Here is a 115,343-nt window from a genome sequence, read left to right as displayed (position 1 = left end):
AATGTAGCACGATTTACAGGAGCGCGTTCTGCGATATGTTGCACAGTTACATTTTCGAATCCCTTTTCGCCTACTAAAGCGACAAAAGCATCCTGTATGAGTTGTCTCGTTCGTTTTACACGTGGATCATTTGTATTTTTAATAGACATTTTTACTTCACCTCGTTTAATTTTTTAACCTTAAACAACACATGTATAGTGTAATGTTGTTTAAACAACATATAGGTTTAAATTGTTGGTTGTAGATTCAGGATAATTATTTATAATTATAAACGATAGTCCTTTAGAAATCAGCACCGCTAGGATGCAGACAAAACATAGTTTGCGTCGTAAAAGGTGTGCTTTTTTTGTTTAAAGGTTAATATAATTAACAATTAAACAATATAAACACTAAGGATGTAAATAGTTTAGAAAAAAATTATATGCGATATAAGGAGAGGAATGCAATGAATCAGTTTCGAAGAATGGTAATTATCAACATTATCACATTAATTGTATTAGTTGGCGGCGGTATTGGCGGTTATTACTATTACAATCAAGCGGAAAACTATTTAAAAACAGAAAATGCAAAGATTGACGGGAAAGTAATCCCAATTGCATCACCAGTAGCAGGTAAATTAACAGACTGGAAAGTTGAAGTCGGAAAAAATTACAATGAGAACGATAAATTAGGTGCGGTTACTGTAGCAGGAGCAAATGGTGAGCAAACAGTAGATGTAACAATTCCGCAAAATGCAACAGTTGTACAATCAAATGCAACAACTAATGCGTTCGTTGGGGCAGGTAGCCCAATTGCTTATGCATTTGATATGAGCAATTTATGGGTAACAGCAAATATTGAAGAAACAAATATTGATGATGTTCAAAAAGGCCAAACAGTAGATGTGTATGTAGACGCATACCCAGATACAACGTTAACGGGAAAAGTAGAACAAGTTGGATTAACAACAGCGAATACATTCTCGATGTTACCATCAAGTAACGCAACAGCGAACTATACGAAAGTAAAGCAAGTTGTCCCAGTTAAAGTTTCTTTAGATCATAGTAAATCAGTAAATATTGTTCCTGGAATGAATGTGTCAGTTCGTATTCATAAGTAAGGGGGAGATGAGATGTCCTCAATTGCAATTGTAGGATATGCACTATTTTGTATAATCGTCTTCTTCCTTATAAATCGTCTTTTACGAAAGAAAAAAACGAATGTGGGAGAAGAACAAGTCCCAGCCGTAAGTAAGATAGAAGTAAGTCAAGCAGAAACAGTAGAGAAAGAACTTGAACAAAAACAAGAAACAGAAGCTTCTAACGTAGTGGAATTAGAAACAGGGAAGCAAGAGCAAGTAAAACAGGAAAAAGAAATGCTGAAGAGACAATTGCCGGTAGAGAATGTGAATGTAAAGGCAGTTGTAGCTGTATTAATTCTCGGTATGTTCGTTTCTATTTTAAACCAAACGATCATTAATGTTGCATTGCCTCCATTAATGAACGAATTTAACGTATCAACTTCAACAGCACAATGGTTAATTACAGGCTTCATGCTTGTAAACGGAATTTTAGTACCAATCAGTGCATTTTTAGTTTCACGGTTTACGTATCGTAAATTATTCATAGCAGCAATGTTATTCTTTACTGTAGGATCTATCATTTGTGCTACATCAGGAAACTTTACAATGATGATGACAGGCCGTGTTATTCAAGCGGTTGGTGCAGGTATTTTAATGCCAGTTGGTATGAATATCTTCATGACATTATTCCCGCCTAATAAACGCGGAGCAGCTATGGGGTTACTTGGGGTAGCTATGATTTTAGCACCAGCTATCGGACCAACTGTAACAGGTTGGGTAATTGAAAACTATAGCTGGAACTTAATGTTCTATGGGATGTTTGTTATCGGTTTAATTATTACGTTCTTATCTTTTAAATTCTTTACACTAGCTCAGCCAGTGTCTAAAACAAAGTTAGATGTATTCGGTGTTTTTAGTTCAAGTATTGGACTAGGTAGCTTACTGTACGGATTTAGTGAAGCTGGAAATAATGGCTGGACTAGTGCAGAAGTTGTTATAACACTTATCATCGGTGTCATTGGTTTAGCTGTATTTATTTGGAGAGAGTTAACAACAGACAATAAAATGCTTGATTTACAAGTGTTTAAATATCCGACGTTCACTTTCACATTAGTAATTAACGCGATTGTAACGATGGCCTTATTCGGAGGTATGTTATTACTTCCAGTATACTTGCAAAACATTCGCGGTTTTACACCGATGGAATCTGGTTTATTATTACTTCCAGGATCATTAATTATGGGGATCATGGGACCAGTTGCAGGTAAACTATTTGATAAGTATGGTATTCGTCCGTTAGCAATTGTCGGATTAGCCATTACAACATTTGCGACATATAAATTTACAACGTTATCGATGGATACACCGTATAGCGTTATTATGACGGATTATATTATACGCTCAATTGGTATGTCATTCATTATGATGCCAATTATGACAGCTGGTATGAATGCACTGCCGATGAAATTAATTTCTCACGGTACAGCAACGCAAAATACGTCAAGACAAGTAGCTGGTTCAATTGGAACAGCGATATTAATCACGCTTATGACGCAACAAACTACTGCTCACGTAGCGGATTACGGCAATATGTTAACAACGTCAAACCCGATTTTAGTTGATAAAGTACACGGTATGGGCCAAAGCTTAGCGGCATTAGCCGGATCAGCTCAAGCAGGAGATGCGATGAGTACACAACTATTATTCGGACAAATTTCAAAGCTATCTGCAATTAACGGTATTAACGATGCCTTCTTAATTGCAACTATATTAGCTGGTATTGCTTGGGTGTTATCGTTCTTCTTACCATCAGGCAATAAATCAAATAGAAAAGCAGGGAATTAAATTCCCTGCTTTTTTGTCTTTTAAAGAGTTAGATATAAAAAATGATAACCAGCTACGGAGCACAGCCCTGTTATAAACAAAATTGTTCCCATAGCACGAATGCTGGATATTTGTCTTCCACTTATAATAGCTAATAGTCCAGCTAAAGAGAAGAAACACCAATATAAAGTTCCTGAAATTGGAACCATCCCCTCTAAATCTATTCCAAAACCTATACAAATGATAGGAACAAAGATAAGCGATATGCTAATCAAACCAGCTATAATAGTAAGTGATTTACGATATTTAATGCCAGCAATAATTAAAAAAATGCCAACGATGAATTGGCATAACATCAAAGTAAGAGCCAAAACCATCCAAGTTAATATTCCAAACACTTCTGTATTACCTCCGATAAAATATTATATATAGAATGAATCCCCTACAGACATAAGTACCCAGAAAATAACCCCTAATATGCCAGCGATAAAAATAATGAATCCCATATTACGTATACTTTTAATCTTTGCCTGTAATCCATTTAATCCTGCCAATAATCCAGTTAAAGAAAACAGTATCCAATATAAAGTAGTTGAAATAGGGAGGATCGTATCGCTATTCACCCCCATGCCCCAAAAAACAAAAGGTAGTATGACAAAAGATAGGCTAAGTAGCCCCATTAAACCCACAAATAATTTAAGATGTTTAATGCTAGTAATAATTAAAAAAATACCACCGAAAAATCCGCATAAAACAAGAAGTGGCATATAAAAAATCCAAAGTAAGCTCGACATAAATAATCTCCTTCTATGGTGATGAGTTATATTTTACTACATGAGGTTTATTTTGGATATTATTAATAAATATGTATAAATTGATAGAAATGAGAAGTGATGATACGAATTAATAAAAGAGGTATCGCGATGAGACCTCTTTCTAACTCAAGAATGCTAACATATTATTCATAATATGAAATAACATAGCTGGAATAATGGATTTTGTTTTTTTACATAAAATAGCCATTAATAATCCCATGAAGAAAGTAATTACCATTACTCCAAGTGAGTATGTATGAGCGATACCGAAGAAGAAGCTTGTTAAAATGGCTGCAATCCAAAATGGAAAGCGTTCTGAGAAGAAGCGAAGTATAAAACCACGGAAAATAAGCTCTTCAAAAATTGGTGTGAGTATAGCGAAGCCGAGAAGTAATAATATTTGATACTGCTTAAAAACGTCTAAGTTAAGTGCGGAAGATTGCTGATTTGTTGCGTCTTGGAACACATAATTTAACAAGATGTAATTGAGTATAATGTTTATAGCGAAGAAAAGAAGTAAGTATACGTATGTACGCCATTCTTTAAGTGCTTTAAAGTTAAAAGATTTTAGCAGTAATTTTTTTGCGGGTTCAAATTTGAAAATGAAGAATAACAACACGGCTAGTTGTAATACGATACTTGCAGTATTTGCAATAGATTCATACAGGGCAATTTGTTTTTTATCTGTAAGACCGGCTGTATAAATTGTTAAGGGCATTGCGAGGAACACAGTAATAAGTCCGGTTCCGAAAAAAGCGAATAAAACGGAGCTAATAAATTGTCCCCATGACATAGAGTATTTCTGCTCATTAGAAAGTTGTGTAACGGGTTGCATTTGTAAAATCACCTCTTTATATTTGTATATTTAATTATAAAGTATTTTGTTTTCGGGTGTAATATTTAAATATTACATATAAAGGTGTATTTTTCGTGAAAATAATAAAAGAGGTATCACCCTATAGTGATGCCTCTTTCTCATTGATAACTATGTTCTGCCTTGTCATTCAATTTCTTTTGCTCTATTTGTAATTCACGCTCTACCAATCGGTCTAATTGCTGAATTGCTTTCAATGCTTTTTCATAAGAAATAGTTCTATAATGGTGTGCGCCACCTGGTTCTTCATCGGCTTCATCCGCCCACTTAATAACATTTTGTAGAGGTGTTCTTTCAAGTGTTTGTTCTAGTAGGAAAGAATCAGTGTGCAGAAGAATTGCAACAGAAATTTCTTTTGCTAGTTTAGGATGTTCTCCTAATCTAATAAGCAATTTATGAGATCTTTCTGCCCCTTTAATCGCATGTATATCATTCTTTTTATACAAGTCATAGTCCCATTCGCCGCCTGTGTACCACGTATGATGTCCGATATCATGAAGGAAGCCAGCCTTTGTCGCAGCATCGACTGAGGCGTGATGCTTTTTGGCTAAGTGAAACGCATGGTAAGCGACAGCAATCGCGTGGACCATTCCAGAACGGTTTACATATTTTTGTGTAATGTGATGTTTAAAAACTTGTTCAAGCGTAATACGTTGCATAAAACATTCACTCCTTTTATCCCGCTTTAACGGGCAGTAAGATTCCCACCTTAAAATTTAGCGAATACGAGGAAGTTAGGTGGGGAATCAACTGCCCGTAAAAGCCCGATTGGTTCAACTAATAATCAGTGTGGGGGGACCCCCACTGATTAAAGTTTCACTTTATCTAATGATGTACATGAAGAAAAATCGATCGGTTTAAATGTATTTTGAATATTGTACTCCATCGGGGTAGCGTTAGTAAAGTAGAAATGTTTAGGAGAAGAAAAATTTTATAGACATAAAAGGTCACCTTAGTTTTTTTTCTAAGGTGACCTTTTATTGCTTATTTTTTTAATCCTTGCTCCAGTGTTCCTAACATTTCGTGTTTTTCATTTTCATCAGCATTTTTCCAAATGACTTCGAATAAAACGCCAAGACCTGGAAGCATTTTTTCTTCACCGCTTTGAATTGCATCGACAATCGTTTCTTGTAATTGATCTTGTGAATTTCCAGATACATTCGCTAATACCGCGCCGCGTAAATTAAAATTCATTATCTTCACCTCTTCTTCAGAATTGAAACTGACGTTAGTTTTTGTTCTTTTTTATGTAAATATGTATGAAAAATAGGCTATAATGATAAGACAAGAAGAGAGGGAAATACATATTATGAAAAACATTGATTCAGTACAAAACCCGCGTGTGAAGCAGTGGAAAAAGCTGCAGACGAAAAAAGAGCGCGATAACAAAGCTTTATTTTTTGTAGAAGGATTTCATTTAGTAGAGGAAGCGTTAAAGGCAGGAGTTGTAACAGAACTTATCGTTTCAGATCAGACAGATCTTCCGAAAGATTGGACAGTTAATGATGTTGAAATGTATATTGTGCCTGAAGCAATTGTAAAAGTACTTCGCGAAACAGAAACAACGCAAGGTGTATTTGCTGTTTGTGAGAAACATGAGAAAGAAGTAGCTCTTACTGATGGGAAATTTCTTTTATTAGACGGCCTTCAAGACCCAGGTAATTTGGGAACGATTATTCGTACAGCGGATGCAGCGGGTATTCATGCCGTTGTGCTTGGAGAAGGGTGCGTTGATGTTTATAATAGTAAAGTACTACGATCTACACAAGGTTCTATTTTCCACTTACCGGTTGTGAAAGGGAACTTAGAAGAATGGGTAGACAAGTTAAAAGAAAATAACGTCCCTGTATATGGAACAGCTCTTGAAAATGGAGTTCCATTTGGTGAAGTAACCCCGGCTGGAAGTTTTGCATTAATTGTAGGGAATGAAGGAAGCGGCGTACGCCAAGAAATTCTTGCGAAAAGTGATCAAAACTTGTATATTCCGATTTACGGCGGGGCAGAATCATTAAATGTTGCGGTTGCAGCAGGGATTTTAACGTATTATTTACAAAGCCCAGTTGCGAATCGATAAAAAACTTCTTATAATAAGTTGAAGTGCATGTTCATAAAAAAGTGGTGAAATGAGTATCGAACTTTTTTGAACATATAATAAAAGTATATTAATGAAAAACGTTGATAGAGAAGAGTAGCTTACAAAATCGCCATATAGGGAGAGAGTGCCGTAGACTGAAAGCATTCTTATGGTAGATGGAAGTGAATTCACCTCTGGAGTTGGCGCCAGGACCATTTATATGTAAAGGCGTTCCGGTCAGAATTGATCGTTATAACTAATGAGTGGGCAGACTTGTTCTGTCAATTTAGGGTGGTACCGCGAATTTACCTCGTCCCTTTTTGGGAGCGGGGTTTTTTTATTTTTAAAATTAGGAGGGTTCCAAATGGAAGCACGTTTAAAAGAGCTAAAGCAAAAAGCGTTAGAGCTTATTGAAGAAGCGAAAGAGCTAAAGGGCTTAAACGACGTACGCGTAGCGTATTTAGGGAAAAAAGGTCCAATTACAGAAGTATTACGCGGCATGGGAAAATTATCAGCAGAAGAGCGTCCACGTATGGGAGCATTAGTAAATGAAGTACGTGAAGCGATTCAAACGCGTCTAGAAGACAAAATTGGTAACTTAGAAAAAGCAGTAATTGAGGCGAAATTAGCTACTGAAACAATTGATGTTACACTGCCAGGTCGTCCTGTTGAAACAGGTTGTCACCATCCGTTAACAGCAGTTGTTGAACAAATTGAAGATGTATTCATCGGTATGGGTTATGAAGTAGCTGAAGGAACAGAAGTAGAAAAAGACTACTACAACTTCGAAGCATTAAACTTACCGAAAGATCACCCAGCGCGTGATATGCAAGATACATTCTACATTACAGAAGAAACGTTACTACGTACACATACATCTTCTGTGCAAGCACGTACGATGGAAAAGAATAAAGAAAAAGGACCGATTAAAATTATTTGTCCTGGTAAAGTGTATCGCCGCGATGACGATGATGCAACGCATTCACACCAATTCATGCAAATTGAAGGTCTTGTAATTGATAAAAATATTCGCATGAGTGACTTAAAAGGTACACTGCAAGTATTCGTGAAAAAGATGTTCGGTGAAGATCGTGAAATCCGTCTTCGTCCAAGTTTCTTCCCATTCACAGAGCCGTCTGTAGAGATGGATATTTCTTGTATGATGTGTCACGGTAAAGGTTGTGGCACTTGTAAAGGGACTGGCTGGATCGAAATTTTAGGAGCAGGTATGGTTCACCCGAACGTACTTGAAATGGCTGGTTATGATTCAAAAGAATATCAAGGTTTCGCATTCGGTATGGGCGCAGAGCGTATCGCAATGTTGAAATACGGCGTAGATGACATTCGTCATTTCTATACAAATGATGTACGTTTCTTACAGCAGTTCAAACGAGCGTAAGGGAAGGAGAGGATAAATATGTTCGTATCATATCGTTGGTTACAAGAGTATGTAGATATTAAAGATGTAACAGCACAAGAACTAGCAGACAAAATCACGAAAAGTGGTATTGAAGTAGAAGGTGTTGAAGTATTAAATAAAGGTGTAAAAGGTGTTGTAGTTGGTCACGTATTAGAATGTGAAAAACACCCAGAAGCTGATAAATTAAGCAAATGCTTAATCGATATCGGTGAAGAAGAACCGGTTCAAATTATTTGTGGAGCTGCTAACATTGCAAAAGGTTTAAAAGTACCAGTTGCAAAAGTTGGCGCTGTACTTCCTGGTAACTTCAAAATTAAAAAAGCAAAACTACGCGGGGAAGCTTCTCACGGTATGGTTTGTGCTCTTCAAGAGCTTGGTATTGATGGGAAATTCGTTGCGAAAGAATATGCAGACGGTATCTTCATCTTCCCAAGTGATGCTGAAGTTGGTGCAGATGCACTTGAAATTTTAAATTTACATGATGAAGTACTTGAGCTTGGTTTAACACCAAACCGTGCAGATTGCTTAAACATGTTAGGTGTTGCATATGAAGTAGCTGCTATTTACGGCCGTGAAGTAAAACTTCCAGCTATCGACTTACAAGAAACAGCAGAAAAAACTTCTGATTACATTTCTGTAAGTGTAGAAGCGAAAGAAGAAAACCCATTATATATTGCAAAAATGGTGAAGAACGTAAAGATTGGTCCATCACCAATGTGGATGCAAACTCGTCTTATGGCAGCTGGCATTCGTCCAATTAGTAATGTAGTTGATATTACAAACTACATTTTAATGGAATACGGTCAACCGTTACATGCATTCGATTACGATAAATTAGGTTCAAAAGAAATCGTTGTTCGTCTTGCAAAAGAAGGCGAAAAGATTCAAACATTAGATGCTCAAGAACGTACGTTACAAAGCCACCACCTTGTTATTACAAACGGTGAAAAGGCGTTAGCTGTTGCTGGTGTAATGGGCGGAGCGGATTCTGAAGTTGATAACGAGACAGTAAACGTTCTAATTGAGTCTGCATACTTTGCAGGTCAAACAGTGCGTCGTACATCAAAAGACTTAGGTCTTCGTAGCGAATCAAGTGCACGTTTTGAAAAAGGAATCGACCCAACACGTACATTTGAAGCAATTCAACATGCAGCTGCTTTAATGGCAAAATACGCTGGTGGAGAAGCGCTTGAAGGTGTAGTAGAAGCTGATAACTTACAAGTACAAGAACGTACAGTATCTGTTACAGCTGAAAAAGTAAACCGTGTATTAGGTACAGATATTTCTGCGAGTGAAATGGGTACAATGTTCACAAACTTAAAATTCCCATTCACAGAAGTAGAAGGAACATTCCATGTAAATGTACCAGCACGTCGTCCTGACATTACAATTTCAGAAGACTTAGTAGAAGAAGTAGGTCGTCTGTATGGTTATGATCACATTCCAGTTACATTACCATCTGGAACAATGACACGTGGTAAATTAACATCAGCACAAACGAAACGTCGTAAAGTACGCCGCTTCCTAGAAGGTGCTGGTTTATATGAAGCAATCACATATTCATTAACAAGCGCTGACAAAGCGAAACAATATATGGTTGAGCCGAACGAAAAAGCTCCTGTAAATCTTGCGCTTCCAATGAGCGAAGAGCGTAGCCAACTTCGTTTAAGCTTAGTGCCACAATTGTTAGAAGCAGTTTCATACAATGTTGCGCGTAAAAACGACAGCGTTGCATTATATGAAGTAGGTTCTATCTTCTTACCAACAGAAGCAGGAGAACTTCCGAAAGAAGAACAACATCTTGCAGGTGTTATGACAGGTCTTGCTCTTCACCATGCATGGCAAGGTGAGAAGAAAGTTGTAGACTTCTTCGTTGTTAAAGGTGTATTAGAAGGATTATTCGACGTACTTGGCGTGGCAAATCAAATCACTTATGCACCAGCAAAACGTGAAGGTATGCACCCAGGCCGTACAGCTGACATCGTATTAGATGGTGAAGCAATCGGATTCATCGGTCAATTGCACCCGGAAACAGAAAAACAATTAGATGTGAAAAATACATTCGTATTCGAATTATCTCTTGCAAAAGTATTCGGTGCAGACGCTGAGGAAACTTACTACTCAGCAATTCCACGTTTCCCATCTATGACACGTGATATGGCTGTTGTAGTAACAACAGAAACAAAAGCTGGTGAAATGAAGCAAGTCATTGCTGAAGCTGGCGGAGAACTTCTGAAAGACGTAGCACTATTCGACTTATACGAAGGTGAAAAAATGGAAGAAGGCAAGAAATCACTTGCATTCTCTATGAACTACTTCGATGCAGAACGTACATTAACAGACGAAGAAGTAACAGAAGCGCATAACCGTGTATTAACAGCGGTAGAAGAGAAATTTGGTGCGGAGTTACGTAAGTAATAAAAAATTGCCGGATTAAGTCCGGCAATTTTTTTTATGGCACGATTGTCGGAAAATGTCGGTAAGTCGATATATTATAAAAATCGCCGATATATTTGGAGTTATGATCGATATATTATAAAAATCGCTGATATATTTGGAGTTACGGTCGATATATTGCGAAAATCGCTGATATATTTTCTGGCATCTTGCATCTTTCTCTCGAATGTAGTACATTAATTTTAGTTTAACAAAACGAAAGACGATGATAAGGAAAAGTAGTATATACTATAATCCAAAGCGAGTCAGGGACGGTGAGAGCCTGATGAGGCGGTATATGTGAAGAACACCTTGGAGTTGCTAACCGAAATTGAAACTTGTATTCAAGAGTAGACTTAGACGGGAATCCGGCCTGTTACAAACCGGGAAGTATGTATTACATACGAGTTAAAGTTGGTCTTTATGACAAATTGGGTGGTACCGCGAAGTTTAACCTTTCGTCCCTTTATGGATGAAAGGTTTTTTTGTATTTAAATATATGAGTAAAGGAGAATTTTATTATGGAAAACACATTAGTAAAAAGTCTGTATAGAGATACAGATAAATACGCAGATCAAACAGTACAAGTATCAGGTTGGATTCGTAACTTACGTGATTCAAAAGCATTTGGTTTCATCGAATTAAACGACGGTAGCTTCTTCAAAGGTGTTCAAATCGTTTTCGATACAGAATTAGAGAACTTCAAAGAAATTGCAAAGCTTCCACTTAGCTCTTCAGTTAAAGTAGAAGGTAAAGTAATTGCAACGCCTGGAGCGAAGCAACCATTTGAAATTAAAGCAGAAAAAATTGATATCGAGGGCTTATCAGATTCTGATTACCCACTTCAAAAGAAGCGTCATACGTTTGAATATTTACGTACAATCGCTCACTTACGTCCAAGAACAAATGCATTCTCTGCAACGTTCCGTGTGCGTTCTATCGCAGCATTTGCGATTCACCAGTTCTTCCAAGAGCGTGGATTCGTACATGTTCACACACCAATCATCACTGGTAGTGATACAGAAGGTGCAGGCGAAATGTTCCGCGTAACAACGCAAGATTTAAACAACGTACCTAAAGGTGAAGACGGACAAGTTGACGAATCAAAAGACTTCTTCGGTAAAGAAACAAACTTAACAGTAAGTGGACAGCTTAATGCTGAAGCTTATGCGTTAGCATTCCGTGATGTGTACACATTCGGTCCTACATTCCGTGCAGAAAACTCAAACACAACTCGCCACGCAGCTGAGTTCTGGATGGTTGAGCCTGAGATTGCATTCGCTGAGTTAGGCGATGTAATGGATCTTACAGAAGATATGCTGAAGTATGCAATGAAATACGTACTAGAGCATGCACCAGAAGAAATGGACTTCTTCAACAGCTTCGTTGATAAAACAGTTCTAGAGCGCATGAACAACGTAATCAACTCTGACTTCGGTCGCATCACTTATACAGAAGCAATTAAAGTACTTCAAGAATCAGGTGCTGAATTTAAATACCCAGTAGAATGGGGTATTGACTTACAAACAGAGCACGAAAGATACTTATCAGAAGAAATCTTCAAACGCCCTGTATTCGTAACTGACTATCCGAAAGACATTAAAGCATTCTACATGCGTATGAACGAAGATGGTAAAACAGTAGCTGCTACTGACCTTCTAGTTCCTGGCATCGGCGAATTAATCGGCGGAAGCCAACGTGAAGAAAGAATGGACGTTTTAGTAGACAGAATTAAAGAATTAGGTATGAACGAAGAGGACTACTGGTGGTACTTAGAACTTAGAAAATACGGCGGTACAAAACACGCTGGATTCGGTCTAGGTTTCGAACGCTTCCTAATGTACATCACTGGCATGGCTAACATCCGTGACGTAATTCCATTCCCAAGAACTCCAGGTTCTTCAGAGTTTTAAGATATAAAAAAGCGAGAGGATTTCCTCTCGCTTTTTTTATTGGAAAGGGTGTAACTACAAGCCGAATTTTATAAAGTATTTCACGATTGGAAAAGATGTTGTTCATAGTTCCCTTCCCACTTCATATATAAGTAAAACGAATGCGACATTTATAGGGAAGGGGTTTTTGTACAATGGGAGAAATTCCAAGTCATACAAAGTGGACATTGCGTGACAAGTACATAGTGATCACTGGTGCAACAAGTGGTATTGGATTAGCGGCAGCTAAGGTATTTGCAGAACGCGGTGCCAAACTAGGAATCATTGCACGTAACGAAGCAAAAGCGAATGATGTTATGACTCAAATTAAAAATGTAACGAATGGGAATGCAGTGGTAGATATATTTTTAGCTGATATGGCTTCCCAACAATCTATACGCCGGGTAGCTACTGATATTTTAGAAAGGTGTCCGAGAATAGATATATTAGTGAATAATGCTGGTGCTTTATTTCAAACAAGGCAGCTTACGAAGGACGGTTTGGAGATGACCTGGGCGGTAAACCATTTAGGTCCATTCTTACTCACTAATTTGTTGTTGGAGCGTTTAAAAGAAAGTGCTCCTGCTCGTGTCATTACCACTGCATCTCACGGTCACAAAATGGCTAAAAAGGGAATTGACTTCGGTGATCTAGATGCAGAACAACTTTATCGCGGTGTTAAGAAGTTCATGGGCGGTCCCACAATGCGTTATGCGCAAACAAAACTGGCTAACATTTTATTCACCTCTGAATTGGCACAGCGGTTGGAGGGAACGAGTGTTAGTGCCTATAGCTTTGATCCAGGGCTAGTGGATACGAATTTTAACCAGGACAATGGTCTGGTTGCTCGCTTAACTATGGCAGCAATGAAACCTTTCTCTCGTACACCCGAGGAAGGTGCTGAAACTCTAATATGGCTAGCAGAATCAACTGAATTTACTGATCATAGTGGTTATTACTATGCCGATAAGCAAATAGGAAAAATGTCTGAAGCTGCCTTGGATAAGGATGCCGCAAAACGTCTATGGGACATTAGTGAAAAACAGACAGGAGGATAAAAGAGTAGCCAGTATATGTTCAGATGGTTATGCTGAATAGTTTTTTACTCTTAAGTGAAAAGTAATCTTGGGGGTGATTGTAATGAGTAAGAAAGTGAAAACAGACCATTCTAGATCAAGCTTAGGTTCTCCGGAAGTGGAAGGACAAGGAACGACTACGCATGAAACGGGTTCTTATAAAGTACCTTCATCAAATAAGAAGCAGAAACGAAGTTAAACATAAAAAGGGAGTCATGGAGACTCTCTTTTTTTAGGTGAATAGTGAATATATATCGTCCTAAATTTAAATATATATCGATATAACGAAGAAGTGCGACAAAAATAGGAACGTGTGAGATTCTATTTATCCATTTTTCATTCATAAAAGGCGAAAAGAATTCAATTCTTTTCGCCTTGTTTAGTTCATCCATATCCTGTCGATACTAAAAAGTAGTTATTTTTTCAATAAGCGAAACGCCTTCTCTGTATTAGCAAAATGCACTTTCACAAACTCAGGTAGTCTTTCTTTACCGACTTTTTGAATTAATTTAGCAGCGGCAATATCAACTTGTTTACCAGCACCTTTCGGAAGTTGCATACCAGCTTTTTTGCTTAGTTCGTCAAATTGTTTTACGAATGAGTAACGAGCTAAAATGGAAGCGGCGGCTACTGCTAAATGGACACTTTCACCTTTTGTAGCGAAGTAAACATTTTCACGCTGTACCTGTTTTTGTTTTGCTAAATATTTATAGTATGTATCAGGCTGTGTAAATTGGTCGATTAAAATGCCTTCTGGTTTTGTAGGCGCGATTTTTGCCAATAAGTTTGTGATGGCTTTGTTATGCAGTAAAGCTTTTAGTTTACCTTGGTTGTTTCCTTTATCAAATAGCTCGTTATATTTTTCATTATGAAGAACGAGGGAGCTGTAAGGAACAACGTGAAGGAGTTGTTTTGCAATCTCAGCAATTTGAGCATCATTTAAGTTTTTGGAGTCTTTTACACCGAGTTCTTTTAAAAGTGGAATTTGCTTCGCATCCACATATACAGCAACAACTGTCATCGGTCCAAAGAAATCTCCAGTACCTACTTCATCGGACCCTAAAATCGACATTGTACCAATAGAAGAAGGTGGTGCATATTGATGCGAATTGGCCGATTTTTTTACAGCGGATTTTGGTGTTTGAGAGACAGTTTGCCAACGAGCAGCCTCTGCTTCGGCACGGCCCCCTTGGAACATTACTTTGCCTGATTTATATGCTGTAATCGTGCAAGATGGTACCTTTGCCATGAAGACACCGCCTTGCGGAATTTTCGGGCTAAGCGCTTGTTTGTATTGTTGTTTCATGTCTTCAATTGCACTAGAACTTGTCTGTATTACGATAGAATTTGACAAAATGGTCGCTCCTTTTTTAATATTGTTATTTTTATCATATCGGATTGTTCTTTCTGTTTCCATATTATGATGGTTCATGGTATGATAAACTTTAGGATTCTGTACGTGATTGGAGGCCGGTGAGTTGTCACAACAAAAGGGAAATAAAAGTCGAATTAATGTAGAAATATATGGTCAACAATATTCAGTTGTTGGCGATGAAAGTACAAGTCATATCCGCATGGTAGCAGCGATTGTGGATGATAAAATGCGCGAACTCAATGCCAAGAATCCTTCGCTTGATACGAGTAGACTAGCGGTATTGACGGCGGTAAACGTCATACACGATTACATAAAATTAAAAGAAGAACATGAGAAATTGAAAGAAAGTATGACACAAAAAGGAATTGAATAACATGATTGATATTATTATCATTTTATTGCTTGTTATGGGATTTTTCCTCGGTTTACGCAGAGGATTTATTTTGCAACTTGTAAAGTTAACAAGCTTTATTATCGCATACCTCGTTGCATACTGGTACTGTAAAGATTTAGCGCCAGCACTTGCAAAAATTATTCCGTATCCATTTGATAAGAATGTGTCTGTTCCAGAATGGATAGATGCGAATAATATTGAGGGTGTCTTCTATCAAGCAATTGCGTTTATTGTATTATTTATTATTACAAAAATCGCACTTTCACTACTTGGTAATTTACTGAATATGTTTGCAGAAATCCCAGTTTTAAAGCAAGTCAATGCGGTTGCTGGGGCACTTCTTGGCTTTTTAGAAGTGTATATCATTCTGTTTGTCTTAATTATTGTTGGAACAATTCTTCCAATTGAACAAATACAAACACCATTACAAAAATCATCAATTAGCAAAATAATTGTAGACGATACACCGATTCTTTCTGAAAAGGTGAAGGAACTATGGCAGACAGGTAGCAGAGTGTAACTTCTCTTTTTTCGGAAAGAGAAGTTTTTTTCTATGAAAGAAAGGCGGGGCAATGATGAAAGTGAATAAAAAACAAGTTATCAAATTACTAGAGACAATCGGCCTATTTATGGAACTAAAGGGCGCGAATCCATTTAAAATATCTGCATTCCGTAAAGCGGCGGCAGCACTAGAAAGTGATGACCGTAGTCTTTCTGAAATTGAAGATTTCACAAAGATTCCAGGTATCGGAAAAGGAACGGCAGCAGTTATTCAAGAATATATAGAATCGGGAACATCTGAAGTACTACAAGAACTTGAAAAAGAAGTACCAAGCAGTTTATTACCCCTATTAAAACTACCAGGCCTTGGTGGTAAGAAGGTGGCCAAGTTATACAAAGAACTTGGTGTTGTTGATATGGAAACGTTAAAAGCTGTTTGTGAAGAAAATAAAGTACAAGCTTTAGCTGGATTCGGTAAGAAAACAGAAGAGAAAATATTAGAAGCAATTGATCAAGTAGGCTCTCGTCCAGAGCGTTTACCAATTGCGATGGTATTGCCTATTGCCGGGGAAATAGAGGAGAAATTGTCGAATGTTGCTGAAATAATTCGTTTCTCACGCGCTGGTAGTTTACGCCGTGTTCGGGAGACAGTGAAGGACTTAGATTTCATCATTGCAACGACAGAGCCAGCAGTAGTGCGTGAACATTTACTACAATTTGATAATATGATTGAAGTGATTGCAAGTGGAGATACGAAAGTATCTGTTCGTCTTCAATATGAATATGATATTTCAATTGACTTCCGCTTAGTAAAACCAGAAGAATTTATTACAACTCTTCACCATTTCACCGGATCAAAAGACCATAACGTAAAAATGCGCCAAATTGCGAAAGATAGAGGCGAGAAAATTAGTGAATACGGTGTGGAAATCTTAGAGACAGGTGAAGTGAAAACATTCGAAACAGAAGAAGCATTCTTCGCCCACTTTGGCCTTCCATTCATCCCACCAGAAGTGCGTGAAGATGGAAAAGAAATTGAATTAATTAAAGAGTATCCGAACTTAATTCAGTTCTCTGATATACAGGGTGATTTACATATGCATACAACGTGGAGTGACGGTGCTTTTTCAATTGAAGAAATGGTACAAGCGTGCCGCGCTCGTGGATATAAATTTATGGCAATTACTGATCACTCGCAATACTTGAAAGTAGCGAACGGTTTAACGAAAGAGCGTCTTCGTGAACAAGCGAAAGAAATTGAACGTATGAATGAAAAGTATCCAGACATTACAATTTTGCGCGGGATTGAAATGGACATTTTACCAGATGCGACACTTGATTTTGACGATGAAGTATTAGCAGAACTAGATTATGTCATTGGAGCCATTCACTCTAGCTTCTCACAAGACCGTGAAACGATTATGAAGCGTCTTCGCACTGCACTTGAGAATAAGCATGTCACAATGATTGCCCATCCGACAGGACGTCTTCTTGGGCGCCGTGAGGGTTACGATGTAGATACAGATTTATTAATCCAGCTCGCAAAAGAAACAAATACAGTTTTAGAATTAAATGCAAATCCAAACCGTCTAGATTTAAGCGCGAAATTATTAAAACAAGCACAAGATGCTGGTGTAAAAGTAGCGATTAATACGGATGCCCATACACTTGAAATGTTAGAAGATATGGAAACAGGTGTAGCAGCAGCGCGTAAAGGTTGGATTCAAAAAGATAACGTGATTAACACATGGGATATTGAACGTTTATTAGACTATATTAAACGTAATAAGTAATACAGGGGGGACCTGCAACATGTTAGAACGAACGTTGCGTGTATTAGAATACAATAAAGTAAAAGAACAATTACTTGAACATACAGCATCTTCACTTGGTCGTGATAAAGTGAAGAATTTAGTGCCAAGCACAGATTTTGAAGAAATTGTGGAATTGCAAGAAACAACGGATGAGGCAGCGAAAGTCATCCGCTTAAAAGGACATGTACCACTTGGAGGGATTTCTGATATTCGTTCAAATATTAAGCGTGCGAAAATTGGAAGTATGTTAAGTCCGCATGAATTAATTGAAATCGCAAGTACGATGTACGGTAGTCGCCAAATGAAACGTTTCATTGACGATATGATTGACAACGGTGTTGAGCTTCCAATTTTAGAAACACATGTCGCGCAAATTGTGTCTTTATATGATTTAGAAAAGAAGATTACAAATTGTATTGGTGACGGCGGTGAAGTAGTCGATAGCGCAAGTGACAAATTGCGTGGTATTCGTAATCAAATTCGTACTGCGGAAAGCCGTATTCGTGAGAAATTAGAAAACATGACGCGTTCTTCAAACGCGCAAAAAATGTTATCAGATGCAATTGTAACGATTCGTAACGAACGCTACGTAATCCCGGTAAAACAAGAATACCGCGGCGTATATGGTGGTATTGTTCACGATCAATCTGCTTCTGGACAAACATTATTTATCGAACCGCAAGTAATCGTGGAATTAAATAACGCACTTCAAGAAGCACGTGTGAAAGAAAAACAAGAAGTAGAACGCATTTTAATGATGTTAACGGAAGAAGTAGCAGTGGAAGCTGATATTGTTTTATCAAACGTAGAAGTAGTTGCAAATCTTGATTTTATTTTTGCGAAAGCTCTTTATGCGAAGCGAATTAAAGCGACGAAGCCAATCGTAAATAATGAACGCTACATGGATTTAAAACAAGCACGTCATCCGCTTATTGATCCGGAAATTATCGTGCCAAATAACATTATGCTTGGTAAAGACTTTACAACAATTGTTATTACAGGACCGAATACAGGTGGTAAAACAGTTACACTGAAAACAGTCGGTATTTGTGTCTTAATGGCGCAATCTGGTCTTCATATTCCAGTAATGGATGAATCAGAGATATGTGTATTTAAAAACATCTTTGCTGATATCGGTGATGAGCAATCGATTGAACAAAATTTAAGTACATTCTCTTCTCATATGGTAAACATTGTAGATATTTTAGAAAAAGCTGATTTTGAAAGTTTAGTCCTATTTGATGAATTAGGTGCTGGGACAGATCCGCAAGAAGGGGCTGCACTAGCGATTTCTATTTTAGATGAAGTATGTAACCGTGGTGCTCGCGTTGTTGCAACGACGCATTACCCAGAATTAAAAGCATATGGATACAATCGTGAGCAAGTTATTAATGCGAGCGTTGAGTTCGATGTGAATACATTAAGCCCAACGTACAAATTATTAATCGGTGTACCAGGACGTAGTAACGCCTTTGAAATTTCGAAGCGTCTTGGTTTGTCTGATCGAGTTATTGATCGCGCTCGTAACCATATTAGTACAGATACGAACAAAATCGAAAATATGATTGCAAAGCTAGAAGAAAGCCAAAAAAATGCAGAGCGCGAACGAAAAGAAGCGGAAGAGCATCGTAAGCAATCTGAAAAACTTCATCGTGAATTACAACGTCAAATTATTGAATTTAACGATGAGCGCGATGAAAAATTATTAAAAGCGCAAAAAGAAGGGGAAGAAAAAGTCGAAGCTGCAAAGCAAGAAGCAGAAGGCATTATTCAAGAACTTCGTCAATTGCGTAAAGCACAGCTTATAAACGTGAAAGACCATGAGCTTATTGAAGCGAAGAGCCGTCTAGAAGGTGCGGCGCCAGAGCTTGTGAAGAAACAAAAAGTACATGTGAAAAATACAGCGCCGAAACAACAGTTACGATCAGGTGATGAAGTAAAAGTGTTAACGTTCGGTCAAAAAGGTCAATTGCTTGAAAAAGTAAGTGATACAGAGTGGAGCGTACAAATTGGTATTCTGAAGATGAAAGTGAAAGAATCCAATATGGAATACATTAATACACCGAAGCGAACTGAGAAAAAAGCAGTCGCAAGTGTGAAGGGTAGAGATTATCACGTGTCGTTAGAGCTAGACCTTCGCGGCGAACGTTATGAAGATGCAATGATGCGCGTTGAAAAATATTTAGACGATGCACAGCTTGCAAGCTATCCTCGTGTATCAATTATTCACGGTAAAGGAACAGGAGCGCTTCGCCAAGGTGTACAAGATTACTTGAAGAAACATCGCGGTGTGAAAACCTACCGCTACGGTGACATGGGCGAGGGAGGCCTAGGCGTAACAGTTGTCGAATTAAAATAGCAAACAACCAAACAAAAGGGGAAACCATTATATGTTTATGGACAAACTTGCAAAAGTATTGTTAGCTTGTTGCGGAATATTTTTGGTAATTGGGGTTATTTATTTAGTTGTTTTTGCGAAGTAAAGGAGCGTCAATCTTGGCATAATGATATTGCCATGGATTGACGCTTTTAATCTATAAGAAAAGGAACAAAACATGAAAATCAACCAATACATAAGCGAAGTAAAATCCTGCTCAAGACGTGAAACAGACCGTCTCATTAAAGCAGGACGTGCCTGTATTAACGGTGAAGTATGTACGCACGGTGCACTCGTTAATGAAGGTGATATTATAACGATTGATGGGCAAGTTATTGCAAAAGAAGAGAAAGAAAAGGTGTATATTGCCTTCCATAAACCAGTCGGAATTACTTGTACAGCAGCCGAACATATTGAAGGAAACATTATTGATTATATCGATTATCCAGAACGAATCTTTCCTGTTGGACGATTAGATAAAGCATCGGAAGGACTCATCTTATTAACGAATGACGGTGCGATTGCGAATCAAATTTTGCACGGTGATCATGAGCATGAGAAAGAATATGTTGTCACTGTTGATAAGCCGTTTACAGATTGGTTTATTGATGAGATGTCTGGTGGAGTGAAAATTAAAGATGGAATGACGAAGCCGTGTAAAGTAACGAGAGTCGATCAATCTACATTTCGCATCGTTTTAACGCAAGGAATGAACAGGCAAATTCGTAGAATGAGTCGTGCTTTCGGATTTACTGTAACAAAGCTAAAGCGAGTGCGCATTATGAATATAGAGCTAAATGAGCTTGAAGCTGGAAAATGGCGAGACATTACAGCTAAGGAATTAGAAATATTAATAGGGCAGTTATAGGGAGGAAAGTTTTCTCCCTATATTTTTTTGTCAGAAAAAATAAAACTATTGATTTTTTAAAAAATAGCCCATATAATAAAAAACAACAAGTTTCGACAAGATATTTTATAAAAGTAATGATGAGGACATGAGTTGTTTTTGACGATTCTCAGAGAGGGAAGCCTTAGGCTGTGAGCTTCCTAATACGGAAAGACAAACTTACCACCTCTAAACTTCAAGAGTGAACTGCAGATGCATTGTAATTCTTGGCGGATAAAACCGTTATCAATTTACACGAGCTATAAAATGAGCTTATTTCGTTATAAATTCATTTTATTAGAATAAGGGTGGAACCACGATTTCAACACTCGTCCCTTTGTTAGGGACGGGTGTTTTTTGCGTTCTTTTACGGGGAAGTATGCTTGAAAGAGGATATGTGACGGATTTTAATTCAGAATATTTTGTCAATAAAATAATTAGGAGGTAGTAGAAATGAAATCATCTTTAAAGTTTTCTGAGATGTTTGCAATAAGCTTAATGTTATTTGCACTGTTTTTCGGTGCCGGTAATATGATTTTTCCACCAGCGTTAGGGCAAGGTGCTGGAACAGATGTATGGATCGCGTTATTTGGCTTTATCGTAACAGGTGTAGGACTGCCTTTATTAGGAGTTATTGTTATAGCTCTAAAGGGAGATATTAATGAATTAGCAGGACGTGTACATCCTGTATTCGCGCTAATTTTCATTACTGCAATTTATTTATGTTTAGGCGTATTTGTTAGTGTACCACGTACAGGGACTGTTGCTTATGAAATGAGTGTTGCACCGTTTTTATCAAGTGAGATAGCTGGTCAATCCTATCCACTTGTTATCTTTACATTTATTTTCTTTGCAGTAACTTTCTATTTAGCATTAAACCCATCGAAATTAGTGGGGCGCATTGGTAAAGTGTTAACTCCAATTTTATTAGCTGTTATTGCAATTATTGTAGCGAAAGCAATTATGACTCCAATGGGAGAGTTTGGTGCCCCTACAGAAGCGTATAGTGCCCCGCTCTTTAAAGGTTTTATTGATGGATATTTAACTTTAGATGGATTAGCAGCACTTGTTTTCGGAAATGTTGTGATCAATGCTTTAAAAGCAAAAGGCATTACAAATAAGAACAGTATTGCGAAAGTAACAATCTTTGCAGGATTTATTGCAGCACTTGGCTTACTTCTTGTTTATTTAGCACTTGCTTACCTTGGAGCTTCAAGTGTTTCACTTGGAATGGGAGCAAACGGTGGAATTATTTTAACAAACGTCGTGAATCATTTATTTGGTAGCTACGGAACATTATTACTAGGTATCGCAATTACAGCAGCATGCTTAACAACTTCTGTCGGTATTGTAGCAGCTTGTGGAGAATATTTTTCTTCGTTATTACCAAAGCTTTCTTATCAAAAAGTCATTTTCATTTTCTCTGTATTAGCATTTATGGTAGCAAATCTTGGTTTAACTCAGTTAAACGCATTAGCATTGCCGATTTTAATTGCAATTTACCCAATTGGTATTGTACTGATCGTATTATCGCTTGTTGAAAACTATATTCGTCTTCCATTAGCTATGTATGTAGGCGGTATTGTAGGCGCATTTGCAATTAGCTTCTTTGATGGATTGCATAATGCAAATCTTCAAGTAGCGGCCCTTGCTCCTATTTTAGATAAAATTCCATTATATAGTGTAGGGATTGGTTGGCTAGTTCCGGGTATCATTGGAATTGCAATTGGATATGTAGTTTCTTTATTTCAAAAGCAAGAAATTGCTGTAGAAAAATAAGGGAAAGAGGCTTTCTTTAAAAGAAAGCCTCTTTTTTTGTAGAAAAATTATATATAGAAGAATTCAAATATTAAAAATTTTATACGTAATATAGTTGACAAAAAAATTACCAGTAGGCTAAGATTGACTTAGTTGTGGAAATATTGGAAGGGAAGAGGTTTTCTATGACTATATCATTTTTGTAAGAAGAGGTGATAGAACGATAGAATTAGGCGGTTTATTTTTTTGAAATTCGTTGAGAATGATAATCAATAAAATGATGAAAGAGTTTTATGTTTATTCTTATAGGAAAAATTGGTGGGATTATTTTTTTGTCTATCAATGAGAATGATAATCAACATATTTCTAACTACATAGTGTTACTCGTTATTAAATAGAGATAGAAAGATTATTTTTTTTCTTATACATTGAGAATAATTATCGTTTTCAAAAAAGAAAAACAAGGAGGCAGTAAGGTAAATGAGAAAGTTTTCGGTATTACCCGCTTTTATTATGACATTCGTATGTATGCTAGCTTTTCTCGTAGTGCCATTCGGACAAGTTTCGGCAAATGTAGCTGACGGTACTTACGATATTAACTATGTCATACAAAAAGCAGAAAATGATTCAGCTTCAATGGCAAATGATTATTTTGAAAAACCAGCTAAGTTAATTGTAAAAAATGGTGAGATGAGAGTACAAATTCCTATGAATCATAGTGCTTGGATTACAGAATTTAAAGCACCAGAGAACGGGAACTTTGTTGATGCAAAAGTTGTTAGTAAAGATGAATCTGCAGATAAAAGAACTGTAGAGTTTAAAATAGACGACTTATCTAAACCAGCAGCTGTAAAAATTCATGTTGTTGTACCGAACGTAAATTATGACCATAACTACACAATTCGCTTTGCGTTTGATGCAAATGTAAAAGCAGTAGGTGGAGATAATAAGGCAACTGCTGCAACAAAAAATGAAGATCAAACTCAAAAAAATACACAAGTAAAAGAAGAAGTGAAGAAAGAAGAGAGCAAAGAAATAAACAAAGATGTAAATAAAGGAACAAATGAAAATGGGAAAGCTGAAAAAACAGATAACCCAAAAACAAGTGATGAAGCACGTATCGGATTATTTGCAGCATTACTTCTTATTTCAGGTGTTTTCTTAATTCGTAAAGTACGTCAAAACTAAATAAAGGAGCGGTATTCTATTGAATAAATATCTTAAAATTGTTGTTGCGATGTTTTTAATGGTATTTACATTCGCATCAACATTACAACCCCTTGCAGTTCAAGCTGCTAGTCAACTAGCTGACGGTGAATATTCAATCGGTTTCAAAGTTCTTAAAGACACATCAGATGAAGAATCCATGATGAATCAATACTCTGTAAGTCCAGGAACTTTAAAAGTGAAGAATGGGAAAAAGAAAGTATCCTTTACGTTAGAACATAGTTCATGGATTACAAAGTTTGAAACGGAAAAAAGTGGTCAGTTTGTTGCGACAAATGTAATTAGTGAAGATCAAGAAAAAGATACAAGAGTCGTAGAATTTGATGTGGACGATGTAGAGAAGGTATTAAATGCGAAAGTAAAAGTAGACATTGATTTTTTAAATTATCATCATGACTATGATGTGCGTATTGCATTTGATCAAAATAGTATTACACCGATTCATGTAGAACAACCAAATGAAAAAGAGGACCCAGCTAATAAGCCAGATCCAAATGAAAATCCGGATCCGAGTCAGAAGCCCGACCAAAAGCCTGACCCAGATCAACAACCAAATTCTAACACAATTAAAGATGGAGAGTACAGCATTCCATTTAAAGTGTTAAAAGATCAAACAGATGAAGAATCTAAGATGAATACTTACATGGTAAATCCAGGGGTATTAAAAGTAGAAAACGGTAAGAAAAAAGCAATTGTAACGTTAAAAAATAGCTCATTAATTAAAAATTTCCAAACGGAAAAAGATGGCGCATTTGCTGATGCAAAAGTAGTGAGTGAAGATAAAGAAAAAGATACAAGAGTAGTAGAATTTGAAGTAGACGATTTATCTAAAAAACTAAATACAAAAGTATTTATTGAAGTGGCATCACAAGGTTACAAGCAAACACATAATGTACAACTTTTATTTGAACAAGATAAACTTGAACAAATTAAAAATGAAGAGAAACAACCGGAAGTAGAAAAACCAGATACTGAAACAATTAAAGATGGTGAGTACAGCGTTCCGTTTAAAGTGTTAAAAGATCAAACAGATGAAGAATCTAAGATGAATACTTACATGGTAAATCCAGGGGTATTAAAAGTAGAAAATGGTAAGAAAAAAGCAATTGTAACACTAAAAAGTAGCTCATTAATTAAAAATTTCCAAACGGAAAAAGATGGTGCGTTTGTTGATGCAAAAGTAGTGAGTGAAGATAAAGAAAAAGATACAAGAGTAGTAGAGTTTGAAGTAAACGATTTATCTAAAAAACTAAATACAAAAGTATTTATCGAAATGGCATCAAGAAACTATAAGCAAACACATGATGTGCAACTTTTATTTGAACAAGATAAGCTTGAACAAATTAAAAATGAAGAGAAACCAGAAGTAGAGAAACCAGAAGTAGAGAAACCAGAAGTAGAGAAACCAGAAGTAGAGAAACCAGAAGTAGAGAAACCAGAAGTAGAGAAACCAGAAGTAGAGAAACCAGAAGTAGAGAAACCAGAAGTAGAGAAACCAGAAGTAGAGAAACCAGAAGTAGAGAAACCAGAAGTAGAGAAACCAGAAGTAGAGAAACCAGAAGTAGAGAAACCAGAAGTAGAGAAACCGGAAGTAGAAAAACCAGATGGAAACAAAAATCCAGATGCTGAAACAATTAAAGATGGTGAATACAGTATCAATTTCAAAGCTTTAAAAGATCAAACAGAAGAAATTTCAATGATGAACACGTATACAAAGAGTCCAGGCGTGTTAAAAGTGAAAGATGGTAAAAAATATGTATCATTCACATTAACGAATAGTGCATGGATTACAAAGTTTGAATTTGAGAAAAATGGTTCGTTTGTTGATGCGAGTGTATTGAGTGAAGATACGAAAGCTGATACGCGTGTAGTGGAAGTGGAAGTAGCAGATTTATCGAAAAAATTAAACGCAAAAGTAAAAGTCGACATCGATTCAATGAATTATCATCATTTCTATGATATTCAATTTGCATTTGATAAAGATAGCATTAAACCGTTAGATAACCAAGGCGGAAACGACAACCAAGGCGGAAACGACAACCAAGGTGGAAACAACAACCAAGGTGGAAACAACAACCAAGGCGGAAACGACAACCAAGGTGGAAACAACAACCAAGGTGGAAACGACAACCAAGGCAATAATACAACAATTGATCCAAACGCTCTTAAAGACGGTGAATACAGCATTGGCTTTAAAGTATTAAAAGATCAAACAGATGAAATATCAATGATGAATACATACACAAAAAGCCCAGGTGTATTGAAAGTAAAAGATGGTAAGAAATATGTATCGTTTACATTAACAAATAGTACATGGATTACAAAGTTTGATTTTGAGAAGAATGGCTCGTTCGTTAATGCAAAAGTATTAAGTGAAAATAAAGAGCAAAATACAAGAGTAGTAGAAGTAGAAGTAAATGATTTGTCTAAAAAATTAAATGCAAAAGTAAAAGTAGATATTGATTCAATGAATTATCACCATTTCTACGATGTTCAATTTGTATTTGATCAAGATAGTATCAAAGCTTTAGGGAACCAAAGTGGAAACGATAACCAAGGCGGAAACGACAACCAAGGCGGAAGTGATAACCAAGGCGGAAACGATAACCAAGGCGGAAATGACAATCAAGGTGGAAATAATACACCGAAAGTAATAGTTGATCCGAAAAATTTAGTGGATGGTCAATATGATATTACATTTAAAGTGTTAAAAAACAAAACAGAAGAACTTTCAAAGATGCATGACTATACTGTAAATCCAGCAAAATTAATCGTTAAAGATGGTAAAAAGTACATTGAGATGACGCTGAAAAATAGTGCGTGGATTACGAAATTCCAAACAGAAAACAATAGTCTTTTTGCTGATGCAAAAGTAGTAAGTGAAGATAAAAATGCAAATACGCGAGTAGTACAATTTGAAGTAGAAGATTTATTTAAAAAATTAAATGCAAAAGTGAAAGTAGACATTGATGAGATGAACTACCACCACTTCTACGATGTACAAATTCAATTTGATACAAATAATATTGGTGCGTTAGGGACTATTAAAGAGGATCCAAAAAAAGATCCGAAAAATGATCCGAACAATCCAGTGATTACACCGAAAGTAGATAATGTAAAAAAAGTAGATAATCCTGATTTTAACCGAAATGCAGATGATAAGAAGAAAAAAGAAGATCAAAAAAATGATTCGAAAAAAGAGAAAAACTCAAAAACGGCAGATACAGCACAACTAGGTTTATACATGGTGCTACTGCTTGGTTCACTTGCTTTACTAGTTCGAAAATATAGAGCAGGTAGATTGTAATTTTTGGAGTCTTGATGCATGTTTGCATGCATCAAGACTTGTTTCATATTGTTTGGAAAGGAGTGGTGATTAAGAGTGAAGAAAATTGCGAGTGTACTAATGGCTATTATTTTATTAGTAAGTATAGCTGGGTGCTCATCACCAAAAAAAGAAACAGCGAAGCAGGTAAAGAGTGAGGGTAAAGAGAGGATTGTCGCAACGACAGTTGCTGTTACTGAAATTATGGATGCGTTAGAAGTAGATTTAATTGGTGTACCAACAAGTACTAAAGATTTACCAAAGAGATATAAAGGTTTACCTGAAGTTGGGAATCCGATGAGTCCTGATATGGAAAAGGTAAAATCATTAAAGCCGTCAGAAGTATTATCCGTGACAACACTTGAATATGAATTAAAGCCAGTTTTTGATGGTGTAGGTATGAAAGCAAACTTTTTAGATCTAACAAGTTTAAAAAATATGCAAAATTCCATTAGTAATTTAGGTAAGCAATATGGACGTGAAAAGCAGGCTGAAGCAGTTGTAACTAAGTTAGATAACAAGGTTGCAGAGATTCAAAAAGCAGTAAAGGGAAAGAAAGAACCGACAGTGCTTATTTTATTAGGTGTACCGGGGAGTTATTTAGTAGCAACAGAGCATTCTTATATTGGAGATTTAGTGAAACAATTAGGTGGTAAAAACATTGTACAAGGTGAACAAGTAGAGTATTTAGCTTCTAATACAGAGTATTTAAAAAAAGCTGATCCAGACATTATTTTACGAGCGGCACATGGTATGCCTGATGAAGTTGTAAAAATGTTTGATAAAGAATTTAAAACAAATGATATTTGGAAACACTTCGCTGCAGTTAAAAATAATCGTGTTTACGATTTAGAAGAGCGTTTATTTGGAACGACAGGAAATTTAGCAGCGACTGAAGCGCTAGATGAATTGAAAAAAATGATGTATCCGTGATGCATTTTAATATAAAGGAAGATTAGCATGAATAAAAAATTTTGGAGTTTCTTTATTGTTACTGTATTACTCATCATTATGACTTTGTTGTCAGCGACGAAAGGTAGTTTAGAAGTAGGTATTATTGACCTTGTACAAGGAATATTTACAGGGGCAAATGAAGATGTTGAAGTGATTAAAGATTTACGTTTCCCACGTATTATTATTGCACTATTTACTGGAGCAGCTCTTGCTGTTTCGGGCGTGCTCTTCCAAGCTGTCATGAAAAATCCACTTGCTGATGCTGGGGTAATCGGGATATCTTCAGGAGCAAGTTTTATGACACTTGTTATTATTACGCTATTCCCGCAATTCTTTTTCTGGACGCCGGTATTCGCCTTTCTAGGTGGTGCGTTTGCGTGTTATCTCGTTTATTCGTTTTCATGGAAATCAGGATTAAGTCCGCTTCGCATTATTTTAATTGGTATTGCCATTAATGCGATGTTCACTGGATTAAATGAATCGTTCATTACGATTTGTGGATACTTCATTAAGAGTATTAAGCAAACGACGACTTCTAATATAACGATGAAGACGTGGGGCGATGTAGAAATAATGGTTACTTATGGAACAATTGGTCTTATTCTTGCACTGTTTGTCGGAGCTTGGTGTAACTTATTATCTCTACAAGATAAGACTGCAAAAAACTTAGGCTTGCACGTGACGAGAGTTCGTCTTATTATTTCTGCCATTGCAGTACTCTTAGCGGCAGTATCAACAGCAATTGCAGGTGTTATCGCTTTCGTAGGATTACTCGTTCCACACATTTCAAGACAACTAGTTGGTTCAGACCATAAAGCATTAATTCCATTTTCTGCTCTTGCAGGGGCGTTATTAATTTTGACGGCGGATACGATTGGAAGGTTAATTGTGCCACCTAACGAAATTCCAGCAGCGACGATTATGGCAGTTATTGGTGGCCCATTCTTAATATTCTTGCTTAGAAAGAGTGATAAAGTTCATGGAAATTAAAAATGTAACCTTTTCGTACGATAATGTAACGGATCGATTAAAGTCGGTTAGTAGTGAAATAGAGATTGGTAAAATTACAACAATTATTGGACCAAACGGTTGCGGGAAATCAACATTACTTGGTGTGATGTCAAGAAATCACAATCCTCGTAGTGGAGAGGTAATACTTGATGGGAAGGCAATTAGCCAATATAAACCGAAAGAGTTTGCTAGAAAGTTAGCCGTTGTCCATCAACAAAATGAAGCACCGGCAGATATGACGGTAGAGAAATTAACAAGCTTTGGCCGTATGCCTCATAAAAATATATTTTCTTCGCAAACTGATGAAGATAGAGAAGCAATAGAAAGGGCTTTAGCATGTACGAATTTGCTAAGTAAACGTGATAAGGAAATTCATGCTTTATCTGGTGGAGAAAGACAGCGTGTTTGGATTGCCATGACGTTAGCTCAGAAGACGCCAATGCTCTTTTTAGATGAACCGACAACATATTTAGATATTTATTATCAACTTGAAATATTAGAGTTAGTAAAAGAATTAAATGAAGCACAAGGATTGACAATCGTTATGGTATTACACGATATTAATCAGGCGATTCGCTATAGTGATCATATCATTATTATGAAAGACGGCGAAATTGTTACAAAAGGCAAGCCGAATGATGTTGTGACAGAAAGTATGATAAAGACGATATACGGTGTAGATGTCGTTGTAAAGCAAGATGAAGATACAGGATTGTATATGGTCCCAATGGGTATTTAAACATGCGAACAATCCGTTTTGAGGTGATAATTTGAGTAGCAAAAAAGAAAGGAAGAAGAATTCTTTTTTTCAACGAATACTTACAGTTGTTTTTTTAGGTACCTTTTTCTATTCAGTATATGAATTAGGTGATATTTTCATGGATTACTATGAAAATCGTAAAGTAATGGCCGAAGCACAAAACATTTATGAAAAAAGTCCGATGGAAGAGCAATCACAAGACGGGGAAGTACGTAAACAGTTCAAAGTTCTGCAGCAAATTAACCAAGAAATAGTTGGATGGATTACGATGGATGATACACAAATTAATTATCCAATCGTTCAAGCAAAAGACAATGATTACTATTTATTTCGAAATTATAAAGGTGAAGATATGAGAGCAGGAAGCATTTTTATGGACTATCGTAATGATGTGAAATCTCAAAATCGAAATACTATTTTATATGGTCACCGTATGAAAGATGGTTCTATGTTTGGAAGTTTAAAGAAAATGTTGGATGAAGATTTCTTCATGTCGCATCGTAAATTATATTACGATACATTATTTGAAGGATATGATCTTGAAGTGTTTTCGGTGTATACAACAACAACTGATTTTTATTACATTGAAACGGATTTTAGTAGTGATACGGAATACACATCATTTTTGGAGAAAATTCAAGAAAAAACGCTGTACAAAACGGATACAAAAGTGACAGAAAGTGATCAAATCGTAACACTTTCGACGTGTGACTATGCACTTGATCCAGAAGCGGGAAGATTAGTAGTACATGCGAAACTAGTAAAAAGACATTAAATAAAAAAAGTATAGAATATGAGAAGTGGTAACACTCTTCATATTCTATACTTTAAAAAAGAAATATGCTTACTGTGCTGCAGCCATTGGCATACGTACAACTTTTACATCATAGTAAGCAATTTTATTATCAAGAATATAGTCTGGCATCCCGCCTTGATGTGAGTGAGCATCTTTAAATGCTGAGCTCTTTGTCCAACCTTGGAAATCTTCTTTTGCATTCCAGCGAGTGCTAATTGTTACTTCATCATAATCAACTGTATTTTGCGTTAAAAGAACTTCTAATCCTAAAAATCCTGACATTGTTTCGACTTTACCTACTTTATTAAAACGCTCAATTAATTTATGGCCATTTCCCTTTGTAATTTTAGTTGTATTTGTAACAATAATCATGTTTATTCCTCCTATAAATGTAGCCTTTATTTTCAAGAACTCATATACATTAAATGATAATGAAAATCATTATCATTGTCAATAGTAATTTTCATATAAATGTAGAATTAAGGATGAATTTACTATTATATAAATAATTTGACCATATAGTTAATGAAGTTATATATTATTAAAATAAAACAAAATAAGAAATATACACAAGCAAAGTATGGTTTATACCTTGCTTTCGCAATACTATGAATAAGGAGGGTATTATGGTCGAATCATTGTTACTTAGTATCGTTATCATTATTACGTTAGGCATTGCCTCACAATGGACCGCATGGCGCTTCCAGCTCCCTGCTATCGTTGTTATGGCAGTTGCCGGATTATTAATTGGTCCTGTTTTCGGCATCATTAATCCAAAAGATGTACTTGGTGATGTTTTTAGTCCGCTCGTATCACTTTCAGTTGCCATTATATTATTTGAAGGTAGTTTAAGTTTAGATGTACGTGAACTGAGGGGACTATCAAAACCAGTATTTCGTATTGTTACGTTTGGTGCGTTTATTGCTTGGATTGCTGGCTCACTTGCAGCCCATTACGTCGCTGGATTAGATTGGGCGGTTGCATTTATTATTGGAGGACTTTTTATTGTGACAGGTCCAACTGTAATTATTCCGTTGTTACGCCAAGCACGATTAAAGCCAAGGACAGCTGCAATTTTAAAGTGGGAAGGGATTATCGTTGATCCGTTTGGAGCATTACTTGCTGTATTCGCCTTTCAAATTGTAAATTTCTTAACGAAAGAAAATGTACACTTACATACGTTACTATATTTCTTTGCAGGTTCGTTATTTGCAATGGTGCTTGGGTATGCGTTTAGTATTTTTATGAGTTATATGATTTTAAAAGGGAAAGTACCAGAATATTTAAAGGCACCGATTTTGCTCGTTACGGTATTACTATGCTTCGGCATTGCAGATGAAGTCATGCATGAAACAGGTATGCTAGCCGTAACAGTAATGGGGATTACACTTGCACGGATGAAGAAATATATTTCTTCTATCGGTGATATTCGTCATTTTAACGAAAATATTTCCGTACTATTAACATCGACTGTTTTCATCATCTTAACAGCATCACTTCCAAGAACGACGATTATGGAGATTTTTAGCTGGCCTATTATTAGCTTCGTACTTATGATGATATTTGTTGTTCGTCCTTTATCAATTTGGGTATCGACAATCGGAACAGAGTTAACAAGATCAGAAAGGGCGCTAGTTGGTTGGATTGCGCCGCGAGGTATTGTTGCATTAACGGTTTCAAGTTACTTTGCGACGGAGTTATTACAAGAAGGGTATAAAGATGCTTCTATATTAACAGCACTTACATTTGCACTCGTAATTACGACCGTTTGTGCTCATGGATTTTCAATTGGATTTTTAGCAAAAAAATTAGGATTAGCCAATACACAGCCACCAGGTATTTTAATTTCAGGAGCTAGTACATTCTCAACTGCATTCGCTATGCATTGTAAAGAGATGGGGATTCCGAGCATAATCGTAGATGTATCGGAAGAACATTTGCAATGCGCAAAAGTGAAAGGGCTTAATACATATAACGGCCAAGTACTCTCAGAGCAGTTGCAATTTGAAGTAGATATGAATCAGTATGAATACTTAATTTCAGTTACAGATACGGATTCTTACAATGTATTAGTCGCAAACACATATGTACCGCAGTTTGGACATCATAATACATTTTTACTTCCGATTCATGATGTGGAAAAGATTGAGCAAGAACGCATCTCTCTTTCGAAAAAAGCTCATTTACTGTTTGGTCAAAATGAAATTTATGAAGAGTTAGATAGAAAAATTGAAGAGGGTTATACATTTAAAACGATACAAGTTGAGGAAGAACAAAAAATTAATAAAGAAGAGAGCGATTCAGAGGATGTAATATTATTTATTCGTCACGATGATGGTAGTCTTACTTTTTCAACATTGTATAAATATATAGCGGTTATACCAGGAGATGAGCTAGTTGTACTAGCAAAGCAATAATATGGTATAGTGAAACGAGGCTTTTTTCAGCCTCGTTTTTTACATTGCTTCCTACTAATTAGAAAGCATTCAAATGGAAAGGAAGACATTACATGCGATCTGAAGTAACTATAAAAATAAAACCGAAGTTTATAAAAGAAATTAAAAGTGGATATCCACTTATTTTAAAAGATGCTATTCAAAATTTAAATGATGTACGTGAAGAAGGAACAATCATCAACGTAGTAGATGAGAAGAACCAATTCATCGGAAAAGGCTATTATGGAAAACAAAATAAAGGATATGGATGGATTTTAACGAGAAAAGAGAAAGAGCAAATTAATCAACCTTTCTTTGAAAGTAAAATCAAATCTGCTTTACATAAACGAAAAGATTTTTATAAATCAAATGATACAACAGCATTCCGTGCCCTAAATGGTGAGGGCGATGGCCTTGGTGGTTTAATCATCGATTATTATGACGGCTATTACGTAATAAGTTGGTATAGTGAAGGGGTTTATACTTTCCGCGATGAGATTATAGCAGCACTTCAAAAAGTAGCAAATTTCAAAGGGATTTATGAGAAAAAGCGTTTTGATACGAAAGGGAAATACATTGAAGGTGATGATTTCGTCGCAGGAGAGCGCGGTGAGTTCCCACTTATCGTAAAAGAGAACGGTGTAAACTTTGCTGTATATTTAAATGACGGGGCGATGGTTGGTGTGTTTTTAGATCAGCGTAACGTTCGAAAACAAATTCGTGATAAATATGCAAAAGGAAGAACGGTTTTAAATATGTTCTCTTATACTGGGGCTTTCTCTGTATTTGCAGCGCTTGGCGGTGCAAGTAAAACAACAAGTGTGGACCTTGCAAATCGTAGTTTAAGTAAAACGATTGAGCAGTTTAGTGTAAATGAAATTGATTATGAAGCACAAGATATTATTGTAGAAGATGTATTTCTATATTTCAAATATGCAGCTAAGAAAAAGATGAAATTTGATATGGTTGTACTTGATCCCCCAAGCTTTGCACGCTCGAAAAAATATACGTTCAGTGCGGCGAAAGATTATAAAAACTTATTAAAAGAAACAATTGCGATTACAGAAAATAACGGTATTATCGTTGCTTCTACAAATTGTAGCGCATTCGATATGAAAAAGTTTAATGGCTTTATCGATACAGCATTTAAAGAAATGAACGGTAAATATAAAATATTAGAAGAACATTCTTTACCGGAAGATTTCCGTACAATTGATCAATTTAAAGAGGGAGACTATTTAAAAGTAGTTTTCATCGAAAAAATTAAAGGGTAATGAAAATAAGAAAAGGAGCTCAAGTTTAAATGAGCTCCTTTTCTTATTGAATGATATTTTGGACTCTGCCAACTTGCCCGTCCTGCAATCGTACTTTAATGCCGTGCGGATGAGAGGGTGAGTTAGTTAAAATATCTTTTACAATTCCTCTTGTTAGCTTACCTGTACGTTGATCTTGTTTTAATACAATATCAACTTCAAGACCTGATGAAATGTTAGATCGTTTTTGCCCGTTCATTTATACACCTGTACGTCTACGTTGGTTGTTTGTTTTCTTCGTTTGTTGGTTTTGTAATTTTTTCGTTTCTTGACTTTGACTTCCATTATTTGAGCCGTTTCCATTTCCTTGCTTTTTCTTCGCAAGTTGTTCGCGCATTAAATCAGCTAAGCTTACTTTTTTGTTTTCTGACATGATAAGTCTCCTTTATATAAAGTTAATTATGAACAATCGTAGTGAATTTCATCATATCATTGTTAAGGAAGGAAGGGAAGTTGGTTTGAAAATTCATATAATTCTTTCCAGCATTCATTCGTTACGATACAATTAAATTGTTAATGTTTGTTAAAAAAGGGGATAGAAATATGTCACATCATATTTTATTAGTTGAAGATGACATCTCAATTCAAGAGATGGTTGAAACATATTTAGTAAAAGAAGGTTTTCAAGTTACAATCGCATCTGATGGAGAAGAAGGAGTTAACGCATTTTTAAAAGGTTCATTTGATTTGATTATCCTCGATATTATGATGCCAAAGTTAGATGGCTTAGAGGTTGTGCGAATCATTCGAGAAAAAAGTGCCATTCCGATTTTAATGATGTCAGCGAAAGATACAGATGTTGATAAAGCTGTTGGATTAGGACTTGGAGCAGATGATTACATTTGTAAGCCGTTTTCTATGATTGAACTAGCTGCACGTGTAAAAGCGGGTATTCGGAGGTCTACAAAGTATTCAGCTGTGGAATCAAAAGATGAGGCGATTCAGATTGGTGATTTAATAATTGACCCAATTAATTTTACTGTGGAGAAAAAGGGAAGACAGCTTAAACTTACTTTAAAAGAATTTGAGATTTTAAAGCTATTCGTGAAGAATCAAAATCGTGTTTTTACGAAAGCACAAATATATACGCTTGTTTGGAATGAAGAATATTATGGTGATGATAATGTTATTAATGTTCATATGAGAAGATTACGTGAGAAAATTGAAAGTGATCCATCTAATCCAGAATATATTAAAACATTATGGGGCATCGGCTATAAGTTGGAAGTGATGTAGTATGGTTGTATTTTTAACAGTGGTGATTATTATATTGCTTATCGTTATTTACGTGCAATATAAAATTAGGAAAAATAGTAGTAGGAATTTACGCTACACGTATGAGAAGTTAAATCGAATTGTAAAAGAACAAACTGGTGAGAAGCTATTAATTATGACAGATGATCTAGAATTGCGAAATTTATTAGTGGCGATTAATCATTTATTAGATGCAAAACAGAAAACGAATGCAGATCATGCGAAAGTGGAAATTTCGATGAGAAAAATGCTTTCAAATATTTCACATGATTTGAAAACACCACTAACAGTTATTCTTGGATATACCGAAATGTTAAATAAGGATAAAACGATAAATGAGGAAGAGAAGCAAATATTACTCGAAAAGGTGCATGTAAAAACACTAGAAGTGATGGAACTGATTCATAAGTTTTTTGATTTAGCAAAATTAGAATCCGGTGACAAAGCAATTGAGATGACAAAAGTAAATATGAATGAAGTTTGTCGCGAGAAGATTTTATCTTTTTATGATTTAGTGACGACGAAAGGGTTTCAAGTTCATATTGATATACCAGAAAGAAATATATATGCACTTGGAAATGTAGAAGTATTAGGTAGAGTATTGAATAATTTAATATCAAATGCGATTACATATGGTGACGATGGAAAGACACTTGGTATGACGTTAAGAGATGATGAAACGAGTGTGTATATAGATGTATGGGATACAGGAAAAGGAATTGATGAATCTCACATTGATAAAGTGTTTGAGCGTATGTACACACTTGAAGATTCCAGAAATAGATTGTACCAAGGAAGCGGTTTAGGGTTAACGATTACGAAAAGGCTTGTGGAAGCGATGGACGGAGAAATACATCTTTCTAGTAAGCCGTATGAAAAAACAATTTTTACAGTTGTATTAACAAAGATGCTGTTTTAGCTTGTAGAGAAGTAGATTCTACAAGCTTTTTTTCAGCGTAAGGAATTTGTAAGGAACGGGTAAGAAAAAAGAGAATTCCGTTGTCTATTATAGAAGTATAAGGTAGTGCGAAAGGAGATAGTGACATGACATATATATTAAAAACGAATCAGTTAACGAAAGTGTTTAAAGGGAAAGAAGTAATTTCTAGCGTTAACATGCATGTGAAAAAAGGTGAGATTTACGGTTTCTTAGGACCGAATGGTGCAGGTAAAACAACGATTATGAAAATGATCACAAACTTAATAAAACCGACGAGCGGTGATATTGAAATTTTTGGTGAGAAGTTAACGGATACATCTTATGAATTGTTAAAGCGCATGGGGACAATTATCGAATATCCAATTTTTTATGATAAATTAACGGCGAAGGAAAACCTAGAATTACATTGTGAATATATGGGGTATTACGACAAAAACGCAATTGATCATGCTTTACATTTAGTGAAGCTGCACGTTATAGATGATAAAAAAGTAAAAGATTTTTCATTAGGGATGAAGCAAAGACTTGGTATTGCAAGGGCGATCATGACGAAGCCAGAATTACTCATTTTAGATGAGCCAATTAACGGTTTAGATCCAATTGGTATTAAAGAATTAAGAGACTTATTTAAAATGCTCTGCAAAGAATATGGCATTACGTTATTAGTCTCTAGTCATATTTTAGGCGAGATGGAACTAATGGCAGATACAATCGGTATGATTCAAAATGGAAAGCTAATAAAAGAAGTTTCAATGAAGAGTATTAACGGAAAACAAACAGAGTACATTGAAATTACTGTTCCTGATGTGAAGCGTGCAGCTTATATTTTAGAAGATAAACTCGGTATAAAAAATTACAAAATAATGAGTGGAAATATGATTCGTGTGTATGATACGGCAGCGTCTCAGCAAGCTATTTCAAAAGCACTTATTATGAACGATGTAGAAATTGAAAGTATTAATAAGAAACATAGTTCCTTAGAAGAATATTTCTTAAATGTAATGGATGGAGAGGGCATTCATGCTTAATGGATTGTTAGTGAATCTAGTAAGTGGATTGATTGTAATGTTCATAAGTGGGATTTTATATTATAGAAAACCTGAGCGGAAATGGCCGTTAATTTTACTAGTGATAGGAATAGTAAGCGTAGTTATGGCTGGAATTAGAATGTTAGTAGCATAGAGATAGTTATGTCGGTAATGGAGGTGTGGTTTATATGTTTAAATTAATGAAACTTGAATGGAAGAAACATAAATTATCTAGTTACTGTAAAGGGGTAGCTATTTGTATTATAGCAATTTTTGCTGCGGTAAGTCTTATGGGGATGGGAGCAAAAGGTGAGGGAGATGCGGCGCTCACTGATTTCACAAAGTATATGACGTTAGCAAATATCTTTATTAGGATGACATTTCTTATTTTTAGTGCGGTCATTTTATCACGTTTAGTAATTGATGAGTATAAGAATAAAACAATGCAACTACTATTTATGTACCCATTACAAAGGAAATTGCTAATGAGGGCGAAATTAACAATTGTTTTTAGTTTTTGTTTTATTAGCATGATTATTGCTACTTTCAGTATTAGTTTGCTCATATTTTTTATGAACCCAATGATGGGGCTGTTTGAAACACCTATGACGATGGGGGAAATAATAGCTACCGTTCCAGCTACTTTTATAAGTGCATTTATGATATCTGGTATAAGTTTAATTCCTTTATTTTTTGGGATGAGAAAGAAATCGACACCGACAACAATTACTTCTGCAGTAATAATTGGGATGCTAATTAGTAGTAATTTTGGTTCTGGAAACGGTCAAGTAAGTATGTTTAATTTTATAGCTATCCCAATAGTGCTCTGTTTATTAGGAGTTTTCATTAGTTATCTATCGTATCGTAAGATCGACAAGATTGATGTGGCGTAAAATAAGCTTAAAACAACAATGAACAGGGGTATGCATGGTGAAAAAAATAATAGTAATTGCAATTTTATTTCTGACAATTGCTAGTGTAGTTTTTGGTTTTAAGACATTTCAGGGGAAAGATTTTAAGAAAGAAAAGTCTTTTGAGATAAATAATATAAAAGAAATAGAAGTGGACAATGAAAACTGGGATGTTGAATTTAAAAGTACAGATGCTAACAAAATAGTAATTTCGGCTCAAGGTAAACGAGTAGATAAAGAGATAGATCCCGTCGAAATAGAACAAGCAGGGAATAAAGTTATAGTTAAGCAAAAACAAAAGGCGACCAGATTCTTTAATGGTTTTACGTTTAGGAAGAAAAATAGTATATCTATAGCTATTCCGAAGAAAGAAATAGATAAAATTACATTAAATAATAAATCGGGTGATGTGAAAATAAGCGATATAGCAGTGAAAAATATCGTGACAGAAAGTGAGTCTGGAGATGAAATGGTTGTAGGACTATCAGCCGAGAAAGGTGAATTCATATCGAAAAGTGGAGAGTTAGCTGTAAAAGATAGTTCAGTACAAGAATTAAATATTAAGTCTACGACTGGTGATAACTATATAACAAATGTAAGTAACTCAAATATGAACATTACTTCAACATCCGGGGAAGTATTACTGAAAGATATGAAAGAAGGAAAATCATTATTTGTAGAAACAAAATCAGGAGATATTGGCGTACGGTATAAAGGTGTTCCGACTTCTTTGAAACTTACGGCTAAAAGTAATTCGTCTGACGTAATGGTGAATGTAAAAGGACTTAAGAAAGATAAAAATACAGAAAAAATAAAAGAGGGAACTATTGGTGATGCAAAAAGCGAAGTGAAGATTTTAAGTAAAACAGGAGCGATTTATATCGATTAAAATGTAAATGAAAGGAGGACTATTATGCTACATCTTATGAAGCTAGAATTGAAAAAGTTTAAGCTTGGATGGTATGTAAGGGGAGCGATTATTGCAAATATCGCTATACTGGCATTAATGATCTTTACGAGCATCGTTGCTCAAGTAGAAGGTGATCCGGAAATAAGGGATCCGCAGATGATGTTATTAACGGCTAGTACATTAGTAAGAGCAACATTTATTATTTTTGGTAGTGTATTAATCGCAAGGTTAATAATTAATGAATATAAAAACAAAACAATCCTACTTATGTTTTCTTATCCTATTAATCGGAGGAAAATGATGAGTAGTAAGTTGGCCATTATAGCGATAGTAACATTTATAACAGTTATTTTATCTAACATTTTAGTAGTAGGAGTTTTCTTTGGGATAGATAGCTACTTTTCAATTCTTCCTAATTCATTCACAATAGATCAATTGAAGCAAGAAGGGATAAACCTTGTTCCTTTAGCCATTGCAACTGCGGGAATAAGTTTAATCCCTCTATATTTCGGAATGCGTAAACGTTCGGTGCCAACTACAATTGTTTCATCTCTGATTGTTGTATCAATTGCAATTAATAACACTCCTATGTTTTCTACAGCAACTTTTCTTCCCCTTCAACTAGCACTTGCTGCAATTGGAGTTGCGATTGCATATTACGGAATTAAAAATATAGAGAAGGAAGATATAACAGTATGACAAGAATACGTAAAAAAGAGTTGGCGTTATACCAACTCTTTTTTGTATATGTATGCTTCGTTACTACTCTGTAAATTTATAGTGTTTGCTTAAATACTCTTGCACTCCTGGAGAAATGTTAAAGTTATTAGGACTTGTATATTCGATAGTAAACTCTCCGTCTTTACTTGTTTCAAAGGAGATTGCATAGCTATTCATTTTAGCATCGTAATAAGTATTTTTGACTTCTGCATCTAGATCAAAGTATTTTGTAATATATTCTTTTGATTCCGTAACTGCTGTTTGTTTTCCCCAAGGGGTACCATAACTTGTGAAATAAAGAGATACACCGATAACTCCAATGATAGAAGTTAGTAAGAGAGTTCTTATTGTTATTTTTTTGTTTTTTGTATTCAATGTAGTTCCCTCCAATTAATATGAATTTATCTTAACGTATTTTCTCATAAAATACCATTTAGTAGAAAATAGTTTCACATGAAACAAGTTACAGAAAAAGACAAGGTGAATAAACACCTTGTCTTTTTCTATCGTTACATTTGGGGAGCTTCCATTCCAGTAGCAGCCCATTCTTCTTTTGCAGGACCATAAACGCCAGGGACTGTTAAGCCAGCTTGACGCATTAAAACAGTCATCTGTCCGCGGTGGTGATTTTGATGATTGATGAGTGTCATTAAAAATATAGAATTCGGCATAGGACGACCAAAGAAGTTATTAATAGTAGCTAAGTCTTTATCAGTCCACTCACTTTGAAGTGCTTCAATAAAAGCCGTATTCACTTTGCGATACCCATCTGCAATTGTTTTTGCTGAAGTTGGTACAGGATAATCTTTCGTTTCTCCTTCAAACTTAAGCCCTGTTCCAGATAGCATAACAGGAAGTGCTGTAACGATATGCCAAGCGACTCTCCCTAAAGTCCAGTGCCCAGGTGCAATTTCTTGTGATAAAGATTCATCGGTTAATGCATAAAGCATCTTCTGAGTAGACTCAGCCTCGTATGTCCATGATGTTAAAAAATCTTCAATAGTTTGGTACATAGTTATCCCTCCTGTTTTTCGCTCGTATATTAAATTCGTGAGAGATAATATAATCCCTGTTTCATAAGCGATACTTAATTAAGCATTGCTACAATATAAAAATAATTAGAAAATATTTGTAAAAGTGTCAGAAAATATATCTTTTTATTCGTATATGTAATGAATAAAGAATAGAGTAAAGAGTGGTGATAAGGGTGAAGGATATAGAAATAGTAGAAGGTCTTCGAAAACAAGAAATGTTAGCGTTACATACAGTCATTGATCAATATGGAGATTTAATTTATAAGGTGGTTCATAGTGTTTTAGATACGGCACATAGTAAGGTGCTAGTGGATGAATGTGTTGACGATATTTTATTAATCGTTTGGTACAACATTAATAGTTATGATAAAAATCGTGGAAAGTTTAGAAATTGGCTTATATCTGTTGCGAAATTTAAAGCCATTGATTATAAACGAAAAAGTAATAAGGTCTATCAATTACAAGAGTTTCAGCAAAAAATATATGTAGAAGGAAAAAATGTTAATTTAACAAAATATGAGGGTATTTTAAGTGTTAATATTTTTTGGGAATTTTGACGAAATAATAACGATTTATACGGATTTTAATATATTGTATTGAAATGCAGGCGTGTATCAAGGTTGAAGAAGAGGAAATTCGTTTAATGAGGAAGGCGAAAGTACAAGCGAAAGGAGAGCGTATTGCATGTAATAATTATTAGAATGTAAGGGGAAAAACCTTTATTTATAAAAGGTTTTTTCCAAAGCGGATAGTTGATAAGGAAAATAAAAATTAATTTTTTATTAGAAAGATATTTTTAATTCGTTGGCTGTACTTAAAAGATTGAACACGAAGGAGGGTCAACATGTCTTTATGGAGTAATAATGCAAATGGATATTGTGGATGTAATAATCAAAATGGTTTACATGTTGATTCGTGCTGTTTTAGTTGCGATGGGACAGTTCCTAAGCTTGGTCCAACAGGCCCAACGGGAGCGACAGGAGCGACAGGAGCAACGGGAGCAACAGGAGCAACAGGAGCAACAGGTCCAACGGGAGCGACAGGTTCAACGGGAGTAACGGGAGCGACAGGTTCAACCGGAGTAACGGGAGCAACAGGAGCAACAGGAGTAACAGGTCCAACAGGAGCAACAGGAGCAACGGGAGCAACGGGAGCAACGGGAGCAACGGGAGCAACGGGAGCAACAGGAGCAACGGGAGCAACAGGAGCAACGGGAGCAACAGGAGCAACGGGAGCAACAGGAGCAACGGGAGTAACGGGAGCGACAGGAATAACGGGAGCAACGGGAGCGACGGGAGCAACAGGTGAAACAGGAGCGACGGGAGTAACAGGTACAAGTATCACGGCAACGTATGCATTTGCGAATAATACATCGGGTACGGCAATATCAGTATTACTTGGTGGGACAAATGTCCCACTTCCAAATAATCAGAATATCGGTCCAGGAATTACAGTGTCGGGGGGGAACACAGTATTTACGGCCGCAAATGCAGGGAATTATTATATTTCATATACAATTAATATAACAGCTTCATTATTAGTTAGTTCGCGAATTACAATTAATGGGGCACCGCTTGCTGGGACTATCAACTCTCCTGCATTAGCAACGACTTCATTTAGTGCAACAATTATTACGACTCTTGCAGCGGGGAGTGCAATTAGTTTGCAGTTGTTTGGATTGTTAGCTGTTGCCACGTTATCAACGACTACACCTGGTGCAGTTTTAACGATTATAAGATTAAGCTAAGTAACGTGAACTCTCTTATTCTTTTAAAATTAGGAGAGTTTCTACATATAATAAGAAGTTAAGGAGGTAAAGCATAGTTGTAAAAAAGTCAGAATATTATGATTGTAACGATGTTACGACTATAATATAATGAAAACAACCATCATGAATGAACATTCATTTATTTTCACAAGTATTGGAAGGGGGAATGAGAGTGGAAAAACCTTGGTTGCAGAGTTATCCAGAGGAAATCCCAGGTACGATTTCATATGATATTCAGCCACTTCATGGATATTTAGAGAAAATGGCTGCTCGTTATCCAGAAAAGAAAGCGCTTCACTTTTTAGGTAAAGATGTTACATTTTCAGATTTCCATGACAAGGTAAAGAAATTTGCGAATTACCTTCAAAGGCTTGGTATTGAAAAAGGCGATAGAGTTGCGATTATGTTACCGAATTGTCCGCAATCTGTAATTGGTTATTATGGTACTTTGCTTGCGGGGGGGATTGTTGTACAAACGAATCCTCTTTATACAGAAAGAGAGCTTGAGTACCAACTTCATGACTCAGGGGCAAAAGCTATTCTTTGCCTGGATTTAGTGTTTCCGAGAGTTACTAATGTTCAAACTGCAACAAAGCTTGAGCATATTATCGTAACCCGTATTGCAGATTTTTTACCATTCCCTAAAAATTTACTTTATCCATTTGTACAAAAAAAGCAGGCAAATCTTGTTGTGAATGTGTCGGAAAGCGAAACGATTCATCTTTGGAAATCGGTAGAAAGAGAAAGTAATGCTGATGTTGAAGTTCCATGTGATCCTGAAAATGATCTAGCCCTTTTGCAGTATACAGGGGGAACGACAGGGTTTCCAAAAGGGGTTATGTTAACGCATAAAAACCTCGTTTCGAACACTTTAATGGGAGCGCATTGGTTATATAATTGTAAAGAAGGAGAAGAGGTAATTCTTGGTGTTCTTCCGTTTTTTCATGTGTACGGGATGACAGCTGTAATGAATTTAAGTATTATGCAAGGATATAAAATGGTGCTTATTCCGAAGTTTGATATGAAAATGGTTTTTGAAGCAATTAAGAAACATAAAGTTACACTATTTCCAGGAGCACCAACCATTTATATTGCTCTATTAAATAGTCCTCTTTTAAAAGAATATGATATTTCTTCAATTCAGGCTTGTATTAGTGGTTCTGCACCGCTTCCTGTAGAAGTGCAGGAGGAGTTTGAGAGAGTTACAGGTGGTAAATTAGTAGAGGGTTATGGATTAACGGAGTCATCACCAGTTACACATGGGAATTTTTTGTGGGAAAAGCGTGTGCCGGGAAGTATTGGGGTACCGTGGCCGGATACAGAGGCAATGATCATGTCACTTGAAACAGGAGAGTCATTACCTCCAGGTGAAATTGGTGAAATTGTTGTAAAGGGCCCACAAATTATGAAAGGGTATTGGAATAAGCCAGAAGAAACGGCAGCTGTACTGCAAGATGGCTGGCTCCATACAGGTGATGTAGGATACATGGATGAGGATGGCTTTTTCTATGTGAAAGATCGTAAGAAAGATATGATCGTTGCTAGTGGCTTTAACGTATATCCTCGTGAAGTAGAAGAAGTGTTATATGAACACGAAAAGGTGCAAGAAGTGGTAACAATCGGTGTTCCTGATCCTTACCGAGGGGAAACTGTAAAAGCGTTTGTTGTTTTGAAAGAAGGCGCTGAGTGTTCTGAAAAAGAATTAGATCAGTTTGCACGTAAATATTTAGCAGCTTACAAAGTTCCGAAGGTATATGAGTTTAGAAGTGAGTTGCCGAAGACGACAGTCGGAAAAATTTTACGTCGTGTCCTAATAGATGAAGAGAAGAGAAAGAATGAGGATGAGCAAACGGGCTAAGGCCCTTTCTTTTTGAAAAAATAGGATTGACACTTTTCTAAATAGTCAGTATTATAAGAATATGAATGACTATTCATTCAGTCATCTTCTTGAAGGGGACAGTAAAGTGAAGAAAAATAGACCGAAATACAATCAGATTATTGATGCTGCAGTCATTGTGATTGCGGAGAATGGATACCATCAAGCGCAAGTTTCTAAAATTGCAAAGCAAGCTGGGGTAGCTGATGGCACGATTTATTTATATTTTAAAAATAAAGAAGATATATTAATATCCTTATTCCAAGAGAAGATGGGAGAATTTGTTGAAACAATTCGTCAAAAAATAGCAGGAATTGAAAGCGCTGTAGCGAAGTTATTCATGTTGGTAGAAACGCACTTCTTGCTGTTGTCACAAAATGATCCTCTTGCTATCGTTACGCAATTAGAGCTAAGGCAGTCCAATCAAGACTTGCGCCTTAAAATAAATGAAGTATTAAAAGGCTACTTACAAGTTATGGATGAGATTTTAGAGACAGGTATAAAGCAAGGTGAATTTCAGGCGGATTTAAACGTTCGCGTGGCAAGACAAATGATCTTTGGAACAGTAGATGAAGTTGTGACCAATTGGGTAATGAGCGATCATAAGTATGATCTGGTCGCACTTTCAAAAACGGTACATGGGCTACTTATTGCAGCTTGTGGTTATCGTCAATAATGGGAGGGATCATGTTGAAATTCCTATCTGTAAAAGTTGAAGATCATATCGCGGTGGCGACGTTAAATCATGCGCCAGCTAATGCGATGTCTTCACAAGTTATGCATGACGTTACTAAATTAATCGATCAAGTGGAAAAGGATGATAACATTCGTGTTGTTGTTTTACATGGTGAAGGACGCTTCTTCTCAGCAGGGGCAGATATTAAAGAATTTACATCTGTTACTGAAGCGAAGCAAGCAACAGAGTTAGCACAGCTTGGACAAGTTACGTTTGAGCGTGTTGAAAAATGCTCAAAACCAGTTATTGCGGCAATTCATGGAGCGGCACTTGGCGGCGGCCTTGAGTTTGCTATGTCTTGCCACATGCGCTTTGTAACTGAAAGTACAAAGCTTGGTTTACCTGAATTAACACTTGGATTAATTCCTGGTTTTGCAGGTACACAGCGCTTACCACGTTATGTTGGTAAAGCGAAAGCTTGTGAAATGATGTTAACAAGTACACCAATTACTGGTACAGAAGCATTACAATGGGGACTTGTTAACGGAGTGTTTTCTGAAGAATCCATTTTAGAAGATACGCTTAAAATTGCAAAACAGATTGCTGGAAAAAGCCCAGCAACAACTCGTGCTGTGCTAGAGTTATTACAAACGACAAAGTCGTCTCATTATTATGAAGGTGTACAGCGTGAATCACAGATTTTTGGTGAAGTATTTACGAGTGAAGATGGAAGAGAAGGCGTAGCAGCGTTTTTAGAAAAACGTAAGCCTTCATTTAGTGGTAGGTAGTCTAATTATTTTTTTAATAAAAATTAACAGAATTTTAAAATTGATAGAATCTTTCTGAAAAATAAGGGGGTAAATGGAATGAACATCTACGTACTCATGAAACGAACATTTGATACAGAAGAAAAAATCGTAATTAAAAACGGTGCAATTTACGATGGCGAAGCGGAATTCATCATCAACCCTTACGATGAATATGCGATTGAAGAAGCGATTCAAGTAAGAGATGCACAAGGTGGAGAAGTTACTGTTATAACAGTTGGTGGCGAGGATAGTGAAAAAGAACTTCGCACAGCATTAGCGATGGGCTGCGATAAAGCGGTACTAATTAACATTGAAGATGATGTTGAGAATGGTGACCAATTTACAACAGCAAAAGTGCTCGCTGAATATTTAAAAGATAAAGAAATCGATTTAATTTTAGGCGGGAACGTTGCGATTGACGGTGCATCTGGACAAGTTGGTCCACGAGTAGCTGAATCGTTAAATATCCCATACGTAACGACGATTACGAAGCTTGAAATTGATGGTACAAATGTGAAGATTGAGCGTGATGTTGAAGGGGATACAGAAGTAATTGAATCATCATTACCTCTTCTAGTAACAGCGCAACAAGGTTTAAATGAACCGCGTTATCCATCACTTCCAGGTATTATGAAAGCGAAGAAGAAGCCACTAGAAGAAGTAGAATTAGATGATTTAGATTTAGAAGAAGATGATGTGGAAGCAAAAACAAAAACAATTGAAATCTATTTGCCTCCTAAGAAAGATGCAGGAAAAGTGTTACAAGGCGAGCTGCAAGATCAAGTAAAAGAACTTGTATCGTTGCTCCATACAGAAGCGAAAGTAATCTAATAAAATACGAAATTATATATGCAGGAGGGAAAATCTATGGCTCGTAAAGTATTAGTAATGGGTGAAGTTCGTGATGGATCGCTACGTAACGTTTCGTTTGAAGCGGTAGCAGCAGCAAAAACAATTGCAGAAGGCGGTGAAGTGGTAGGTCTTCTAGTTGGAGACAGCGTTGCCTCTTTTGCAAATGAATTGATTCATTACGGTGCAGATCGCGTTGTGACAGTTGAAAATGATAAATTAAAATCATATACATCTGATGGATATGCACAAGCGTTTTTAGCTGTATATGCTGAAGAAAAGCCAGAAGGCATTGTATTTGGACATACGGCACTTGGTAAAGATTTATCACCAAAATTAGCAGCGAAATTAGAAGCTGGTTTAATTTCTGACGTAACGGCTTTAGAAGTTGAAGGTGGAAATGTTATCTTCACTCGCCCGATTTACTCTGGCAAAGCATTTGAGAAGAAGATTGTAACAGATGGTATATTATTTGCGACAGTGCGTCCAAATAATATTGCAACTCTTGAAAAAGACGAGTCTCGCACAGCTGACGTGTCTTCTATTACAGTAGATGTGAAAGATTTACGTACAATCATTCAAGATGTTGTCCGTAAAACTGCAGAAGGTGTTGATCTTTCTGAAGCGAAAGTTATTATCGCTGGTGGACGCGGTGTGAAGAGTGAAGAAGGATTTAAACCGTTAAAAGAATTAGCTGACGTACTCGGCGGCGCAGTTGGAGCATCACGTGGTGCTTGTGATGCAGAGTACTGTGATTATTCATTACAAATTGGTCAAACAGGTAAAGTTGTTACACCAGACCTATACATTGCATGCGGGATTTCTGGTGCGATTCAGCATTTAGCTGGTATGTCTAATTCAAAAATAATTGTTGCGATTAATAAAGATCCAGAAGCTAGTATCTTCAAAGTAGCTGACTATGGTATTGTCGGTGATCTGTTTGAAGTATTACCTCTTTTAACAGAAGAGTTTAAAAAGTTAAAAGTACATTCATGATTTGAGTACCCTTGAGTTCCAAGTGAAGTACCCCTATATATAGAAAAAGGTGAGAGATCCCCTGTCTCTCATCTTTTTAGTATTTCATCCATATTTTTATATAGTATAAAGGAACATTTTTTTGTTACAATACATAACGATACATAATATTCGCCACGTATAAAAGTTAATGATATACTCTTGGTAGAATATACTTGAAGGAGGAAATAAAATGGCAATTATAAATGCAAATGACCAAAGCTTCGCAGCTGAAACTAGCGAAGGTGTTGTACTATTAGATTTCTGGGCGCCTTGGTGCGGACCTTGTAAAATGATCGCTCCTGTATTAGAGGAAATCGATTCAGAGTTAGGTGAGAAAGTAAAAGTAGTAAAAGTGGACGTTGATGAAAATCAAGAAACTGCTCGTCAATTCGAAGTAATGAGCATTCCAGCTCTTTTCGTATTAAAAGACGGTAAAGTGGTTGATCAAGCGTTAGGATATAAACCGAAAGAAGCGTTAGTAGAATTAGTTTCTAAACACTTCTAAAATAAAGAAGCTACCATTTGGTAGCTTTTTTTATTTTCTTTTTTACAACCTTTCCGTTACAATAAAAGAACGTATGTTGGGTGTTTTGGCATAGTATGTTTTTATGTGAAAATAAAAATGATAAGCATAAGCATGTAGAAATGGAGGGAGACGAGTGCACGAGCATTTAAAAGAGAAGTTAGCAATTTTGCCCGATCAACCTGGTTGTTATTTAATGAAGGATAAGCAGGGAACGGTTATATATGTCGGAAAAGCAAAGGTACTCAAAAATCGTGTGCGCTCGTACTTTACTGGTTCGCATGATGGGAAAACACTTCGGCTTGTTGGAGAAATTGTTGATTTTGAATATATTGTGACTTCCTCAAATTTGGAGGCTCTTATTTTAGAGTTAAATTTAATAAAAAAATATGATCCAAAATATAATATTCAATTAAAAGATGATAAAACATATCCTTTCATTAAAATTACAGCTGAAAAACAGCCGCGCTTACTCATTACGCGAAATGTAAAAAAGGATAAAGGAAAGTACTTTGGGCCTTATCCAAATGCGCAATCGGCACATGAAACAAAGAAATTATTAGATCGTATGTATCCACTTCGTAAATGTTCAAATATGCCAGATAAAGTTTGCTTGTATTATCATATGGGTCAATGTTTAGCACCTTGTGTGAAAGAAGTAACGGATGAGCAAAACAAAGAAATTGTTGATGAAATTATTAAATTCTTAAACGGTGGGCATAAAGAAATTCGTTCAGAATTAGAAACGAAGATGTATGAGGCTTCAGAAAAGCTAGAATTTGAACGGGCGAAAGAGTTGCGAGATCAAATTGCTCATATTGATGCAATTATGGAAAAGCAAAAGATGATTATGAGTGATTTAGTGGATCGTGATGTGTTTGGATATGCAGTTGATAAAGGGTGGATGTGTGTTCAAGTTTTCTTCGTTCGAAAAGGAAAGCTAATTGAACGTGATGTTTCTATGTTCCCGATTTATGATGAACCAGAAGAGGGATTTTTAACTTTTATCGGTCAATTTTATGAAAACAGTAGTCATTTCAAGCCGAAGGAAATTGTTGTTCCAGGAAGTATAGATTCAGAATTAGTAGAGCGCTTTTTAGAAGTTGAAGCGACACAGCCGAAGCGTGGGAAGAAAAAAGACCTTGTAGAATTAGCAAATAAAAACGCAAAAATTGCACTAGAAGAGAAATTTCACTTAATTGAACGTGATGAAGAGCGGACGGTTAAAGCCATTGATAATTTAGGGAAGCAGCTGGGCATTGAAACCCCATATCGTATTGAAGCGTTTGATAACTCGAATATTCAAGGGACAAATCCCGTTTCCGCAATGATTGCTTTTATCGATGGGAAACCAGCAAAGAAAGAATATCGGAAATATAAAATTAAAACGGTTCAAGGTCCTGATGATTACGAATCTATGAGGGAAGTTGTAAGACGCCGTTATACGAGGGCGCTTAAAGAGAATTTACCTTTACCAGATTTAATCATTATTGATGGTGGAAAAGGCCATCTGGCCGCTACAAGTGATGTTTTGGAGAACGAACTCGGTTTATATATTCCGATGGCAGGGCTTGTAAAAGATGACAAACATAAAACCTCCCATTTAATTATTGGAGATCCACCTGAACCTGTGATGCTTGAGAGGAATAGCCAAGAATTTTATTTATTGCAACGCATTCAAGATGAAGTGCATAGATTTGCAATTACATTCCATCGCCAGTTGCACGGGAAATCGGTCATTCAATCAGCATTGGATGATATTCCAGGAATCGGCGATAAACGAAAAAAGGTATTGCTAAAACATTTTGGTTCATTAAAAAAGATGAAAGAAGCTTCCATATCGGAATTTGTCGAAGCAGGTATGCCGAAAAATGTAGCGGAGACAATTTATACTTATTTAACAGATAAGAAGACGTTGTAGTTTACAACGTCTTCTGTTTTTTGGTATAATTTCTGAAGATTTAAAATAAACGCACCTAAATGAATATACAAAAAAGTCAACTAAACTTATATGTCTAGTTGACTGTAAGTAGATGCTACACTTCAATGAGATCTTTTATATCCCATTTAACAAGAAATGTAATAGAGTCTGAACGCTTTTTCTGTTCCTCATAGGACTCTGCAACGACGTTTCTTTGTCTTTGAATTTGCTCGGCGATAAATCCAGCTTCTAATTGATAAGATGAATGTCTTTTTTGTTTTTGACGCTCAGTAATAAGTGTACCTTTAAGTTGAAACTGCATTTCACGACGTTTATGTTCAATGATACTTAAAGTGCCCCAACCAGCTTTTTCAAAAAACTGAATGACTTCTTCAATTGTTTCTAGCGGATATTTTCTCGCAAGGTTTCTACCGGCCCAGTATAAAATACCATCTAAATCGTTACCAATTAAATCAGGTAGTAATTCTTCACGTAGCAATTCATAAGCGAAGGCGTTCAATGAAACATCTTCTAAAGATGTTATATCGATTGTATTTTTGCTCACAATATTCCCCTCTTTCTATAGGGATTATTATATAACATTTTTCATTTATAAAAATAGATTTTTCTTTGGGGAAATCTGAATATATAAGAAAAAAAAAGAATTGGCAAATTATATGCAAATTATGTATACGTTTTCTTGACGCTTCGACAAAAATAGGGGTAAAATGAACTTGGTATTAAATTATGCTGAAATATTTTGAATAATTTTTTCAGTTTTTCTTATGCCAATAGTGAAAAAACATTATTGTTGTAAATTAATCTGAAAACAGCAGTCAAACATTCAAGGGGGTAATGGGGACATGAAAGGCCGCGAGTATACGTTTCGTAAGTGGCACTCATTAATGGGGGTCATTCCGGTTGGTGTCTTTTTGACGCAACATTTAATTGTAAACAACTTTGCAACAAGAGGAGCAGAGGCTTTTAACAAAGCTGCAGGCTTTATGGAGCTCCTTCCATTCCGGTATGCGCTAGAAATTTTCATCATCTTTTTACCTATACTGTACCATGCTATATATGGCTTATATATTGCATTTACAGCTAAGAACAATGCGGTATCTTACGGCTATTTCCGTAACTGGATGTTCGTCTTCCAACGAATTTCAGGTATCGTTACGCTGATCTTCATTTCTTGGCACGTCTGGGAAACTCGTATTCAAGCATTGTTAGGTAAAGAGGTAAACTATGATATGATGGCAGATATTTTAAACAACCCATTTATGTTTGGTTTCTATTTAGTTGGTGTTGTTTCAACAATTTTCCACTTTGCAAATGGACTATGGACATTCTGTATAAGCTGGGGAATTACAGTATCTCCACGTTCACAAAGAATCTCTACTTATGTAACATTAGCTATTTTCTTAGGTCTATCTTATGTAGGTGTGAGTGCATTATTAGCGTTCATCGATCCACAGCTAGCAAACCAGTAAGGAGTGGGAGAGCATGAAAGGGAAACTTATAGTAGTCGGCGGTGGCTTGGCCGGCTTAATGGCAACGATTAAAGCGGCAGAAGCAGGAGTAAATGTTGAACTATTTTCTTTAGTACCAGTAAAACGTTCACATTCTGTATGTGCCCAAGGTGGAATTAACGGTGCCGTAAATACAAAAGGTGAAGGGGATTCTCCATGGATCCACTTTGACGATACAATTTATGGTGGGGACTTCTTAGCGAACCAACCACCAGTTAAAGCGATGTGTGATGCAGCACCTGGTATTATTCATTTAATGGATCGCATGGGTGTTATGTTCAACCGTACGGAAGAAGGACTTCTGGATTTCCGTCGTTTCGGTGGAACACAACATCACCGTACAGCATTTGCTGGCGCAACAACTGGTCAACAATTACTATATGCATTAGATGAGCAAGTACGTCGTCATGAAGTAGCAGGACTTGTAACGAAATATGAAGGTTGGGATTTCTTACGAGCTGTTGTAGATGATGAAGGTGTGTGCCGAGGAATCGTCGCGCAAGACTTACAAACTATGGAGATAAAAAGTTTCCAAGCTGATGCCGTGATTATGGCAACAGGGGGCCCTGGTATCATCTTTGGAAAATCAACAAACTCTATTATTAATACAGGTACAGCAGCGTCTGCTGTATATCAACAAGGTGCATATTATGCGAACGGTGAGTTCATTCAAATTCATCCAACGGCAATTCCTGGAGACGATAAGTTACGTCTTATGAGTGAATCTGCACGTGGTGAAGGTGGACGTGTTTGGACGTATAAAGATGGTAAGCCATGGTACTTCTTAGAAGAAAAATATCCAGCTTACGGAAACCTTGTACCTCGTGATATTGCAACGCGTGAAATCTTTGATGTTTGCGTAGAGCAAAAACTAGGTATTAACGGTGAAAACATGGTGTACTTAGATCTTTCTCATAAAGATCCGAAAGAACTAGATATTAAACTTGGTGGAATTATTGAAATCTATGAGAAATTTACAGGTGATGATCCTCGTAAACTACCAATGAAAATCTTCCCAGCGGTTCACTATTCAATGGGCGGATTATGGGTTGATTATAAGCAAATGACAAGTATTCCAGGTTTATTTGCAGCAGGTGAGTGTGATTATTCTATGCACGGTGGTAACCGCCTTGGTGCGAACTCATTATTATCAGCAATTTACGGTGGTATGGTAGCAGGACCGAACGCAATTGAGTATATGAAAGGTCTTTCTAAATCATCTGATGCTGTTTCAACTACTGTATATGAGCAAAATGAATTAATCGAAACAGAGAAATTTAACAATATTTTAACGCTTGATGGTAACGAAAATGCATATGTTCTTCATAAAGAGCTTGGAGAATGGATGACAGATAACGTTACAGTAGTTCGTGAAAATAAAAAGTTACTAGAAACTGATGCGAAAATTGAAGAGTTAATGGCGCGTTACAAACGCATTAACATTAACGATACAGCAAGATGGAGTAACCAGGGTGCTTCATTTACACGCCAACTTGCAAATATGTTCGAGTTAGCACGTGTTATTACAATTGGCGCATATAACCGTAATGAAAGCCGCGGAGCGCATTACAAACCAGAATTCCCAAATCGTGATGATGCAAACTTCTTAAAAACTACGATGGCGAAATTTGAGGGAGAAGGAAAGGCACCAGCATTCCATTACGAAGAAGTGGATGTTTCATTAATTAAACCACGTAAACGTGACTATTCCTCAAAACATGATGTAGCTGCTAAGGGTGAAGAGAAGGGGGATAAGCAACATGTCTGAGAAAACAATCCGCCTCATCATTACGAGACAAGATGGACCAGATGCACAAGAGTTTGATCAAGAGTTTGAAATTCCATATCGTCCAAATATGAACATTATTTCGGCACTGATGGAAATTCGTCGTAATCCTGTTGATTCAAAAGGAAACCAGACGACTCCGATTGCATGGGATATGAACTGTTTAGAAGAAGTATGTGGTGCTTGTTCGATGGTGATTAACGGAAAACCACGTCAATCATGTACAGCTCTTATTGACCAGTTAGAGCAACCAATTCGCTTAAAGCCGATGAAGACATTCCCGATTGTACGTGATTTACAAGTTGACCGTAGCCGTATGTTTAACGCGTTAAAACGTGTTAAAGCTTGGATTCCAATCGACGGTACGTACGACCTAGGGCCAGGTCCAAGAATGCCAGAGAAAAAGCGTCAATGGGCATATGAACTTTCGAAATGTATGACATGTGGTGTTTGCTTAGAGTCATGTCCGAACGTAAACAGTAAGTCTGACTTTATTGGACCAGCACCGCTTTCACAAGCGCGTTTATTTAACTCGCATCCAACTGGTGAAATGCATAAAGCAGATCGCTTACGTGCAATTATGGGTGATGGAGGACTTGCAAACTGTGGTAACTCTCAAAACTGTGTGCAATCATGTCCGAAAGGTATTCCATTAACAACTTCAATTGCAGCATTAAACCGTGATACAACAATTCAATCGTTCAAAGATTTCTTTGGTAGCGACAATAACTATTAATAAATATTGCCTCTTCATGTTGAAGAGGCAATATTTATAACTTTATATTTCTGTTTATTCTGTTTATCCCGCATTAACGGGCAGTAAAACTCCCACCTCAAAATTCAGGTGGAGCAAAGAAGCTAGGTGGGAGATCAACTGCCCGTAAACGCCCGATTGGTTCAACTAATAATCAGTGGGGGATGAACAAAACCCCCACTGATTAAAGTTTCACTTTATTTTAAGGGCGAAAAGGAGAGGGAACGATGAAGAGAATTTCTTATATTGAAGACTTTGAGCAATGGGAAAGTGGTTTTTCATTTTATAATCCTGTCAAAGTTCGTTTTGGTGAAGTAGATATGTTTGGACATGTAAATAATGTCGTTGCTTTTACATATTTTGAAGAAGCGCGTATCGCATTGTTTAAAGAACTCGGATTTATGCAAGAATGGACACATGAATCATCAGAAACGATGATAGTCGTCGCAGATCTACAATGCAATTTTATTAAACAAATTTATTTTGATGAGCAGTTGAAAGTATATGTAAAGGCGGGAGCGGTTGGGAATTCCTCTTTAGATTTACACTATATGGTCAAAAATGCAGAAGGAGAAGTTTGTTTAGTTGGACGCGGTATGATGGTCCAAGCATCGAAAAAAACTGGAAGAGGCGAACCGTGGCCTGAAGAATGGAAGGAATTATTACAATAATAGAATAAAAGAAAAATAAGAGAGCGATTCGCTCTCTTATTTTTTGTCCTTCGTTGCCTCTTCTAATGTTAGGTGGTGCTTATATATGTATGCGGCATATGGATTGCCAACGTAGCGTAAGTGCCACGGTTCATATGAATATTCTGTTGTCTCTGTTTTATCCTCTAAATAACGAATGACAAATCCGAACTCATGGGCATGTTCTGCAACCCATTTTCCTTCTGCTGTCTTTCCGAAAATTGGTTCTAATTGGAATTTGGCAGATTTTGAGCTAATATCCATTGCTAGACCAGTTTGATGCTCACTTGTTCCAGGAATTGCACTTACCGAATCAGCCTCAGCTTTTCCTTGGCGTTTAATATATGTATTATGTAATGACTGTTGGCGTTTGTAAGAACGGTAACCTGAAACTGCTGTAAGTTCTAAACCTTCTTCTTTCGCTGCTTGGAACATTTTTTCAAGAGCGTCTGCAGCATCTTTGCGAAGTAATGTTTTCTCTTTATCTTTTGGACTAGTAAATGGTACGTTCGGTTTCGTTAAATCTTCTGGAATGTACCCATCTGGTAATTTACGATGTTTATTGACTAATACAAGAGCAGAATCTGGATTTGTTACAACGGAAAAATTATTATCTAGTTTCTTTGCGTTATGATCAGCTTTTGGAAAAGCAGGAATCTCTTCTTTTGGATGGTTACTATGTTTTTGACTTTCGACAGCTTTCGCCTCATTTTGCAGTGGTGATTTAGAAGCAAAGTAAGCGAAAGATGTGATACCGATTACAATAGTAATGGCAGAAATAATTATTATCTTTTTCATGATACCTTGTAATCACTGTCCTTTCTTAATAAAATATGTATCGCATTTATTATAAGTCTAGTTTATTGAAAAAGAAATATAAGAGTCATAACGTAATAAAAACGCAAAGAAAATGTCAGAAAATGTGTGAAATTGTAGTATTTTTTCATATAATTCATTTCTTATCTTTCATGAAGTTCATTTTTTATGTAATATATGTATATAAGAAGATGTAGCGATTATCGAGAATAAAAGACCTCTGGTATAGACTAGGAGTGAATGGGAATGGATTTTGCAACAATTATTGGAATCATTTTAGGAGTATTAGCGGTAGTCGTAGGGATGGTCGTCAAGGGCGCTGACATAACAGCCTTACTAAATCCTGCCGCAGCACTAATTATTTTCGTCGGTACATTTGCTGCAGTGTGTATTGCATTTCCGATGAATCAACTAAAAAAAGTTCCAAAATTATTTAAAGTTCTTTTTGGTTCAAATAAAAAAGATCTAAGTTATGAACAATTGCTAGAATTATTTGTTCATTGGACATCTGAGAGTAGAAAATACGGTATTTTGTCTTTAGAGCAACAATTAGATGAAATTGAAGATGAATTTCTTTTGCGTGGTATGAAATTTGTTATTGATGGTGTATCTGCAGAGGATTTAGAACAAATTTTAGAAGCCGAATTAGAAGCGATTGAAGAGAGACATGCAAAAGGGGCTGCTATTTTTTCGCAAGCTGGTACATATGCACCTACACTAGGGGTTTTAGGTGCTGTTATTGGTCTTGTAGCTGCACTTGGAAATTTAACTGATATTGAAAAGCTAGGGCATGCTATTTCGGGTGCGTTTATTGCAACGATTTTCGGTATTTTTTCAGGTTACGTATTATGGCATCCATTTGCAAACAAATTGAAGCAAAAGTCTGCTGCTGAATTAGAGAAGAAACGTTTAATTATTGATTGTTTATTAATGTTACAAGAAGGTACATATCCGTTTATTATGAAAAACCGCATTTTAGGTGCGCTTTCTGCAACTGAGCGTAGGAAGCTAGAAAAAGGAGCGGAAAAAAATGCGGAGTAAGAAAAATAGAAGAGGCAAAAAGAAAAAACATGAAGAGCATATTGATGAAACTTGGTTAATTCCGTATTCTGATATGTTAACGTTGTTATTTGCATTGTTCATCGTATTATTCGCAATGAGTAGTATAGATGCTGCGAAGTTTAAACAGATGGCAGTTGCTTTTCGAAGTGAGTTAGCCGGTGGAACAGGAAATAAAGAATTTTTAAGCGATCAAAAACCAAATGAGGAAAAAGAATTATCAGCAAATAGCCTTGAGGCAGAACAAGCAAAAAAACAAGCGGAAGATAGAGCTAAAGAAAAAAAAGAAATGGATGAGTTGAAAGCATTACAAAAAAAGATTGATCAATATATTAATGAGAAACAACTATCCTCTTCTTTTCAAACTAAGTTAACTGAAAAAGGATTAATGTTAACGATATTAGAAAATGTACTATTTGATTCAGGGAAAGCAGATGTGAAGTTGGAATCGTTAGGGATTGCAAAAGAGATGTCTAACCTACTTGTTTCAGCATCACCTCGTGAAATTACAGTGTCGGGTCATACAGATACGGTTCCTATCGCAAATGCTCAGTTTGCATCAAACTGGGAGTTAAGTACACAGCGTGCAGTTAATTTTATGCAGGTGTTACTCCAAAATAAAGAATTGCAACCAGAAAAATTTAGTGCAGTTGGTTATGGAGAATACCGTTCAATTGCACCAAATGATACGCCAGAAGGAAAAGCGAAAAATAGACGTGTAGAAGTATTTATTTTACCTTTAACAAGAAATATGCAATAAAAGAGGATGGCGAAGGCCATCCTCTTTGTTATTTTGCATCAAATGATTTTAAATTGTCACGACGGATTTTGTCTTTTTCTGCATCTGATTTTTTGAAATTATAGTCATATAGAGCACCTTCCCAATCACCGTACATTGGATTAGGGAAAATGATGAATTTCTCACCAAATTGTGCTTTTGATTCTGCTACTGTTTCATTGCGATCTTTCACAGATTTTCCATCAAAACCAGTGAAATCAGATAAGTTGTCACCGAAGAATAGGACGATGTCATGTGTTTGAGAAACAAGTTCACGACGCTTTTCTTTCCCTTTTTCTTTCGGGTCCTGTAGTAATATATGTTCTTTCGTCGCTTGAGGAGCACCTACGCGCTCAAGGTTTTTAATTGTTGCATCTAGTTGATTTGTTTTACGATTTGAGATGTAGTAAATATCTACACCTTTAGACTCTGTATATTTTAAGAAATCAATAGCGCCTGGAAGAGCGTCAGCTTCAGCCTTATTAATCCAATCGTCCCATTTATAAGGATAGCCTTTTCCTGTTTTTACGCTCATTGCTTGATGAGGACTGTTATCTAAAACAGTTTCATCTAGATCAAGTACGATAGCAGGTTTTTTTTCTGTCCCTTTTGCAAGAGCTGCATCAAGCTTTAATTGACCAATATTGTAGCCTTGGTAGTAAAGTGCTTTCGTTTCGCCAGCTGTCTGATACCATAAATCGGCCATCAATTGCTGGTCTGTTAATTGTACTTTCTCTTCTTTTGCCACTGTTTTCTCAGCTGTTCCTGAACATGCTACAAGCGATGTGGAAAGAACGGCTATAGATAATAAACTGGTAATACCCCTCTTCATCTTCATATGTATCCTCCTCGATGTTAGAAAATCATCTTATATTATATATTAAAATATAAAATTTTTTTTATGAACATTTGCATATTGTCTTTTATATATATAGTAGTATGTCCTATATTAGAAAGATGGGAAAAATAACAAAAAGTGATTTGACGTGTTTTATTGTCGAAATGACAATTATAATTGACAAATATATCTTTATTATTTACAATTTTAACTAAATAAAACAAATGGTGGATGGGTGATCATGATACGTATAAAAGATTGAAATATAGTACTATATTTTATTTCGAACAATCATAGTCTTTAATAGAGAGTACGAATGATACTAAAGGGGAGGCTTTATACATTGAGTTTACAAATTCAAAACTTAACAAAAATATTCGGAGAATCTAAAGCGGTTAATGGTTTGCAAATCTCGTTACCGAAAGGTGAAGTGTTAGGGTTACTTGGCCGAAATGGTGCAGGGAAAACAACGACAATTAAAATGTTACTAGGTTTATTAACGCCAAATGAAGGTTCTATTACGTGGGATGGAAAATCATTTGGTGATAGCGGGGTAACAATTGGATATTTACCAGAAGAAAGAGGATTATATACAAAAAGTAGAGTAATAGACCAGTTGCGATATTTTGGTAGATTAGAAGGAATGACGAAAAAAGAAGTAGATCTTGCAATTGATTACTGGTTAGAGCGCTTAGCAATCCCAGAATATAAATTCAAAACAGCAGGAGAACTTTCAAAAGGGAATCAGCAAAAAATTCAATTGATTGCTGCTCTTCTTCATGATCCAGAACTTCTTATTTTGGATGAACCATTTAGCGGACTTGATCCAGTTAATGCTGGAATGTTGGCTAGTATTATTGGAGAACAAGTACAGAGCGGAAAGACAATTATTTTATCTAGTCACCGTATGGAGCAAGTAGAGGCTTTTTGCCAACATGTATGTATTTTGAAAAAAGGTGAAGCAGTCGTAGAAGGACAATTAAGTGATATTAAGAAAGAATACGGTTTTCGTAATTTAACAATCGAAGATACAAAAGAGAATGAAAAGGGATTAGAAGCTATACATGTCCCGTATGAAAAACAACAAGGCCTTCTTTATGTGAAAGTACAAGATGATGCAGAAGCTCTAAAGATTTTGCAACAATTGCAAGAACAAGGTGTTGGTTTACGACAATTTAAAATGTTAGAGCCGACGTTAAACGAAATCTTTGTAGAGAGGGCGAAATAAAGATGCGTAAATTTTCTCATGTATTTTCATTTTATTTTAAAGAAGCATTTTTATCTAAAAAATCATTAATTACGAGTGCGATTTTATTTTTAGTTGTGTTTGGGATTTTTGCATTTAATCATTTTACTTCAGGCGATGATAAAAATAAGGATAAAGATAAAATTGCAGTTGTAGTAGAGAGCTCCACATACAAAGTACAAAAAGAAGAGCTAAATAAGCTATTGCCATCAGCAAAAATAACGGTCGGTTCAAAGGGTGATTTTGATAAACTGCATAAGCAAGTAGAAGAAGGCGATTTAGATGGTCTATTCCATGTGACGGAAAAGAATGGAGTTCCAGAAGTTACGTATATGTTTAATAAGTTACCTAGTGAAACAACTTCTACAATTATAGCTAGTTATTTAAAAGCGCAATATACGGCGGTAACAATTGCTAAACATAATGTTTCACCGGAAATTGCACAGCAATTGCAAACCGAAATTTCTGTGAAACAAGAAGCGATAAAAGATCGTTCTGCTTCCGCAGGAATCGCATATTTCTTTACATTTGCTTTGTATATGTTTATTGTCATGTTCGGAAGTACAATTGCGATGAATATTGCTTCTGAAAAAGCTTCTCGCGTTATGGAAGTTATGATTCCGAAAGTAAAACCACTTACGATGATGTATGCGAAAATTTTAGCGGTTGTTTCAACGGCGTTATTACAACTTGCCATATTGGCATGTGGTTACTTGGTTCCTTGGTTACTAGGATGGGTAGATTTAGAAAATGGTTCATTATTTGGAGCGCCAATTGATTTTACAAAGATAGATGCACAAGTTATCGGTATGTTCCTTATTTATTTTGTTACAGGATATTTCCTTTATGCGATGATGTATGCGGCTGCTGGAGCGGTTGTCTCTAGGACTGAGGATTTACAAGGTGTTATATTGCCAGTATCGATTTTAATAATGGCCGCGTTCTTTATAAGTATTAAATCGCTAGGTGATCCAAATAGTACTGTTGTTGTTGTAAGTTCTTACGTTCCATTCTTCAGCCCGATGATCACATTCTCACGCTTTGTAGCTGGTGAAGCTGGTATGTTAGAAATTACGATAACAATGGCGGTTCTTTTAACAACAATCGGTATATTAAGTGCTGTTACAAGCCGCATTTACGTAAATGGTGTAATGAATTACTCAGAAAAAGTGAAATTTAAAGATTTAGCGAAATTTATAAAGCGTCAATAAGGAGAGAAAAGCATGATTTTCTAATGGAATCATGCTTTTTCTTTATGTATAAATTAAAAATAGTATATAATAATAAGAGTCGTCTTTTAATAGAATGAATAAAAAGGAGGGTGTGCAGATGGGAATTAGTAGTCGTTTTACAGTAGGTGTTCATATGTTAACGTTACTTGCAATAGATCGAAACTCTCGCTGTACCTCTGAATGGATTGCTGGTAGTGTGAATACAAATCCAGTTGTGATTCGTCGCATTACAGGAATGTTGAAGAGAGCGGGACTTGTTGATGTACAAGCTGGTAAAGGTGGTACGACACTTGCTCGTGATTTAGATGAAATTACATTACTTGATGTATATAAAGCTGTGGAAGTTGTAGAAGAAGGACATCTATTTTCTTTCCATGAAAATCCCAACATTGAATGTCCAGTAGGAGCTAATATTCAATCGGTATTAGAGATTGTTTTAATACAATCGCAAGAAGCGATGGAAAACGTACTTGCAAATGTAACGGTGCAGCAGTTAGTTACAAATTTAAAGTCGAAAATTAAAGAATAAAAAAAGCGAGCTTCCTCATGATGAGGGCTCGCCTTTTTTTATTCGGAAATATTGAAAATTCTATTTTTCAGTATTTAAAATAAACTTTCCTACAACAGCTGCTACGATACCACCAAAAATTGGGGCAACGATGAACACCCATAGTTGAGAAATTGCTTCTCCGCCAGCGAATAGAGCTGGTGCGATACTACGAGCTGGGTTAACAGATGTTCCAGTTAACGGAATACCTAATAAGTGAATTAATACTAATGTGAAACCAATTACTAGTCCAGCTAAAGAAGAACTTCCCTTTTTACCTGTTACAGCAACGATAACTAAAACAAATACGAAAGTTAAAATGAATTCAACTAAAAATGCTCCAGATAAACCAAGAGTTCCAAAACTATTTTGTCCTAAATTATCTAAAGGTAATTTAGCAGATCGTAAAATTGTTACTAACGTTGCAGTTCCTAATAAACCACCTAAAATTTGGGCTAATAAATAATAGCTAAGTTCCATAGCGTTCATTCTTTTGTTGATGAACATAGCGATTGATACTGCTGGATTAATATGACATCCAGAAATTGTTCCAATGCTATATGCCATAGCCACGATAGATAATCCGAAAGCCATAGCGATACCTAACGTTCCAATTCCTTCAATTCCGCCACCAATGACAGCTACTCCAGTTCCGAATAATACAAGTACAAACGTACCAATAAATTCAGCAATTGCTTTTTTTAACATAATTTACCTCCTAATAATGCACATGAAACGTATTATAACATAAGTTTTAGTATAAACAGCTAATAAAATACTATTCTGATAAGGCGAAATAGGGAGACAATAAAAATAGATATGGTTCTATAGAGAAGAACCATATCTATTTTTATGCTGATTTTTTTTGTTTAATGACTGGAGTAGAACGGTTTAAAACACTATTTACGACCATTCCTAACATTATAATAATCATCCCAATCAGTGACAGACCGCTAGGGAATGAACCATTTAAGAAAATAATCTCACCAAGCACAGTGAAGACCATCGTTCCAGCTTGTGTTGCTTCAACAGCTCCAAGTAAAGCAAGATTGTTTTTTGCTAAGTCAGTAGCAAAGAAAAATGTCATCGTCGCAATAACTCCGGAACATAATGCTAACAAAAATCCTTGCATCATTTGACTTGATGATGGAATACCGGTAGTGGAAAATCCGTATATAGCAAGTAGAATTGTAATAGGGAGACTTCCGATTGCCATTCCTAATACACGTTGGAATGTATCAAGACGCCCGCCAACAAGTTCCATCATTTTTCGGTTACCGAAGGGATATAAGAAAGCTGCTAAAACGACAGGTAAAAAACCAGAAATGAATTGAGTCATTGTAATATGACCCGCTTCAGTAGCTTGCATACAAAGTACACCAAGTAAAATAAATAAAGCGACGTATAAACTGCGCAGTGGGATTTTTCCACGTACAAGTTTTGTACCTGATTTTGTTTCTATTTTAATGAAGAATAGTGGCGATAAAAGTAAACCTGCTAATATCGTAACTTGCCAAGTTCCAGCAACGAGCCAAGCTGGAGAAAAAACAGCTGCGAAACTTAATAAAGAATAGAAGCCGATGCCAGCGACAGAGCCCCACCCGATCCATACAAATGGATGTTTTTTTAATTCTTCCCATAAAGCTCCTAAGTTTTTGCGAAATAAAACGATAAGGAATAAAATAGGGAGAGCAAATAGAAAACGGAAGGAAGCAGTCCAAGCCCAGCTTGTTCCAGATACATTCATTGCTCTGTTAATAATAAAGGTTGCAGAAAAAAAGGCCGATGATAAAAGACCTAGTAATATTGCGCGCATGAAGTATGGCACTCCTTTCGGAATTGAGTATTTATGTATAGTATAATATATTTAAAGTTAATAAAAGTAAACTATTTTATATTTTAAGGTGGTTTTTATATATGAAAGAAAATGAAGATATGCAAACGAAAGAAGTAATTCAGCAAGTAGGTCAGCTATTAAGACAAATTCGAAATGAACAAAAATTAAGTTTAGAAGAATTAGCCCAAAAAACAGGGGTTAGTAAATTAACATTAGGGAAAATTGAGAGAGGCGAAACGAATCCAACGTTAGCTGTCATTTGGAAAATAACGAAAGGGTTATCGATTCCTTTATCGAGATTAATGGTTGTTGGAGAACCTGTAGCTGTTGCGCGCTGCGGAGAAGGATTTGCGGTAGATGTAGGACAAGCATGGCATTTAGAAACGATGTTCCGTTACACGAAAGAAACAGGGATGGAAATGCACCGTGCTTGTTTAAGAGCGAATAGTATATATGAACCGGAAGCTCATCATGAAGGAGCAATTGAGCTTGTAACAGTAATGAAAGGGAAAGTTTCGATTCAAGTTGAGAATGACGTATATGTGCTAAATGAGTTTGACTCCATTCAGTTTGAAGCTAATAAGAAACATAGTTATAAAAATGAAGAGGATGAAGTAGCGGTATTACATTTAACGATGAAATATTCTTCATGAAAAAAATCCCCTATAGAAAAATCTATAGGGGATTTTTTATACGCTATGCTCAAATATATGAAAGAATGTTATTAGTAAGAGCGTGGCATAAGTAATAAACAAATAAAATAAACTAAAAACCCCGTCCCAAAACATAAAATAGCAATGATCCAAAGTATGCGAATGAGAGTAGAGCTAATATCAAAATATTCTCCTAAACCACCGCATATACCAAATAATATTTTATCAGTTTCGGATTTATATAACCTCTTCGACATATTATGATCCTCTCCTTTTTATATCACCGCTGTTATGTATGAGTGATACAGTGTACTTTTATTCTATATGGAAATTTATCCCGCTATTTGTGGGCAGTAAAACTCCCACCTCAAAATTCGGCTGAAGCAAAGAAGTTAGGTGGGAGATCAATTGCCCGTAAACGCCCGATTGGTGAAGGCTAATAATCAGTGGGGGATGAACCCCCCCACTGATTATAGTTTCACTTTATGAGAAGACCATTAGGTTATATTACATTTTTTTGTGAAAGGACAATACAGTGGATTAATTGTCTTAATTTTCAGTTGGTATTAAAATGAAAATGAGGGTGTGACGTATTTTCTAATATAAGGTGGGGAAATGGTAATGACATTATATTGGTTGACTAATGTAAAGCTTGAAACAGGTTATACATATGAAGAAGCGAAAATTTCACAAACGGAAACTGAGATATGCAGTCTTCTTATTGAAGATGGGCGAATTAAAAGAATTATATCGGGAATCGCCCAAGAGGAAGGAACGTTAACTTTTGATGCTAATCGTTTATTAGTTTTACCAGCTTTTGAAGAGATGCATATTCATATTGATAAAACATATTATAGTGGGCCTTGGAAAGCTTGTATGCCAGCAGAAAATATTTTTACACGTTTTAATGAAGAAAAAACGATTTTACCAAAGCAATTAGCAACTGCTCAAGACAGGGCGGAAAATATGCTAGAGTTATTGCTTCGAAATGGCGCAACAAATATTAGAACGCATTGTAATGTGGATCCGGTTATTGGACTTCGTAATTTAGAGGCAACGTTAGCGGCTTTAGGAACATATAAAGATCGGTTGTCTGGTAGAATAGTTGCATTTCCGCAACATGGATTATTGCGAAGTAATTCTATGCAACTTGTGAAAGATGCGATGCGTATGGGCGCACAATTAGTTGGCGGAGTGGACCCTGCTACAGTAGATAATGATATTGAAAAATCATTACATACGATTATGGACATTGCGGTAGAATTTAACGCGGATGTTGATATTCATTTGCATGATGCAAATAACCTTGGAACGTTTACAATGAAGAGATTGGCAAGTCTAACGGAAGAAGCAGGATGGCAAGGTCGTGTAACAATTAGTCATGCGCTTGGACTTGGTGGTGTTACTGATAAAGAAGCTGAAGAAGTGGCAGAAAGACTAGCAGCATTAAAGATTGATATCACTTCAACTGTTCCAATCGGTAAACAAGTAATCCCAATTCCATTATTAGATCGAAAAGGAGTTAAAGTTTCATTAGGAAATGATAGTATTACAGATCATTGGTCTCCGTTCGGCACAGGTGATATGCTTCAAAAGGCAAATCGATTGGCAGAACGATTTGGTTGGAGTGATGAAAGGTCTTTAGGGAAAGCTCTTCGTTTTATTACTGGAGGGAAAGAAACGTTAAATAATGAAGGGAAACGAGTGTGGCCGAATGTAGGGGATGAGGCAAGTTTTGTTTTAACGAATGCAACATGCTCCGCGGAAGCAGTGGCTCGTCAAACAGAGAAGCGTGTAGTTATGTATAAAGGGAATGTTGTTATAGGGGATTTAGATCAAGTGAAATCTGATAATCTTGTATAGAAGAATCGTTTAGATGTTTTGAGAAGGGTTCTAATTGTGAAAATAGAACCCTTCTTTTTTATTTAGTAGAAACAGGGAAGTACTATACTTCCTTATAAGGAAGCAAGAAGGGATGAAAAGTTTGGACAATCAACATAATCAAAATCATATTATGGGAACTTTGCAATGGTTTATTTTTTTATTAGCAAACTCAATCGCGCTACCAATTGTCGTTGGCGGATTATTTCATCTTACGACGGAAGAAGTATTTTATTTAATGCAGCGTACGTTTTTCGTAGTTGGTATATCTTCTTTTTTACAAGGATGGCTTGGACATAAGCTTCCGATTGCGGATGGACCAGCTGGATCTTGGGTTGGTGTATTTACCGTGCTTGCTTATGCAACTGTAGGGCAGGATCAATTACATAGTACATTGCAAATTTTAGAATTAGGAATGATGGTTGCGGGAGTTGTTTTAATAGGGCTAGGAGTAACGGGAGTTATCGGGCGTATTTTATTTTTATTTACGCCGCTCGTGACAGGGACGTTCTTACTTTTATTATGTTTACAATTAAGTGGTGTATTTTTAAAAGGAATGCTAGGAATTACAGCTACTGTTTCTCAAATTGATGGATTTACAGCATTAATTGCTTTTGGCATATTTTTATTCGTAGTCATACTCTCCAACTTCGGAAAAGGGTTTGTTAAAAGTTATGCGGTTTTAATAGGGTTAATTAGTGGCTGGATTATTTTTCTCATTGCAGGAAAAGTGACGATCCCATCTCAAGTAACTCATTTTGTGCAACTTCCACATATATTCGCGTGGGGAATTCCAAAATGGAATACAGGTATGGCTGTATCAAGTTTCGTTATGGTATGTATTTTAGTTTCAAATACAGTGGCAGCTATTATAGCAATTAATCAAGCTACCATTCATAAAGCGACTATTGAACAAAAACAGTTGAAGGATGGAACGTGGGTTGGAGGGATTTCACATATCATTTCCTCTGTATTTTCAACTGTAGGTGTCGTTCCGTTACCAGCAACGGCAGGGTTTATACGCTTAACAAAACAAAAATATATACGATCGTTCTTAATGGCATGTGCGTTACTAGTCGTAATGTCTCTTTTTCCAAGTATCATTCGTTACTTAGCGTCTTTACCATCTGCAGTTGCATCTGCAGTTTTAATGGCTTCGTTCGTACAGCTAATTGGAATTGGGCTAAATAATATAAAACAAGTGGAGCTTAATGAAAGGAATGTAACGATTTTAGGAGTTGCGGTATTATTTGGTTGCGGTGTTATGTTTTTACCGTCTGGAGCACTCCAATCGTTGCCGTCTGTTATGCAATATATATTCGGAAATGGTTTGTTCGTAGGCACAGTTGTAAGTATATTGCTAGAACAAATATGGCGCATTCGAAAGTAAGTGGATAAAAAGAGTGTCCGCACTGTATAAAAGTCTAAAATAACATAGGAAATAAAGCCCATTTTTATTCACCACCTGCACATTTCGTTCATACAATATCTTGACTAAATAAACACCCAACTTACACATATACGGCTCTGGCTTAAGCAAGGAGGGTTATACCAGTTGAAGGAAAAAGCGTATCAATCTAAACCTTTACTCACAAAGAGAGAAAGAGAAGTATTTGAATTACTCGTTCAAGATAAAACAACGAAGGAAATTGCAGGTGAACTTTTTATAAGTGAAAAGACAGTTCGCAACCACATCTCTAATGCAATGCAAAAGCTAGGGGTTAAAGGACGTTCACAAGCAGTTGTTGAGCTTCTTCGTATGGGAGAGCTCGAACTATAATAGAAGAAGCCGACTTTTATATGAAGAGTCGGCTATTTTTCTGTTTGTTTCATGTTCTGTATGAATGATAATAATGTTTCATATATAAATAGGTAAGGCTATAAAGAACGCGATAAATAAAATATAGAAATAAAACTCCCGCTATTAACAAAGGTAGCGGGAGTTTTATTTTGAATGGGCATTTATATAGAAGAAACCGACTTTCATATAGAAGATCGGTTATTTTTCTGTCTTGCAAATTATGAAAAAAAGGAGCAAAATAAAAAAGGTCCTGATCTATATAGGTACAAATGAAAATTTTTATACAGGGGCACTTTAAGTTAGCGAACTTAAAGTGTGTAAAATATACTGATAAACATAAAAGATGATGAATGAGAAAACGGGTGATTAAGTTGAATAGAGCGATCGGTGTTATTGATTCAGGAGTGGGCGGTTTAACAGTAGCGAAGGAATTAATTCGTCAGTTGCCGAAAGAGCGTATTATATATTTAGGGGATACAGCACGTTGCCCTTATGGTCCGCGTTCTCGTGAAGAAGTGCGTCAATTTACGTGGGAAATGACGGAGCATTTATTAGATTTAAATATCAAAATGTTAGTTATTGCGTGTAATACAGCAACTGCGGTTGTATTAGAAGAAATGCAGAAACAATTACCAATTCCAGTAGTTGGAGTTATTCATCCAGGATCACGTACAGCTTTAAAAGTGACAAATACGTATCATGTTGGGATTATTGGAACGATTGGAACAGTAAAAAGTGGCGCCTATGAAGAGGCGCTAAAGTCTATTAATAACCGTGTTATGGTAGAAAGTTTAGCGTGCCCACCTTTCGTTGAGCTTGTAGAGAGTGGGAATTTCGAAAGTGAAATGGCGTATGAAGTTGTAAGAGAAACATTGCAACCGTTGAAAAGTACTGACATTGATACGCTTATTCTAGGATGTACACATTATCCGATTTTAGGTCCTGTTATTAAAAAGGTAATGGGGGATCAAGTACAATTAATTAGTTCGGGTGATGAAACAGCGCGTGAGGTAAGCACGATTTTATACCATAGTAAGATGTTAAATGAGGGAGAAGAACAAAGTGATCATCTCTTCTTAACGACTGGTAAAATAGGCCTGTTTAAAGAAATTGCATCAAAGTGGTTCGGTCAGCCGATTGAAAATGTGAAGCATATCAATTTAGAAATAGAATAATAGTAGATTCATATAAGAGAACTCCTGAGAAATCAGGGGTTTTTTCTGTATAAGTAGCCATAGCTTGTTCTAAAACATGAAACAGCTCGTATACATAATAGTACAAACTTAGATTTTAGGGGGGAATGGCATGCCTAAATCCACTTTTAAATGGGTTGTTGGTGCTACTGTGAGTGCGATTTTATTATCAGGGTGTGGCTTGTTAAATCAAGAGAAAGCGACAGAACAAATTGATCCGCCAAAAAAAGTTACGTATACAGAAGGTGAAAAGAAAGAAACTGCTAAAAAAGATAAACAAGGGCAAACAGTAAATAGAGAGTTATACCTCGTTGATAAAAATGGATATGTCGTACCGCAAACTATTGCAATGCCTACTCCGAAAGCGAATGAAGTTGTCCAGCAAACGTTAGAGTATCTTGTGAAAGATGGACCAGTTACAAATTTATTGCCAAATGGATTTCGAGCAGTCCTTCCAGCGAATACGACGATGACCTTGAATTTGAAAAAAGGCGGGACAGCAGTAATTGATTTCTCTAAAGAAATGAAAAATTATTCAAAAGAAGAAGAACGTCAAATTGTTGAATCAGTAGCGTGGACTTTGACTCAATTTACAGAAATAAAACAAGTGCAGTTCCAAATAAATGGTGAAAAGTTAGCGAAGATGCCTGTTGCGGGTACACCGCTTGGTGAAGGTGTAAGTCGTGCGAATGGAATTAACTTTGATGATGAACAAGTAGCAGATGTGACGCATACAAAACCGGTTACACTTTACTTTATGGCGCAAAATAATAATAAGCAGCAATATTACGTACCAGTAACAAGGCGCGTTGCAGAAGGAAAAGAAAATGATTACTCGGCAATTGTGGATGAGCTTGTAAAAGGTCCGATTCAAGGATCGCTACTAAATGATTTTAATCCAGGAGCTAAGCTTATTACGAATCCAAAAGTGGAGAACGGAAATATTACATTAAACTTTAATGAAAATATATTTGTGAACCCAGACAAAAACATGATTTCAAATTATGTGTTGAAATCGTTAGTCTTATCTTTAACGGAAAAACAAGGTGTGAAAAATGTTTCTATTGAAGTGAATGGGAAAGCAAATCTTATGGATGAGAAAGGTGAAAAGTTAATAAAACCTGTTGATCGTCCACAAAACGTGAATACAGGTAGTTTTTAATCGCGAATAATTTGATATACTTATGTAAGAAAGGGGAATTGCTTTTTGAGTTCCCCTTCTTTTATTGTTATACATAGCGTACATTTAAATTTGGCTATACTAATGAGAGTATTTATGAGGGGGTTATTTTTATGCGAGTAGATGGTAGAGGAAAAGCAGAGCTACGCCATATACATATTCATACAAATTATTTAAAACATCCAGAGGGATCAGTACTAATTGAAGTTGGAGATACAAAGGTAATTTGTTCAGCGACAATTGAAGAGCGTGTACCGCCGTTTATGCGCGGAGAAGGAAAAGGCTGGGTAACAGCAGAATACGCAATGATTCCACGTGCGACAGAGCAACGTACAATCAGAGAGTCAAGTAAAGGGAAAGTAACAGGGCGCACAATGGAAATCCAGCGTTTAATTGGACGAGCATTACGTGCGGTTGTTGATTTAGAAGCGCTTGGCGAAAGAACGGTTTGGATTGACTGTGATGTAATTCAAGCGGATGGCGGAACGAGAACAGCTTCAATTACAGGTGCTTATGTAGCGATGGTATTAGCTTTTGAAAAATTATTGCAAGCAGACAAAGTATCTAAAATTCCGGTGAAAGATTATTTAGCAGCAACGTCAGTAGGCATTGTTGAAGAACAAGGTGTCGTTTTAGATTTAAATTATGCTGAAGATTCTAAAGCAGACGTTGATATGAACGTTATTATGACTGGAAAAGGTCAGTTTGTTGAAGTACAAGGAACTGGAGAGGAAGCGACGTTTAGCAGAGCTGAATTAAATGAATTACTTGATGCTGCTGAACAAGGGATTTTCCAACTTGTTGAAAAGCAAAAAGAAGCGTTAGGTGACATCGTATCTCATATAGAGTAGAGGTGGAAAATATGAAGCAAGTTGTTGTAGCGACGAAAAATCTTGGGAAAGTACGTGAGTTTGCTGAGTTATTTGAGAGATTTGACTTAGAAGTGAAATCTTTACACGATTTTCCTCATATTGAAGAAGTCGAAGAAACTGGTGAAACATTTGAAGAAAACGCAATTTTAAAAGCGGACAGTCTTAGTAGACAGTTGAATTCCATCGTAATTGCGGATGACTCTGGTCTTATTGTAGATGCCTTAAACGGGAAACCAGGTGTATATTCAGCTCGTTTTGCTGGAGAGCCGAAAGATGATCAGGCGAATATAGATAAAGTGTTACAAGAGTTAACCGACGTCGATTTAGAAAAACGTACAGCTCGTTTTTACTGTGCGCTAGCAGTTGCTTTCCCTGAAGTGGATAAAGAGCCGGTTATTGTAAACGGAACGTGCGAAGGAAAAATCTTAGAACAGCGCCGCGGGGAAAATGGTTTCGGATACGATCCGATTTTTTATGTAGAAGAATATAAAAAAGCGATGGCGGAGCTAAGCTCAGATGAGAAAAATGCAATTAGTCACCGCGGGCGTGCTCTTCGTAAATTAGAAGAAAAAATCCCAGAATGGTTTTTAGAAGAATAAGGGAGAGAGATTGATGAAAGCTTTAATCGTAAGCGATAGTCATAGCTCTGTGAAGGAATTACAGCAGTTAAAAGAGAATTACGAAGGGAAAGTAGATGTCATGATTCATTGTGGTGATTCAGAGCTAACGCCTGCTCACGAAGAGCTGCAAGGTTTCCATGTTGTAAAAGGGAATTGTGATTATGCTAACTTTCAAGATGAAATTGTAACTGATGTAGATGGAATTCGTTTCTTAGTTGTACACGGTCATCGTCATAATGTGAAAATGACGTTACAAACGTTAGCGTATCATGCAGAAGAAGTAGGAGTGCAAGTAGCATGCTTTGGACATTCTCATGTATTAGGGGCAGAATTAATTGATGGGATTTTATTTATTAATCCAGGAAGTATTTTGCTCCCGCGCTCTCGTGTGGAAAAAACATTCGCTTTATTAGAAATGGATGAAAATCATATAGAGGTTCGTTTTGAAACATTAGATGGACAACTGGTGGAACAAGCAATTTTTAAAAGAGGATAAGAAAAATTATCCTCTTTTAAAAAAGTGTTGACTTTATAAGTAGTTATGAATATAATAAATATTGTCGATAGGGCAACGGCGCTAACGAAGAAAAATAAAATAACATGTGCGGGTGTAGTTTAGTGGTAAAACAAGAGCCTTCCAAGCTCTGGTCGAGAGTTCGATTCTCTTCACCCGCTCCATGTCCCAGTAGCTCAGCCGGATAGAGCATACGCCTTCTAAGCGTACGGTCGGGAGTTCGAATCTCTCCTGGGACGCTAAAAAAACCTTGTTATCTTTTGATAACAAGGTTTTTTGTTTGTCTAAAAATTGATGTATGTGCAAGAGGTGTGAAAATACTACAATGGAATATATGATAATGAGTATATAAAGTAGATTAAAGTACATCAAAAACAGAGCACCGTTTATGCGCCCTGTTCCTCTTATTTAACTTAAAGAATCAATAGGTTTATGGTGAAACTCAAATCCATATCCAGATTCTCCTAATTGTTCACTTACAATGTTATAAAACTTTTTCCCATAAAAACTAGGTTCATTCTGCGAATACACTTGTATAATGAATTGTGTTCTTCCTATTGTACTTGGAACTTTTTCATGGATTTCATCACTTTCAATGAATCCTAAATATGTATTGATTTTGTCTTGTAGAAGTAAAATGTGCTCATCGTCAAGTTCTTCGCTTTTATTCCACTCTAAAGCATCAAAGATTGTTAAGTACACATTATCTTTATTATCCTCGTCTATTAAAACTAAATCGACTTGATCCGTATCATGTAATGCCATATAAAAGCCTCCTTATTCTTCTTTTCTTATTACATTTATTTTCGTTGGTGGAATCTCTTCTAAATGTTCAAATGGTGGTTTGTTCCTACTTTTAACAATTGCACCTGATTCCGGGGAAGGCTTTTTTCTGATTTTTAGTAAAGGGTGCAGTAGGTGACGATTTTAACTCCACTAAGTCAATCTTACCATTTGCGTCCTTGCCTCCTATATCTATACGAGTGCGTACGCCCGATTTTGTTTGTACGGTTATTTGTTCATTCAATTCAGATTTAGGTTTTTGTTGTTTTATAACCTCGAACATTTTTGTTTCGTATTCTTTACCTGCTAAGCTATTAGCTTTTAAAGTTTTCCGTTGTTTTTCTAGTGTGGCTGCTGCATCTATTGCATTGGAAACTTTTTTGGCACCTTTGACTACTTTTATTCCCTTACCAACAGGAGTAAGACCCGCAAAAACCATGACACCAGCACCAGTGCGTTCCCACCACGAAAGTTTTTCGCCAGTGTCGGGGTCAACACCTTCTATAACGCGTCGTACATCATATTCACCCGATAGCTCGCCCGCTAGGTCTCTAGTAATTTTCTCTAAGGATATGATATCCCCTATAATGCTATCTACGAATGCAGCGCATACTTAGCAATCGTTTATAACGATACAAACAAAATGCAGCAGCAAGGGATCGCATCGTTTAGCGTAACTGGCGTCGGCTCATTCACATGCAAAGAAAATAACATTTCTAGTGCGATTGGGCAGCCGTTATCGGAACTTATCCCCGACAGTGTGTTACAATTAAACGAAGCGGAAAGCGAGGATCTCCAATTGACTGGACGTGTGATTAGTTGGACAGTTTAAGAAGGTTGTATAAAAAGGGAGATGGCGCAAAGATGGCGAGAGCAAACGAGAATGATTTAACGGAGAAATTGGCAGAAGGTCACCGGAAATATGGTGACGGCAACTTTACAATACAGAACATCGGCGATGAAACTAATTCGAATTGGACTGTCGTAAAAAATGTGAGAAAGGGATCGGCAGGCATTCGCGAAGAGGAAGATATATTAAGACTGCGATCAAAATATATAAAATAGTGCGGAAAGGTACGCCGAGATTCGCATTTTAAGACGATTATTTTTTATTCCGTGGATAAGGGGATTCATCTAAATGCGTCAGAATTTTCAATAGGGAATCGATAGAACAAAAAGGCATTCAACATTGACGTAGAACTACTATATAGCGTATAATATTAATTAACAAAAACGGTCAGTTGACCGCACAAATGAACGTTCAGCAAGCGATGAAAGAATCGTTTATATATCGTAGGTAATTGACGGGTCGGGAGTTCGAATCTCTCCTGGGACGCTAAAAAAACCTTGTTATCTTTTGATAACAAGGTTTTTTGTTTGTTTTAAATTAGTTATTAATAAATTTTTCAAAGACAAAACCGTAATCTTTCACGTTATATTGCTTTTTCGTATCAACGAGCCAGTTAAAGGCGATCTCGTTCATCTCTTTAAACTGTTCTGCTAAATTTACTTGTGCATTTGAAATACGGCTGAAAGCGTTAGATGCCATATCTAAACTTTTATGTGCATACTGCAATGTAATGTCGTTGTCGTATGAAATTTCTTCGATTTTAAGAAGAGCCTTATATAAATCTTTTAATTCTTCAATATGTTTTTTATGAACATCAATTGAGTAATGCTCATCTCCCATTTGAAATTTAATTTCTACATCTAAATCAATCGTTCCTGCAGTTTCAAGTGCTACGTTTTTAATTTGATATTTACTATAGCTAAAGCGGCGTAATGTACGTTTTTTGCTTGTGGCACTTGTACCATCTAGGTGAATTAATCCTTTGTTTGTAAAGCAATATTCATCCGATTTTGATTTAATAAGAAAGTAAATTTTCTCCCCATCTTCATGCATTACGTAATCATCAGCATCGACCTTATCGTAATCTTTTGGTGTGATAACGGAACCTACATCGCTTAATCCTAAAACGTCAGCTGCCATTTTTTTGAACATATATAATCCCCCTTGTAAAATAAATTCTTAATTGTACAAAAATATATTAACATGATTTTAAACTTATTTTTGAAATCTTACAACTCTGTAAGGTAAGTGTAAGGAAGTTCGATGGTAACAAATTACTAATCTTATATAATGAAGCTAACAACGATAAATGAGGAGGAAGAGATGATGAAAGGATTAATCGTAACGGGTTTAACAGTAGCTTTTGGGTTTGTGGCGTATGAAAAGTTAACATATGTAATTGATGTTGTAAAACATTTAGTAGCGTAGAAAAAACTGCCATGAGAGGGAAAGGGAATGAGTGAATGAATGGAATGGTTATTTGGAATTATAGGTACTTGTAGTGTAGTTTTATTGTTCTTTGTCCCGAGTGGTATACTTAGTTCGACAACGAGTTTGTTCTTTTTAAGTTTGTTTGCTTGTACGATGCTTATTATTATGTTTTTAATGAAGCGAAGTAAACCAATCTTCTATTTTAGCATGATTGTTATGGCAATTATTGTTCTCCAAATTATTACCCTTGTTATATACCCCACAATTATAAAAGCTTTCCATTAATGATGAACCCTCTGCCGTCTGTTGCTGAGGGTTTTTGTTTGTGAAAAATGAATTTCATTTAGAAGTTTGTTGCTTTTTCGTTATGAAAATAGAATATTCCTATATTTCAAATAAATAATTTTGGAATGTTGTGTTCTCATTACGCATTTGATATATTTACTTTGAAGATCATTAAAATCTAGAAAAAGAGGCGGACGTATGGATAAAAAAGAAAATACGGTCGTATTGTTTCCGCAACTATCAGAACGCTATATTGATAAAGGTTTTTTAGCGTTGAAAGAGCGGGAATTCGAAGATGCATTGCGCTGCTTTGAAATATTACGTCAGTATAATGCAGAAACGGAACAAACAGAATTAGCTTCCGTTATTTGTTTGCTAGAATTAAAACGTATGGAAGAAGCGAAAGAAAAATGTGAGCAGTTGCTTGAAACAGGAGCTGTATTATTTGGTGATATTCTTGAAACGTATGTAACTATTTTAGTTCAAACAAATGATTATGAAGGTGTCATTGAAACTGTTGAGGAAGTTTTGCAAACGAAAGATATAATTCCTGAGCAAAAGGAAAAATTGGCGCAGCTTGCTTTGTTTGCGCAAGGGATGCTGAATGAAGAAGATACACCGCTAGTGGATTCGAATTTTGAATTAGAAGAATTTACCGATGGGCTTTTTGGAGAAAACTTTGGTCAAAAGCTAAGAGTGATCCAGAAACTTTCGTTAAAAGACCTGGATCTCGCACTTCCTACTTTAAAGAAATTTTTAATAGACGAAGATCAGCACCCTTATTTAAAAACTTCTATTTTGTATAAAATGGTAGAAAATCAAATAGAAGAAGAGATAGAAGTAGAGAAGTTTGGAAATACGATAAAGGTGATTCCAGCATTTACAGGTCATAATGAGGAGCAATCCGATAAAATTATACATAAATTCTCAAACCGATTAGAGCAAAATTATCCAGATATATTTAGTACGATGGTTACATACTGGAAAGAATTACAAATTAGTATTTTTCCGTTCCCTCTATTAATGGATAAAGTAGAAATTTGGGCTGCTGTCTTAGAGAGAATTGGAAGAAAGCGTTTCGGATTGGCTATTGATGAAGAAGAACTTATGACAGCATACAATATTGAGTTTGAGGAATTTCATATTGCCTATCAATGGTTACTGCGCATTGAAAGAGAAGGGTATTTGCCCGTATAATTATGAAAAAGAATCGTTCAGTTATTGAAACGAGCACATTCTATGTTATAATGTAAGGGTTGCAAAAGGCAGAAATCTGCCTGTTTGTAAGAGAAGAGGAGTATAATTCTCTTACTTAATATGTTTCATATTAGTCTCGAACAAAATATACCGTAGTTGTCTCTTAGACAATTAGTAGATTGGAACATTGTATCTGAAAGCTTTTTGCTAGAGGGTTATTTGTACATTTGTTATTTCAAGAAAGAGATAATAAAAATTTTGATCTATAGAGGTATGTGCATACATTATTATAGTTGGAGGGAAAGAATAAATGTCTACAAAATGGGAAAAATTAGAAGGTAACGTTGGCGTTTTAACAATCGAAGTTGATGCTAAAGAAGTAAATAACTCTATCGACGCTGCATTCAAAAAAGTAGTAAAAACAATTAATGTACCAGGTTTCCGTAAAGGAAAAATGCCTCGTCCATTATTCGAACAACGCTTTGGTATTGAATCTTTATACCAAGATGCTTTAGATATCATCTTACCAAAAGCATACGGTGAAGCAATCGATGAAGCTGGTATCTTCCCAGTTGCTCATCCTGAGATTGACATCGAGAAATTCGAAAAAGGCCAAAACTTAATTTTCACTGCAAAAGTTACTGTAAAACCTGAAGTTAAATTAGGTGATTACAAAGGTTTAGCAGTAGAAAAAGTTGAAACAACTGTAACTGACGAGGATGTAGAGAACGAAGTAAAAGCTTTACAAGAGCGTCAAGCTGAACTAGTTGTTAAAGAAGAAGGAACTGCTGCCGATGGTGATACAGCTGTAATCGACTTCGAAGGTTTCGTTGATGGCGAAGCATTTGAAGGCGGAAAAGGCGAAAACTATTCTCTTGCAATCGGTTCTGGTACTTTCATCCCAGGTTTCGAAGAGCAAGTAATTGGTCTTAAAGCTGGTGATTCTAAAGAAGTTGAAGTATCATTCCCAGAAGAGTACCATGCTGCTGAATTAGCTGGTAAACCAGCAACATTCAAAGTAACAATTCACGAAATCAAAACAAAAGAACTTCCTGAGTTAAACGACGAGTTCGCTAAAGATGCTGACGAAGAAGTTGCAACTCTTGATGAATTAAAAACAAAACTTCGTACAAACTTAGAAGAAGGCAAAAAGCACGAAGCTGAGCACAAAGTACGTGACGAAGTAGTAGAATTAGCTGCTGCTAACGCTGAAATCGACATTCCAGAAGCTATGATCGACACTGAGTTAGATCGTATGGTTCGTGAATTCGAGCAACGTTTAAGCCAACAAGGTATGAACCTTGAGCTTTACTACCAATTCACAGGTACTGACGCTGACAAATTAAAAGAGCAAATGAAAGAGGATGCACAAAAACGTGTAAGAATCAATCTTGTTCTTGAAGCTATCATTGAAGCTGAAAACATCGAAGTTACTGAAGAAGAAGTAACTGCAGAAGTTGAAAAAATGGCTGAAATGTACGGTATGCCAGTAGACGCTATCAAGCAAGCTCTTGGAAGCGTAGACGCTTTATCTGAAGACCTTAAAGTGCGTAAAGCTGTAGACTTCTTAGTAGACAACGCTGCATAATAAAATAACAAGGCGCGATTTTAATCGTGCCTTGTTTTATAAATATAGAAATATATTTATAAAACTTTTCGATGAAGAAGGAAAAGTGCCTTTGTAAGTCGAATATACATATTTCAAAAGTTTTAAAATTTTTTTATTTGTACATAACTAGTCATATTATTTGTATTTCTCGCTACGTAGTGACATAATATGTATTTACATACGATACATTTATCGTGTACATACGAAGGCAAGAGGTTAGCACTTTGTAAGGGGTGTGAAAATATGTTTAAATTTAATGATGAAAAAGGTCAATTAAAATGTTCTTTCTGTGGTAAAACACAAACACAAGTTCGAAAGTTAGTTGCAGGTCCAGGTGTTTACATTTGTGACGAGTGTATCGAGCTTTGTACTGAAATTGTACAAGAGGAGCTTGCGAAGGACGAAGAAGTAGAATTCAAAGATGTACCGAAACCGGTAGAAATTCGTGAAATCTTAGATGAGTATGTCATCGGACAAGATAACGCGAAAAAAGCACTAGCGGTAGCGGTATATAACCATTACAAACGCATTAATTCTAACAGCAAAATTGATGATGTAGAATTAGCGAAGAGTAATATTTCACTTATTGGGCCAACTGGTAGTGGTAAAACATTATTGGCACAAACATTAGCGCGTATTTTAAATGTTCCATTTGCAATCGCGGACGCAACATCTTTAACAGAAGCTGGATACGTTGGGGAAGATGTAGAAAACATCTTACTAAAACTAATTCAAGCGGCTGATTACGATGTAGAAAAAGCGGAAAAAGGAATTATTTATATTGATGAGATTGATAAAGTGGCACGTAAGTCCGAAAATCCATCAATTACACGTGATGTATCTGGTGAAGGTGTACAGCAGGCACTTCTGAAAATTTTAGAAGGTACTGTAGCGAGCGTTCCACCTCAAGGTGGTCGTAAGCACCCGCATCAAGAGTTTATTCAAATTGATACAACGAACATCCTATTCATTTGTGGTGGAGCGTTTGATGGCATCGAGCCTATTATTAAACGTCGCCTTGGTGAGAAAGTAATTGGATTTGGTGCTGAGAAGAAAAATGCTGATGTAAATGAGAAGCATGTTTTATCTCACGTTTTACCAGAGGATCTTTTAAGATTCGGTTTAATTCCGGAGTTTATCGGTCGTCTTCCAGTTATTGCGAACCTAGAGCCGCTTGATGAAGATGCTCTTGTAGATATTTTAACTAAACCGAAAAATGCACTTGTTAAGCAATTCCAAAAATTATTGGAGCTTGACGATGTTGAGTTAGAGTTTGAAGAAGGTGCACTAGTTGAGATTGCGAAAAAAGCAATTGAACGTAAAACAGGTGCTCGTGGACTTCGTTCTATTATTGAAGGCTTGATGCTTGATGTAATGTTCGAACTTCCATCTCGCAAAGATATCGAGAAGTGTATTCTTACGAAAGAAACAGTAGCTGATAATGAACCGCCGAAATTGGTGTTACAAGACGGTACTGTACTTGATACAAAAACATCTGCATAATGCGAAGAAGAAACAGCAATTTTTATAATTGCTGTTTTTCTTTATGTTTAGCACTATTCCTCCCAGGAAATACTAAAAGGTAAAACATAGCGGGAGGAAATGAATTATGAGCTGGACAAATATATTTTTACTTGTTCAACTTGTTTTTGGCGTAATTGTCGGATTGTATTTTTGGCATTTACTTCGAAATCAGCGAACACAAAAAGTTTCAATTGATCGAGAATCGAAAAAAGAATTAGAGCAGCTTCGTAAAATGCGTGAGGTTTCTTTAACAGAGCCGCTTGCGGAAAAGGTACGTCCTACATCCTTTATAGACATTGTAGGGCAAGAAGACGGGATTAAGTCGTTAAAAGCGGCTCTTTGTGGTCCTAATCCGCAACATGTGATCATATACGGTCCACCAGGTGTTGGAAAGACAGCGGCAGCACGCCTTGTATTAGAAGAAGCGAAACGAAATCCGAAATCTCCATTTCGTACAAATGCAACATTTATCGAACTTGATGCGACGACAGCTAGGTTTGATGAGCGTGGTATTGCGGATCCATTAATTGGTTCAGTGCATGATCCTATTTATCAAGGAGCAGGTGCAATGGGACAAGCGGGTATCCCGCAACCGAAAAAAGGGGCTGTAACAGATGCGCATGGTGGTATTTTGTTCATTGATGAGATTGGTGAATTACATCCAATTCAAATGAATAAAATGCTAAAAGTGTTAGAAGATCGGAAAGTGTTTTTGGAAAGTGCGTATTATAGTGAAGAAAATTCGATGATTCCAACGTATATACATGATATTTTTCAAAAAGGTTTACCTGCAGATTTTCGCTTAGTTGGTGCAACGACACGTTCACCAGAGGAAATTCCTCCTGCAATTAGGTCGCGTTGTTTAGAAGTGTTCTTCCGTGAGTTAGATACAGAAGAAATTCAAAAAGTAGCGAAAAATGCAGCTGACAAAGTGGAGATGCAAGTAGGTGAGAACGGTATCGAAATGATTGGAATGTATGCAAGAAATGGGCGAGAAGCAATTAATCTCGTGCAAATTTCTGCTGGTATGGCGATAAATGAAGAACGACCTTTCATTAAAGATGAAGATATTGAGTGGGTTGTTCATTCTAGTCAGCTTACACCAAAGTACGAAAAACGTATTTATCCAATTCCGAGAATCGGTCTTGTGAACGGGCTTGCTGTATATGGGCCGAATACAGGTGCGTTATTAGAAATTGAGGTAACAGCTATTCCTGCGAAAGATAAAGGATCAGTAAATGTCACTGGAATTGTAGAAGAGGAAAGTATTGGAAATCAAACGAAATCAATCCGCCGTAAAAGTATGGCGAAAGGTTCTGTTGATAATGTGTTAACAGTACTTCGTTCTCTAGATGTGTTGCCAGAAGGGTATGATATACATATTAATTTTCCTGGTGGTATCCCGATTGATGGTCCTTCAGCAGGTATTGCTATGGCAACAGGTGTCTATTCAGCAGTGCATCGTACGTATGTGAATAATGAAGTAGCGATGACAGGTGAGATAAGTATCCACGGAGAAGTGAAGCCTATTGGTGGTGTGTACGCAAAAATAAAAGCTGCGAAAAAAGCGGGAGCTAAGAAAGTCATCATTCCGGCTGAAAACATGCAACCATTTTTGTATACAATAAAGGGAATTGAGATCATTCCTGTTCGCAAATTAAAAGAAGTATTTGAATTAACATTTATGCAGGAAAATATGCATCGTGAGCTTGATGCACATAATGATTTGGACGAAACAGATGCACAATCAATGTGAGAATATACAATAATAAAAATTTGCCAGACTTCGTTTAAGTTTGTATGCTTAAGCGGAGTCTTTTTTCTTTTCGTGAGGCACAAAAAAACAGGGGATTAACAATTGCGAAGAATCTCTGCAATTGCATCTAGATGTATTGTAATATAAAATAGTTGAACAGGAGTTTAATTTGTTATGGAGGTGCTATGTCTAGTATGAATACGAATGAAAGAATTGTGCCCCTCCTACCATTAAGAGGCATTCTCGTATATCCAACGATGGTTCTGCATCTTGATGTAGGACGTGATAAATCGATACAAGCACTAGAGCAGGCGGCAATGGATGAAAATATCATCTTTTTAGCGATGCAAAAAGAAATGAATATCGACGATCCGAAAGAAGATGACATATATAGTGTAGGTACAGTGGCGAAAGTGAAGCAAATGTTAAAATTGCCGAACGGTACGCTTCGTGTCCTTGTAGAAGGTTTACATAGAGCAGAAGTAGTAGAGTTTATCGAAGAAGAAAATGTAGTGCAAGTTTCTATTAAAACGGTAACGGAAGAAGTAGAAGATGATTTAGAAGAGAAGGCTCTTATGCGTACGTTACTGGAGCATTTCGAACAATATATTAAAGTTTCGAAAAAAGTTTCAAATGAAACATTTGCAACGGTAGCTGATGTAGAAGAACCGGGAAGACTAGCTGATTTAATTGCTTCTCACTTACCGATTAAAACGAAGCAGAAACAAGAGATTTTAGAGATTGTATCTGTGAAAGAACGACTACATACACTTATTTCAATTATTCAAGATGAACAAGAGTTACTTAGCCTAGAAAAGAAAATTGGACAAAAAGTGAAACGTTCAATGGAGCGCACGCAAAAAGAATATTTCTTACGTGAGCAAATGAAGGCGATTCAAACTGAACTTGGTGATAAAGAAGGCAAGGGCGGGGAAGTTGAAGAACTTCGTGAGAAAATTGAACAGTCAGGAATGCCTGAAGAAACAATGAAGGCTGCACTGAAAGAATTAGATCGTTATGAAAAATTACCTGTAAGTTCTGCTGAGAGTGGTGTCATTCATAATTATATTGATTGGTTATTAGCTCTCCCATGGACAACAGCAACAGAGGATATGATTGACCTCACTCATTCGGAAGAAATTTTAAATAAAGATCATTACGGTCTTGAAAAAGTGAAAGAGCGAGTACTTGAATATTTAGCTGTACAGAAGTTAACGAATTCATTAAAAGGGCCAATTCTTTGTCTAGTAGGACCTCCTGGGGTTGGGAAAACTTCGTTAGCTCGTTCTATCGCAACATCGTTAAACCGTAATTTTGTACGTGTTTCTCTTGGTGGTGTGCGTGATGAATCTGAAATTCGTGGTCACCGTCGTACATATGTAGGAGCGATGCCAGGACGTATTATTCAAGGTATGAAAAAGGCGAAAACAGTTAATCCAGTCTTCTTATTAGATGAGATTGATAAAATGTCTAACGATTTCAGGGGAGATCCATCAGCGGCGTTACTTGAAGTGTTAGATCCAGAACAAAACCATAACTTCAGTGATCATTACATTGAAGAGCCATATGATTTATCGAAAGTTATGTTCGTTGCAACTGCTAATACACTTGCAAGTGTTCCGGGCCCATTGCTTGACCGTATGGAAATCATTTCAATTGCTGGTTATACAGAACTTGAAAAGGTGCACATTGCTCGTGAGCATTTATTGCCGAAACAATTAAAAGAGCACGGTTTGCGAAAAGGTAATTTGCAAGTACGTGATGAAGCGCTTCTTGAAATTATTCGTTATTATACACGCGAGGCTGGTGTTCGTACGTTAGAGCGTCAAATTGCAAAAGTTTGCCGTAAAGCAGCAAAAATTATCGTTACAGCAGAACGCAAGCGCATTGTTGTAACAGAGAAAAATATTGTTGATTTACTTGGTAAGCATATATTCCGTTATGGTCAAGCTGAAAAAACAGACCAAGTTGGTATGGCAACAGGTTTAGCTTACACAGCAGCGGGCGGCGATACACTTGCAATTGAAGTGTCTGTAGCGCCAGGAAAAGGGAAATTAATTTTAACAGGGAAACTTGGGGATGTTATGAAAGAATCCGCACAAGCCGCGTTTAGCTATATTCGTTCTCGTGCAGAAGAACTTCATATTGATCCGGATTTCCATGAGAAAAACGATATTCATATTCATGTTCCAGAAGGAGCAGTTCCAAAAGATGGACCGTCAGCAGGTATTACGATGGCAACGGCACTTATTTCTGCACTAACAGGTATTCCTGTAAGTAAAGAAGTTGGTATGACAGGTGAAATTACACTTCGTGGTCGTGTATTACCGATTGGTGGTTTGAAAGAAAAAACATTAAGTGCTCACCGCGCGGGATTAACAAAAATTATTTTACCGGCGGAAAATGAGAAAGATTTAGATGATATTCCAGAGAGCGTAAAAGAAAACCTTACGTTTGTGCTTGCATCTCATTTAGACGAAGTATTGGAGCACGCATTAGTAGGAGTGAAACAATGAAAGTAACAAAAGCAGATATTGTAATTAGTGCCGTTAAACCGGAACAATATCCAGACAGTGATTTACCAGAAATTGCCTTAGCAGGTCGTTCTAATGTCGGGAAGTCTTCCTTTATTAATAAAATTTTAAATCGTAAAAAGTTAGTACGTATTTCTTCTAAACCAGGAAAAACGCAAACGCTGAACTTTTTCTTAATCAATGAAATGATGCATTTTGTTGACGTTCCAGGTTATGGATATGCGAAAGTATCTAAAACAGAGCGCGCGGCATGGGGCAGAATGATTGAAACTTACTTTACAACACGTACGCAATTAGACGCAGCTGTATTAGTAGTTGATTTACGTCACCAACCAACAAAAGATGACATTATGATGTATGATTTCTTAAAGCATTATGAAATCCCAACAATTATTATTGCAACGAAAGCCGATAAAATTCCGAAAGGGAAATGGCAAAAGCATTTAAAAGTTGTAAAAGAAACGCTTGCTGTTGAAATTGGCGATGAAATCGTTCTATTCTCTTCTGAAACAGGACTTGGAAAAGAAGAAGCATGGAAAGCAATTCATAAAATGACAAAAACAAAAAACGCGTGACGAATGTCGCGCGTTTTTTTTTATTTACTAAACTTTTAGCGTACGTTTAATGTAACTTCAATATTTCCTCTTGTTGCTTTAGAGTAAGGACATACACCGTGAGCGGCTTCTACAAGTTCTTGTGCTTCGGCATGAGAAACACCAGCAACATGTACGTCAAGTACAGCAGATAGTCCGAAACCACCATCTGTATCTTTACCGATAGAAACGTGTGCAGTCACTTCTGTACTTTCCACCTTCATACGTTTTGTACGAATTACAAGTTGCAATGCACTATCAAAGCAAGCTGCATAACCAGCTGCAAATAATTGTTCTGGATTTGTTGCTTCTCCGCCTGCGCCACCTAGTGCTTTTGGCATTTTTACATCAAGATTTAATATGCCATCATCTGAAACTACCTTACCGTTTCTTCCACCTGTTGCTGTTACTGAAGCAGTATATAATTTATCCATGTTTATTCCCCTTTTCTGTCATTAATTTTTTTCATTGTTTCAATTAATGTGTTTAATTGGATTAATAAAGAATGATATTCTTGCTCTGTAATGCCTAAATTTGTAGCCATCGTTGTTGGTAATGAACAAGCTATTTCTTTTAAATCTTTACCTTGTTCTGTTAATTCAATACAAACTTTTCGCTCGTCTTCTTTTGAACGAACACGTTGTACAAGTTTTAATGATTCCATACGTTTTAACATAGGTGTTAAAGTACCAGAATCTAAAAATAGACGTTCTCCAATTTCTTTTACTGTTAGTCCGTCTTGTTCCCAGAGTACGAGTAAAGTAATGTACTGGGGATACGTAATGCCCATTTCTTCTAAATAGGGGCGGTAAAAACGGGTAACCTCTCTAGAACAAGCGTAAATAGAAAAACAAAGTTGGTTATCTAGATGCAAAGGATTTTCTTTCATAGGCAACTCCTTGTATTTTTAAATTGTGCACAATTTAATTTTGTAAAACCAATATAACGAAAAAGAAATACAATGTCAAATGCATTGCATCGAGAAAGTGAGTACTATATTTTGGAACAATCATACATATTTTCCTTCATGATGAAAGAAGATAGAAAAGATGATGTTATAATTAATATGGAATAGTTTCCATCACTTGATTATGAGGACTTTTTTTGGTAACGTACAAATAGAGTTATTATTTTATAATTATTATAAAGTAGAAAGTTCTTTATTAATCTTACTGAAGCTCCTTTATTACATATGGAGAATAAATAAAAAATAATCAGTTGTTCACACGATTGTCAGATTCATAAGAGGAAAGTTGTATTATGATAGTAGATAAAGTGATAAAACGGGTGAAGGGGGACATGCTGCGTGCATATTCTTGTTGTTAGTGTAAATTATCGAACAGCCCCTGTAGAATTTCGTGAGAAACTCACATTTCAGGCAGCAGAGCTAGAGCAAGCAATGACTATATTACAAAACCAAAAGAGCGTGCTAGAAAATGTCATTGTATCAACTTGTAATCGCACTGAGATTTACGCTGTTGTCGATCAATTACACACGGGACGGTATTACATTAAGAAGTTTTTAGCTGATTGGTTTCAGCTTGAAATAGAAGAAGTCGCACCATACTTGTCTATTTTTGAACAAGATGGCGCAATAGATCATTTATTCCGCGTAACGTGCGGTTTGGATTCTATGGTTGTTGGAGAGACGCAAATTTTAGGTCAAATAAAAGATAGCTTTTTAGAAGCACAACAAGTAAAAGCGACAGGTACAATTTTTAATGAGTTGTTTAAGCAAGTGGTTACGTTAGCAAAACGTGCGCACTCAGAAACAACGATTGGTGAAAGTGCGATGTCTGTTAGTTATGCTGCTGTTGAGCTCGGAAAGAAAATATTTGGCGATTTAACAGATTGTCATGTACTTATTCTTGGTGCGGGTAAGATGGGTGAACTTGCACTGCAAAACTTATACGGAAGTGGAGCTCGTAAAGTAACGGTTATGAATAGGACGCTTACGAAAGCGGAAGTGATGGCTGAGAAATATATGGGACATGCAAAGCCTTTAAGTGAATTGCAATGTGCATTATTAGAAGCGGATATTTTAATTAGTTCAACGGGTGCATCAGAATATGTCATTACGAAAGAAATGATGACAAAAGTAGAGAGAATGCGCTCTGGTCGTCCGTTATTTATGGTTGATATTGCAGTACCACGTGATATTGATCCGGCGATTGATGAATTAGAAGGCTCTTTCTTATATGATATCGACGATCTGCAAGGTGTAGTTGAAGCAAACCGTGCTGAACGTTTAAAAGAAGCAGAGAAAATTCAATTTATGATTGAAGAAGAAATGGTTTTATTTAAAACGTGGTTAAGTACGCTAGGTGTTGTACCGTTAATATCAGCTCTTCGTGATAAAGCGCTAGCAATTCAAAGTGATACGATGGAAAGTCTTGAGCGAAAAATACCAAACCTTAGTGATCGTGAGAAAAAAGTAATTAGTAAACATACGAAAAGTATTATTAACCAATTGTTAAAAGACCCAATTTTAGTAGCTAAAGAATTAGCTGTTGAAGAGGGAGCTGGCGAAAAATTAGCTTTATTTGCGAAGATTTTTGATTTAGAAGTGGAAGAAGCGGGAAATACGGAAGAAGTAGAACATAAAAGAGCGTGGACACCATCCGTTCCATCTTTATAACTTGGAAGGATGATCGGATGAGTTTTTTAAATAACAGTATTATTTATCATATTGCAATTATTTTATATGCTTGTAGCATTAGTTTATATTTTATAGATTATTTCCAAAGTAACCGAAAGGCGAACCGCTTTGCTTTTTGGTTACTTTCGATTGTATGGGTTCTGCAGTCTATCTTTATGTTGCTTAGGGCTACAGATTCAGAAACGAATCCTATTTTAACTTTATTATCAGGGATTTATTTTTATGTTTGGTTATTGATTACGATGTCATTAGTCATTAATCGATTTATGCGTATTGACTTTTTAGTCTTTTTTACAAATGTTGTAGCATTTGGCGTAAGCGCTTTTTCTATTTTTACACCGCTCGGGAAGATGTCGCCAGTACTTGCAGAGCAATTAGTTTCAGAACTTGTATACGTGCATGTCGGTATGGCGATTATTTCTTATGCAACGTTTACTGTATCGTTTATTTTTTCTATTATGTATTTATTGCAATACCGACTATTAAAAAAGAAAAAGTGGAATGCGAGATTAAGAAGATTAGGAAATTTGCCGAAGCTTGAATCTATGTCTTACGGATTAAATTTATTTTCTGTTCCGTTTTTCTTATTAGCAATTATATTAGGATGCATATGGGGATATACAAAATTGGATAATTTCCATTGGTATGATACGAAAGTAATTGGGTCTTTTGTCGTTCTATTTGTATATTGCGTGGGCTTATATTTACGAGCAGCAGATGTGTTGCAAGGTAAGAAAATTGTGCAGTGGAATATCGGGGCATTTCTCGTAATGCTAGTTAACATTTTTCTATTAAGCAGTTTATCTAATTTCCACTTTTGGTATTTATAATGAGGAGAGAGAATTATGCGCAAAATTATTGTAGGTTCACGAAAGAGTAAACTAGCATTAACACAAACTAATTGGTTTATTGATCAATTAAAAGCGCTTGGTTTACCATATGAATTTGAAGTGAAAGAAATCGTCACAAAAGGTGATGTTATTTTAGATGTTACTCTTTCAAAAGTAGGCGGAAAAGGTTTATTTGTAAAGGAAATTGAACATGCGTTACTTACGAAAGAAATTGATATGGCTGTACATAGTATGAAAGATATGCCAGCTGTACTTCCAGATGGATTAACGATTGGTTGTACGCCAAAGCGCGTTGACCCTCGTGATGCTTTTATTTCTAAAAACGGAGAATCGTTTAAAGACTTAGCAGAAGGCGCGATCTTAGGAACGAGTAGTTTGAGACGTAGTGCACAACTACTAGCTGCGAGACCAGATTTACAAGTGAAATGGATTCGCGGGAATATCGATACACGCTTACGTAAGTTAAAAGATGAAGATTACGATGCAATTATTTTAGCGACAGCTGGATTACAGAGAATGGGCTGGGACGGAGAAGTTATTACAGAACATTTAGATGAAACGTTATGTGTACCAGCCGTAGGACAAGGTGCATTAGCGATTGAATGTCGTGAGGATGATACGGATTTACTTCAGTTGTTAGCGCATATTAATGATGCAGTAACAGAAAGAACAGTGGCTGCTGAACGAGTATTTCTTCATAAACTTGAAGGTGGATGCCAAGTTCCAATCGCTGGATATGCAACTCTTAAAGAAAATGATGCAATCGAATTAACAGCGCTTGTCGGTTCTATGGACGGTTCTGTTTTATTGAAAGAGATAGTAGTAGGTAATGATCCGAAGCAAGTTGGATTAGAGGCTGCGGACCGTTTAATTAAACAAGGAGCAAAAGAGCTCATCCTTGCTGCAAATAAGGAGCAACAATAAATATGAACGCTCTCGCTGGCAAAACAGTATTGATTACACGTGCCCAGCACCAAGCGAAACAAATGAGTGTAGCAGTGAAAGAAAGGAGCGGAATTCCATTGGAAATTCCGCTTTTGCGTATGGAAGGTACGTCTCATAGGCAAATTCAACATATAGCAGGGCAGCTACATTCGTATGACTGGGTTATTTTCACGAGTAAAAATGGTGTAGCTTTTTTTCTAGATAGTTTGAGAAAGAAGCTCCCAGGACCGATTAAAATTGCTGCAGTAGGCGTGAAAACAAAGTTAGAGTTAGAAAAGCGAGGCTATCAAGTAGATTTTGTTCCCACTGCATTTGTTGCAGAAACATTTGCCGAAGAGTTTCTAAAAGAATTAAGTGGAAACGAGCGTATTTTATTTCCGAAAGGGAATTTAGCAAGAGATGTAATCCCGGTTAAACTTAGGGAGTTTGGTGTTTTTCTAGATGAGTTAATTGTATATGGTACGAAGGTGAATGTAGAGAAAAAACAAGAACTTATAACAGCATTGAAATTAGGGGAAGTAAATATTATTACATTTACGAGCCCTTCAACTGTTGATAGTTTTGTTCGTTTACTTGAGGGTACAAACTGGAGAGAATGGACGAAAAAATGTACAATTGCTTGTATAGGGCCTATTACGGAAAAAGAGGCGAACCTCTATTTTCCACATGTTATTGTGCCAAAAGAGTACACTGTAGAAGCATTACTGCAATGCATTTGTGAATCTATAAAGTGAAACTTTAATCAGTGGGGGGTTTGTTCATCCCCCACTGATTATTAGTTGAACCAATCGGGCGTTTACGGGCAGTTGATCTCCCACCTAACTTCTTTGCTCCAGCCGAATTTTGAGGTGGGGGTCTTACTGCCCGTTAATGCGGGATAAAATAAAAGAATGGGGATAGAAATCTATGAATTCTTTACAATTTAATCGTCATCGTCGTTTAAGACAAAGCGGGGGCATGCGTGCGCTTGTACGTGAAACATTTTTACATACAGAAGATTTTATTTACCCTATTTTTGTATTAGAAGGAGAAAATACTCGTAATGAAGTTCCTTCTATGCCAGGCGTATATCAAATGTCTTTAGATTTATTGCAAGCTGAAATGCAAGAGGTCGTTGATTTAGGTATTCGTTCTGTTATTGTATTTGGTTTACCTGCTGAAAAGGACGAAGTTGGATCATCGGCATATTGTGAGCATGGAATTGTACAGCGTGCAATTAAGCAAATTAAAGATGAGTTCCCAGAGCTAGTAGTAGTTGCAGATACATGTTTATGTCAATTCACAAGCCATGGTCATTGCGGTGTTATTGAAGATGGCGTTATTTTAAATGATGAGTCTCTTGCAGCTCTTGCAAAAACAGCTGTAAGTCAAGCGAAAGCAGGGGCAGACATTATTGCACCATCTAACATGATGGACGGATTTGTAACAGCAATTCGCCATGCATTAGATGAAAATGGTTTCGCGCACGTACCAGTTATGTCGTACGCTGTGAAATATTCATCAGCATTTTACGGACCGTTCCGTGATGCAGCACACGGTGCACCGCAGTTTGGTGACCGTAAAACATATCAAATGGACCCAGCGAACCGTATGGAAGCATTCCGTGAAGCAGAATCAGATGTAATGGAAGGGGCCGACTTCTTAATTGTAAAGCCAGCTCTTTCTTATCTAGATATCGTTCGTGATGTGAAAAATAACTTTAACTTACCAGTCGTTGCTTATAACGTAAGTGGTGAATATTCGATGATTAAAGCAGCAGCACAAAATGGTTGGATTAATGAAAAAGAAGTTGTACTTGAGAAATTAATTAGCATGAAACGCGCAGGAGCAGACTTGATTATTACGTATCATGCAAAAGATGCAGCAAGATGGTTACAAGAAGGAGGCGCTAAATAATGAAAAAATTTGATAAGTCGATTGCGGCGTTTGAAGAGGCTCAAAATTTAATGCCTGGAGGCGTAAACAGCCCTGTTCGTGCTTTTAAGTCTGTTGGTATGAATCCGCTGTTTATGGAGCGCGGAAAAGGCTCTAAAGTATATGATATCGATGGGAATGAATACATCGATTACGTATTATCGTGGGGACCTTTAATTCATGGTCATGCGAATGATCGTGTTGTTGAGGCTTTAAAAGCTGTTGCTGAAAAAGGAACAAGCTTTGGTGCACCAACAGAAATTGAAAATAAATTAGCGCAGCTTGTTATCGAGCGTGTACCATCAATTGAGATTGTGCGTATGGTTAACTCTGGAACAGAGGCGACAATGAGTGCACTACGTTTAGCTCGTGGTTACACTGGACGTAACAAAATTTTAAAATTCATTGGTTGTTATCACGGTCATGGTGATTCTTTATTGATTAAAGCAGGTTCGGGTGTAGCAACGCTAGGTTTACCAGATAGCCCTGGTGTACCAGAAGGTGTAGCGAAAAATACGATTACAGTAGCGTATAACGATTTAGAAAGTGTAAAATATGCTTTCGAACAATTCGGTGATGACATCGCTTGTATAATTGTAGAACCAGTGGCAGGGAATATGGGCGTTGTTCCCCCGCAACCAGGGTTTTTAGAAGGACTTCGTGAAGTGACAGAGCAAAACGGTGCACTACTTATTTTTGATGAAGTAATGACAGGATTCCGTGTTGCTTATAATTGTGGACAAGGTTACTACGGTGTAACTCCTGACTTAACTTGTTTAGGTAAAGTAATCGGTGGTGGCTTGCCGGTAGGAGCATACGGTGGGAAGGCAGAGATTATGCGTCAAGTTGCACCAAGCGGACCGATTTACCAAGCTGGAACATTATCGGGTAATCCACTTGCAATGACAGCAGGTTATGAAACATTAGTGCAGTTAACGCCAGAATCATATGTGGAATTTGAGCGTAAAGCAGAAATGTTAGAGGCTGGACTACGTAAGGCAGCTGAAAAGCATAATATCCCGCATCACATTAATCGTGCAGGTTCTATGATTGGTATTTTCTTTACAGATGAGCACGTTATTAATTATGATGCAGCAAAATCTTCAAACTTAGAATTCTTTGCAGCTTACTATCGTGAAATGGTAGAACAAGGTGTATTTTTACCACCTTCTCAATTTGAAGGTTTATTCTTATCGACAGCACATAGTGATGCAGATATTGAGGCGACAATTGCGGCGGCCGAAATTGCAATGTCAAAATTAAAAGCATAATTTCTTAGAGAAAATCGCTTTCCATTAGGGGAGCGATTTTTTTTATTCATAAAGTAGCCTTAGGGAACATAAATCTGTAATGACATATAGTTTGGGAGGGGGAAAAGAAGTGGCAACAGATCATTCATTACGATTTTCATTAAAAGAATCTGTTTGGTTCCAGAAGGGACAGGAAGTCGAAGAACTTTTGTCAATTTCGTTAGATCCAGACGTTGAGATAGAGGAGCTCGATCATGAAGTTATCGTGAGGGGGCAATTAGATTTAACGGGAGAGTACGTTGCAAGGCAAGATGATTCAGCTTATTCGTTAAGAGAGCTATCACCAGCAAAGGCAATTGATTATGTAGAAACAAGGGCAGACGGGGTTAATGAGCTTGTCCATTCCTTTCCGCTCGAAATATCAATTCCAAGAAATCGAGTGAAAGTAATTGAAGAATTATATGTATCAATCGAGGAATTTGATTATGAATTAAAGGAAAATGGTTGCTTACAACTATTAGCGGATATATCTATTACAGGTTTATGTGACGAAGAAAGAACCGAGGATGAAGAGGAAGAGACGGTGTATGCCGAGTTGGAAGCTGATTCAGCTGAAGAAGATGAAAGTAGACCTGCACCGCACGAAGAGGTACCAGCCTATAAAGAATCAGATGGATGGGAAGATTATGCATTTGAGCCGTTTCAGTTAGAAGAAAGAAAAGAGCAAGAAATAGAAGAAGAGGAATTAGAAGAACATGAACTTGTGGAGCGTGAAGAGGAGCAAGAAAAGACGCCACAATTTGAATTGTTCGGGCGGAAAAATTTCAAGAAAGAAAAAGCGAAAAAGCAGGAAGAGCCAGAGGAAGAAGCATATTCACAGCGAGATGAAAATGCACTTTATTTAACGAAATTATTTACGAAAGAACCAGAAGAAGAATTTACGAAGGTAAGAATGTACTTCGTACAAGAAGGAGATACAATTGAATCGGTTGCAGAACGTTATGAAACGACTGTACAAAGCTTATATCGTATAAATCAATCAGAAGATATATATTTAACTACAGGGCAAATTATATATATTCCTGTTTCAAAAGCAACAGTGAAATAAGTGAGTGAGTTTTTTCACTCACCTCTTTTCTTTTCCTAGAAGCTATGTTTTGAATAAGAAAGGGTTATTCGTATGGATATTGAATTACGAAATCGCTATGAACCCATTGTGAGGCAATATAGATTGGACACTCAGCATATGGAAGAGCACGGAAGTGTAATGAAAATTTATACGAATCAAGGTCCGTATGCGTTAAAGAAAATACAAGATAGAAAATTAGAGCGGAATAATTTTTTACACCATATTCAATATTTGAAGGAGAAAGGTTTTTCGAATTATGTACCTATCTATCACACGACGGACGGGAATTATGTTTTAAGTGATGGGGCATATAGCTATTATTTAATGCCTTGGTTAGAACGTGCGGAAGGAAATGGCGAAGATAATGATCAATACCATAAGATGTTTCAAACGCTCGGGACGTTGCATCAAAAAACGGTGAAAGAGGAGACTTATACAGAAGAAGATTTAGAAAAACATTATACAAATATATCCGGCCGTTGGGAAAATGATGGTGAGATATTAGAAGAGTTTCTTGTAGAATCAGAAGCGAAGTGGTATATGTCTCCATTTGAATTACAATATTGTACGTATTATCACCACGTTATGAGAGCACGTGAGTTCGCAACGAAACAATTAAGTGAATGGCATGATGCAATGAAAGAAAAGGAAAAAACACGTACTACTTTCGTTCATGGAAATGTATCGCTTAATCACTTTTTATTTGATTATGAACGAAACGGTTATTTTATTAGTTTAGAAAAGTCTCAGTTTGCTACACCGGTACAGGATATCGTCAGCTTTTATTCAAGGTCTTTGAACACATATCCAATTGCGCGGAGCGACCGCTTTGAATGGTATCAAATGTATCAAAAAAATTTTCCATTTACGAAAGAGGAGCAGCTTCTTATGTTTGCATATATGACGTACCCGTCGCATTTTATTCGGCAAATTCAGTCGTATACGAAAAGAAGAAAGAGTCGTAATGAAGAAAATGAGCTTCGCGGGGTAAAAATTCTGCAGCAATCGCATTGGCTCATTAGTAATACAGAATATTTCCTTTCGCAATTACAAGCTGCCCAGCAAGGGAACGGATAAAGAAGATAAGTAGGGAGAACCCTGCTTATCTTTTTTTATTAGTTTCATAAAGAGATAAAAGCCGTAGTTTCAAATTTATCTTGACGAATAAGGTTTCGTTTTTTACACTATTGTATATAATAATTAACAATCACATAAATGCATTGAAGGGGAAGAGTATAACATGAAACGTCTTCAGAGAGGGGAACCATTGGCTGGGAGGTTCTCTAGATAGTTATGTTAGAAGGTAGCCCTGGAGCATCTTTTCTGAACGGAATGATTCTTATTAGGAAAAGACGGATTTGTCCGTTATCAAATTAAGAGTATAAGCAAATTCTGAATTTGTTTGTAAATAAAGGTGGTACCGCGATGTCCCTCGTCCTTTTTTGGATGAGGGGCATTTTTTATTTTAAGGAGGGAAAATAATGTCAAATACGGAAAATAATTTACCAACTAAATATGATCATATGTCCGTTGAAGAAGGCCTTTACAAGTGGTGGCTTGAAGGCAAATATTTCGAAGCAACAGGAGATGAGAAGAAACAACCATATACAATTGTAATTCCACCTCCGAACGTAACTGGTAAGTTACACTTAGGTCACGCTTGGGATACGACGCTTCAAGATATTTTAACTCGTACAAAGCGTATGCAAGGTTACGATGTATTATGGCTTCCAGGAATGGACCATGCTGGTATCGCAACGCAAGCGAAAGTAGAAGGAAAACTTCGTGAAGAAGGTATTTCACGTTACGATCTTGGTCGTGAGAAATTCCTTGAAAAAGCTTGGGAATGGAAAGAAGAATACGCTTCTCACATTCGTCAACAATGGGGGAAAGTTGGTTTAGGACTAGACTATTCTCGTGAACGCTTCACATTAGACGAAGGTTTATCTAACGCTGTTAATAAAGTATTCGTTCAATTATATGAAAAAGACTTAATTTACCGCGGTGAGTATATCATCAACTGGGATCCAGCAACACGCACAGCTCTTTCTGATATTGAAGTAATTCATAAAGAAGTTCAAGGTGCATTCTACCATATGAACTATCCGTTAACAGACGGTTCTGGTCACATTCGCCTTGCAACTACTCGTCCAGAAACAATGCTTGGTGATACAGCGGTAGCAGTTCATCCAGAAGATGATCGCTACAAACATTTAATCGGAAAAACAGTTACACTTCCAATCGTAGGCCGAGAGATTCCGATTATTGCTGATGAATACGTAGAAAAAGACTTCGGAACAGGCGTTGTGAAAATTACACCAGCTCATGATCCGAATGACTTTGAAGTAGGTAACCGTCATGACTTACCACGTATTTTAGTAATGAACGAAGATGGAACGATGAACGAAAAAGCTGGTAAGTATAACGGTATGGATCGTTTCGAATGCCGTAAAGAGTTAGTGAAAGACTTACAAGAAGCTGGCGTATTAGTAGAAATCGAGCCTCATATGCACTCAGTAGGTCATAGTGAGCGTAGCGGTGCAGTTGTTGAGCCTTATTTATCAACACAATGGTTCGTAAAAATGGCTCCACTTGCAGAAAAAGCGGTAGAACTTCAACAAAAAGAAGAAGAAAAAGTAACGTTCGTACCAGAGCGTTTTGAAAACACATACTTACGCTGGATGGAAAACATTCATGACTGGTGTATTTCTCGTCAATTATGGTGGGGACACCGCATTCCAGCTTGGTATCATAAAGAAACTGGTGAAGTATACGTAGGTACAGAAGCGCCAGCAGATCTTGAAAACTGGAATCAAGATAATGACGTGCTTGATACATGGTTCAGTTCAGCATTATGGCCATTCTCAACACTTGGCTGGCCGAATGAAGATGCAGCAGACTTTAAAAAGTTCTATTCAACAGATGCTTTAGTAACTGGTTATGACATCATCTTCTTCTGGGTATCTCGTATGATTTTCCAAGGTTTAGAGTTTACAGGAGAGCGTCCATTTAAAGATGTATTAATTCACGGTTTAGTTCGTGATGAGCAAGGACGTAAAATGAGTAAATCTCTTGGTAACGGTATTGATCCGATGGATGTTATCGAGAAGTACGGTGCAGATGCGATGCGTTACTTCTTATCAACAGGAAGTGCACCAGGTCAAGATTTACGTTTCAGCATGGAAAAAGTAGAATCTACTTGGAACTTCATTAATAAAATTTGGAACGCATCACGTTTCGTATTAATGAACATGGATGACATGAAGTATGAAGAAATCGATTTAACTGGTGAAAAATCAGTTGCAGATAAGTGGATTTTAACTCGCTTAAACGAAACAATCGAAAGTGTAACACGTAACATGGATAAATATGAGTTCGGTGAAGCTGGTCGTTCATTATACAACTTCATTTGGGATGATTTCTGTGACTGGTACATTGAGATGGCGAAACTTCCACTATACGGTGAAGATGAAGCAGCTAAGAAAACAACTCGTTCGATTTTAGCTTACGTATTAGACCAAACGATGCGTCTATTACATCCATTCATGCCGTTCGTAACAGAGAAAATTTGGCAACATTTACCGCATGAAGGCGAGTCTATTACAGTAGCAGCATGGCCAACAGTTCGCGAAGATTTACAAGATAAAGAAGCGGCAGCAGAAATGCACCTTCTAGTTGATATCATTCGCTCTGTTCGTAACATCCGTGCGGAAGTAAATACGCCAATGAGCAAAAAAGTTCAAATGCAAATTAAAGCAAAAGATGAGGTAGTACTAGCTCAGCTTACGAAAAACAGTTCTTACATTGAGCGTTTCTGTAACCCAAGTGAACTAACAATTAAGATTGATTTACAAGCGCCAGAAAAAGCGATGACTGCAATCGTATCAGGTGCAGAGTTATTCTTACCGTTAGCTGATCTTATCAATCTTGATGAAGAGAAAGCGCGTCTTGAAAAAGAACTTGAGAAGTTCGATAAAGAAGTAGAACGTGTACAGAAGAAACTTTCAAACCAAGGATTCGTAGCGAAAGCTCCTGCAGAAGTTATTGACGGAGAGCGTGCGAAAGAGCAAGATTATCTAGAAAAACGCGAAGCGGTTCGCCAACGTCTAGCTGATCTTGAGAAATAAAAATGTTTTTCAGAGACTCACTATATTGGTGAGTCTCTTTTCTTTGCGTATAATAGAATTAAGAAGTTTGTCTTTTGAAAGGGGAATAGCAAACGTGATACATACATACGAAGAAGCGATAAACTGGATTCATAGCCGATTGAAATTTGGGATAAAACCAGGGCTAGAAAGAATGCAATGGATGTTAGAAGAACTCGGAAATCCAGAGCGTCATATAAAATGTGTTCATCTTGCCGGCACAAATGGAAAAGGTTCAACTTTAACATATATGCGCTACATGTTAGAAGGCGCGAAATATAAAGTAGGAACGTTTACATCGCCTTACATAGAAACATTCAATGAACGTATTAGTGTAAACGGAATACCGATTGCAGATGAAGAGATTGCGGAACTTGTAAATATGGTAAAGCCAGTCGTTGAAAAATTAGATGAGACGGACTTAGGAGAAGCGACTGAGTTTGAAATTATTACAGTAATGGCAATTTGTTATTTCGGTAAAGTTAATTTCTGTGATGTTGTTTTATTTGAAACGGGGCTTGGGGGAAGATTTGATTCTACAAATGTTATTCATCCGGTTCTCACGATTATTACGAATATCGGCCACGATCATATGCATATTTTAGGCAATACACTAGGAGAAATTGCATATGAAAAGGCAGGGATTATTAAGTCTGGTGTTCCAGTTATTACTGGTGTGAAAAATGAAGAAGCATTGCAAGTAATTCAAAAGGTTGCTAAGGAAAACCATGCAAGCTTATATGAACTTGGAAAACAGTTTACAACATTACATAAATATTCTAATGAAGATGGGGAACATTTTGATTTTGATTGTCCATTTGTCTCGTTTGAAAATGTTCGAATTTCAATGAAAGGTATTCATCAAGTAGGCAATGCAGCGCTAGCGCTTATGGCAGTAATGTATTTAAAAACATATTTATCATTTTTAATTAATGAAGAGGAGATGAAAGCTGGCTTACAAGAAGCCTACTGGATTGGTCGATTTGAAAAGTTACAAAGTAATCCAGATATTATAATAGATGGTGCTCATAATCCAGAAGGTATTGAAAGTCTTGTAAAAACAGTAGAGGCACATTATAAAAAGAAGAATGTAATAGTTTTATTTACTGCTCTTGGTGACAAACAGTTACATAACATGGTAGGGCAATTAGAAAAAGTTGCTGATGAAATAATATTTACGACGTTTGCCTTTGATCGTGCCATTTCTGCTGACAAGCTTGCATCGTATTCGCAACAAGAGTCAAAATTAGTTTTTGAAGATTGGAAAGAGGCAATTGATACAAAGGTTGACATGATAGGAGAACATGATGTTTTTATCATAACAGGTTCTTTGTATTTCATTTCCGAAGTTAGAAAATATATTCGCGAGAAAAACTAGATAGTCTTTGCTATCTAGTTTTTTGTTCTACAAATGAAGTCAAATGCATACATATAAGATAATAATATAGGGTTATTTGACGAATTCCTCTGACAAATATCTCGTTTTTTTGTGGAATGAATATGATATGATGCGGACAATGACAAGAGGTGAGGTGTGAGTGTATGGACAAGCAATCACGAACGATCTCGGTGAAAGTAAATGGAACAGAAGCGAAGTATGAGGAAAAAAAGAAGGATGAGTTTGACTGGATGATAGCAGAAAGTGAGAGACCGAAAAATGTCGTTCCGTTTCAAAAAGCGAAATCAGTATCTATGGAAAAATATCGAAAGAAGTGGAGCAATACAATAATCGCAATCGTTGCAACTGCAATAATTATCGGTACTGCATTTGGGATGGGTATGATTCATTTATTAACTGGACAAGGGACGACAGGAGAAGGTAAGGTAACGGCTTCGAAGCAGACAGGTAATGAGGAACAAAAGGTGGGTGGAACGGCAGAGCAAACACCAACACCGAAAGAGGAAAAACCAAAAGCACAGGTAGGAACGTCATTAGAACCAATGAAACTATTTTTCGTTCAAGGAGGGCTTTATTCCTCTGAAGAAAAAGGACAGGCTGCTATTGAAGAGTGGAAAAGTAATGGGGGCGTGGCTACTTTGAAACCGAGTGGTGATAAGTATGCGTTAGTTGTTGCTATTACGAGCGATGAACAGGCTGTTAATCAATTAATAGATCAGTATAAGCAAGATGGTGTTTCAGTTTTGAAAAAAAATTGGGATATTACAGATAAAGCATTGCTCAAAAATGATAAAGAAGTAGGAATGTTTTTAGCGAAAGTGCAGCCATTATATACTCATTTAGCAAAATATGTGTCCAGCGTACAAACTAGTGGAAAAAGTAATCCAAAAGATATAGAAGCGATTCAAAAAGAGTGGAAAGCTATGGAAAAGGAAGGGAAGAGTATGAAGCGTGAAGATGCAAAGAAGCTTTATACGTATACGTCAATAGCGGTGCAAACGATTAAGGAAGGGAAGAGCGATAAGGAATCTATAGCTAAATTAAATCAAGTTATTATTGATGGATTACTTTCGTACGAAAAAATGGTTTCACAAAAAGTAAAATAATAAGATAATGATGAAGGGGAAAGAAGTACATATACTTCTTTCTTTTCTTTTGAATTTAGAGCAAAGTGCTTTCTGTATGGGCAGAATATAATCGTATTTAAAAAGAACTATTATTTTGTTTAGAGAAAATGATATTTCTAGAATTTGTGGGGAAACTATTCCTTTGATACGATTGATTTGAATTATTCTGCTTCATGCGAGAAGGGAAGGAGAAAATATGAGGAAAATTATTTTAGCTTCAGGATCACCTAGGAGGAAGGAACTGCTTGAATTAGCTGATGTGCCATTTGAAATCGTTGTTAGTGAAGTAGAAGAGACGATTGGTGCATATTCATCACCTTCTGATATTGTTATGTCGCTTGCTTTGCAAAAAGCATCTGCTGTGGCAGAAAATCATAGTGATCACGTTGTATTAGGTGCAGATACAATTGTTACATATGATTCACGTATTCTTGGAAAGCCGTCTAATGAGGCTGAGGCGAAAGAAATGCTACAATTATTATCAGGGAAAACACACGAAGTATACACAGGTGTTGCAATTATATCGAAAGAAAAAACGGTAACTTTTTATGAACGTACAGAAGTAACATTTTGGGGATTAACAGAAGAAGAAATAGACGTATACGTTGCATCGAAGGAACCACTTGATAAGGCAGGAAGCTATGGAATTCAAGGTAAAGGGTCTATTTTTGTTCAACATATTCAAGGGGACTACTACAGTGTAGTTGGCTTGCCAATTGCGCGTCTTGTCCGTGAATTAAAACAGTTTGATAGCGATGTAACCCATGTGTAAAATTGCATGGGGTTTTCTTTAGGAGAAATCGTAAAAAAAGGGGTGGAGAGATGAACGGTATTCGTGATGTTGTGAGAGAAGAGCAGCCACGGGAGCGTTTATTGTTAGAAGGAGCAGGAAGTTTATCGAATCGAGAACTTCTTGCAGTTTTACTCAGAACGGGTTCTAAAGAAGAAACGGTGTTAACGTTATCAGATAATATTCTACATCATTTTGACGGCTTACGAATGTTAAAGGATGCAACGTTAGAAGAGATGATGAGCATTCATGGTGTTGGGATTGCAAAGGCGTCGCAGCTTATGGCTGCTTTTGAATTAGGTAGAAGAATGGTACGTTTAGAATATCAAAATAGATATAGTATTCGAAGTCCAGAAGATTGTGCGAGTTATATGATGGAAGAGATGCGTTTTTTGCAACAGGAGCATTTTGTTTGTTTATATTTGAATACGAAAAATCAAGTTATACATAGGCAAACTATTTTTATTGGAAGTTTAAATACGTCGATTGTGCACCCAAGGGAAGTTTTTAAAGAAGCATTCCGTCGGGCAGCAGCCTCTATTATATGTCTTCATAACCATCCCTCAGGAGATCCGGCGCCGAGCCGTGAAGATATTGAAGTTACAAAACGATTAGTAGAATGTGGTCGAATTATCGGAATTGAAGTACTTGATCATATCATAATAGGTGACCATAAATTCGTGAGTTTAAAGGAAAAAGGTCATATTTAAGACTATTCTTTTTACTTATTTTGTTTTATAATGTGATTTATGAGTTTTTTGTAGAAAATTATCTACAAAAAGGATGCAGATATAAAAAAACGTACTGTTTTTATAAATATAAAGTAAGAAAAATGAGTCCGTGAAAATAAGAAGGGAAGATAAATGATATGTTTGGATTTGGTGGATTTACTCGCGATCTTGGAATAGACTTAGGAACAGCGAATACGCTTGTATATGTGAAAGGGAAAGGTGTAGTTTTACGTGAACCTTCAGTAGTAGCATTACAAACTGATACGAAACAAATCGTTGCGGTAGGTAGCGATGCAAAACAAATGATTGGTCGTACACCAGGAAACGTAGTGGCACTTCGTCCTATGAAAGATGGTGTAATTGCTGATTACGAAACAACAGCAATTATGATGAAATACTACATTCAACAAGCTCAAAAATCAAATGGATTCTTCTCACGTAAACCATATGTAATGGTATGTGTACCATCTGGTATTACAGCTGTAGAAAGACGTGCAGTAATCGATGCGACTCGTCAAGCTGGCGCTCGTGATGCTTATCCAATCGAAGAGCCATTTGCAGCAGCAATTGGTGCAAACTTACCTGTTTGGGAGCCGACTGGTAGTATGGTTGTTGATATCGGTGGTGGTACAACAGAAGTTGCAATTATTTCTTTAGGTGGTATTGTAACAAGTCAATCAGTTCGTGTTGCTGGTGATGATATGGATGATTCAATCATTCAGTACATTAAGAAAAGCTACAACTTAATGATTGGTGAAAGAACAGCAGAAGCACTAAAATTAGAAATCGGTTCTGCAGGCGAGCCAGAAGGTATTGAGCCTATGGAAATTCGCGGTCGTGATTTAGTAAGTGGTTTACCGAAAACAGTACTAATTCAACCAGAAGAAATTGCAGATGCATTAAAAGATACAGTAGATGCAATTGTAGAATCAGTTAAAAATACGTTAGAAAAAACTCCACCTGAATTAGCAGCGGATATTATGGACCGCGGTATCGTATTAACAGGTGGTGGGGCGTTACTACGTAACTTAGATAAAGTTATTAGTGAAGAAACAAATATGCCAGTTCTTGTTGCAGAGGATCCATTAGATTGCGTAGCAATTGGAACGGGTAAAGCATTAGACAATATCGATCTTTTCAAAACTGCTGCTCGATAATATTGCAAAATAAAAATCAATGAAATTAAGAGGGTGTGAACGTGCCACAGTTTTTCTTAAACAAAAGATTAATTGTTTTGTTAGTTAGTATTATTCTTCTCGTGGCATTGATTGGAATCTCATTGAAAGAACGGAACAGTTTATCATGGCCAGAGCAGTTTATAAAAGATACTGTCGGTGTTGTAGAACGTGTATTCCAAAAGCCAGCGAATTATGTTGCCGGATTCTTCGAGAATGTAGAAGATGTAAAGCGCACGTATGAAGAGAATAAAAAGCTGAAAGCAAAATTAGATTCTACCGCAGATTTATCTGCAGTAGTGAAAAATTTAGACGATGAGAATAAAAAACTACGAGAATTAACTGGTAAAGAAAAGTCCCGTGGTGATTATACGGAAGTACAAGCTAGTGTGGTTTCTCGTAATCCCGATAAATGGTACGATTTAGTTGGAATTGATAAAGGAGCACAGCAAGGGATCAAAAAAGATATGGCTGTTGTAACTCCGAAAGGTTTAGTTGGACGCGTAAAAAGTGTATCTCAGTTTACATCGTCAGTAGAGTTGTTAAGTTCGATGAGCCGAACAAACCGTGTTTCTGCTATTGTACAAGGACAAGAAAATATCTTTGGATTAATTGAAGGTTACGATAAAGAAAAACAACTACTTCTTTTCACAAAGATTAGCTCTGATGCAGAGGTACAAAAAGATCAACTAGTTGTAACATCTGGACTTGGTGATATCTTCCCTAAAGGTCTTGCGATTGGGAAAATTGTTGATGTTCAGCCAGATCCATACGGTTTAACAAAAACGGCTTATGTAAAACCATCCGCTGATTTGAATGATGTAGAGCATATTATAGTTGCAAAACGTGATATGCCTACAGCGCCGTTAGAATAGGAGGGAGAGAAGAGATGATGACGATTTTAAAAAGAGCAGCTCTTCCTCTTTTGCTCCTTTTTGTTTTTTTATTTGAAAATATGTTCTCTACTGTTGTTCCAACAGACGTCTTTTGGAAAGGCAGTATAGCAGCACCGCATTTCTTTATAATTGTGTTATGTTTTATTACAGTGTACTATAGTCCGGTTCAAGGGATTTACTACGGACTATTATTTGGTTTCTTATTTGATACCGTATACACGGAACTTGTCGGTATATATATATTTGCTTATCCGATTTTAGCTTATTTAGTTTATAGTGTGATGAAAGTATTACAATTGAATTTATTTATTGTCGCTTCTATCGTACTGGCTGGCATTGCAGCATTAGAGTATTATGTGTATGGGTTTTTAACTTTGTTAGGACGTACTCACATGTCAGCATCTGTCTTTTTCACAGATCGTCTCCTTGCTACTTTATTGCTAAATGGAATTTTCTTATTAATAGTTTGTTTCCCACTGAGACGATATTTAGTGCGTCTTTCAAAAGCGATAGAAGAAAAAGAAAAAAGGATTTTCTAATTTTATGTCGAATTGAATCGGTGGGGTGAACTTTAGTGGAAGAAAAAAAGCAACAAAATGTAACGATAAAAGGGACAAAAGATGGAATAACACTTCATTTAGATGATTGCTGTTCATTCTCTGAGCTACTAAAAGAATTGGATGAAAAGCTTTCTACACATTACTATGAGAGTGACGGACGTTCTTTAATTGAAGTGCGTGTTAAAGTAGGAAATCGCTATTTAACAGAAGTACAACAAGAAGAGATTCGTACGTTAATTCGCAATAAGAAGAACCTTGTTGTAGAATCAATCGAAAGTGATGTTATAACAAAAGCAGAAGCAATAGCTTGGAAAGAAGAAACAGAAATTGTCCCTATTTCCAAAATTGTTCGCTCTGGACAAGTGTTACATGTAAAAGGCAATTTATTATTAATTGGAGATGTTAATCCAGGCGGAACGGTTATCGCTGGGGGGAATATTTTTGTCTTGGGATCATTAAGAGGAATTGCACATGCAGGGTATGATGGAGATTCAGAAGCTGTTATTGCTGCATCTATTATGAACCCTATGCAACTCCGAATTAGTGATGTGACAATGCGGGCTCCGGAAGAGAAAGAAGACGGAGCAGAGGCGGCAGAATGTGCGTACATTAATGAGAATAATCACATTGTTGTCGATCGCCTGCAACTTCTCACTCATCTTAGACCTAATTTAACAAAGTTAGAAAGGGGAATTGTATAGCTGTGGGAGAGGCAATAGTAATTACATCTGGAAAAGGCGGAGTAGGTAAAACTACAACGTCTGCGAACATTGGTACAGCCCTTGCGTTATCTGGAAAAAAAGTGTGTTTAATTGATACAGATATCGGTTTACGCAATTTAGACGTAGTAATGGGGCTAGAAAATCGTATTGTATTTGATCTTGTTGATGTCGTTGAAGGGCGTTGTCGTTTACCTCAGGCTCTTATTAAAGATAAGCGTTTTGATGATCTTTATTTATTACCTGCAGCACAAACGAGCGATAAATCGGCGGTAACACCTGAACAAATGGATGAATTAATACAAGTATTACGTCAAGATTATGATTACATATTAATTGATTGTCCTGCGGGGATTGAGCAGGGGTTTAAAAATGCAGTAGCAGGTGCGGATAAAGCAATCGTTGTAACAACACCAGAAGTATCCTCAATGCGTGATGCGGATCGTATTATCGGGCTTTTAGAGAAAGAGGATATTGAACCACCGAAACTTGTCATTAACCGTGTGCGTAGTCATATGCTTCATGAACAGGATATGTTAGACGTTGATGAAATCGTACGTACACTGTCAATCGAGCTTCTTGGAGTTGTCGAGGATGATGATGAAGTTATTCGTGCTACGAATACAGGTGAACCTGTAGCACTGCAACCTAGTGGGAAAGCAGCAATAGCTTATCGTAATATTGCAAGACGCTTGTTAGGTGAGAATGTACCATTACAAGCATTTGAACAAGAAAAAGTATCGGTATTTACAAAGATGAAAAATTTCTTTGGAATCCGTTAAAAGCACTTCGCATAAATGCGGAGTGCTTTCTTTTTTCTTCGCATGAATATCTTCCTTCTATAACTCATACATATGTACAAACTGTATATAACTGTTTCTATTTGAATAAGGCTAACGAAAGAAAGGAGACAGTATGAAGAATAGACGTGTGGAAGAAATTAAAAAGCGGATTGCGAAAAGGAAAGCAGAGCAAGAATTGCTAGAAGAAGAGCAGTATTTTGCGGGAGGAGATTTTGATAGCGAAACGGTCTTTATTGAAGAGGGGGAGAAGGAAATTCATCCTCTATTTCGAAAAGAAGTTTTTCTCTTCAAAGTTTTGCTATCAGCAATATTAGTTCTTTCGGTTGCTATTTTATTTAAGAACGCACCTTCTTCTTTTGATGGTACTAGAGCTGTTACAGAAAAAGTTATGCAAGAAGAATTTCAATTTGCTACTATATCAAAATGGTATGAAAATCAGTTTGGAAAACCTCTCGTGTTCTTTTCTCCAAATGAGAAAAAAGAAGAGGCTATTCAGCAAAAGGATTATGCGATTCCTGCCTCTGGAAAGGTGATGCAAGGATTTCAAAAAAACGGCCAGGGTGTATTTGTTCAAACGGCTATAAATGCAACGGTGGAGTCAGTAAATGAAGGTATAGTTGTTTTTGCGGGCAAGAAAGAGGAACTTGGAAATACAGTTCAAATTCAGCACGCTGATGGTACGGAGTCATGGTATGCAAATTTAAATGATATGTCAGTAAAATTATATGATTACGTTTCAAAGAAACAAAAAATTGGAATAGTGAGTAATGATGAAAATAATAAAAATGGCAAATTTTATTTTGCAATAAAAAAGAATGAAAAATTTATTGATCCAATTCAGGTGATTTCATTTGATTAAATATAGGGATGTTTTCACGAAAATTTCTGTGCATCCGTTGTTTTGGGTTATTATTGTCATTGGTATTTTTACAGCACGTTTTAAAGAGTTACTATTACTATTTTGTATCGTTTTAGTTCATGAACTTGGGCATGCTTTTGCCGCAGCGTATTATAATTGGCGTATTAAACAAATTCAGCTTTTGCCGTTTGGTGGTGTAGTTGAGATGGAAGAACATGGGAACAAATCGTTAAAAGAAGAATTAATTGTCGTTATGGCGGGGCCAATTCAGCATATATGGATGATTGCAGTCGCTTACATTTTGTATAAAGCGGGCTGGGTAACTGACGATTTGTACCATTTCTTTGTATGGAATAATGTCATTATTTTAGGGTTTAATTTATTGCCTATTTGGCCACTTGATGGTGGAAAAGTATTATTTAATGTATTATCATATCGTTTTCCCTATTTACAAGCACATGAAAAGATGATGAAATTGTCATGTGTTTTTTTTAGTGTAATATTAGGATGGCAGTTACTTTGGAATAGTAATAACATTATGATGTGGGTATTACTCGTTTTTCTAGCGATTTCTTTATATCAAGAATGGAAACAAAGACGGTACGCATTTATGCGTTTTTTATTAGAGCGTTATTATGGGAATAAAAGAGATATTGAAAAAATAGCACCTATTGAGGTGAAAACGGAAGATCATTTATATACGATTTTCACAAAATTTCGCAGAGGATATAAACACTCTATTATCGTCCATGGAAAATATAAAGAGCATTACACATTGGACGAAAATGAATTGTTGTATGCGTATTTTGCTGAAAAACGAACAACCTCATCTGTTGAAGAATTAATTGGTTAGTGTTGACGACGACACTAACCTTTTATATTGTAATGAAAAGAAATGAAAAGTGAGGAAAGAATTTTGAAGACGTTATATATTAACTACACTGGTTCGGAAAAGCGTGTTGCGATAGAAGAGAAACAAAAAATTGTAGAGCTTTTATGGAAACGGAATGAAGAGCAGGAGATTGTCGGACATATTTATGTTGGGCGTATCGTAAGAACAATTGCTGGAATGAACGCAGCCTTTGTAAATATCGGATTAGAAAAACATGCATATCTTTCATTTGATGATGTACCATCTTCATATCGCATACATGAAGGACAGGCGATACTTGTACAAGTTGTGAAAGAGGCAATTGATACGAAGGGGCCAAAATTAACGGCGAAGATAGAATTTACCGGAAAATATGTCGTTTACATGCCCTATGATGAAATGCGCGCTGTTTCTCGGAAAATAAAAAATAATAAAAGAAGACAACAGTTACTGGGAATTGAAGTAGAAGGAACAGGTGGATACATTTTCCGTTCTGCTTCTGAAAAAGGAACGATCGATGAAATACAAGCTGAAATGCAAGGGTTGCAGCAGTTATATGAAGAGTTAAAAAGAAAAGAAGATCAAGGGAAGGCGCCCTTACTACTTCATCAACCAGCGACGTTTTTAGATCGTGTATTTCAGGAGAACCCAATTGAAACAATTGAAAAAATAGTTGTAGATACGAGAAGTATAGTAAAAGAATTAGAAGAAAAAGTAGGGAAAGAAAGAGTATCCTTTTATAATGAAAAATCTTCGATGTTTAACCATTTTGGAATAGATCGTGAAATCGAGAAAGCACTTCAAAAAATTGTGTGGCTACCAAATGGTGCCTATCTAATTGTAGAACAAATGGAGACGATGACTGTAATTGATGTGAATACAGGTAAATTTACTGGAAAACAAAATTTACAAGATACCGTATTTCGCACAAATGAAATGGCTGCTGAAGAGATTGCTCGTCAATTAAGACTTCGTGATATTGGCGGGATGATATTAATTGATTTTATTAATATGAAAAGACGGGAAGATAAAGAGAAGGTAAGAGAGCGTTTAATGATAGCTTTACAAGATGATCGCACATATACAAGAGTGCTTGGGTTTACAGAGTTAGGTATTTTAGAGATGACGCGTAAGCGCAAGAAACATTCGTTACGTGACGTATTATTAGAAGAGTGTGCGCCTTGTAAAGCGACAGGTTACGTTATATCTAATGAAACAATTGCGTATGAGCTAGAGAGAGAGCTTATTACTTATGGTAATATAGAGGATGAAGCTGTATTGATTGGTGCTTCAAAAAAAGTACAAAAACATTTTTCACAAAAAGAATTACAAAAAAATATTCCATTTGAAATTTATTTCAAAGATGATATTATCGAAAAGTACGCTATTATCCGTTTTGGAAGTAAGAAAGAAATTGTAGAACGGAAAAAATAGTTAGCAGAACATTCATTGACAATAGTCAATGAGTCATGGTAATATTTTTATGTTATAGTTTATAGCACCTAAACTGCTATATGCTACAACCGCACAAGACAGGTTCCCTAAAGACATTTTATGTCTACCTCGTTTTTGGCGAGTCTTAGTAATTAAGAGGAGGTGCAAGTATGTACGCAATTATCGAAACAGGTGGAAAACAAATTAAAGTTGAAGCTGGTCAAGCAATCTACATTGAAAAATTAGATGTTGAAGCTGGTGAAACTGTTACTTTTGACAAAGTTCTTTTCGTTGGTGGCGAAAACGTGAAAGTTGGTAGCCCAGTTGTAGAGGGTGCAACAGTTACTGCGAAAGTTGAAAAACAAGGTCGCGCTAAGAAAATCATCGTTTTCAAATACAAAGCGAAAAAGAACAATCGTAAGAAACAAGGTCATCGTCAACCTTACACTAAGCTAGTAGTTGAAGCTATCAACGCTTAATTCTGGTTAAGATGATTAAGATTACGATAAGTCGCACGAAATTAGGAAGTATCCGATCATTTAAAATGACTGGACATGCCAATTATGCGCCACATGGACAAGATCTTGTCTGTGCTGGAACTACAGCGGTTGTGTTTGGTTCTATAAATGCAGTGGAAGAACTTTGTAATGTGCAGGCAACTATTGAACTCGGAAGTGATGGCGGATTCTTGACGTATGAATTGCCTAATGATTTAGACGTTCATACAGCAGAAAAAGCACAAATACTTTTAGAAGGATTGGTTGTTTCACTTAAGACGATTGAACTTGATTACGGAAAGTATATCCGTTTAATAGAAAAAGTGCAGGAGGTGTAACGTATGTTAAGATTAGATCTTCAGTTTTTCGCATCTAAGAAAGGTGTAGGTAGTACAAAGAACGGTCGTGACTCTCAGTCAAAACGTCTTGGTGCTAAACGCGCAGATGGTCAAACGGTTTCAGGTGGTTCAATTCTTTACCGTCAACGCGGTACAAAAATTTATCCAGGTGTTAACGTTGGTCGTGGTGGCGATGACACTTTATACGCGAAAGTTGACGGCGTAGTACGCTTTGAGCGTCTTGGTCGTGACCGCAAACAAGTGAGCGTATATCCTGTTGCTCAAGAAGCATAAGAACTCACGGAAAACTCTAACCTGAGTGCAGGTTAGAGTTTTTCTATATTAAGGGGTATCTAAATGAATGAAAAATGGACAATTATAGATGCGTTGAGCCACTCGAGACATGATTGGCTCAATCGTTTGCAGATGGTTAAAGGAAATCTTTCCCTTGGAAAAGTGGAAGAGATTCATAGGCTCATCGATCGTTTTGTCCAAGAAGCGAGACAAGAATCCAATCTGATGGGGCTATCAATGCCTTTATTTTCAGAGTGGATTTTAACATATAATTGGAAACAGCAACCGTGCTTATTGGAGTACGAAGTATTAGGGAAATTACATAACTTATCTCATCTAGATGAGACTGTATGTACATGGACGAATCAGTTTTTCTTAATGCTTCAGCATAGTTTAGACGTATATGTTGAAAATTATGTTTGTATCACAATTGAAAGTGACGCGGAGAATGCTCGTTTCTTTTTTGATTTTCGTGGAAAGCTAACGAATGTAGAAGAACTACAAACGTGGCTTGCGAACGAAAACAATAAATGGTATTCCATTTCTTATACAGTACGAGACGAAGAAGTCTCAGTTATATTACAACTAATCGAAAAAAGTGTGGTGAAATAATGTTTGTAGATCAGGTCAAGATATATGTAAAAGGCGGCGACGGTGGTAACGGAATGGTTGCGTATCGTCGTGAGAAGTATGTACCTAAAGGTGGCCCAGCAGGTGGCGATGGTGGTAAAGGTGCAGATGTTGTTTTTGTTGTTGAGGAAGGCTTACGTACATTAATGGATTTCCGCTACCAACGTCATTTCAAAGCTGATCGCGGTCAGCACGGAATGAGTAAAGGTCAGCACGGTCGTAAATCTGAAGATTTAATCGTAAAGGTTCCACCAGGAACAATAGTGAAAGATGAAAAAACAGGTGAAATTCTTGCCGATTTAGTAACGCATGAACAAACAGCTGTAATCGCAAGAGGTGGCCGTGGTGGCCGTGGTAATTCACGTTTCGCAACAGCGACGAACCCAGCTCCAGAAATCGCTGAGAACGGGGAACCAGGTCAAGAACGTGATGTCACGCTAGAACTTAAAGTGCTAGCAGATGTTGGACTTGTTGGATTCCCAAGTGTAGGTAAATCTACATTATTATCTGTTGTATCATCAGCGCGTCCGAAAATTGCAGAATATCACTTTACAACAATCGTTCCGAATCTTGGTGTTGTTGAAACTGGTGATAACCGCAGCTTCGTTATGGCTGACCTTCCTGGACTAATTGAAGGCGCACACTCCGGCGTTGGACTTGGACACCAATTCTTACGTCATATCGAACGTACACGTGTAATTGTACACGTTATCGATATGTCTGGTTTAGAAGGACGTGAGCCATATGAAGATTATGTCACAATCAATAATGAACTAAAAGAATACAATATGCGTTTAACTGAGCGTCCACAAGTTGTTGTTGCAAACAAAATGGATATGCCAGATGCAGAAGAAAACTTACAAGCATTTAAAGAGAAATTGGGAGACGAAGTGAAAATTTTCCCAATCTCAGCTGTAACGAAACAAGGTGTTCGTGACTTACTATTTGAAGTAGCGAACTTATTAGAAACAACACCAGAATTCCCAATGTACGATGATGTAGAAGAATCTGAAGCAAGTGTAATGTACAAATTTGAATCTGAATCTAATTTTGAAATTACACGCGAAAGTGATGGCACATTTGTTATTTCTGGTTATGACATTGAGAAAACATTCAAGATGACAGACTTCTCACGTGATGAATCTGTACGCCGATTTGCTCGTCAAATGCGTGGAATGGGTATTGATGAAGCCCTTCGTGCACGTGGTGCAACAGACGGAGATATTGTGAAAATTCTTGAATATCAATTTGAATTTATCGATTAAGACTGCCGAAATATGGCGGTCTTTTTTTTTCGTTATTTGAGTCCAGTAAAAACCCAATTCATATAGGTGAACCATAAGTCGATATAGGAAAAAATCCCCATTGATTAAAGTTTCAATTTATAATAGAAAAAGGAGTGATTTTAGAAGAATATTTTATGGGGAGAAAAGGAATATGTATAAAATATTAATTGTAGAAGATGATGAAAAAATTGCAGAGATATTAGAGGAGCATTTAGAAAGGTATGGATATCAATCTTTCAGAGTGAGCGATTTACGGCATATAAAAGATGAGTTTGTAAAAGTAAGTCCTCATCTTGTGTTACTTGATATTAATTTACCATACTTTGATGGCTTTTACTGGTGCCGCCAAATCCGCACTGTATCGAATGCGCCGATTATTTTTGTTTCTGCAAGAACAGGGGAAATGGATCAAGTAATGGCGATTGAAAATGGCGGAGATGATTACATTACAAAGCCATTCCATTTAGATATCGTAATGGCAAAGGTGAAAAGTGCACTCCGCCGCGGGTATGGTGAGTATGCTTTGGCCGCGGAAAGTGACTGCTTAGGTGTTAATGGATTGTTATTATTCCCATCACAGCACACAGTAGAGTGGAAAGGTCAACAAACGGAACTTACAAAAAATGAGTTTTATTTATTAGAATGTTTAATGAAACAAGCAAATCAATACGTGACACGTGAAGAGCTGTTAGAGGCTTTATGGGATGAAGTAGCTTTTGTTGATGATAATACATTAACCGTGAATGTAAAGCGTGTAAGGAAGAAACTTGAGGAGTTAGGCATTAAAAATGCAATTGTCACAAAGCGTGGGTACGGTTATGCTCTTCTTACTGAGTGGGGCGAAGGGCATGAAGGTTAAAAATTATCTCATAGAACGTTTTTCCTTAATCCTTTCTTACATTATAAGCCTTTGTTTATTTGGACTCGTATTGCAGTTGCAAAGCCTTTTAGAAAAGCGTGCGCTGGACTGGATTACATGGTTATACGGACTTTTATTAGGGACAGTTGTGTTTAGTGTATACCTTATTTACGATTACCGAAAACGAAGTGTGTTTTTAAAGAGGATAGAACAGTATATTGCCGGTGGACATACATTACATGACTCTTTACTTATTGATACTTCTTATACGTCAGAGCAAGAACTGGTCGTTGAAGCGTTTACGTTATTAAGGCAGCAATATATGAATGAAGTTCATAAGCAGCATGCAAAAGAGCAACAGCAAATGATTTTTATGAACCAGTGGATCCATCAAATGAAAACACCAGTATCCGTTATTGAATTATTGTTACAGAAATATGGTAAGGAACACCGTGAAGCAAGGGGAACGATTGAAAGTATTCGTGAAGAAAATAACCGTATTTTAAATGGGTTAGATTTAGCGTTACATATGGCAAGGTTAGATCAATTTTCGAAAGACTATAAAGTAGAAGTAGTAAATGTTATAGAGGTCATTCGAGATATTATTAATGAAAATCGGAAGTCGTTCATTCAATCTTCTGTATTTCCGAAAATGATGTTTGAAGAAGAGACTTGTATGATTGCGTCTGATAGAAAGTGGCTTAGTATCGCGATGAGCCAAATTGTTGTGAATGCAATTAAGTATACAAAAATTTCAGAAGCAGAGAAAAAAGAAATTCAATTTCAAATTGAAGAGAAAGATCAAAAGGTGTTATTACATATTAAGGACAATGGAATTGGTATTCCTGAGCAAGATGTAAAGCGTATATTTGATCCGTTCTTTACGGGAATAAACGGCCGTAAAACAAGGGAAGCGACAGGTATGGGTTTATATATTACGAAGGAAATTTGCGGTAATTTACATCATGGAGTGTATGTACAATCAACTGAAGGGGAAGGAACAACAGTTACGTTCCAATTTGCAAAAGATGAAGAATATCATACATTAATGAGAAAAATGACAAAACTGTAAGATAACAAAACGTTTTGTAAGGGAAATCACTCGTTTCTTTTTCTTATTTTTCTTATAGTAAATGTAAGAAGAAAACACGTAGGGGGATTAGAAATGAGTGTTCTTGAAGTAAAAGGGTTAACAAAGGTGTATCAATCAAAAGGTTCAGTAGCGACGACTGCTTTACATGATATAAATTTTAAAATTGAAGAAGGCGAGTTTGTAGGGATTATGGGGCCTTCAGGAAGCGGAAAAACAACGCTTTTAAATTTATTAGCAACAATTGATAGGCAAACTTCAGGTCATGTGCTTGTAAATGGTGAAGAAATTAATCAAATGCGTGCTGCAAAATTGGCGGAATTTCGCCGTACACATCTAGGATTCATTTTCCAAGATTTCAACTTACTTGATACATTATCGATTAAAGAAAATATTATTTTGCCGCTTGTAATGGCGAAGAAATCTGTAAAAGAAATTGATGCGAAAGTACTTGAAATTGCGAGGTTTTTAAACATCGAAGAAATTTTAAATAAAAAAGTATACGAAGTATCAGGTGGACAACAACAACGTGCAGCAGCTGCAAGGGCGATTATTCATGAACCAACATTAATTTTAGCGGATGAGCCAACAGGAAACTTAGATTCTAAGTCAGCGAAATCATTAATGGGAGCACTTCAAGATTTGCATGAGCAAAAGAAAGTAACGATTGCAATGGTAACACATGATCCAGTAGCCGCTAGTTATTGCGAACGTATCCTTTTCATACGTGATGGAGAGATTTTTTCAGAAATACATAAAGGAAGAACGAAGCAAGCCTTTTTCCAAGAAATTTTAGACGTACTTGCGATGCTAGGAGGAGAATATCATGAACTTTCGCCAGCTCGCGCTTAATAACGTAAAAGGAAATTGGCGTAATTATAAAGCGTTTCTTATTAGTAGTTGTTTATCGATTGTCGTATTTTTCATGTATGCTTCCTTCATTTATCATCCAGATGTCGTAAGCGGTAATATTAGTATGAAGACGATGATTACAAAAGGGTTAGAATCGATGAATTATATTGTAGTCATCTTC

General features: G+C 36.6%; 116 protein-coding genes, 2 tRNA genes, 2 pseudogenes and 5 other annotated features (2 of these 125 only partly in view). Of the genes and pseudogenes, 97 read left to right on the top strand and 23 right to left on the bottom strand.

Going from position 1 to position 115,343, the window contains the following annotated elements; all coding sequences use genetic code 11:
* Positions 1-149 carry the 5' portion of a TetR/AcrR family transcriptional regulator gene (locus MKY70_RS23730; RefSeq protein WP_002015467.1) on the bottom strand. It extends 469 nt beyond the left edge of the window, so the window shows 149 of its 618 coding nt (coding positions 1-149); it begins with the start codon at positions 147-149; its stop codon lies off the left edge, out of view.
* A gap of 296 nt (positions 150-445) precedes the next feature.
* On the opposite strand from MKY70_RS23730, the gene MKY70_RS23725 reads away from it, so the two are divergent.
* Complete coding sequence (locus tag MKY70_RS23725; RefSeq protein ID WP_060751310.1) at positions 446-1,099, top strand: HlyD family secretion protein; 654 nt, start codon at positions 446-448, stop codon at positions 1,097-1,099.
* Positions 1,100-1,111: 12 nt separating this feature from the next.
* Entirely contained in the window at positions 1,112-2,905 is a 1,794-nt protein-coding gene (locus tag MKY70_RS23720; RefSeq protein WP_107887380.1) for a DHA2 family efflux MFS transporter permease subunit, read from the top strand.
* 20 nt (positions 2,906-2,925) lie between these two features.
* Here MKY70_RS23720 and MKY70_RS23715 read toward each other — a convergent pair whose 3' ends face one another.
* The 5 genes from MKY70_RS23715 to sspI all read right to left on the bottom strand — a co-directional run bounded on the left by MKY70_RS23715 (position 2,926) and on the right by sspI (position 5,767).
* On the bottom strand, positions 2,926-3,282 hold the full coding sequence (locus tag MKY70_RS23715; RefSeq protein ID WP_016092408.1) for a hypothetical protein: 357 nt from the start codon (positions 3,280-3,282) through the stop codon (positions 2,926-2,928).
* Positions 3,283-3,306: 24 nt separating this feature from the next.
* Complete coding sequence (locus MKY70_RS23710) at positions 3,307-3,678, bottom strand: hypothetical protein (protein WP_060751313.1); 372 nt, start codon at positions 3,676-3,678, stop codon at positions 3,307-3,309.
* Between the two features lie 142 nt (positions 3,679-3,820).
* On the bottom strand, positions 3,821-4,534 hold the full coding sequence (locus MKY70_RS23705; RefSeq protein WP_341025834.1) for a CPBP family intramembrane glutamic endopeptidase: 714 nt from the start codon (positions 4,532-4,534) through the stop codon (positions 3,821-3,823).
* 140 nt (positions 4,535-4,674) lie between these two features.
* Positions 4,675-5,232, bottom strand: a complete 558-nt coding sequence (locus MKY70_RS23700; RefSeq protein ID WP_002067431.1) for an HD domain-containing protein — start codon at positions 5,230-5,232, stop codon at positions 4,675-4,677.
* A gap of 325 nt (positions 5,233-5,557) precedes the next feature.
* Positions 5,558-5,767 carry a small acid-soluble spore protein SspI gene (gene sspI, locus MKY70_RS23690; protein WP_088034070.1) on the bottom strand — a complete coding sequence of 70 codons (210 nt, stop codon included), beginning with the start codon at positions 5,765-5,767 and terminating at the stop codon, positions 5,558-5,560.
* Positions 5,768-5,849: 82 nt separating this feature from the next.
* On the opposite strand from sspI, the gene MKY70_RS23685 reads away from it, so the two are divergent.
* The 6 genes from MKY70_RS23685 to MKY70_RS23660 all read left to right on the top strand — a co-directional run bounded on the left by MKY70_RS23685 (position 5,850) and on the right by MKY70_RS23660 (position 13,709).
* Complete coding sequence (locus tag MKY70_RS23685) at positions 5,850-6,647, top strand: TrmH family RNA methyltransferase (protein ID WP_002015458.1); 798 nt, start codon at positions 5,850-5,852, stop codon at positions 6,645-6,647.
* A gap of 92 nt (positions 6,648-6,739) precedes the next feature.
* Positions 6,740-6,968, top strand: a binding site (T-box leader).
* 43 nt (positions 6,969-7,011) lie between these two features.
* Positions 7,012-8,046 (top strand): phenylalanine--tRNA ligase subunit alpha, encoded by a 1,035-nt coding sequence (gene pheS / locus MKY70_RS23680; protein WP_002015457.1) that lies wholly within the window; start codon positions 7,012-7,014, stop codon positions 8,044-8,046.
* Between the two features lie 18 nt (positions 8,047-8,064).
* Positions 8,065-10,485, top strand: a complete 2,421-nt coding sequence (gene pheT / locus MKY70_RS23675) for a phenylalanine--tRNA ligase subunit beta (RefSeq protein WP_088034072.1) — start codon at positions 8,065-8,067, stop codon at positions 10,483-10,485.
* A 235-nt stretch (positions 10,486-10,720) separates the two neighbouring features.
* Positions 10,721-10,972: a binding site (T-box leader), on the top strand.
* Positions 10,973-11,024: 52 nt separating this feature from the next.
* Entirely contained in the window at positions 11,025-12,416 is a 1,392-nt protein-coding gene (gene asnS / locus MKY70_RS23670) for an asparagine--tRNA ligase (protein ID WP_002034242.1), read from the top strand.
* Positions 12,417-12,589: 173 nt separating this feature from the next.
* On the top strand, positions 12,590-13,492 hold the full coding sequence (locus MKY70_RS23665; protein WP_113734132.1) for an SDR family oxidoreductase: 903 nt from the start codon (positions 12,590-12,592) through the stop codon (positions 13,490-13,492).
* Between the two features lie 82 nt (positions 13,493-13,574).
* Positions 13,575-13,709, top strand: a complete 135-nt coding sequence (locus tag MKY70_RS23660) for a YuzL family protein (protein WP_002112167.1) — start codon at positions 13,575-13,577, stop codon at positions 13,707-13,709.
* Between the two features lie 216 nt (positions 13,710-13,925).
* Here MKY70_RS23660 and rnhC read toward each other — a convergent pair whose 3' ends face one another.
* Positions 13,926-14,864, bottom strand: coding sequence for a ribonuclease HIII (rnhC, locus tag MKY70_RS23655; protein WP_044442280.1), 939 nt, complete (start codon positions 14,862-14,864; stop codon positions 13,926-13,928).
* Between the two features lie 124 nt (positions 14,865-14,988).
* Between rnhC and zapA the strand changes: the two genes are divergently transcribed.
* The 12 genes from zapA to srtB all read left to right on the top strand — a co-directional run bounded on the left by zapA (position 14,989) and on the right by srtB (position 30,667).
* The gene (gene zapA / locus MKY70_RS23650) at positions 14,989-15,258 is read left to right on the top strand and encodes a cell division protein ZapA (RefSeq protein ID WP_002112165.1); all 270 of its coding nucleotides are present in this window, start codon (positions 14,989-14,991) and stop codon (positions 15,256-15,258) included.
* 1 nt (position 15,259) lies between these two features.
* Entirely contained in the window at positions 15,260-15,799 is a 540-nt protein-coding gene (locus MKY70_RS23645) for a CvpA family protein (RefSeq protein WP_002129333.1), read from the top strand.
* 55 nt (positions 15,800-15,854) lie between these two features.
* Positions 15,855-17,573 carry a DNA polymerase/3'-5' exonuclease PolX gene (gene polX, locus MKY70_RS23640; protein ID WP_002088901.1) on the top strand — a complete coding sequence of 573 codons (1,719 nt, stop codon included), beginning with the start codon at positions 15,855-15,857 and terminating at the stop codon, positions 17,571-17,573.
* A gap of 19 nt (positions 17,574-17,592) precedes the next feature.
* Entirely contained in the window at positions 17,593-19,953 is a 2,361-nt protein-coding gene (locus tag MKY70_RS23635) for an endonuclease MutS2 (protein ID WP_341025831.1), read from the top strand.
* A 196-nt stretch (positions 19,954-20,149) separates the two neighbouring features.
* A complete protein-coding gene (locus MKY70_RS23630; protein WP_341025829.1) occupies positions 20,150-20,839 on the top strand; it encodes a 23S rRNA pseudouridine(2604) synthase RluF in 690 nt (229 codons plus the stop codon).
* 107 nt (positions 20,840-20,946) lie between these two features.
* Positions 20,947-21,197 (top strand) — a binding site (T-box leader).
* A 113-nt stretch (positions 21,198-21,310) separates the two neighbouring features.
* On the top strand, positions 21,311-22,636 hold the full coding sequence (gene brnQ6, locus MKY70_RS23625; protein WP_044442284.1) for a branched-chain amino acid transport system II carrier protein BrnQ6: 1,326 nt from the start codon (positions 21,311-21,313) through the stop codon (positions 22,634-22,636).
* 459 nt (positions 22,637-23,095) lie between these two features.
* Entirely contained in the window at positions 23,096-23,803 is a 708-nt protein-coding gene (gene isdC / locus MKY70_RS23620; protein WP_341025828.1) for a heme uptake protein IsdC, read from the top strand.
* A 19-nt stretch (positions 23,804-23,822) separates the two neighbouring features.
* Complete coding sequence (locus MKY70_RS23615; RefSeq protein ID WP_341074614.1) at positions 23,823-27,149, top strand: NEAT domain-containing protein; 3,327 nt, start codon at positions 23,823-23,825, stop codon at positions 27,147-27,149.
* Between the two features lie 75 nt (positions 27,150-27,224).
* Positions 27,225-28,100, top strand: a complete 876-nt coding sequence (gene isdE, locus MKY70_RS23610; RefSeq protein ID WP_107887386.1) for a heme ABC transporter substrate-binding protein IsdE — start codon at positions 27,225-27,227, stop codon at positions 28,098-28,100.
* Between the two features lie 27 nt (positions 28,101-28,127).
* Positions 28,128-29,111, top strand: coding sequence for a FecCD family ABC transporter permease (locus MKY70_RS23605; protein WP_002034255.1), 984 nt, complete (start codon positions 28,128-28,130; stop codon positions 29,109-29,111).
* Positions 29,101-29,871 carry an ABC transporter ATP-binding protein gene (locus tag MKY70_RS23600; protein ID WP_113734136.1) on the top strand — a complete coding sequence of 257 codons (771 nt, stop codon included), beginning with the start codon at positions 29,101-29,103 and terminating at the stop codon, positions 29,869-29,871. Before MKY70_RS23605 ends, MKY70_RS23600 begins: the two co-directional genes overlap by 11 nt.
* A gap of 31 nt (positions 29,872-29,902) precedes the next feature.
* Positions 29,903-30,667 carry a class B sortase gene (gene srtB, locus MKY70_RS23595; protein WP_341025823.1) on the top strand — a complete coding sequence of 255 codons (765 nt, stop codon included), beginning with the start codon at positions 29,903-29,905 and terminating at the stop codon, positions 30,665-30,667.
* A gap of 69 nt (positions 30,668-30,736) precedes the next feature.
* On the opposite strand, the gene isdG is transcribed toward srtB, so the two are convergent.
* Positions 30,737-31,060 carry a heme oxygenase gene (isdG, locus tag MKY70_RS23590; RefSeq protein WP_002015426.1) on the bottom strand — a complete coding sequence of 108 codons (324 nt, stop codon included), beginning with the start codon at positions 31,058-31,060 and terminating at the stop codon, positions 30,737-30,739.
* A gap of 254 nt (positions 31,061-31,314) precedes the next feature.
* Here isdG and MKY70_RS23585 point away from each other — a divergent pair, with 254 nt between their 5' ends.
* Positions 31,315-33,105, top strand: coding sequence for a cation:proton antiporter (locus MKY70_RS23585; RefSeq protein ID WP_341025821.1), 1,791 nt, complete (start codon positions 31,315-31,317; stop codon positions 33,103-33,105).
* Between the two features lie 92 nt (positions 33,106-33,197).
* Positions 33,198-34,397 carry a class I SAM-dependent rRNA methyltransferase gene (locus MKY70_RS23580; RefSeq protein ID WP_002067464.1) on the top strand — a complete coding sequence of 400 codons (1,200 nt, stop codon included), beginning with the start codon at positions 33,198-33,200 and terminating at the stop codon, positions 34,395-34,397.
* Between the two features lie 43 nt (positions 34,398-34,440).
* On the opposite strand, the gene MKY70_RS23575 is transcribed toward MKY70_RS23580, so the two are convergent.
* Both MKY70_RS23575 and MKY70_RS23570 read right to left on the bottom strand, forming a co-directional pair.
* A complete protein-coding gene (locus MKY70_RS23575) occupies positions 34,441-34,635 on the bottom strand; it encodes a YwbE family protein (RefSeq protein WP_001014315.1) in 195 nt (64 codons plus the stop codon).
* Positions 34,636-34,809 carry a hypothetical protein gene (locus MKY70_RS23570; protein ID WP_002015431.1) on the bottom strand — a complete coding sequence of 58 codons (174 nt, stop codon included), beginning with the start codon at positions 34,807-34,809 and terminating at the stop codon, positions 34,636-34,638.
* A 170-nt stretch (positions 34,810-34,979) separates the two neighbouring features.
* Here MKY70_RS23570 and MKY70_RS23565 point away from each other — a divergent pair, with 170 nt between their 5' ends.
* The 7 genes from MKY70_RS23565 (at position 34,980) to MKY70_RS23535 (ending at position 40,178) form a co-directional block, all read left to right on the top strand.
* Positions 34,980-35,672, top strand: a complete 693-nt coding sequence (locus MKY70_RS23565) for a response regulator transcription factor (RefSeq protein ID WP_012261779.1) — start codon at positions 34,980-34,982, stop codon at positions 35,670-35,672.
* Between the two features lies 1 nt (position 35,673).
* Positions 35,674-36,609: a HAMP domain-containing histidine kinase gene (locus MKY70_RS23560; protein WP_063218398.1), complete on the top strand. Its 936-nt coding sequence runs from the start codon at positions 35,674-35,676 to the stop codon at positions 36,607-36,609.
* A 125-nt stretch (positions 36,610-36,734) separates the two neighbouring features.
* A complete protein-coding gene (locus tag MKY70_RS23555; RefSeq protein ID WP_088034094.1) occupies positions 36,735-37,658 on the top strand; it encodes an ABC transporter ATP-binding protein in 924 nt (307 codons plus the stop codon).
* Positions 37,651-37,812, top strand: a complete 162-nt coding sequence (locus MKY70_RS23550) for a hypothetical protein (protein WP_012261777.1) — start codon at positions 37,651-37,653, stop codon at positions 37,810-37,812. Before MKY70_RS23555 ends, MKY70_RS23550 begins: the two co-directional genes overlap by 8 nt.
* 34 nt (positions 37,813-37,846) lie before the next feature.
* Positions 37,847-38,551 carry an ABC transporter permease gene (locus MKY70_RS23545; protein ID WP_088034098.1) on the top strand — a complete coding sequence of 235 codons (705 nt, stop codon included), beginning with the start codon at positions 37,847-37,849 and terminating at the stop codon, positions 38,549-38,551.
* A 34-nt stretch (positions 38,552-38,585) separates the two neighbouring features.
* Positions 38,586-39,458 (top strand): DUF4097 family beta strand repeat-containing protein, encoded by an 873-nt coding sequence (locus tag MKY70_RS23540; RefSeq protein ID WP_140152415.1) that lies wholly within the window; start codon positions 38,586-38,588, stop codon positions 39,456-39,458.
* 24 nt (positions 39,459-39,482) lie between these two features.
* Positions 39,483-40,178, top strand: a complete 696-nt coding sequence (locus tag MKY70_RS23535; RefSeq protein WP_088034103.1) for an ABC transporter permease — start codon at positions 39,483-39,485, stop codon at positions 40,176-40,178.
* A 63-nt stretch (positions 40,179-40,241) separates the two neighbouring features.
* Here MKY70_RS23535 and MKY70_RS23530 read toward each other — a convergent pair whose 3' ends face one another.
* Both MKY70_RS23530 and MKY70_RS23525 read right to left on the bottom strand, forming a co-directional pair.
* Entirely contained in the window at positions 40,242-40,574 is a 333-nt protein-coding gene (locus MKY70_RS23530) for a YfjL-like protein (protein ID WP_341025815.1), read from the bottom strand.
* Between the two features lie 134 nt (positions 40,575-40,708).
* Complete coding sequence (locus MKY70_RS23525; protein ID WP_044442307.1) at positions 40,709-41,212, bottom strand: DinB family protein; 504 nt, start codon at positions 41,210-41,212, stop codon at positions 40,709-40,711.
* Positions 41,213-41,448: 236 nt separating this feature from the next.
* Here MKY70_RS23525 and MKY70_RS23520 point away from each other — a divergent pair.
* From MKY70_RS23520 to uvrC, 9 genes and pseudogenes are all read left to right on the top strand, one after another.
* Positions 41,449-41,754 (top strand): annotated as a pseudogene (locus MKY70_RS23520) (sigma factor); the annotation flags it as partial.
* Positions 41,755-42,077: 323 nt separating this feature from the next.
* Positions 42,078-42,980, top strand: coding sequence for a BclA C-terminal domain-containing protein (locus MKY70_RS23515; protein WP_341025812.1), 903 nt, complete (start codon positions 42,078-42,080; stop codon positions 42,978-42,980).
* 193 nt (positions 42,981-43,173) lie between these two features.
* On the top strand, positions 43,174-44,859 hold the full coding sequence (locus MKY70_RS23510; protein ID WP_044442310.1) for a long-chain-fatty-acid--CoA ligase: 1,686 nt from the start codon (positions 43,174-43,176) through the stop codon (positions 44,857-44,859).
* Positions 44,860-44,965: 106 nt separating this feature from the next.
* The gene (locus tag MKY70_RS23505) at positions 44,966-45,553 is read left to right on the top strand and encodes a TetR/AcrR family transcriptional regulator (RefSeq protein ID WP_012261773.1); all 588 of its coding nucleotides are present in this window, start codon (positions 44,966-44,968) and stop codon (positions 45,551-45,553) included.
* An 11-nt stretch (positions 45,554-45,564) separates the two neighbouring features.
* Positions 45,565-46,341, top strand: a complete 777-nt coding sequence (locus MKY70_RS23500) for an enoyl-CoA hydratase (RefSeq protein ID WP_341025810.1) — start codon at positions 45,565-45,567, stop codon at positions 46,339-46,341.
* Positions 46,342-46,419: 78 nt separating this feature from the next.
* Complete coding sequence (gene etfB / locus MKY70_RS23495) at positions 46,420-47,193, top strand: electron transfer flavoprotein subunit beta (RefSeq protein WP_341025809.1); 774 nt, start codon at positions 46,420-46,422, stop codon at positions 47,191-47,193.
* Between the two features lie 36 nt (positions 47,194-47,229).
* Positions 47,230-48,207 (top strand): electron transfer flavoprotein subunit alpha, encoded by a 978-nt coding sequence (etfA, locus tag MKY70_RS23490; RefSeq protein WP_002015402.1) that lies wholly within the window; start codon positions 47,230-47,232, stop codon positions 48,205-48,207.
* A 211-nt stretch (positions 48,208-48,418) separates the two neighbouring features.
* Entirely contained in the window at positions 48,419-48,733 is a 315-nt protein-coding gene (gene trxA, locus MKY70_RS23485; protein ID WP_000974757.1) for a thioredoxin, read from the top strand.
* Positions 48,734-48,887: 154 nt separating this feature from the next.
* Positions 48,888-50,672: an excinuclease ABC subunit C gene (uvrC, locus tag MKY70_RS23480; RefSeq protein ID WP_060751130.1), complete on the top strand. Its 1,785-nt coding sequence runs from the start codon at positions 48,888-48,890 to the stop codon at positions 50,670-50,672.
* Between the two features lie 115 nt (positions 50,673-50,787).
* On the opposite strand, the gene MKY70_RS23475 is transcribed toward uvrC, so the two are convergent.
* On the bottom strand, positions 50,788-51,237 hold the full coding sequence (locus MKY70_RS23475) for a YslB family protein (protein ID WP_002015405.1): 450 nt from the start codon (positions 51,235-51,237) through the stop codon (positions 50,788-50,790).
* Between the two features lie 298 nt (positions 51,238-51,535).
* Between MKY70_RS23475 and sdhC the strand changes: the two genes are divergently transcribed.
* The 4 genes from sdhC to MKY70_RS23455 all read left to right on the top strand — a co-directional run bounded on the left by sdhC (position 51,536) and on the right by MKY70_RS23455 (position 55,412).
* Positions 51,536-52,162: a succinate dehydrogenase cytochrome B558 gene (gene sdhC, locus MKY70_RS23470; RefSeq protein ID WP_002015407.1), complete on the top strand. Its 627-nt coding sequence runs from the start codon at positions 51,536-51,538 to the stop codon at positions 52,160-52,162.
* A gap of 13 nt (positions 52,163-52,175) precedes the next feature.
* Complete coding sequence (sdhA, locus tag MKY70_RS23465) at positions 52,176-53,969, top strand: succinate dehydrogenase flavoprotein subunit (protein WP_002165022.1); 1,794 nt, start codon at positions 52,176-52,178, stop codon at positions 53,967-53,969.
* On the top strand, positions 53,962-54,723 hold the full coding sequence (gene sdhB / locus MKY70_RS23460) for a succinate dehydrogenase iron-sulfur subunit (RefSeq protein WP_002088861.1): 762 nt from the start codon (positions 53,962-53,964) through the stop codon (positions 54,721-54,723). Before sdhA ends, sdhB begins: the two co-directional genes overlap by 8 nt.
* Positions 54,724-54,968: 245 nt before the next feature.
* A complete protein-coding gene (locus tag MKY70_RS23455; protein WP_002015410.1) occupies positions 54,969-55,412 on the top strand; it encodes an acyl-CoA thioesterase in 444 nt (147 codons plus the stop codon).
* A gap of 36 nt (positions 55,413-55,448) precedes the next feature.
* On the opposite strand, the gene MKY70_RS23450 is transcribed toward MKY70_RS23455, so the two are convergent.
* Positions 55,449-56,228: a M15 family metallopeptidase gene (locus MKY70_RS23450; protein WP_088034114.1), complete on the bottom strand. Its 780-nt coding sequence runs from the start codon at positions 56,226-56,228 to the stop codon at positions 55,449-55,451.
* A 264-nt stretch (positions 56,229-56,492) separates the two neighbouring features.
* Here MKY70_RS23450 and motA point away from each other — a divergent pair, with 264 nt between their 5' ends.
* Together motA and motB are read left to right on the top strand one after the other, a co-directional pair.
* Complete coding sequence (motA, locus tag MKY70_RS23445) at positions 56,493-57,287, top strand: flagellar motor stator protein MotA (protein ID WP_044442331.1); 795 nt, start codon at positions 56,493-56,495, stop codon at positions 57,285-57,287.
* Positions 57,277-58,065, top strand: coding sequence for a flagellar motor protein MotB (gene motB, locus MKY70_RS23440; protein ID WP_088034117.1), 789 nt, complete (start codon positions 57,277-57,279; stop codon positions 58,063-58,065). Before motA ends, motB begins: the two co-directional genes overlap by 11 nt.
* A gap of 28 nt (positions 58,066-58,093) precedes the next feature.
* Here the strand turns inward: motB and MKY70_RS23435 are convergent, their stop codons facing one another.
* On the bottom strand, positions 58,094-58,921 hold the full coding sequence (locus MKY70_RS23435) for a 5'-nucleotidase, lipoprotein e(P4) family (RefSeq protein ID WP_088034118.1): 828 nt from the start codon (positions 58,919-58,921) through the stop codon (positions 58,094-58,096).
* Between the two features lie 343 nt (positions 58,922-59,264).
* On the opposite strand from MKY70_RS23435, the gene MKY70_RS23430 reads away from it, so the two are divergent.
* The 3 genes from MKY70_RS23430 (at position 59,265) to MKY70_RS23420 (ending at position 61,928) form a co-directional block, all read left to right on the top strand.
* Positions 59,265-60,149: an ABC transporter ATP-binding protein gene (locus tag MKY70_RS23430; RefSeq protein ID WP_113734150.1), complete on the top strand. Its 885-nt coding sequence runs from the start codon at positions 59,265-59,267 to the stop codon at positions 60,147-60,149.
* Positions 60,150-60,151: 2 nt separating this feature from the next.
* Positions 60,152-61,378 carry an ABC transporter permease gene (locus MKY70_RS23425; RefSeq protein ID WP_088034122.1) on the top strand — a complete coding sequence of 409 codons (1,227 nt, stop codon included), beginning with the start codon at positions 60,152-60,154 and terminating at the stop codon, positions 61,376-61,378.
* 118 nt (positions 61,379-61,496) lie between these two features.
* Entirely contained in the window at positions 61,497-61,928 is a 432-nt protein-coding gene (locus tag MKY70_RS23420; protein ID WP_002112095.1) for an Rrf2 family transcriptional regulator, read from the top strand.
* Between the two features lie 60 nt (positions 61,929-61,988).
* On the opposite strand, the gene MKY70_RS23415 is transcribed toward MKY70_RS23420, so the two are convergent.
* Both MKY70_RS23415 and MKY70_RS23410 read right to left on the bottom strand, forming a co-directional pair.
* Complete coding sequence (locus MKY70_RS23415; RefSeq protein ID WP_002067333.1) at positions 61,989-62,654, bottom strand: aquaporin; 666 nt, start codon at positions 62,652-62,654, stop codon at positions 61,989-61,991.
* Positions 62,655-62,796: 142 nt separating this feature from the next.
* Positions 62,797-63,762 (bottom strand): DMT family transporter, encoded by a 966-nt coding sequence (locus MKY70_RS23410; RefSeq protein WP_088034125.1) that lies wholly within the window; start codon positions 63,760-63,762, stop codon positions 62,797-62,799.
* A gap of 101 nt (positions 63,763-63,863) precedes the next feature.
* On the opposite strand from MKY70_RS23410, the gene MKY70_RS23405 reads away from it, so the two are divergent.
* Positions 63,864-64,436 (top strand): helix-turn-helix domain-containing protein, encoded by a 573-nt coding sequence (locus MKY70_RS23405; protein WP_002034214.1) that lies wholly within the window; start codon positions 63,864-63,866, stop codon positions 64,434-64,436.
* A gap of 71 nt (positions 64,437-64,507) precedes the next feature.
* Here the strand turns inward: MKY70_RS23405 and MKY70_RS23400 are convergent, their stop codons facing one another.
* Positions 64,508-64,693, bottom strand: a complete 186-nt coding sequence (locus tag MKY70_RS23400) for a PspC domain-containing protein (RefSeq protein ID WP_341074611.1) — start codon at positions 64,691-64,693, stop codon at positions 64,508-64,510.
* 364 nt (positions 64,694-65,057) lie between these two features.
* Here MKY70_RS23400 and MKY70_RS23395 point away from each other — a divergent pair, with 364 nt between their 5' ends.
* From MKY70_RS23395 to MKY70_RS23350, 10 genes are all read left to right on the top strand, one after another.
* Positions 65,058-66,299: an amidohydrolase family protein gene (locus MKY70_RS23395; protein WP_341025801.1), complete on the top strand. Its 1,242-nt coding sequence runs from the start codon at positions 65,058-65,060 to the stop codon at positions 66,297-66,299.
* Between the two features lie 112 nt (positions 66,300-66,411).
* The gene (locus MKY70_RS23390) at positions 66,412-67,707 is read left to right on the top strand and encodes a purine/pyrimidine permease (RefSeq protein ID WP_088034129.1); all 1,296 of its coding nucleotides are present in this window, start codon (positions 66,412-66,414) and stop codon (positions 67,705-67,707) included.
* Between the two features lie 165 nt (positions 67,708-67,872).
* Positions 67,873-68,097 (top strand): spore germination transcription factor GerE, encoded by a 225-nt coding sequence (gerE, locus tag MKY70_RS23385; protein WP_000659484.1) that lies wholly within the window; start codon positions 67,873-67,875, stop codon positions 68,095-68,097.
* Between the two features lie 371 nt (positions 68,098-68,468).
* Positions 68,469-69,293 (top strand): glutamate racemase, encoded by an 825-nt coding sequence (gene racE / locus MKY70_RS23380; RefSeq protein ID WP_048517140.1) that lies wholly within the window; start codon positions 68,469-68,471, stop codon positions 69,291-69,293.
* Between the two features lie 130 nt (positions 69,294-69,423).
* Positions 69,424-70,473, top strand: coding sequence for a GerMN domain-containing protein (locus MKY70_RS23375; protein WP_002015339.1), 1,050 nt, complete (start codon positions 69,424-69,426; stop codon positions 70,471-70,473).
* A gap of 131 nt (positions 70,474-70,604) precedes the next feature.
* A complete protein-coding gene (gene rph, locus MKY70_RS23370; protein ID WP_341025798.1) occupies positions 70,605-71,342 on the top strand; it encodes a ribonuclease PH in 738 nt (245 codons plus the stop codon).
* An 11-nt stretch (positions 71,343-71,353) separates the two neighbouring features.
* The gene (locus tag MKY70_RS23365) at positions 71,354-71,962 is read left to right on the top strand and encodes an XTP/dITP diphosphatase (protein WP_140152416.1); all 609 of its coding nucleotides are present in this window, start codon (positions 71,354-71,356) and stop codon (positions 71,960-71,962) included.
* 13 nt (positions 71,963-71,975) lie between these two features.
* Positions 71,976-72,479: a metallophosphoesterase gene (locus MKY70_RS23360; protein WP_088034135.1), complete on the top strand. Its 504-nt coding sequence runs from the start codon at positions 71,976-71,978 to the stop codon at positions 72,477-72,479.
* A gap of 108 nt (positions 72,480-72,587) precedes the next feature.
* Positions 72,588-72,661 (top strand) — tRNA-Gly (locus MKY70_RS23355).
* Between the two features lies 1 nt (position 72,662).
* Positions 72,663-72,736, top strand: a tRNA-Arg gene (locus MKY70_RS23350).
* Positions 72,737-72,905: 169 nt separating this feature from the next.
* Here MKY70_RS23350 and MKY70_RS23345 read toward each other — a convergent pair.
* On the bottom strand, positions 72,906-73,262 hold the full coding sequence (locus MKY70_RS23345; RefSeq protein WP_002142229.1) for a DUF6572 domain-containing protein: 357 nt from the start codon (positions 73,260-73,262) through the stop codon (positions 72,906-72,908).
* A gap of 12 nt (positions 73,263-73,274) precedes the next feature.
* Positions 73,275-73,851 (bottom strand): annotated as a pseudogene (locus MKY70_RS23340) (pre-toxin TG domain-containing protein); the annotation flags it as partial.
* A 72-nt stretch (positions 73,852-73,923) separates the two neighbouring features.
* Here MKY70_RS23340 and MKY70_RS23335 point away from each other — a divergent pair.
* Positions 73,924-74,112 carry a hypothetical protein gene (locus tag MKY70_RS23335; protein ID WP_088034137.1) on the top strand — a complete coding sequence of 63 codons (189 nt, stop codon included), beginning with the start codon at positions 73,924-73,926 and terminating at the stop codon, positions 74,110-74,112.
* Between the two features lie 32 nt (positions 74,113-74,144).
* Positions 74,145-74,345, top strand: coding sequence for a hypothetical protein (locus MKY70_RS23330; RefSeq protein WP_002160346.1), 201 nt, complete (start codon positions 74,145-74,147; stop codon positions 74,343-74,345).
* 322 nt (positions 74,346-74,667) lie between these two features.
* On the opposite strand, the gene MKY70_RS23325 is transcribed toward MKY70_RS23330, so the two are convergent.
* On the bottom strand, positions 74,668-75,282 hold the full coding sequence (locus tag MKY70_RS23325) for a PH domain-containing protein (RefSeq protein ID WP_000473869.1): 615 nt from the start codon (positions 75,280-75,282) through the stop codon (positions 74,668-74,670).
* Between the two features lie 315 nt (positions 75,283-75,597).
* On the opposite strand from MKY70_RS23325, the gene MKY70_RS23320 reads away from it, so the two are divergent.
* The 7 genes from MKY70_RS23320 to yihA all read left to right on the top strand — a co-directional run bounded on the left by MKY70_RS23320 (position 75,598) and on the right by yihA (position 85,041).
* Entirely contained in the window at positions 75,598-75,846 is a 249-nt protein-coding gene (locus MKY70_RS23320) for a hypothetical protein (RefSeq protein WP_001983650.1), read from the top strand.
* A 198-nt stretch (positions 75,847-76,044) separates the two neighbouring features.
* The gene (locus tag MKY70_RS23315; RefSeq protein WP_002034206.1) at positions 76,045-77,043 is read left to right on the top strand and encodes a hypothetical protein; all 999 of its coding nucleotides are present in this window, start codon (positions 76,045-76,047) and stop codon (positions 77,041-77,043) included.
* A 310-nt stretch (positions 77,044-77,353) separates the two neighbouring features.
* Positions 77,354-78,631, top strand: coding sequence for a trigger factor (gene tig, locus MKY70_RS23310; RefSeq protein ID WP_088034141.1), 1,278 nt, complete (start codon positions 77,354-77,356; stop codon positions 78,629-78,631).
* 264 nt (positions 78,632-78,895) lie between these two features.
* A complete protein-coding gene (clpX, locus tag MKY70_RS23305; protein WP_000472285.1) occupies positions 78,896-80,155 on the top strand; it encodes an ATP-dependent protease ATP-binding subunit ClpX in 1,260 nt (419 codons plus the stop codon).
* 106 nt (positions 80,156-80,261) lie between these two features.
* Positions 80,262-81,932: an ATP-dependent protease LonB gene (gene lonB, locus MKY70_RS23300; RefSeq protein ID WP_002034202.1), complete on the top strand. Its 1,671-nt coding sequence runs from the start codon at positions 80,262-80,264 to the stop codon at positions 81,930-81,932.
* 185 nt (positions 81,933-82,117) lie between these two features.
* Positions 82,118-84,448: an endopeptidase La gene (lon, locus tag MKY70_RS23295; RefSeq protein ID WP_088034143.1), complete on the top strand. Its 2,331-nt coding sequence runs from the start codon at positions 82,118-82,120 to the stop codon at positions 84,446-84,448.
* Positions 84,445-85,041 (top strand): ribosome biogenesis GTP-binding protein YihA/YsxC, encoded by a 597-nt coding sequence (gene yihA / locus MKY70_RS23290; protein WP_002088829.1) that lies wholly within the window; start codon positions 84,445-84,447, stop codon positions 85,039-85,041. Before lon ends, yihA begins: the two co-directional genes overlap by 4 nt.
* A 35-nt stretch (positions 85,042-85,076) precedes the next feature.
* Here yihA and MKY70_RS23285 read toward each other — a convergent pair whose 3' ends face one another.
* A complete protein-coding gene (locus tag MKY70_RS23285; protein WP_002015349.1) occupies positions 85,077-85,493 on the bottom strand; it encodes an organic hydroperoxide resistance protein in 417 nt (138 codons plus the stop codon).
* Positions 85,494-85,495: 2 nt separating this feature from the next.
* A complete protein-coding gene (locus MKY70_RS23280; RefSeq protein WP_002015350.1) occupies positions 85,496-85,948 on the bottom strand; it encodes a MarR family winged helix-turn-helix transcriptional regulator in 453 nt (150 codons plus the stop codon).
* Positions 85,949-86,365: 417 nt separating this feature from the next.
* Here MKY70_RS23280 and hemA point away from each other — a divergent pair, with 417 nt between their 5' ends.
* The 30 genes from hemA to MKY70_RS23130 form a co-directional block, all read left to right on the top strand.
* Positions 86,366-87,697 (top strand): glutamyl-tRNA reductase, encoded by a 1,332-nt coding sequence (gene hemA / locus MKY70_RS23275; protein WP_002015353.1) that lies wholly within the window; start codon positions 86,366-86,368, stop codon positions 87,695-87,697.
* A gap of 17 nt (positions 87,698-87,714) precedes the next feature.
* Complete coding sequence (locus MKY70_RS23270; RefSeq protein ID WP_002015354.1) at positions 87,715-88,548, top strand: cytochrome c biogenesis protein; 834 nt, start codon at positions 87,715-87,717, stop codon at positions 88,546-88,548.
* Positions 88,549-88,563: 15 nt separating this feature from the next.
* Positions 88,564-89,493, top strand: coding sequence for a hydroxymethylbilane synthase (hemC, locus tag MKY70_RS23265; RefSeq protein WP_002034194.1), 930 nt, complete (start codon positions 88,564-88,566; stop codon positions 89,491-89,493).
* Between the two features lie 2 nt (positions 89,494-89,495).
* Positions 89,496-90,248 carry a uroporphyrinogen-III synthase gene (gene hemD, locus MKY70_RS23260; protein ID WP_088293441.1) on the top strand — a complete coding sequence of 251 codons (753 nt, stop codon included), beginning with the start codon at positions 89,496-89,498 and terminating at the stop codon, positions 90,246-90,248.
* 172 nt (positions 90,249-90,420) lie between these two features.
* Positions 90,421-91,410 carry a porphobilinogen synthase gene (gene hemB / locus MKY70_RS23255; RefSeq protein ID WP_002015358.1) on the top strand — a complete coding sequence of 330 codons (990 nt, stop codon included), beginning with the start codon at positions 90,421-90,423 and terminating at the stop codon, positions 91,408-91,410.
* On the top strand, positions 91,410-92,699 hold the full coding sequence (hemL, locus tag MKY70_RS23250) for a glutamate-1-semialdehyde 2,1-aminomutase (RefSeq protein WP_088293440.1): 1,290 nt from the start codon (positions 91,410-91,412) through the stop codon (positions 92,697-92,699). Before hemB ends, hemL begins: the two co-directional genes overlap by 1 nt.
* Positions 92,700-92,778: 79 nt before the next feature.
* Positions 92,779-93,786, top strand: a complete 1,008-nt coding sequence (gene spoVID / locus MKY70_RS23245; RefSeq protein WP_176280943.1) for a stage VI sporulation protein D — start codon at positions 92,779-92,781, stop codon at positions 93,784-93,786.
* 72 nt (positions 93,787-93,858) lie between these two features.
* A complete protein-coding gene (gene ysxE, locus MKY70_RS23240) occupies positions 93,859-94,884 on the top strand; it encodes a spore coat protein YsxE (protein WP_012261764.1) in 1,026 nt (341 codons plus the stop codon).
* Positions 94,885-95,018: 134 nt separating this feature from the next.
* Positions 95,019-95,250, top strand: a binding site (T-box leader).
* Between the two features lie 38 nt (positions 95,251-95,288).
* Positions 95,289-97,934: a valine--tRNA ligase gene (locus MKY70_RS23235; RefSeq protein WP_002129263.1), complete on the top strand. Its 2,646-nt coding sequence runs from the start codon at positions 95,289-95,291 to the stop codon at positions 97,932-97,934.
* Between the two features lie 94 nt (positions 97,935-98,028).
* Entirely contained in the window at positions 98,029-99,330 is a 1,302-nt protein-coding gene (locus tag MKY70_RS23230) for a bifunctional folylpolyglutamate synthase/dihydrofolate synthase (RefSeq protein WP_088034152.1), read from the top strand.
* A 164-nt stretch (positions 99,331-99,494) separates the two neighbouring features.
* On the top strand, positions 99,495-100,457 hold the full coding sequence (locus tag MKY70_RS23225) for a stage II sporulation protein B (RefSeq protein ID WP_088034154.1): 963 nt from the start codon (positions 99,495-99,497) through the stop codon (positions 100,455-100,457).
* Positions 100,458-100,674: 217 nt separating this feature from the next.
* Positions 100,675-101,250, top strand: a complete 576-nt coding sequence (locus MKY70_RS23220; protein ID WP_044442394.1) for a Maf family protein — start codon at positions 100,675-100,677, stop codon at positions 101,248-101,250.
* Between the two features lie 50 nt (positions 101,251-101,300).
* The gene (radC, locus tag MKY70_RS23215) at positions 101,301-101,978 is read left to right on the top strand and encodes a DNA repair protein RadC (protein WP_002015368.1); all 678 of its coding nucleotides are present in this window, start codon (positions 101,301-101,303) and stop codon (positions 101,976-101,978) included.
* Positions 101,979-102,136: 158 nt separating this feature from the next.
* Positions 102,137-103,156, top strand: coding sequence for a cell shape-determining protein MreB (mreB, locus tag MKY70_RS23210; RefSeq protein ID WP_002015369.1), 1,020 nt, complete (start codon positions 102,137-102,139; stop codon positions 103,154-103,156).
* 41 nt (positions 103,157-103,197) lie between these two features.
* Positions 103,198-104,049, top strand: coding sequence for a rod shape-determining protein MreC (gene mreC / locus MKY70_RS23205; RefSeq protein WP_002129256.1), 852 nt, complete (start codon positions 103,198-103,200; stop codon positions 104,047-104,049).
* A 14-nt stretch (positions 104,050-104,063) separates the two neighbouring features.
* On the top strand, positions 104,064-104,609 hold the full coding sequence (gene mreD / locus MKY70_RS23200; protein WP_002015371.1) for a rod shape-determining protein MreD: 546 nt from the start codon (positions 104,064-104,066) through the stop codon (positions 104,607-104,609).
* Positions 104,610-104,644: 35 nt separating this feature from the next.
* A complete protein-coding gene (gene minC, locus MKY70_RS23195; RefSeq protein WP_002015372.1) occupies positions 104,645-105,331 on the top strand; it encodes a septum site-determining protein MinC in 687 nt (228 codons plus the stop codon).
* Positions 105,332-105,333: 2 nt separating this feature from the next.
* Positions 105,334-106,131, top strand: coding sequence for a septum site-determining protein MinD (minD, locus tag MKY70_RS23190; protein ID WP_000503308.1), 798 nt, complete (start codon positions 105,334-105,336; stop codon positions 106,129-106,131).
* A gap of 133 nt (positions 106,132-106,264) precedes the next feature.
* Positions 106,265-107,011 (top strand): M23 family metallopeptidase, encoded by a 747-nt coding sequence (locus tag MKY70_RS23185; RefSeq protein ID WP_088034156.1) that lies wholly within the window; start codon positions 106,265-106,267, stop codon positions 107,009-107,011.
* On the top strand, positions 107,004-107,864 hold the full coding sequence (locus MKY70_RS23180; RefSeq protein WP_002088816.1) for a M50 family metallopeptidase: 861 nt from the start codon (positions 107,004-107,006) through the stop codon (positions 107,862-107,864). Before MKY70_RS23185 ends, MKY70_RS23180 begins: the two co-directional genes overlap by 8 nt.
* A 42-nt stretch (positions 107,865-107,906) precedes the next feature.
* Positions 107,907-109,316: an Rne/Rng family ribonuclease gene (locus tag MKY70_RS23175; protein ID WP_002034148.1), complete on the top strand. Its 1,410-nt coding sequence runs from the start codon at positions 107,907-107,909 to the stop codon at positions 109,314-109,316.
* Between the two features lie 77 nt (positions 109,317-109,393).
* Positions 109,394-109,472: a sequence feature (ribosomal protein L21 leader region), on the top strand.
* 14 nt (positions 109,473-109,486) lie between these two features.
* Positions 109,487-109,795 carry a 50S ribosomal protein L21 gene (gene rplU, locus MKY70_RS23170; protein WP_000270907.1) on the top strand — a complete coding sequence of 103 codons (309 nt, stop codon included), beginning with the start codon at positions 109,487-109,489 and terminating at the stop codon, positions 109,793-109,795.
* An 11-nt stretch (positions 109,796-109,806) separates the two neighbouring features.
* Entirely contained in the window at positions 109,807-110,151 is a 345-nt protein-coding gene (locus tag MKY70_RS23165; RefSeq protein WP_002138477.1) for a ribosomal-processing cysteine protease Prp, read from the top strand.
* 3 nt (positions 110,152-110,154) lie between these two features.
* Entirely contained in the window at positions 110,155-110,445 is a 291-nt protein-coding gene (gene rpmA / locus MKY70_RS23160) for a 50S ribosomal protein L27 (protein WP_000944957.1), read from the top strand.
* A 63-nt stretch (positions 110,446-110,508) separates the two neighbouring features.
* Entirely contained in the window at positions 110,509-111,057 is a 549-nt protein-coding gene (locus MKY70_RS23155) for a sporulation initiation phosphotransferase B (RefSeq protein ID WP_002015377.1), read from the top strand.
* Positions 111,057-112,340 carry a GTPase ObgE gene (gene obgE, locus MKY70_RS23150; protein ID WP_002015378.1) on the top strand — a complete coding sequence of 428 codons (1,284 nt, stop codon included), beginning with the start codon at positions 111,057-111,059 and terminating at the stop codon, positions 112,338-112,340. The genes MKY70_RS23155 and obgE overlap by 1 nt, the downstream gene beginning before the upstream one ends.
* Before the next feature lie 172 nt (positions 112,341-112,512).
* On the top strand, positions 112,513-113,220 hold the full coding sequence (locus MKY70_RS23145; protein WP_002034150.1) for a response regulator transcription factor: 708 nt from the start codon (positions 112,513-112,515) through the stop codon (positions 113,218-113,220).
* Positions 113,210-114,292 (top strand): HAMP domain-containing histidine kinase, encoded by a 1,083-nt coding sequence (locus tag MKY70_RS23140; protein ID WP_140152417.1) that lies wholly within the window; start codon positions 113,210-113,212, stop codon positions 114,290-114,292. The genes MKY70_RS23145 and MKY70_RS23140 overlap by 11 nt, the downstream gene beginning before the upstream one ends.
* Before the next feature lie 93 nt (positions 114,293-114,385).
* Positions 114,386-115,162 (top strand): ABC transporter ATP-binding protein, encoded by a 777-nt coding sequence (locus MKY70_RS23135; RefSeq protein ID WP_341025784.1) that lies wholly within the window; start codon positions 114,386-114,388, stop codon positions 115,160-115,162.
* A protein-coding gene (locus tag MKY70_RS23130) for an ABC transporter permease (protein ID WP_088034163.1) crosses the window boundary here: on the top strand, positions 115,137-115,343 show its start. It continues 1,716 nt past the right edge of the window; 207 of the gene's 1,923 nt are visible here — the first part of the coding sequence; it begins with the start codon at positions 115,137-115,139; its stop codon lies beyond the right edge, outside the window. The genes MKY70_RS23135 and MKY70_RS23130 overlap by 26 nt, the downstream gene beginning before the upstream one ends.

The organism is Bacillus sp. FSL R9-9492 (assembly GCF_038007365.1).
GTDB lineage: Bacteria > Bacillota > Bacilli > Bacillales > Bacillaceae_G > Bacillus_A > Bacillus_A mycoides.
Note: the sequence above shows the minus strand (reverse complement) of the source record. Positions and strands in the feature narration are given on the sequence as shown.

What these genes read in the sequence shown, in the direction of transcription:
- MKY70_RS23725 (WP_060751310.1), top strand. Translation starts at nt 446, where the DNA reads ATGAATCAGTTTCGAAGAATGGTAATTATCAACATTATCACATTAATT.
- MKY70_RS23720 (WP_107887380.1), top strand. Translation starts at nt 1,112, where the DNA reads ATGTCCTCAATTGCAATTGTAGGATATGCACTATTTTGTATAATCGTC.
- MKY70_RS23710 (WP_060751313.1), bottom strand. Translation starts at nt 3,678, where the DNA reads ATGTCGAGCTTACTTTGGATTTTTTATATGCCACTTCTTGTTTTATGC.
- MKY70_RS23705 (WP_341025834.1), bottom strand. Translation starts at nt 4,534, where the DNA reads ATGCAACCCGTTACACAACTTTCTAATGAGCAGAAATACTCTATGTCA.
- MKY70_RS23700 (WP_002067431.1), bottom strand. Translation starts at nt 5,232, where the DNA reads ATGCAACGTATTACGCTTGAACAAGTTTTTAAACATCACATTACACAA.
- sspI (WP_088034070.1), bottom strand. Translation starts at nt 5,767, where the DNA reads ATGAATTTTAATTTACGCGGCGCGGTATTAGCGAATGTATCTGGAAAT.
- MKY70_RS23685 (WP_002015458.1), top strand. Translation starts at nt 5,850, where the DNA reads ATGATAAGACAAGAAGAGAGGGAAATACATATTATGAAAAACATTGAT.
- pheS (WP_002015457.1), top strand. Translation starts at nt 7,012, where the DNA reads ATGGAAGCACGTTTAAAAGAGCTAAAGCAAAAAGCGTTAGAGCTTATT.
- pheT (WP_088034072.1), top strand. Translation starts at nt 8,065, where the DNA reads ATGTTCGTATCATATCGTTGGTTACAAGAGTATGTAGATATTAAAGAT.
- asnS (WP_002034242.1), top strand. Translation starts at nt 11,025, where the DNA reads ATGGAAAACACATTAGTAAAAAGTCTGTATAGAGATACAGATAAATAC.
- MKY70_RS23665 (WP_113734132.1), top strand. Translation starts at nt 12,590, where the DNA reads ATGGGAGAAATTCCAAGTCATACAAAGTGGACATTGCGTGACAAGTAC.
- MKY70_RS23660 (WP_002112167.1), top strand. Translation starts at nt 13,575, where the DNA reads ATGAGTAAGAAAGTGAAAACAGACCATTCTAGATCAAGCTTAGGTTCT.
- MKY70_RS23645 (WP_002129333.1), top strand. Translation starts at nt 15,260, where the DNA reads ATGATTGATATTATTATCATTTTATTGCTTGTTATGGGATTTTTCCTC.
- polX (WP_002088901.1), top strand. Translation starts at nt 15,855, where the DNA reads ATGAAAGTGAATAAAAAACAAGTTATCAAATTACTAGAGACAATCGGC.
- MKY70_RS23635 (WP_341025831.1), top strand. Translation starts at nt 17,593, where the DNA reads ATGTTAGAACGAACGTTGCGTGTATTAGAATACAATAAAGTAAAAGAA.
- MKY70_RS23630 (WP_341025829.1), top strand. Translation starts at nt 20,150, where the DNA reads ATGAAAATCAACCAATACATAAGCGAAGTAAAATCCTGCTCAAGACGT.
- brnQ6 (WP_044442284.1), top strand. Translation starts at nt 21,311, where the DNA reads ATGAAATCATCTTTAAAGTTTTCTGAGATGTTTGCAATAAGCTTAATG.
- isdC (WP_341025828.1), top strand. Translation starts at nt 23,096, where the DNA reads ATGAGAAAGTTTTCGGTATTACCCGCTTTTATTATGACATTCGTATGT.
- MKY70_RS23605 (WP_002034255.1), top strand. Translation starts at nt 28,128, where the DNA reads ATGAATAAAAAATTTTGGAGTTTCTTTATTGTTACTGTATTACTCATC.
- MKY70_RS23600 (WP_113734136.1), top strand. Translation starts at nt 29,101, where the DNA reads ATGGAAATTAAAAATGTAACCTTTTCGTACGATAATGTAACGGATCGA.
- isdG (WP_002015426.1), bottom strand. Translation starts at nt 31,060, where the DNA reads ATGATTATTGTTACAAATACAACTAAAATTACAAAGGGAAATGGCCAT.
- MKY70_RS23585 (WP_341025821.1), top strand. Translation starts at nt 31,315, where the DNA reads ATGGTCGAATCATTGTTACTTAGTATCGTTATCATTATTACGTTAGGC.
- MKY70_RS23580 (WP_002067464.1), top strand. Translation starts at nt 33,198, where the DNA reads ATGCGATCTGAAGTAACTATAAAAATAAAACCGAAGTTTATAAAAGAA.
- MKY70_RS23575 (WP_001014315.1), bottom strand. Translation starts at nt 34,635, where the DNA reads ATGAACGGGCAAAAACGATCTAACATTTCATCAGGTCTTGAAGTTGAT.
- MKY70_RS23570 (WP_002015431.1), bottom strand. Translation starts at nt 34,809, where the DNA reads ATGTCAGAAAACAAAAAAGTAAGCTTAGCTGATTTAATGCGCGAACAA.
- MKY70_RS23565 (WP_012261779.1), top strand. Translation starts at nt 34,980, where the DNA reads ATGTCACATCATATTTTATTAGTTGAAGATGACATCTCAATTCAAGAG.
- MKY70_RS23560 (WP_063218398.1), top strand. Translation starts at nt 35,674, where the DNA reads ATGGTTGTATTTTTAACAGTGGTGATTATTATATTGCTTATCGTTATT.
- MKY70_RS23555 (WP_088034094.1), top strand. Translation starts at nt 36,735, where the DNA reads ATGACATATATATTAAAAACGAATCAGTTAACGAAAGTGTTTAAAGGG.
- MKY70_RS23550 (WP_012261777.1), top strand. Translation starts at nt 37,651, where the DNA reads ATGCTTAATGGATTGTTAGTGAATCTAGTAAGTGGATTGATTGTAATG.
- MKY70_RS23545 (WP_088034098.1), top strand. Translation starts at nt 37,847, where the DNA reads ATGTTTAAATTAATGAAACTTGAATGGAAGAAACATAAATTATCTAGT.
- MKY70_RS23540 (WP_140152415.1), top strand. Translation starts at nt 38,586, where the DNA reads ATGGTGAAAAAAATAATAGTAATTGCAATTTTATTTCTGACAATTGCT.
- MKY70_RS23535 (WP_088034103.1), top strand. Translation starts at nt 39,483, where the DNA reads ATGCTACATCTTATGAAGCTAGAATTGAAAAAGTTTAAGCTTGGATGG.
- MKY70_RS23525 (WP_044442307.1), bottom strand. Translation starts at nt 41,212, where the DNA reads ATGTACCAAACTATTGAAGATTTTTTAACATCATGGACATACGAGGCT.
- MKY70_RS23515 (WP_341025812.1), top strand. Translation starts at nt 42,078, where the DNA reads ATGTCTTTATGGAGTAATAATGCAAATGGATATTGTGGATGTAATAAT.
- MKY70_RS23500 (WP_341025810.1), top strand. Translation starts at nt 45,565, where the DNA reads ATGTTGAAATTCCTATCTGTAAAAGTTGAAGATCATATCGCGGTGGCG.
- etfB (WP_341025809.1), top strand. Translation starts at nt 46,420, where the DNA reads ATGAACATCTACGTACTCATGAAACGAACATTTGATACAGAAGAAAAA.
- etfA (WP_002015402.1), top strand. Translation starts at nt 47,230, where the DNA reads ATGGCTCGTAAAGTATTAGTAATGGGTGAAGTTCGTGATGGATCGCTA.
- trxA (WP_000974757.1), top strand. Translation starts at nt 48,419, where the DNA reads ATGGCAATTATAAATGCAAATGACCAAAGCTTCGCAGCTGAAACTAGC.
- sdhC (WP_002015407.1), top strand. Translation starts at nt 51,536, where the DNA reads ATGAAAGGCCGCGAGTATACGTTTCGTAAGTGGCACTCATTAATGGGG.
- sdhA (WP_002165022.1), top strand. Translation starts at nt 52,176, where the DNA reads ATGAAAGGGAAACTTATAGTAGTCGGCGGTGGCTTGGCCGGCTTAATG.
- sdhB (WP_002088861.1), top strand. Translation starts at nt 53,962, where the DNA reads ATGTCTGAGAAAACAATCCGCCTCATCATTACGAGACAAGATGGACCA.
- MKY70_RS23455 (WP_002015410.1), top strand. Translation starts at nt 54,969, where the DNA reads ATGAAGAGAATTTCTTATATTGAAGACTTTGAGCAATGGGAAAGTGGT.
- MKY70_RS23450 (WP_088034114.1), bottom strand. Translation starts at nt 56,228, where the DNA reads ATGAAAAAGATAATAATTATTTCTGCCATTACTATTGTAATCGGTATC.
- motA (WP_044442331.1), top strand. Translation starts at nt 56,493, where the DNA reads ATGGATTTTGCAACAATTATTGGAATCATTTTAGGAGTATTAGCGGTA.
- motB (WP_088034117.1), top strand. Translation starts at nt 57,277, where the DNA reads ATGCGGAGTAAGAAAAATAGAAGAGGCAAAAAGAAAAAACATGAAGAG.
- MKY70_RS23435 (WP_088034118.1), bottom strand. Translation starts at nt 58,921, where the DNA reads ATGAAGATGAAGAGGGGTATTACCAGTTTATTATCTATAGCCGTTCTT.
- MKY70_RS23425 (WP_088034122.1), top strand. Translation starts at nt 60,152, where the DNA reads ATGCGTAAATTTTCTCATGTATTTTCATTTTATTTTAAAGAAGCATTT.
- MKY70_RS23420 (WP_002112095.1), top strand. Translation starts at nt 61,497, where the DNA reads ATGGGAATTAGTAGTCGTTTTACAGTAGGTGTTCATATGTTAACGTTA.
- MKY70_RS23415 (WP_002067333.1), bottom strand. Translation starts at nt 62,654, where the DNA reads ATGTTAAAAAAAGCAATTGCTGAATTTATTGGTACGTTTGTACTTGTA.
- MKY70_RS23410 (WP_088034125.1), bottom strand. Translation starts at nt 63,762, where the DNA reads ATGCGCGCAATATTACTAGGTCTTTTATCATCGGCCTTTTTTTCTGCA.
- MKY70_RS23405 (WP_002034214.1), top strand. Translation starts at nt 63,864, where the DNA reads ATGAAAGAAAATGAAGATATGCAAACGAAAGAAGTAATTCAGCAAGTA.
- MKY70_RS23400 (WP_341074611.1), bottom strand. Translation starts at nt 64,693, where the DNA reads ATGTCGAAGAGGTTATATAAATCCGAAACTGATAAAATATTATTTGGT.
- MKY70_RS23395 (WP_341025801.1), top strand. Translation starts at nt 65,058, where the DNA reads ATGACATTATATTGGTTGACTAATGTAAAGCTTGAAACAGGTTATACA.
- MKY70_RS23390 (WP_088034129.1), top strand. Translation starts at nt 66,412, where the DNA reads ATGAAAAGTTTGGACAATCAACATAATCAAAATCATATTATGGGAACT.
- racE (WP_048517140.1), top strand. Translation starts at nt 68,469, where the DNA reads ATGAGAAAACGGGTGATTAAGTTGAATAGAGCGATCGGTGTTATTGAT.
- MKY70_RS23375 (WP_002015339.1), top strand. Translation starts at nt 69,424, where the DNA reads ATGCCTAAATCCACTTTTAAATGGGTTGTTGGTGCTACTGTGAGTGCG.
- rph (WP_341025798.1), top strand. Translation starts at nt 70,605, where the DNA reads ATGCGAGTAGATGGTAGAGGAAAAGCAGAGCTACGCCATATACATATT.
- MKY70_RS23365 (WP_140152416.1), top strand. Translation starts at nt 71,354, where the DNA reads ATGAAGCAAGTTGTTGTAGCGACGAAAAATCTTGGGAAAGTACGTGAG.
- MKY70_RS23360 (WP_088034135.1), top strand. Translation starts at nt 71,976, where the DNA reads ATGAAAGCTTTAATCGTAAGCGATAGTCATAGCTCTGTGAAGGAATTA.
- MKY70_RS23345 (WP_002142229.1), bottom strand. Translation starts at nt 73,262, where the DNA reads ATGGCATTACATGATACGGATCAAGTCGATTTAGTTTTAATAGACGAG.
- MKY70_RS23335 (WP_088034137.1), top strand. Translation starts at nt 73,924, where the DNA reads ATGCAGCAGCAAGGGATCGCATCGTTTAGCGTAACTGGCGTCGGCTCA.
- MKY70_RS23330 (WP_002160346.1), top strand. Translation starts at nt 74,145, where the DNA reads ATGGCGAGAGCAAACGAGAATGATTTAACGGAGAAATTGGCAGAAGGT.
- MKY70_RS23325 (WP_000473869.1), bottom strand. Translation starts at nt 75,282, where the DNA reads ATGTTCAAAAAAATGGCAGCTGACGTTTTAGGATTAAGCGATGTAGGT.
- MKY70_RS23320 (WP_001983650.1), top strand. Translation starts at nt 75,598, where the DNA reads ATGGAATGGTTATTTGGAATTATAGGTACTTGTAGTGTAGTTTTATTG.
- MKY70_RS23315 (WP_002034206.1), top strand. Translation starts at nt 76,045, where the DNA reads ATGGATAAAAAAGAAAATACGGTCGTATTGTTTCCGCAACTATCAGAA.
- tig (WP_088034141.1), top strand. Translation starts at nt 77,354, where the DNA reads ATGTCTACAAAATGGGAAAAATTAGAAGGTAACGTTGGCGTTTTAACA.
- clpX (WP_000472285.1), top strand. Translation starts at nt 78,896, where the DNA reads ATGTTTAAATTTAATGATGAAAAAGGTCAATTAAAATGTTCTTTCTGT.
- lonB (WP_002034202.1), top strand. Translation starts at nt 80,262, where the DNA reads ATGAGCTGGACAAATATATTTTTACTTGTTCAACTTGTTTTTGGCGTA.
- lon (WP_088034143.1), top strand. Translation starts at nt 82,118, where the DNA reads ATGTCTAGTATGAATACGAATGAAAGAATTGTGCCCCTCCTACCATTA.
- yihA (WP_002088829.1), top strand. Translation starts at nt 84,445, where the DNA reads ATGAAAGTAACAAAAGCAGATATTGTAATTAGTGCCGTTAAACCGGAA.
- MKY70_RS23285 (WP_002015349.1), bottom strand. Translation starts at nt 85,493, where the DNA reads ATGGATAAATTATATACTGCTTCAGTAACAGCAACAGGTGGAAGAAAC.
- MKY70_RS23280 (WP_002015350.1), bottom strand. Translation starts at nt 85,948, where the DNA reads ATGAAAGAAAATCCTTTGCATCTAGATAACCAACTTTGTTTTTCTATT.
- MKY70_RS23270 (WP_002015354.1), top strand. Translation starts at nt 87,715, where the DNA reads ATGAGTTTTTTAAATAACAGTATTATTTATCATATTGCAATTATTTTA.
- hemC (WP_002034194.1), top strand. Translation starts at nt 88,564, where the DNA reads ATGCGCAAAATTATTGTAGGTTCACGAAAGAGTAAACTAGCATTAACA.
- hemD (WP_088293441.1), top strand. Translation starts at nt 89,496, where the DNA reads ATGAACGCTCTCGCTGGCAAAACAGTATTGATTACACGTGCCCAGCAC.
- hemB (WP_002015358.1), top strand. Translation starts at nt 90,421, where the DNA reads ATGAATTCTTTACAATTTAATCGTCATCGTCGTTTAAGACAAAGCGGG.
- hemL (WP_088293440.1), top strand. Translation starts at nt 91,410, where the DNA reads ATGAAAAAATTTGATAAGTCGATTGCGGCGTTTGAAGAGGCTCAAAAT.
- spoVID (WP_176280943.1), top strand. Translation starts at nt 92,779, where the DNA reads ATGACATATAGTTTGGGAGGGGGAAAAGAAGTGGCAACAGATCATTCA.
- ysxE (WP_012261764.1), top strand. Translation starts at nt 93,859, where the DNA reads ATGGATATTGAATTACGAAATCGCTATGAACCCATTGTGAGGCAATAT.
- MKY70_RS23235 (WP_002129263.1), top strand. Translation starts at nt 95,289, where the DNA reads ATGTCAAATACGGAAAATAATTTACCAACTAAATATGATCATATGTCC.
- MKY70_RS23225 (WP_088034154.1), top strand. Translation starts at nt 99,495, where the DNA reads ATGGACAAGCAATCACGAACGATCTCGGTGAAAGTAAATGGAACAGAA.
- MKY70_RS23220 (WP_044442394.1), top strand. Translation starts at nt 100,675, where the DNA reads ATGAGGAAAATTATTTTAGCTTCAGGATCACCTAGGAGGAAGGAACTG.
- radC (WP_002015368.1), top strand. Translation starts at nt 101,301, where the DNA reads ATGAACGGTATTCGTGATGTTGTGAGAGAAGAGCAGCCACGGGAGCGT.
- mreB (WP_002015369.1), top strand. Translation starts at nt 102,137, where the DNA reads ATGTTTGGATTTGGTGGATTTACTCGCGATCTTGGAATAGACTTAGGA.
- mreD (WP_002015371.1), top strand. Translation starts at nt 104,064, where the DNA reads ATGATGACGATTTTAAAAAGAGCAGCTCTTCCTCTTTTGCTCCTTTTT.
- MKY70_RS23185 (WP_088034156.1), top strand. Translation starts at nt 106,265, where the DNA reads ATGAAGAATAGACGTGTGGAAGAAATTAAAAAGCGGATTGCGAAAAGG.
- MKY70_RS23175 (WP_002034148.1), top strand. Translation starts at nt 107,907, where the DNA reads ATGAAAAGTGAGGAAAGAATTTTGAAGACGTTATATATTAACTACACT.
- rplU (WP_000270907.1), top strand. Translation starts at nt 109,487, where the DNA reads ATGTACGCAATTATCGAAACAGGTGGAAAACAAATTAAAGTTGAAGCT.
- MKY70_RS23165 (WP_002138477.1), top strand. Translation starts at nt 109,807, where the DNA reads ATGATTAAGATTACGATAAGTCGCACGAAATTAGGAAGTATCCGATCA.
- rpmA (WP_000944957.1), top strand. Translation starts at nt 110,155, where the DNA reads ATGTTAAGATTAGATCTTCAGTTTTTCGCATCTAAGAAAGGTGTAGGT.
- MKY70_RS23155 (WP_002015377.1), top strand. Translation starts at nt 110,509, where the DNA reads ATGAATGAAAAATGGACAATTATAGATGCGTTGAGCCACTCGAGACAT.
- obgE (WP_002015378.1), top strand. Translation starts at nt 111,057, where the DNA reads ATGTTTGTAGATCAGGTCAAGATATATGTAAAAGGCGGCGACGGTGGT.
- MKY70_RS23145 (WP_002034150.1), top strand. Translation starts at nt 112,513, where the DNA reads ATGTATAAAATATTAATTGTAGAAGATGATGAAAAAATTGCAGAGATA.
- MKY70_RS23140 (WP_140152417.1), top strand. Translation starts at nt 113,210, where the DNA reads ATGAAGGTTAAAAATTATCTCATAGAACGTTTTTCCTTAATCCTTTCT.
- MKY70_RS23135 (WP_341025784.1), top strand. Translation starts at nt 114,386, where the DNA reads ATGAGTGTTCTTGAAGTAAAAGGGTTAACAAAGGTGTATCAATCAAAA.